The organism is Nocardioides marinus (assembly GCF_013408145.1).
Classification (GTDB): Bacteria; Actinomycetota; Actinomycetes; order Propionibacteriales; family Nocardioidaceae; genus Nocardioides; species Nocardioides marinus.
The window spans coordinates 3,197,942-3,313,020 of the sequence record NZ_JACBZI010000001.1 but is presented as its reverse complement, the minus strand read 5'-3'; the positions used below and the strand labels follow the sequence as shown (position 1 = coordinate 3,313,020).

Here is a 115,079-nt window from a genome sequence, read left to right as displayed (position 1 = left end):
GGATCTGATGCGGGACCTGCTGACCACCTTCGTCAACGCGCTGCTCTCCGCACAGGCCGACGCGGTGTGCGGCGCCGGCTACGGCGAACGCTCCTCGGAGCGGGTCAACTCCCGCAACGGCTACCGACACCGCGACCTCGACACCCGCGTCGGCACCCTCGATGTCGCGGTCCCCAAGCTCCGGCAAGGGTCGCTGTACCCCGAGTGGCTGCTCGAGCGCCGCAAGCGAGCCGAACGCGCCCTAACCAGCGTGGTGGCGACCTGCTACCTGCTCGGCGTCTCAACCCGCCGGATGGACAAGCTGGTGCAGACCCTCGGCATCACCGGCCTGTCGAAGTCCCAAGTCAGCGTGATGGCCAAAGAGCTCGACGAGCACGTCGAGGAGTTCCGCACCCGACGCCTCGAGGACGCCGGCCCGTTCACCTTCGTCGCGGCTGACGCACTCGTGCTCAAGGTCCGCGAAGGCGGCCGCGTCGTGCCGGTCCACGTCCTGGTCGCGACCGGGGTCAACGCGGATGGGCACCGCGAGATCCTCGGCGTCCAAGTCACCACCAGCGAAGACGGCGCCGGCTGGCTCGCCTTCTTCCGCGACCTGACCGCCCGCGGCCTGACCGGGGTCAAGCTCGTCACCTCCGATGCCCACGCAGGCCTGGTGGCCGCGATCGGCGCCACCATCCCCGGCGCCGCCTGGCAGCGGTGCCGCACCCACTACGCGGCCAACCTGATGGCCGCGACCCCGAAGACCTCATGGCCGTGGGTCAAGGCGCTGCTGCACTCGATCTACGACCAACCCGACGCCGAGGCCGTCCACGCCCAGTTCGACCGGGTCCTCGACGCCCTGACCGAGAAGCTCCCCGCCGTCGCCGAGCACCTCGAGACCGCTCGCGCCGACATCCTTGCCTTCACCGCGTTCCCCAAGGAGATCTGGCGTCAGATCTGGTCCAACAACCCCAACGAGCGGCTCAACCGCGAGATCCGCCGCCGCACCGACGTCGTCGGGATCTTCCCAGACCGCACGTCCATCATCCGGCTCGTCGGTGCCGTGCTCGCCGAGCAACACGACGAGTGGGCCGAAGGCCGCCGCTACCTCGGACTCGACGTCCTCGCCCGCGCTCAAGCAGTCGACACCACGACCGAGGAGGTGACCAGCACCGAGCTAGAACTCCAGGCCCTCACAGCCTGACGACACTCCCAACCGAGGGATCAACCTCGTACACCACGCCCCTGGACTTGACCTTCCCATCAGCTCGCGGACGGACGCGGCCGACCATCCATCGTCCGTCCAGGCGCGAGCCGCTGCCGCCGGGATGTCGAGTGCGAACCATGCATCAGCCTCGTCGACATCGAAGCGTTTGTGCGCGTAAGTGTTCATCACGATCGCGAATGCGGTGGGGCTCAAGGTGAGGAATTCTGACGGGGGCTCGCTCGGTGAGTGTGGCCCGCTCCGCGATGACCCCGGCGGAGGGACCTCGGTCATTCGCTCTCCCTTCGCACCGGAACAGCGGCGGAGATGGCGAGACTTGCCCATACGCGCGCTCGCTCGGTGGCGAGCCGTAAGCGTGACTCGTCCCAGGTCCACGAGTTGATCTCGGCCTGGAGGAGCAGGTCCGATGCGCAGGTTCGATAGAAGTTGGCGTTGGCCAGGACTTCGCCATCCTGCGTGCTGATGACGTCGAGGGTGTCCTGCTCGAAGAGGTCGTAGGCAGTGATGCCGATGGGCAGGTCAACCCGCTGGTACTTCTGCCCGTCGGGTGCGTCGTATCGCCGCCACATGATGCCCTTGGCAGCCACGTGTGCGCCGGCGTGACCTTGTGGCATGACACAGGCAAGCATCCCGAGACTGTTCAGCCGCTCGCCGCACCGACTGTTGTGGGATGGGTTCGAGGGCGGTAAGACCATGTATAGATGGTATCAGGTCTAGCCAGGTTCGGTCACGCCCTTGGTCCACGCGGCCGAGAGGCGACGTTGGGTGTCGGTGGCTGTCACTACGCCCGCTCGCCGGTCCCAGTAGTGCGCGAGGGTCGTTGCGGTGTTGGCGTGGCCCAGGACCTTGCTCGCCTGCTCCACCCCTAGGTCCTCCACGAGGTGCGTCCCAAGTGTCCGCCTGAAGGAGTGCGGGCCGATCCAATCCAGGTTGCGCCCCGTTGATTCCGCGTACGCGGCACGCGCGTCCCGCCAGGCCGTCCGGACGTTCGTCGGGGAGATGAAGCCGCCGGACGTGGACGCGAAGATCGGCGCGCCAGTGGCAATGCTCCCGACGGCGTCGCGACGTCGCTTGAGCATCGCTAGCACCTCGGGTGGAACCGCGACTTGCCTCGCGCCTGCGTACGACTTCGGGGTTGGCTTCCTGGTCAGGCCCCCGTCCGCGGCGCGACGAATCTCCAAGGTGGGTCCGATCTGGAGCTGGCCAGTCGTGAGATCGGCATCGAGCCACGTGAGCGCGAGCGCTTCGCTGATCCGGCATCCGGTGCCCATGAGGAGCTCGAAGATGTCGCGCAGGGGGATGGAGCGTCGCGTGCGCTGGGACTCGCGAGTAGAAGGTTCGGCCTCCCATAGATCGATGGCCGCCACCACATCGAGGAGATCGTCCAAGGACATGGCGGGCTTGGGGCTTCGATCCCGCCCGTGCCGTGTTCGGATGCCGAGTGCCGGGTTGGTGGCGATGGCCCCTTCGACATAGGCGAAGCCCAACACCTGGCTCAGCACGGTGCGGATCAGTTTCGAGTTCCGTTCAGTGGCCTTCAAGTACGCCGCGATCCGTCCCGGCGTGATCTCACCAACCGACAGCATGCCCAACGCCGGATTGATGTGCTTCACCAGTGCGTGCTCGTACCTGTCGTAGGAGCCGTGTGTGAGGTCTCCTGCGGTCACGTCGAGCCGGCGTTCGGCAAGCCATCGCTCGCCGACGCTCTGTAGCGTTGACGACCGCGTGAGTCGGCCTGCTCTCGCGCCCACTCGGTCCTGGATCGCCTCGAGGAGGGCGACCTCGGCCTTGCTTCGTGTCGCGGCGCGACGGGTAACCGCCCGGACCCGGCCGTCCGCGTCGCGCACGCGAGTCCGCGCCTCCCACGCTCCGGCGTTGGTGCGTCGGCTGGTGATGGATCCGTGTGCCCCGAGGGGGGTTCGTGGGCGGCCCATCACTCGGCCCTTCCGGCGAGCCATGCAGCCACGTCGCCGTGCCGATAGCGGACGTATCGCCCCACTCGGAGAGAGCGCGGTCCGGTGCCTCGTGATCGCCAGGCGTACAGCGTCTGGATCGGGACCTGGAGGTAGTCGCTCAACTGCTCAACGCTCCAGAGTGCCTCGCAGCACTCGTGGTTGGTTCCGGTTGGTTCCTGCGGCATGACGGAGTCATCGGCAGGTCGATCGGTCGAAGGGTCGAGGGAGGGAAGAAAGGCGTAGGCCGTTTGATACCATTTATACATGGTACAACCACGAGCGGTATGTGGCATCGAGTCCCGAGACAGCGGCTGGCGTTCCGCTGGGGAGCAGATCGTCGCGTGGGTGCAAGAGGGGGCCAGACTTGTCGAGGGATGGGCGCCCATCGCTTCCGGGAAAACAGAGTGCGCGTCCGAAGTTGCCGCTGCCCTCGCCAGTACGGGGGACCCTGTCGTTGTCGTGGTCCGTGATGACGATGAAGCCACGCACATGTCCGACCTGCTCTCGGCACGGTTCGTTCAAGACGTCACAGTGTGGGACGTCGGTGACTACCTCGAAGGCCTGGAACGGTGCACCAAGTGGCCGTACGTCGCCACTGTCATCGACCTGGGCTCTATGCAGGTGCCCGTTCCTGCGTCGGGAAACCTGATTCGCTTCACGGATCCGTACCGGCAACAGGCACCTCTCGGGGGCGATGTCATCCACTGGCGATCCTCGCGACTCGTCCCATCGATCGCCCGGGCGATCGACATCGGCCGCTATGGCGGGTCTGGGTGGTGTCTGCCCCAGGACGCAACGGGTGTCGCGCCCGATCATCGGGTCGCTGTGAGTCGAGTCGGCCACGCTCGAGAGTGCGCCGTGGTCGCGCGGCACTACGCTGCATCGACCCGCGACGACTTTGGCCTTGAGACCGCCTACGCCACCGTTCGCGATACGCCCGTGGGTGACATCATCGCCGCGAGACCGGAAGTGCTCGTACTTGCCTACATGGACAGCAACCCGGACCTCCTGGCCAGATTCATGGTCGCTGCCGGAGCCGGAGTCCGGATCGTCACGCCCGAACACCTTGACGATCCACTCTTGAAAGCTAGCGAGTCCGGCGGGCGGGCAACGTTGTGAAGTCCCAGCTCCAGGTCGCGGCACTCAGGCGACAAGGGTGTCTAGGGCCTGTTCACTGGTTCCTGTTGTTGGCAGCCCGGACCGAAGACTCGCGCAGGTTCGCATGAATGCCTCAGAGTCGCCAGGGTTGGCAAGGGCACGTGCCTACCGAGCGAGGAGGCTCCGTGGAATCGAGCAAGACTGGGGGCTGGTGGCAGTCCCGTCAAGCTCGGTGCCAGCGTGGACACCACGCGTCCAGGACGGAGACCGAGTGTGGATTCCGCGCTTCCTCGACGGTTCCCCGCCGTCAGTGACCTGGATGTGCCGGTTCATGTACGCGAGCGGATACGACGCCGAGAGCTCCCTGTTTTGGCTGACTTCTCCCAAGTCAGCGCTACGTGGTGAAAGGCCCATCACGTTGCTTCTTCGCGGAACCCTCGACCCCGTCCTGGCGGCCTTCATCAGTCACCGAGCGATGGGCCCTAGTGCCCATCCTGACTGCTCGCCACAGCCGTCTCGCAAAGCGCAAAGAGAGCGAGATCGTTGGGCTTAGTGGCGGTCTGCTCAGACCAGATGTCGAAGCCAGTTGCAGGCAACTCGCGGAAAAGACGCAACTCACTCCAGTCGGGCAAACGGGGGACTCCCTAGGATTCCTCCCGTCTTTGCGCGCGCCGGCGCCCACGGTCGCACCTAGCCTTTCCACGTGAGCAATAAGGACGACGCCGCCATTGCGAAGATCCGATCCACTTTCGATCAGCTTGAAGCGGACCGCGCTCGTTGGGCAACCGCGAGCCCGCCCCCAACCGGCAGCCCGCTTGCCGAGGACGACGAGACTTGGCCGAGCAGTCCCTTGTCCTCTCACGCCCGCCAGTGCCTCGTCTGTGCATGGGATCACCTGGATCTGACGCGTCTCACAATCGAGCAGGAGCGCTCGTTCCCCACCGCGATCTACTCGGTGCTGCGCGGCGCTCTACTCGGCTCGGCGGAAGCCCTGTGGCTCCTGACTCCCGGCGACCCCGCCGACCGCCGCGAACGTGGCCTAGCCACGACACAGGAGTGGCTAGGCAAACGAATCCAGTGGCAGCACGAGCTCACCCCGGACTTGCTGAGCATCGACGACGCGGCCCGGTCCGGCAAGCAGCTCAAACAGCTCGACACGCACCTGAAGGCGGTCACCGCCCTCCGAGCGAAGAAGTTCAAACTGAACGCGACCTTGATCGTCGAAGAGGCCGCGCGGCAGGTCTTCTCGACCGCGCCTCTTGTCAGGGAGGCCGTGCGCGAATGGCGTCGCCTCGGTGGCGACGCACACGCCCTCGGTTGGCCGCTGATGGGACAGTCAACCTCGTGGGGAGCCAAGGGACCCGATGGTTTGGCGGAGGCCAACGTCGTGGCCGACATGGTCAGCGTTGCCAATGCCTACCTTCTTGCTTGGACGCTCTACCGCGCCGCTGTCACGCGCCTCGATGAGCTTGCAACAGTCCCGCAGGCCCGGAACTGACCCGGCGAACGCGGCGACCCGGTTGCTGTGGGCGGGCCGTGAGTGGTCGCCACCTCAGGGTTCGCACATGCGGCGTCCTGGCTTGCGGCGCTCTCCGGGTTGACGGGCCTCGGAACCGGTCGGCTATCTGCGTACCGACAGGCGGCGAAGTCACGCACGGCATTGGAGGAGGTGCGGCACATCGTTCTCTGATGTGATCGGCAATGTCGGCAGACTGTCGCCTGGGAACGACTTCGGTTCGGGCCTGACCGTGCCTCGTGGGAGCCGATGACGAGCACGCAGAACCGGGGAGGTACTCGATGATTGCCGACTGGCCGCCGTCTGAGCCGTTCGACGAGCGAGAGCCGTGGCCGCCCCTTCTTCCAAGTCGCGCCGCAGTCGGGTTCGTCGCTGTTGGCATTGAGGGGTTAGGGAATGCTCGCGCGATGGCTGCCTTGTGGAGCGATCAAGCTCTCGATGACGCTCATCGGTACTACCAAGCCGCGCGGCAGTGCGCCTGGGCGAACTGGGCCATCGAGCGCGCTGAGGATTGGTCGCCGTCGGGAGAGCAATTCAGCGGCTGGGTTGAGGCTATGTGGATGGCAGGCTGCCGTCTCTTGATCTCCGCTCACCTCGCACAGCAATGGGTCCGCCTGGCTGATCCTGATGTCGCGGAGGTCCCCGGCCTGAGGCGGGCACGCAACGCGATCGAGCACCTGCACGAGGCCGACGTCGACTCCGACCAAGTGATCGCCACCACCATGGTTGGCGACGACGGCAAGGAGCGGGCTTGGGACATCCAGAGATTGCCCGAAGGGCATCTCATCTTCGGAATGGGTAAGAAGCCCCTCGAATCCGTCTTCGATGCAGTATCGCTCGAGGAGATCGTGGCGTTCGCCCGTGAGCACGGCAACCGTCGGACCTGAGCATCGTCCCTGACGGATATGGCAGGTACCCACCCTCGAAGTTGATCGGCGCAGGAAGCGAAACGCGGTATGTGACATGGCCCGAGGTGCGCGCAGTCAGCGGCAGATGCGGCGGATGGACGCAGGTGCCACCTGTCACGTGGGTGGCCCGGAGAAGGCTCGTGCTCGTACCTCGCGCGGGGTCGCGTTGAACCATTGGCGGACCTTGCGGCTCATGGCGGACTGCTCGGAGTAGCCCAGCGCGGCCGCGACCTGTCCGAGCGGGAGGTCGGTCGAGGTCAGGAGGTTCACGGTGGCCGACCTGCGCACGTCGTCGGCGATGGTCTCGAAGGTCTTGCCTTCGTCTGCCAGTCGCCGCTGAAGGGTGCGGGGATGCGTGCCGAGCAGGGCTGCGATCTCGGCCTTGGTGCCGCGGGTGGCTCCTATGGTGCCGCGGAGTGCGTTACGGACCCGGGTCGTTGCTGTTGAGTCGGCCTGTGGGTATCGCTCGGCGATGTAGGCGATCGCGTGCTGACGGATCAAGGGCTGGGCCGCTCGTAGGTCGAGCTGGAGCAGATCAGGCGCCACGTGGAGAGCGGCCTTGGTCTGGCCGAACGAGACATGCGCGCCGAAGACTTCCCGGTAGGCGGAAACGTGGGCGGCTGGCGTGTGAGGTAGCGAGACGGCGCGGGGTGAAACCTCGCCCGCGAAGGCGCGCGCCATCGAGAGCAGGGATGCCAGGCAGCCGTCGATGAGTTGACGGTGCGGGACACCGTCATCGACGAGGACGTCGAACCGGAGGGTGATCCACGCGTCGCCGGGGGCCATGGGTTCGACGACCAGCTGGTAGCCCGGGCTGTGCACGAACAGGTACCGCGAAGCGTCGAGCAGCGCATCGCCCGCGGTCGCTGCACCCTGGATCACCAGCGCGAGCAGGCCCAGCATCTTCGGGTCCTGGCGAGCACCGAGCTGCAGCCCGAGGTCGTGACGTCCGCAGGCGACAGCGGCGTCCTCCAACATCCAGGCGACCGCGTTCATCGAGACCATCGCCTCGGGATCACGGTCCTGCGCCCGATGCAGGCCGTGCCGGCGACGGAGCGCGACCGGGTCGCAGCCCCATTGCGCGACGAGGTCGTCGAAGCCCTGGAGCGCGCCAGCACGCAGGAGCGGACCCACCCGGCCACCGTCGCGGACGTGTCTCGATTCGTCAAGAACGGGAGTGCTGGTGCATTCACGCTGGTGCCGGCAGGTCACCACGACCACACGACAACCCGGAGGAAGCACGATGACGCAGCAAGACGTACTCCTGATCCACGGCACCTGGGGGCACGGCAAGGAGTGGGACGAGTTCGGCGCCCAGCTCACCGCCCGCGGCTACCGCGTCCACGCGCCGAGCTGGCCCGGCCACGGCCACCCCAAGGAGATCGACGTGTGGGGCATGGCCGAGGAGGTCACCCAGCTCGGCATCCTCGACTACGTCGACGCTCTGGCCGACGTCGCGCGAAGCCTCGAGACCCCTCCGATCATCTTCGGCCACTCCGTCGGCGGCCTGCTCGCCCAGCTCGTCGCGGCACGAGTCCCCCACCGCGGCATCGTGCTCCTCGGCCCGGCGCCCGCCGCGGGCGTATGGGCGCTCTACCCCTCCCAGATCGCCCTGTGGGGCGGCTTCACCCCGCGCTGGATCATGGGCAGGCCTATGTTCCCGGTCAAGAAGAAGACCTGGGACAAGTACATCTGCAACGCCGTCGACCAGTCGTTCTCCGACGAGTTCTACAGCAACCTCTGCGCCGAATCCGGCCGCGCCTACCGCGAGATGGTGTTCTGGTTCCTCGACCCCAAGCGGTCCACCCGCGTCAACTTCGAGGCCATCACTGGCGACGTGCTCGTCATCGCAGGCAGCGAGGACAAGTGCTGCGTTCCCTCCATGTGCAAGGCGACCGCCAAGCGATACCGGGGCCGGGCTGACTACGTCGAACTCGACGGCTCCGACCACATGATGATCGGCGGACCGTACATGGACGCCACGCTCCAGGCATTCGACACCTGGGCGGCAGCGAAGGGGATCACCGCCACCACTTCCTAACTCCTCATGCCGACACCGCGATGCGGCCACGCCATGTCATACCCGTGCCCGCAGGCGCGGCCCAGATGCGAGACCGACGCGCGTCATAGTGGGCGCTGTGCATCATGCGCGTACTCGACTGGCGCTCCAGCGGAGCGTGCTGAGGCAGGCAGGTGGAGGTCGCTGCTTACCTCACTGGCACTCACTAGGGTTCGGGTATGACAGACGGGAACCGGACAGGCTCGGCGCTGCAGGAGCAGGCTGTCCAACATCTGTGTCGGGTGCTTCGATCGGCTCGCGAAACTCGCGGACTGACTCAGGCTCAGATCGCCGAAAGCGCAGGCATGACCCGCAATCACTATCAGCTACTCGAGGCGGGGCGCTCGGCAACGGGCGACCTGGCCAACCCGCGACTGTCGACCATCTGTGCTCTTGCGAACGTTCTGGAGTTGCCGCTGGGGGACCTGCTCGCCTGAGTGTCGACGAGTTGCGGCACATCCATGGTGCCATCTATACATGGCATCATGGATGACTGTCGATTGGTGGCCTCGAACGCGCTGATTCGCGATCAACTGAGGGTGCACTGGACGCGTCTGTCCCAGGCGTATGTGGGAGACGGCGACGATGTCAGAGAACTTCAGAGAGACCTCGCGAAACTCATGCGTAGGCTGGAAGTCACCGCGATGATCGCCCGGTGACCCTGGCTGATGACGCGCCGGAACGCCTTGCGAAGAACTTTCTCATCGCAAGAGAGAGCGATCCTGCCGATCGAACGAAGATGTCCCTCCTACAGGGGATGGTTCACCAGACGCTGCTGCAGTACCGCGACCTCCTCAACCTTGGGCCGTACAGCCCAGAAGCGGTCCGGGACGGCGCGCCTGAAAGCGACTTCGACAGGCTGATGGCGTGGGGCGCGAGTCCGGCACGCGACGACTTCGAGGTGCGTGGCCTCCGGCGCGTCGCCTTCAGGGAGGGCAAGTCGCGCGGCTATGAGTTTTGGGTAGGCCCCAACGTCTTCCTGTACTCCGTCGGGTCAGCGAGCAAGGCGGATCTCGACAGGGAGAACTCGTTCGTCACTCACGTTGCCAAGCGCATCGAGGAACTGCGCCCAGAGAACGTGTTGGTTGCGACGTTCTCGAGGCTCATCCGAGCCAACGAGTTCAGCGGAACTTTGCTCAGTGCTCTCAAGTCCGCTGAGTCGACGCTCTACGCGGGTGGAGAGCACAAAATTCAAGTCTCTGAGTTTGCCTCCGAGGCCATGTTCTCGCTGTTCAGTCTCTTCTCGGCTCAGGAACGCAGCGCGATCGTCACTCGACTGCTCCACGGCAAGATCAACAAGGTGCGGCGTGGTGAGTGGTTCCTGGGCAACGCAGCGATTCCCTTGGGATACCGGATCGGCCAGCACGGCCGTCTCGAAGCGAACCCGGAGATGCAGCCCCACGTCGCCAAGATCATCGACATGCTTGGTGATCCGCGCATGACGCCCGCACACTTCGTCACGAACCTGGCCGATATCGGGATATCGCCCCCGTCGGACCACCGGGGCTGGAGGTACATGGAGGGTTGGGATCCTGGGGAGGTTCCTTACGACGATCGAGTTCTGCGCCACTCGATGGCGCGTCCGCCAGCCTCGCATCTGAGCGGCGAAGCCCCCGAAGTCGACGAGGACGAAGATCTTCTTGGTGATGACTTGGTCGCGCCACTTCGCACCAGGGTCGGCCTACCAGATCCGTCGGCGGTCATGAAGCGGTGCTACCGATACCTGGACCTCTGGCAGTACGGGAAGTTGGTCGTTAGGCAGAAGAATGCGCTGCCGGGGGTCAGGGCCTACGCAGACCTCCAAGTCCAGGGAGCGTCGCGAAATAGTCCTGGCTTCGTGGAGCTTGTCTACGATCGCGGCGAACTCAGCCTCCCTGAAGGTTGGGCCGCCGAGGAGCGCATAGAACGCGCCCGAGAGTTGAAGGCGACACGTGAGTCGAACCCGCTCCGCGGGCAGAGCCGATTCCCGTTCGTCGGGCCCATGCCGCAGTGGAACGAGTCCTACGAACCGCCCGAGAGCGCGACACCTGCGGGGCTAGGCCCAGCTGGTATGACGTCGGTCGAGCGGGAGTACTACGTCACCTCTACGTCCCGAACCCGGAGCAACCACAACCCTCCGACTTACGATCTGCAGTCGCGACCGGCCACCTTGATGGGCGAGCCTTGGCGATCGACTCGAACCGAGAACGCCCTCGAGGGACGCGTTGCTGTGCATCGTTTGCACCGGGCAATCGTCGGGGCGGCTATCGAGGCCTTTAGGGACGGCGTTCGACTGGAGTCGGTGGACTCCAGCGCGCAGCGCGACCTCGAGGCGCAATGGCATGCAGAGACGCAGCGACTGAGCAGGGAACTCGATGCTGCTCTGGCCGAGGCCAACCGCGAGCTCGAGGAGCTCTCGGAGGCGCGGCGGGCCAGTGCTTCTCCACGCGAACTGGCACTGCGTCAGCGACGCGTGGACGATACGGGCGCGCGAATTGAGCGGCTTGAGCATGACTTGGCTCAGCGTCCAGAGGCGCCGCCGCGACGAAGAGTTCCGCTCAGATTCAACATAGTGGCCGCCGAGTTGGCCCAGGCGCTGACCACGCTCGGCACCTCTGACGCGCCGCTTGAGCCAGAGGTGGTCGGCGCCCTCGCCGGGGTCCTCCACGAGTTCCGCTTACGGAAGGTATCTGCCCTCGAGTTTGAGTTCCGGTTCTACCTGTTGCTGCCCACGGAGGATGGAGCAGTTCGGGCCGGCCCTATCGTCGGAACGTGTCCTGTTGTTGGCCGCATTCTCGAGCCGCGCGTCGGCCGCGATCGGGGTGCAGACATCGCCCGACGACTCATGGTCAGCGACGGCACACTCGATGGTGTCCTTCGCCCGGTTCAAACGACTGGCGCCGATGACCTGGTCCGTGCTGAAGCCTATTTGAGGGACCGGGGGGTGCCGCCGGCATCCGTACGAGCGCTGCTCGGAGCTGTGCCCGTCGAGACGAGAAGAGCCATCTGGCACCTTCTTCACCCTGACGAGCACGGGGTCGCGGACGGCTCGACCGACCCTCGTTTCATGGAAATGCTTCGATCGGTCTACCTCGGAGAGGTGTCCCAGCGAGCCGGGCAGGGCCCTATCTGGTTCGCAGGCAGTCTCATGCAGACCGAGATCGTGAACTATCTGTCGACCCGCGAATGGGTTCCGCGTGCCCTCTACCTCGACTGGCTTGAGGACGCGGGCTTCTCGGCGGCTGGCTACAACAGGTACGTGCTCAAGAGCGCGAGCGAGGAAGGTAGTGAACATCCCTACCTCGCCATCGCCCGTCCATTGGGAGGGAGAGGACGGCCCGCGCCGGAAAGCGTCGGGCTCTTCGATTGCCCTCACTGCATGGAAGCGTTCGCGATGTCGGTGTACGTCCCCGTGCCAGAAGTTCGTACGGGACTGCTGTGTCGACACTGCCTTCGTAGCCGGGCCGCGGACTCTCCGCAGTACCCAGCGTCCTACCTTCACGTCACCCGTGCAGAGGCGGAGCGGCGATTGCTTGCCGTCCACCCGGACGAGCGGCTCCGGGTCGGCATCATGAGCGCGAGCGTCGAACTGCGTCGACGGGCGCAAAGCTGGGAACAGGAACGGGGTGACGGGACGGCTCGCGTTGCCGTTACGGACGCGCTCCTGGAGCGATACCTACACCAGGTGGCCGCAGGTGGGGTCCGAGATCCAGGCGCCATACGAGAGTGGGCGCGCGCGACGAACGCTCCTGATGTAGGTGATCGAGGGAGGCTGCGACCGGAGGTCGTCCGGCAGTTCGGCCGCGACTTCCTGCCGGTCGATCTGGGACCGGTTCGAGACTGGCTTGCAGCCCAGACGCGCCGGCTGCCGCCCCGAGGAGAGGCCCGTCTTGCAGCGCTAGATGACTACACGAACTTCGTGCACGACCTGCACTCGTGATCGGTGGCAGTCGCCTAGGCTCCGTCCGTGCCTTCGCGAGAAACCAGATCCATTGACGATCCGGACGCGCCATCGCGCTATCGGATATTGGCGCTTGCGGATGCGCTGGCGGAGCGTCTGGACGGCCAAACTACCGAGCCGGTGGGCGAGCTACGAGTCGAGGCTTCGGTGTGCCGGGAAAACAACGATGGTGACCATGAGAGCCACGGGCCCTGAACAGGCGGCACGCATGACATTGCGATGCCGGCCAGTTTGATGGTCGCAGACGTTTCTGCAGGTCAGAGGGGCAATGGCCCCGGTGCGGAAATTGCGTAGGTGGTGGTCGGCAGTCAGTGGATCTGCGCAGAGCAGTGTCGCGGGGCTGCCGCGAAACGCGCGCTAAACCGGACGGGCATGAGGTGTGAGGTGTTGGATCTTGAGAATCCCTCAGCACGGATGGATGCCCGTGAAAGACGGCGAACGATCAACAGAGACGGCCCGGGGGACTTGGGTCCGAGTACTACGGACCGCAATCACTGACTCGGGCCAGGGGGACTGCTGCACGATCAGGTGACAGGTCGGGTTAGGCAGCCTGGACGGCTTTGGTGGTCATGATGGTTTCGTACTCGACGGGGGTCAATCGTCCGAGACCGGGCTGTCGACGGCGCCGGTGGTAGGTGCGCTCGATCCAGGTCACGATGGCGATCCGCAGGTCCTCGCGGGTGGCCCAGGTCTGACGGTCCAGAACGTTCTTTTGGAGCAGGGCGAAGAAGCTCTCCATGGCCGCGTTGTCGCCCGCGGCACCTACTCGGCCCATCGATCCGACCATGGCGTGATGGTTGAGGGCGTGGACGAATTTCCTGGATCGGAATTGGCTCCCTCGGTCGGTGTGGACGACGCAGCCGGCGACCTCACCGCGCCTGGCGACAGCGTTGTTGAGTGCCGCGACTGCCAATCGCGACTTCATCCTGGAGTCGATGGAGTAGCCCACGATCTTGTTGGAGTAGACGTCCTTGAACGCGCACAGGTAGAGCTTGCCTTCGCGGGTCCAGTGCTCGGTGATGTCGCCGACCCACAGCTGGTTGGGCTCCTCGGCGGTGAAGGCATGCCGGGTCACACCGTGCTCGTCGACGACCGCGCATAGGTCGTCGTGGACCGGCGGGCCGGGCCGCCCGGCCCTGCCCTTCTTGGGTTTGCCGAAGGCGCTCCACCAGCCGTTGGTCGAGCAGATACGCCACGCTGTCCGCTCGCACATGGCCTCACCGGCCTCAGCGGCCTCGTCGATGAGGAACCGGTAGCCGAACTCGGGGTCCTCGCCGTGGGCGTCGAACAGAGCGTTGGCGCGGTAGGCCTCGACCAGCTCGGCGTCGGTGACCGGGGACGCGAGCCAGCGGTAGTAGGGCTGGCGGGCGATCTTGAGTACCCGGCACGTCACCGTGACGGGGACACCGTCAGCGGCCAACTCGCGGACGAGCGGGTACATCTGTAATGGGTGGCTGGCTGGCCCGTGGCTGGCTGGAAGGCTGAACGTCGGCCTACGCGCGTGACTCGCGGTATATCCGACCCACCACTCGTGGCGGTGTCTTGAAAATGACATGTCCGCACGCAGGTCGAGGTTCGGCCCCCACGCGCAGATGCCTTGATTAGAAGCCTGTCCGACTACCAGCACGCATGACGACGTGACGGCCGATGCCGTTGCACCCTTCGATGGCCCAGACCCGGTCCGGCCACTGGGTGACGTACTCGAGCATCGACTTGAAGCCGGCGGTGTCGGTGCCGAAGCGGCCACCACCCAAGACCGCTTCATCCGCAGCCATGACCTCGATGGTCACCGACCGCTTGTGCGGGTCCATCCCGATCACGACCCGTGCATCCGTTGCCCTCACGACACTGTCCTCCTGTTCGATCCCTGACGGTTGTCGAGTCGGGAGGGCAACGCTGCTTCGAGCTAGGCAAACCCCTCTTGAGCCTCTCCTGACCCATTGGCGGCGCCCGGGCCGCGCAGGCCAAATGAGAGCCACACGACCAGCGCGGGCAGCCGATGTGAGAGCGACGGCCCGGCCGCCTGAACCGAGCCTCGCCAGGCACCGGTTCTGAGGTCAACGGAACAAGCAGCCGATGAGCGGACGCTAGGAGCGTGCCCGCCATTCCAGAGCGCGCAGGACCCCGATGAGGTGTGCCAGGTCGTGCCATGCCGCCTCCGGCACGCGCTCGTGCCCGTCCTGCATGGCGTGCGCGATGTCGTCGCTCAGTTGGCCAGCGGTGAACGCGTTGGGCTCACGACTCACGTCGAATGCGTCCTCGACTGACAGATGCCAGTAGTAATCCACGTCGACAGATACGGGTCTGCTGAACGATCAGGGGACTTCTGATCACGCTGCCTGATCGGCGGCCTTGCTCATGATGAGTTCATACTCGATGGGGGTCAACCGGCCGAGTCGGTTCTGGCGCCGCCGACGGTGATAGGTCCTTTCGATCCAGGCCACGATCACGAGACGGAGTTGGTCGCGGGTCTCCCAGCGGCGGCGGTTCAAGACTCTCTTCTGCAGTAGCGAGAAGAAGGACTCTATGGCCGCGTTGTCCCCGGCGGAACCGACCTGGCCCATGGATCCGACGAGCTGGTGGCGCCAGAGCGTCTGCTGGACCTTCCGGCTTCGAAATTGCGATCTACGATCCGAATGGACGCGGCAGCCTGCGACCTCGAGGCCCTCGATCGCGCGGCGTGCGACGGCGCTGTTAAGCGCATCGACGGCGATCTTGGACTCCATCCGGTCGCTGACGGAGTAGCCGACGATCCGGTTGGACAGCGCGCAAAGTCGGTAATTTAGGTGAGGGAGTCTGCGCATTGGCGATGCCGCCTTTAGATCCGTTCATGTTCCGAACGGCGGACCTGGAGGCCCGCGATGCCGCCGACGAGTCCAGTTCAGCGTACGCGCCAAGTGCCCGCGATCGGCCGGAAGGGCAGTGTTGCGAAGCCGCGAATGGGCCCTGACTGCAGTCGCACGGCCGACTCTTCGTCGACCTCCCAGTCGCGATGACGAGAGAGCAAAGCCTGCAGCGCCGATCGTGCCTCGAGCCGCGCGAGAGAGGCGCCTAGGCAGAAGTGGACGCCGTGTCCGAGAGCAAGGTGCTGTTCAGCGCTGCGATGGATGTCGAGTCGGTCGGCGGCGGGAAAAACCTGCTCGTCGCGATTGGCGGACCCGAACAGCAGAAGCACCACGTCGCCTGGCTCCAGGTCCTGCCCGTGCATGGTGGTCGAGCGCGTGAGCGTCCGGGAAAGTCCCTGGACTGGAGAGTCGTAGCGCAGGAGCTCCTCGACGGCGCGTGGAAGGAGTTGTGGATCGTCCGCCATTGCGTGCCGGGCGTCGGGTTCGCCAGCAAGCGCTACCAGACTGTTGCTGAGGAGGTTGGTGGTCGTCTCGTGCCCGGCGACCAACAGTAGGAAGCAGAAGCCGAGGAGCTCGTCCTCGCTCAAGCGCTGTCCCTCGACCTCGGCTTCCACCAGGGCACTCATGAGATCGTCGCGCGGACGGATCCGCCTTTCGGCCAGGAATGAGGCGAAGTAGTCGTACAGAGCTGCGGCCGCCTCGAGGGCGCCGCCGATCCGCGGGCTTTGTGGCTGTGACTGGATGAGCTGGGTTGACCAGCGTCGGAAGGAGTCACGGTCCTCCCGTGGCACCCCGAGGAGGTCGGCGATGACGATGGCCGGCAAGGGCGCAGTCAGCGCCTCGACAGCGTCCCAGGTCTCGTGCGAGGAAGCGTCGTCAAGAAGCCCCTCGATCAACTCCTGGATGCCTGCCTCGAGTGTGGCTATCCGACGAGGTGTGAAGGCGCGGCTGACGATACGCCGCATCGCCGTGTGGCGTGGCGGGTCGGTCATGATCAGCATGGGCAGGAAGAGGTCCGCCATGCTGGGGGCGCCGACCGTCGGGAACACCCCCGATGCTGACGAGAACGTCGAGGGATCGTGCAGTGCGCTGGTCACGTCGGAGTGCCGGCTGAGCACCCAGCACCTCCCGGCGTCGGACCAGTAGACCGGCGCCGCCTTTCGCAGAGCTTGATACGTCGGATAGGGATCGGCCATCACCACGGGGTCGAAAGGGTCGTAGTACACCGCTGCTGCACTCATCGGAGCTCCGGATCCCGCCGACTGCCATGTGCGACGAAAGTTGGATGTGAAGTCTGGATGTTGAGTACAACACGTCACAGGTCGTGAGTCGAGGACTCTATGGGGCACGATCGTCCCGTCGGTGAGAGACAGGTGGGAACCATGATGAAGAGAGCACTGCCCGCGAAGATCGCAAGCCAGTTGTATGCAGCGGCAGAATTGATCGCGGATCGCGGCCTTGAAGGGACCCGTATGGAGGAGATCGCAGAAGCGACCGGGATTCCCAAGGCGACCCTCTACTACCACCTGGAGGGCAAGAATGCCGTGCTCGAGTTCCTTCTCGAGGATTTCCTCGACCTCATCGCGGGAGCGGTCGCGGTGGCCAAGGACGCCGACGGCAGCGCCTCTGAGAGGCTCCGCGCCTCGATCACTGCCCAACTCTCCCTCATGCTGGAGCACCCGCACCTGTGCCGCGCCCTGGTAGGCGACCTGGGCCGTGCAACTCGCCTACCTGATCTGGCGGCAGCACTTGATGCAGCCTTCCTCACCCCCATCCGAGAGTTGCTCGAGGAGGGCGCACGCGACGGCTCTCTCGCACGGTTCGAAGATCCGACTACGGTGGCTACGAGCATCTTTGGTGCTGTGACCGTGGCGGGATTGAGTGCGACGGCAGGTGCTCGGCAGCGAACGGCAGCGGATGCGGCCACACTCTCGGGGTCGATCTACACGATGTTGACGCTGGGAATCGCCGGCATCTCGCCGAGCTGACAGCAGCCGATCACGCGGAGGCGATCCGCTCCGGTGACGAGAGCCCGAGGTAGCGCAATCCCACCTCGGTGATCTTGGTGGCAGCTTCCTCCCGAGACAGTGCCGGAAGGGCCAGATGGCTCACCGTGAGCCGCACGAGGGCGTCGGCAGTGTCGACAGCCTCTCCTCCCTTGAGAGAGGGGACTCGGGACGCCAACCAACTCGCCAGCGATTCCGAGGCCAGGTGGAGCAGTTGTGCGGACGTGGTGAGCAAAGGCAGGATCCCATTGGCCACCGGCGCTGAGTCTTGGTGGGAGATCAGCACCGCCCTGAGAAGGGTGCTGCGGTCGGCTTCTCGCAGGACGTACTCCACCGCGGCAGCAAGACCGACGGCGGCGTCGCTGCCCTGGTGTGCCAGGACTTCTTCGATCCCATCGATGAAGCGAGAAGCCTCGCGCAGCACCACGGCCTCTCCCAGGCCTGCCTTGTCCCCGAACTCCTTGTAGAGAAAGGCCCTCGAGATGCCGGCCGCCTCTGCGATCTCACTCATCCTGACGCGGTCCCAGCCGCGTTCAGAGATGTGCTCGTGAGCGGTCTCGATGACGGCGGTTCGGACCGCCTCGCGATAACGCTCGCGCATGGATGGTGCAGCCATGTAGACACGCTACTGCCTTTGTCGGACCGTGGACCCGCGTCTGCGACGGTGCCAGGAGACACGAACGGCTGTCTTGCCTATGCTGGTGACAAAGTTGCCTTTTTGTTGTGGAGGAATGCATGGCTGATCGGTCCGGCGCAACGGTGATGAACTACCCGCATCGTCGAGGTGGGCACTGCGGGTCCGGCGCCATGCGCGACCTGCTCGAGTGGGCGGGGCTGGGGTGGGACGGGCCACCCGGTGAGGGTCTGGTCTTTGCGTTGAGTGGGTCCCTTGACCTCTCTTACGTGCGGGACGCGACCCTCATGCCGCCGGTGTACCTCGTCGGCCGCGGGAGCGATCTGGAGACCGACCTGCCCGAGCGACTGGGCGCGAGCGTCTCGGTGCTCGCCAGCGACGATCCGACCGAGGGGTGGAACTGGGTGCGCGACGCCGTGGATGCGGGACGTCCGGCGCTGGTGTGGGCCGACATCGCCGAGCTCCCCTACCTTCGCGTCCGGTTGCAGATGAGTCGTCACGACATCGTCGTCATCGGGTACGACGACGAGCAGGAGCTCGTCCATGTCGTGGACAACGATCGCGATGAGGTCCAGCTGGTGTCCTACGCGGCACTGGCGAGAGCCCGGTCATCACAGGGATTCCCCGTTCCGACGCGGCACACGTACTACGACATCGATTGGCCAGAGCGTCTGCCGGAGCTATCGAGTGCAGCAGCGCAGGCCTTCGCACAGGCGGCCGCCTCGATGACCTCCGCCGACGGCCCCTCGATCGTGAGTGGTCGGGACTCGACGGCCGTGGGGGCCACCGGCTTGGCAGCCGTGGACCTTTTCGCAGCGGACATCGCATCGTGGCCGGAGGTCTTCCCCGACGACGTGCTGGACCTGATCCTGCACGGGCTGAGCGCCTTCGTCGAGAAAGCTGGCACCGGCGGTGGGCTCTTCCGTCGACTGCTCTCCAGCGGGGCGGCGGACATCGCACGTATGACCGGGGACACGCGAGCCGGCGACGTCGCTGTCGCGGCCCACGACTGCGCCGAGGGCTGGTCACTGGTCGCGTCCCTGGCGCGGGAGGCGGGACCTGCGCGGGACAGATGGCAACAAGCCGCAGACGCGGCCGGCGAGCTGCCTCGCTTGGAGCGCGACCTCGTCGCCGCCCTGAACGTTGCTGCCGCAGACCAGGGGACCCCCGCGTGATGGACAGGACATGGGACGCAACTGAGGCGTTGACCGCGGGACGATTCGTCGACAGCGACCACCCCGATGTCCAGGACTTCACGAGGTCGACCCTCGCGGGCGTCTCGGATCCTCACGGTCGGATCGGCACGTTGTTCGCCGCCGTCCGCGACATGTTCCGCTACGACCCCTACAGCGTGTCTGGTCACCAGGACGACTACCGCGCCAGCGCGATCTTGGCAGGCGGACCAACGTGGTGCGTCCCCAAGGCGGTGCTGCTGACGGCCTGCCTCCGTGCGGCCGGGATCCCGACCGTGCTGGGCTTCTCGGACGTTCGCAACCACCTCAGCAGCCCGGCACTACTGGAGCTGATGGGCACCGATCGCTTCGTGTTCCATGGCTGGACAGCAGTCCTGATCGACGGCACATGGCGCAAGGGATCGCCCGCGTTCAACACCGACCTGTGCCATCGCTTCGATGTGCCTCCGCTCGAGTTCGATGGCACCGGGGATGCGCTGCTGCATGCCACCGACGGCGCCGGCAACCGTCACATGGAGTACGTGCATGAGCGAGGCATGTTCCTCGACCTCCCCTACGACGACATGATGACGACGCTGACGAGCACATACGGCTCCGCGATGGTCCGTGACGGGGTGGGAGCGTCGCACAGCGACTCCTCCTTCCATCCCTGAGTGCTGCATGGCTTGGCGTCACGCCGACGTGCGGTCCTCGTCGCTCAACTGCCGCACCATGGTCGTGAGTCTGTGCTCGAGCCGCTCGCGGCCGAGCGTCGCCGCCAGCGCCGGTTCGAGGCCTCGCAGATCGTGCAGGGGAATGGGTTCGCCGACCACGATGGCGACCCGCTTGCGTCGTCCCCACTGCAATCGCCCGGTGTAGGCGGGCAAGATGGATTGAGCCCCCCACTGCGCAACCGGCAACAGAGGCACCGAGGCCTCCAGGGCGATCCGCACCGCGCCCGACTTCATGGGCATCGGCAGGCCATCATCACGCCGTGTGATCGACGCTTCGGGATAGACCAGGATCAGTCGACCGGCGAGCGCGGCCGCGACGGCATCGTCATACGCGCCATAGCCGGCCGTGCGATCGACCCTGACGTGACCTGCCGCCCGGAACCACCAACCCACGAGAGTTTGTCCGAAGAGGGCGTCCTTGGCCAGGAAGCGCGGGACGCGTCGCTGGGCCAGCACCATCTCCGCGACCAGTAGAGGGTCGATGTGTGAGACGTGATTCGCGGCGAGCACAGCGCCGCCCGAGGCTGGGATGCGCTGGACGCCCCGCCAGTCGGCACGGCGAAGAAGCATCAGCACTGGCTTGCAGACCGCTAGCGCCAGCCACCAGGCGAGGCCGCGCCGATCGCCACGGGCCGGACGATCGCGTCTCATCGTAGGTACGTGCACCATCATGACTGTAGACAATATGGGCGCGATCGTCTTTCGTCGAACATGGACGTGCCACGTGTACACACTCACCGAGGACAAGGAGAACTCATGAGCGACGCGCAGGGACAAGGGCGCCAGCCGGAGGCGGTCAAGACCGTCGACGACGACACCGACCGCCAGCCGATGTCGACCTTGGACGCCTGGGTTCGGTCGATGGCCCACCCGGAGCCAGCGTCGTTGGGGAGGTTGCCGGCCCATTCCCCCACCTGCGCGGGCTGTGGCAGCGAGAATCCGGCCGGCCTCGCGCTCGTGGTCGATGCGACCGAGGACGGGGTGCGCGCCGTGCACCGCTTCGACCGCCGTCAGGAGGGCGCGCCGGGCATCGCTCACGGCGGCCTGGTGGCGGCGGCCTTCGACGACTTGTTCGGGTTCCTGCTCTACCGGGTGGGTGAATTGGCGGTGACGCGGTCCCTGACCGTGGAGTACCTCCGGCCAGTGCTCCTCGGTACGGACTACGAGTTCACCGCCAAGGTCCGCACTCGAGAGGGTCGACGCTTGCACGTGGACGCCTCGGCCGTTGAGACGGACGGGCGGCGTGTAGCCACGGCCGACGCCACTTTCATCATCGTCGATGTGGACCACTTCGAGCAGGGAAGAGCGACGACGCTGCCCTGAATCACTCGCGAACGAAAGGCTCGAGTTCCACGGCGGGGTCCAGGTCGATGCCTCGCCCGGACAGAGCGCGCAGGAGCACGAGCGTGACGTGATCGGAAAGTCGTTCGGTCATGACGTCTAGGCTCTCGTCTCTCTGGTCGAGCCACCAGATGATGGTCGCGTCGACCATGCCCATGACGCCGACGAGGATGCCCTCGGGGAACGAGCTCGGCGCAGCATTGGTGTAACCCCGCGCTGCCACGGCGATCTCATCGAGGAGCCGTGTGCGGCCCATGCGCGCTTGGTGGAGCGTTCGACTGTGACCCCGGGCCGCCAGGAGCCGATAAAGATGCGGATGCGCGTCAGCCCAGGTCGCGCAGGCCTCGACCAGTCCCTGCACCACCATCAGCGGCGTTCCGCGATGTGACAGATGTGGCCGGATATGGTCGTTGAGGCGTCGCGCCGCAAGCCGGACCATCTCTGAGTCCAGGTCCTCGCGGCTGGCGAAGTATCGGTAGATGTGAGGTCGCGGCATCTCCGCCCGTTCGGCGATGACTGCCGTGCCGGCCTCGATGCCGATGTCATCCACTGCCAAGAGCGCGGCTTCGGCGATGTGGCGTCGCCGACGGGCGCGCGCCCCGTCATCCCCGGCTGTGCGCCGCCGCACGGTGGAGTCGACCCACTTTCCCACCTCGACCACGGGACTCAGTCTAGGCCGCAGCAGTTTCAGGGTCGCCTGACGGGTTGCGCTCGTGACGATGGAACACCTTGTACCCAGACGCGCGGTGTTGTTCTATTGGGTACACCGAGTACCCCACCGTTTGGAGCTGACATGACCGACCGCCGATCCCCGTGGATGGATGCGGATCTTGACGACGTTCGAGACCTCGCCCGCACTTTCTGCGAAAAGGAGATCAAGCCTCACATCGACGACTTCATCGCGCAGAAGCACGTCGACCGACAGCTGTGGAACCGGGCCGGCGAAGCCGGTCTGCTCTGCTTGTCCATTCCCGAGGAGTACGGCGGTGGGGGCGGCAGCTTCGCCCACGAGGCCATCTTGATCGAGGAGCAGGCTCGGGTCGGAGACAGTTCCTGGGGCGCTTCGCTACACAACGGCATCGTCGCTCACTACCTGCTGGCCTACGGCACCGAGGAGCAGAAGCAGCAGTGGCTTCCGAAGATGGCCACAGGTGAGGTCGTGGGCGCGATCGCCATGACCGAGCCCGGCACAGGGTCAGATCTGCAGAACATCAAGACCAAGGCCACGCGCGAGGGGGATGAGTACGTCATCACCGGCTCCAAGACGTTCATCACGAACGGGTCCCAGGCAGACTTGGTGCTGACCGTGGTCAAGACTGATCCGGAAGATCGTGCGGCCGGCATCTCCCTCATGCTGGTTCCCACGAGCAACGAAGGATTCGCCCGAGGGCGGGTGCTCGACAAGATCGGGATGAAGGGGCAGGACACCTCCGAGCTCTTCTTCGACGGAGTGCGCGTCCCTGTCTCCAACCTGCTGGGCCTGACTGAGGGACAGGGCTTCGTCCAGCTCATGCAGCAGCTCCCCCAGGAGCGACTGCTGGTCGCGGTCTCGAACGTGGCCGCGATGGAGTTCTGCCTGCGGGAGACCCTGGCCTACGTCCGCGATCGCAGTGCCTTCGGACGACCGATCTGGGGTTTCCAGAACACGAAGTTCAAGATGGCTGAGGTCGCCACAGAGGCTCGCGTCGCCCGGTCCTTCGTCGATGAGTGCATCCAGATGCACCTGGGTGACGGTCTGGACATCCCGACCGCAGCCATGGTCAAGCTGTGGTGTTCGGAGCGTGCCCAGCGGGTGGCCGACGCTTGCCTGCAGCTGCACGGCGGGTACGGCTACATGAACGAGTACCCGATCGCCCGCATGTGGGCCGACATGCGGGTCTCGCAGATCTACGCCGGCAGCTCCGAGATCATGAAGGAGATCATCAGCCGGTCGCTGTGAGCCCTGAGTGACCGAACTCGACCAGGGCCTTGGGCGGTCCAGTTTCGGCTAGTCATGACCGGACTCAGGGCCGCGGACACACACGTTGTTCGCGGCCCTGAGCCATGTCGAGAGTTCAGCTGCGCTCGATGCGCTCCAGGTAGGCCCGGCGAGCTTCGTTGTCCACGCGGTCGAGGAACACGGTGTCGGTGCCCAGCATGGAGCCGAGCTGGGTCGCGACCCGGCCGGGGACGAACTTCATGGCCGCCACCATCGTTCCCGCGACCCGCGTGACGCGGACGAACGGCTGCGGACGCTCGATCAGCGCAGCGGTCGCCCGGGCGATCTCCTGCGGTTCGGCGTTCCTCATCCCCTTCGCCCCGCTCGTTCCGGAGACGAGTTCGGTGTTGGTGAAGGTGGGGCGCACCGTCGACAAGTTGACACCCGACCTGCGGTACTCCTGTCGCGCCGCCTCGGTGAAGCCGATGACAGCGAACTTGGTACCGCAGTACGTCGCCAGGCCCGGCACGGGGAGCTCGCCGGCGAGGGAAGCGGTGTTGATGATGTGCCCGCGGCGACGGGGCAGCATCCGCTGCAAGGCCACCTTCGTGCCGAAGATGACACCGAGAACGTTGATCTCGACCTGACGGCGGGTCACCTCGTCGGGTTCTTCGTGCGCGTGCCCCGTGGGCATCACTCCCGCGTTGTTGATGAGAACGTCGAGCGGACCCAACGCCTCCTCCGTCACGTCGAGGAAGTTGCCGATCGAGGCAGGGTCAGTGACGTCAAGGCGGACCGCGACGTCGATCCCGAGGTCCTCGGCGGCAATCTTCAGCTGGCCCTCGTCGATGTCGCCGATCGCTACCTTGTGCCCGCGCCCGATCAACTCCTTGGCGGTGTGGTAGCCGATCCCGCGTGCCCCTCCGGTGATGGCCACCACTTTCGCTGACTGCGTTGATGACATGTTCTCTCTTCCTTTCACAGACCCAGACGCTGCCGTAGGCCGCGTCCAGCAGCCAGCCGCAGCACGCGGCCGGCAATGGCCGTACGCCGGGCGGAGTACGGGTACCACGTGAGCTCTTTGGTGGTCACCGGCATGCGCGGCTCGGTGATGGCTTGGACGCGGCAGTACTTGCGCAAGCCCTGGGCGCCGCCGAGCCGGGCACCCATGCCGGAGGACTTCCACCCGCTGTGGGGCAGACCCACGGCGAAGAGATTGCTGAAGACGTCGTTGATGTTCACCGCGCCGACCTCGAGCTGATCGGCGACGCGTCTGCCTCGACCCAAGTCGCGTGTCCAGACCGTCGCGGAGAGACCGTATTCGGAGTCGTTGGCCAGGGTGATCGCCTCCGCCTCGTCGGCCACCCGCATGATGGGCAGCGTCGGTCCGAAGGTCTCCTCGGTCATGCAGGACATGGTGTGGTCGACGTCGACCAGGAGCGTGGGGGCGAAGAAGTTGCCCTTCGTTCCACGCTCCCCGCCCACCAGGACGCGTGCGCCGCGTTGCCGCGCCTCCTGGACGTGACGCTCGACGGTGTCCACCTGTTCCTTGGTGACCATGGCGCCGACATCGTCGCGCGCGCCCGCACCCTGCCTCAGTGCCCCCAGAGCTGCCGCAACCTTCTCCACCAGCTCGTCGTACACAGCATCGACGGCGTAGACCCGCTCGACAGAGATGCAGACCTGTCCGGAGTTGAAGATGCCGCCCCACACGAGGCCATGAGCTGCTCGGTCCAGGTCGGCGTCCTCGAGGACGATGGCGGCATCCTTGCCTCCCAGCTCCAGGCTGACCGGCTTGAGGAGTTCCGCGCACCGCGTCGCCACGCGGCGGCCGGTGGCCGTCGAGCCGGTGAACTGCACGAAGTCAACCGCCTCCACGACAGCTTGACCAGCATCGCCAGCACCAGAGACGTGCTGCAGCACCGCGGGTGCGCCGATCTCCTGCCAGCCCTCGATCACGCGCGCGCAGGTCAGCGGCGTCATCTCCGATGACTTCGCCAGCACGGCGCAGCCGGCTGCCAGCGCTGGTGCCGCATCCATGAGGAACAAGGTGATGGGGAAGTTCCACGGAACGATGAGTCCCACCAGCGGGTAGGGACGGTAGGTGCGCGAGAGTCGCTTGGGCAGGCTGAGGAGACCGGAAGAGCCCACCCGCTCAGGTGCCAGGAACTTCTCGGCGTGATCTGCGTAGTAGGAGATGAACTCGCACGACGCCGTCGTCTCGACCAGGGCATCGGGTCGGACCTTCCCCGTCTCTGCGACCAGGAGGTCGGTGAGCTCGTCGGTGTGGTCGAGGATCCACCCGCGCCACGCGCGGAGCCAACCTGCCCGAACCCTGGGTCCCATGTCGCGCCACGCGGTCTGCGCGAGGCGCAGGTCTCGGGCCATGGCGGCGACTCGTGCCGCGTCGTCAACAGGGAGCGACTCGAGGGGCTCGCCGGTGGCAGGTCGCCGGATGTCCAGGACAGAGGCTGAAGGTGGTGTCACGATGGAACTCCTTGGGTCAGGGCCGGTGTGGTGTAGTTCGGTGGTCAGGCAGTCGCGGCTGTACGTCCGGATTTTTCCGTCGAGCCGGATGTACGGGGTGTCGCCACATCGCTCTTGAATGAGTGCGGCGGCGGGGTCATGCCGTGCTCGCGGCACCAGGCACCCGGCTCGCGCTGGCTGCGGCGCGGGATGCCGTTGGACGGCTCGAGCTGCAGCGGGATCGGGGGCAGCGGAGGCAGCTCCTGGTCCGCCTCGGCCGCGAGCTCGTCGGCGTCCTTCTCCTCGGACATGCCGATCGGGCCGACGCGCTGGGCGTTGAGGAACTGCCGCACCACCGGCTCCTCCGAGCTCAGCAGCATCTCGCGCGGACCGAACATCGCCAGGTGCTTGTGGTAGAGCAGGCCGATGTTGTCCGGCACCGTGCGGGCGGTGTTGATGTCGTGGGTGACGATCAGGAACGTCGCGTCGATCTGGGCGTTCAGGTCGACGATCAGCTGGTTGAGGAACGCGGTGCGCACCGGGTCCAGACCCGAGTCCGGCTCGTCGAAGAGGACGATCTCGGGGTCGAGCACCAGCGCGCGGGCCAGACCGGCGCGCTTGCGCATGCCGCCGGAGATCTCACCGGGCAGCTTGTCCTCGGCACCGAGCAGACCCACCAGGTCCATCTTCTCCATGACGATCGAGCGGATCTCCGACTCCGACTTCTTGGTGTGCTCGCGCAGCGGGAAGGCGACGTTGTCGTAGAGGTTCATCGAGCCGAACATCGCGCCGTCCTGGAACAGCACGCCGAACAGCTTGCGGATCTCGTAGAGCTCCTTCTCCGAGCAGGAGGCGATGTCGGTGCCCTCGATGATGATCGAGCCCTGGTCGGGCTTGAGCAGACCGATGAGGGTCTTGAGGAACACCGACTTGCCGGTGCCGGACGGGCCGAGCATCACGCAGATCTCGCCGGCGGGGACGGTCAGCGTCACGTCACCCCAGATCAGCTGCTTGCCGAAGGACTTGCTCAGGTGCTCGACCTTGATCTCCACGCCCATGTACGTGTACTCCTTTTCCGAGGGACGGCGGGTGGCTGCCGCCACGAGGTGCTAACGCGTCTGCAGGTCAGCGATGAGCCACTCGGAGTCCGTACGTCTCATCGTGACCTCGACCCTGCTGCCCGAGACAGCGGGCTCCTCGGTGTTCTTGGTGGTCGTGGACTGCGTCAGGAAGACCAGGACGACCACCTCGGCGTCGCTGTCGACCGATACGACGCCCGCAGCGTTGACGACGGCCTCCGTGACGATGCGGCGCTGGGTCGCCGTGGGGCGCACGACCTCATCGATGAGCGCGGCGTAGTCATCGGTGAAATCACCGGTGGTCTGTCGCAGCGCATTCTCGAGGTCGTCCTCGAGAGTCGCGTAGCGGTAGCTGAGGAGATCCGGGAGGCGCGTGCGGACGCTCTGCAGCGCCTCATCGGCCGCTGCCTCGCGCTCGCCGATCTGCTGAATACGCCACTGCGCGACTCCGGCGGTCGACGCGACGAGGAGTACCAGGACCGCGAGTCCGCCTCGAAGACGCCACGGGCGCGGCTGCCCGGGACTGTCTTGACGCGGGTGGTCGGATGACGCGACGGCCTGTGGTGCTGCCTCTGGACTGCTCACGCGACAAACCTCAGGGACGAGACCAGCCACGTGTCGTCGACCTGCTCGAGCCGAACTTCCAGGCGATAGCTGCGGGGCTCTGGCGCAGCTGAGTTGCGGTTGTCCACCGTCCCGCGGGCCGCCACCACCACGACCGCTGAGTCGTCCTCAACTTCGACGACGCCCGACGACACGACCTCGCCGGTGGCGACGACCTCATTGGCGACTACCTCCTCGCGCAGCCGGTCGGCCTGTGCGCGCAGGTCGTCGCGGAAGGAGGCGGTTGCTCCCGCAATGAGGGTTTCGAGATCCTCGTTCGTCGTTGCTGCGCTGATGGTGATCAGGCCCAGCACCTCGGCTTCGGCGGCCTCGACCGCGTCGAGCTGCTCCTGCTGCTGTGCCTGCGCATCCCGCCAGGTGAGGCCTCGCTCGACCGCGACTGACGTGACTGCGACGAGGATCACGAACAATGCTGAGGTGATCCACCGGCCACGGGATTGAGCGCGAGCGGTCTCGCCGGTCACCGGACGCTCGCCGGCCCGAGGACGAGGCTGCGCCATCCCTGGTCGAGCGACTCCTGGGATGTGGCGACCCCCTGCAGACCCCGCCGCAGGTCGCCACCGCGCGAACCCGACGTGCCCTCGGGCCACACTGCCTTGCCGAACGTCAGGCCGCACGAGGAGGGAAGAGGCCCTCGTCCTCCACCTTGCGGGCACGGCAGCAGCCGAGCCCCACGCACTGACTTCGGGTCCGCATCCGGCACGGTGCAGTGCGCGAGCAGATCGACTTGACGCACCCGATCGACGGAGGGATCTCGTCGCTGGGAGGCCGGCAGGTATCCCTGCGAGCATGCGGGCGGGTTGTTCACGTTGGCTCGCAGATCCAGGTTGACGTCGCCGAACTGCTCACGAGGATTGATGGCGCTCTGCAGCCGTGCCACGGTGACGGGGAAGTACACGAGTCCTTCCTGTATCTGCGGGAGGTAGGTGTTAAGCACCTCCCCGTTCGTCGTGAGGTTGGTGACGAGCAACGGCAGCGTCGGTTGCAGGTCCGAGACGAGCTCAGTGGCCGCGTCGAGCCCCCCGGGGCCTTGCTTGAGAAAGGCCCGGAGGTCGGCGTCGCGTCCGGCCAGCTCATCGGTGAAGACTGCCAGGGACCGCGCGTAGCTCAGGGTGGTGTTGCGCAGGCTCTGCTGGGTCGCCAGGACCGGCTGCGCGGTTCGGATGAGCGACGTGGTGACGGCAAGTCGATCCTGGGCCTCGGTCAACAAGGCGTCAGCGTCGTCGATGAGCCCACGCAGATCGGGTCCGCTGCCCGCGAGACCATCGTCGACCTGATCCAGCACGCGACGCGTCCGCGCAGCAGGGACCGAGTCGAGCAGACCATTGACCGACTCGAGGACCGGGGCGATCTGGGGCATCTCGACGGTCCGCTCGACCCCGATCACGTCGCCATCGGCCAACGTCGCCGGCTCGTCCGACGGGCTTGCCTCGTCGGCGGGTGGCACCAGATCGACGTACTGCTCTCCGATGGCTGAGGTGCTGTGGAGCTCGGCGACGACATCGGAGGGGATCTCGTGTTCGGCATCGATCCGCAGCACTGCGACGGCGCCGTCCTGCCCCAGCTCGAGCTCGGTCACCTTGCCGACCTCGACGCCTTGGTAGGTGACCTGCGCTCGCGGGTAGAGGCCGCTGGCATCGCGATACTCGGCACGCACTTCGTACACGCCGACCCCGAGCATGGCCGGGACGCGCGCGTAGACCACCATGGCGAGGAAGAGCGCCAGGAGAGTGAGCAGGGCGAAGATGCGCAGCTGCCGCTTGATCAGAGGCGTGAGTACCATCAGCAGTCTCCTAGCAGTCCGAGCAGGCACGGACCTCCGGACTCGTCGTCATCCTCTTGGGCAGGCTGTCCCTGCTGACCCTTACCGCCGTTCGACGTCGCGTTGCCCGAACCACCGGCGTCCTGGCCCTGCGTCTGCAGAGGGTCGAGGAGCGGATCACCAGACTGCATCGCCGGCAGTTGCCCCGTCCCGAGCAACAGATCAGCCAAACCGCCGCCGGTGACGGCGATGGTCGCGAAGAGGTTGGAGTAGTCGCCGCGCAGCGTCTTCTCGGTGGTCATGGCTGGGAAGGGGATGGTGATGGCGATCTTGAGAGCCTCGGGCAGGCGCGTGGCTGCCTTGCCGAGGTTGCTCAGGATCGGACCGAGTGCCGCCAGGTTGGCGAGAACGGCTTCCTGGCTCGCTTGGATGACGCCGACGGCACGCGTACTGGCTCGCCCGGACGTCGTCACGGCGTCGACGAGACGAGCGCGCTCCTGCTCCAGTGCAGCGAGGCCGGGTCCCACCTGGTCGATCGCACGCGCGATGACGTCCCTGTCCTCGACCAACCCTCGGCTGAGCCGTTCGAGGGAGTCCAGGGCGCGCACGATCTCCCCGCGGGTCTCGTCAAGGACCGCGAGGAGCTCGTTGGAGCGGGTGACCAGACTTCGGGCGTCCAGCTGACGATCAGCCAGGGCGGAGGTGAGCTCATCGGTGATGGTGCTGATCTGGGAGAGACCTCCGTTGTTGAGCAGCAGAGCGACCCCGGCAAGCACCTGCTCTGTGCCGGGAGCCTGATCGGTGCTAGCGAGCGGAACGTCGTCTCCCTCCTCCAACAATTCGGCCGCGCCAGTCGTTGCTTGCGTGGTGTCGGAGGACACTTGTACGTACTGCGCCCCGAGCAGGGTCTTCTGTCCCACGGTGAATCGCGCATCCCGCGCGATGGGCACCGACTCGAGCAGTCGCAGATCGGCGGCCGCGTGCCAGTCCTCGACCCTGATGTCGGTGACCGTTCCGATGACCACGTCGTCGAGGAGGACTTGGGAGTTGGGCACGAGGTTCTCGACGGACTCGAACCGCACGGTCACGGTGTATCCGTCGGAGCCTGTGGCCACCTGCCCGGGGAGTGTGTTCTCGTTGGGCTGCAGCGAGCAACCTGTTGCGAGGATCGCTGGCAGCAAGCTGACCGCTGCTGCACGAGTTGCTGCAGGGTACCGGCTCGTCGCGGTGCTCATCGTGCGCCTCCGTTGCTCTGCGTGAGCAGGCCACCCAGACTCTGCAGCAGGTCGATCTCGACGCCGGCCAACCCCGGCACCGGAGGGTCGTCACCTTCCGGCTCACCTACGTTGATGCCGGGAACCAGCCCTTGGTCCAGTCCGTCGAGACCCAAGCTCGTCAAGATCGGTTCGATCACCTGGCTGCACTGCGCGGCCGTCCCGCCGGCGCCCAGGATGGCTCCGCAGAGGAGCTGGGGCAGTCCCTCAAGAGCGCTCAGCGTGGCCCGTCCCTTCAGTGCCGACCCCTCGACGATGTTGGCGAGGTTGATGAGCGCGTTGGTGCCGATGTGCAGTGAACCCGCCAGCTCGTTCGACCTGTCGGCCAGCGCCGCAGAGAGGAGGTTCGTCCGCCGGACGGCCTGGGATATCTCTCGACCGTTGTCGTCGAGGAAATTTCGGGCCGTGCGGAACGTGGCGGCGAGATCGCGCAGGACTGCGGTCAAGGCGAAGCGGTTGCGCTCGAGCACTCGGCCCACCGCGTCGATCTCCCGTGCGAATCCTTGCACCGCTCGGTCGTTGAGCGCCAGCGACCTGGTGAAGGTGTCGAGGTTCGCGATGGTGGCGAAGAAGTCGGCTCGCGGGTCGGAGAGCGCCGCTGCGGATGTCCGCAGACCAGCGATAGCCCGGCGCAGCTCGGTTGCATTGCCCTCGCCGAGACTGTCGTCCAACGCGGTGATGGCCCGCGCGAGCGCTCCTTCTTTGCCTTTATCGGGGCCCAATGCCCCGGTCAGGTCGGTCAGCTCCTGCTTCACGTCGTCGAATGTGACCGGCACAGCGGTGCGCTCGATCCCTATCTGGTCTCCGTCGGCGAGTGTCGGGCCACCGGTGTAGACGGGCTCCAACTGAACGAAGCGACCGCTGACGAGGCTGGGCGACACGATGGCTGCTCTCGCGTCAGCAGGCACGGGTTGGTCGTCGTCGAGGCTCAGCTCGACCACGACCCCCGACTCGCCGGGTGTGATGCGGCTAATGCTGCCGACGGGGACTCCCAGCACGCGGACGTCATCGCCCTCGTAGAGGCCTTCGGCGCTGGGGAAGGTGACCTGCACGGTCATGTCCTCGTCGCGTGTGATGGTGAGGCCTGCGGCCAGCAGCAGCGCAAGGACGACGACCAGTGCGGGGCGGCGCAGGGGTACGTCGAGGAGTCGGCGGTTCACGGGAGGATTCCTGACAGGACTGGGGCCAGCGTGGCGGGATCGGTGAGGTTCTGGATGTAGGCGTCGAACCACGGCCCGGTCGAGGCAGCATCGCCGAAGGCCGTGGCGTAGCCGCGCAAACCGGTCACCGTGTCCTGGATCGCCTTGCGATTGCGATTGAGGACGTCCACGATCTCGTTGAGTTGGCTCAGCGCGGGACCGATGACGCGCGCGTTCTCTTGGAGAGCTGCGCGCAGTTGGTCGGACAGGGCACGAGCGCTGCGGAGCAGCTCCTCGATGATGCGTTGCCGAGCGTCGAGCTCGGCGAACAGGGACTCGCCCGCGGTCAGGAGCGAGCCGATCTCCTGGTCACGGTCGGCCAGGACAGCAGTGACGCGGGCGGACCGGTCGAGCAGAACAGCGAGGCGTTCGTCGTTAGTGGCGAGGACTCGGGAGATCTCGGTGATTCCCTGCAAGGCCGGCCCGACTGAATCCTGCGATCCCTCCAACACTGCCGAGGTGCGCGCCAGAGCGCGCTGGAGGGCCTGCTTGTCGATCTCAGCGCTCTCGGTCGTGAGCTGGTTGAGCGCACTGGTGATGTTGTAGGGGGACGAGGTGCGTTCGACCGGGATGGTGTCGCCCTCCTCGAGCGCGCCGTCTCCCTCGGGGACGAGCTCGACGGCAGCGCGCCCCAGCAATGTGGTCGTGATGATCTGCGCCTCAGTCTGATTGCCGAGGGTGACCGTGTCGTCCGTGAGCGCGAGGACGGCAGTCACCGCGCCGTCCTCGAGCCTGACCTCGCGGACCTTGCCCACCTGGGCACCCGAGATCATCACCGCATCACCACCTCGCAACCCTCCCGCCTCGGCGAAGCGCGCCGCGATCGTCCCCGCGTCGCCGACAAGCGGCAATCTGCTCAGGTTGAGGCTCGCAAGGACGATCCCGACGATCAGAAGCGTGCCTAGAGCACCCCGTCGGGCTTGACCGCGGATCAACGCGCTCATGGCTGGCACCTCTCGGCATCGGAATTGATCCACGGCGTCATCACGGCGGGGCCGGCCACGTCGACCTGGACACGGACGCCGCACAAGAAGAAGTTGAAGAAGTTCCCGTACGAGCCGGCGTTCTGCAGCTTGCGGTAGTGCCGAGGGAGTTGCTGCAGCACGGAGACGAGCTCCTTCTTCTCCATGTTGAGTCCGCGCGCAGCGACCGTCAGCGCCCTCAGGTCGGGGGTCAGATCCGCGCGGGCTTTGCTGACGAGATCGGAGGCCTGACGAGCGAACCCGTTGATCCTGTCGGCGGCGATCAAGATCTCGGTGTCCTGCTGGTCGAAGTTCGTGAGGACGGTGTCCAACCCCGCGATGACATTGCTCAACTCCTCCCGTCGACCGTCGACGGTGTCGAGAACCGTGTTGAGGTTGCCGATCACCTGGGTCACCAGTTGTTCACGTTGAGCGATGGTGGAGGTGAACGAGGCGACTCGCGTCGTCAACGTCTGCACAGCAGATTCTTGGCCTTGGAGGACTTGGACCAGTTGCTGTGAGAGCTCATTGACCTGGGTCGGGTTGAGACCGGCGAAGAGTGGTTTGAAACCGTTGAGCAGTGTGTCCAGGTCCAGCGCTGCGGACGTCCGGCTCAGCGGGATGGTCTGCCCAGCAGCGAGTGCCTGACCCTCTTGGGGGGTGGGCGTCGCCAGCTGGATGATCCGGTCACCGATGAGGTTGCGGTACTCGACGGTCGCGGTGGTGTCCTCGTGCAGCGTCAAGGAGTCGTCGACCTCGAAAGCGACGATGACGGTGCTGTCAGGTTGAACCGAGATCTCGGCGACCTGGCCCACGCGGACTCCTGCCGCCCGCACCTGATCGCCCACCTGCAGGCCGGACACGTCAGCGAACTGCGCACGGTAGCCCTGGACCGAGCCGGAGCGATACTCATCGGTCACTGCCGCAACCCAGAAAGTGACCACCGCGGCGACGAGGAGGAAGACGCCGAGGCGCACGAGGTCGGCGCGCTGCTTGCGCTTGACGGGACTGAGGGCCATGTCAGCGTCCTCCGATCCCGAGGATGTCGAGGATGTCCGCGCGATCAGACGTCTGCGGCGAGTCGTCCTTGAACGGATTCACGCCGGTGTCGAAGGTCGGCTGGTACGTGAGCGGCGCTTCGCCAGGGGTGACGTAGGGCAAACCGAAACAGTTCGGTCCACGGTTCTCGCCCAGCACCTTGAGATCCGTCGAGTATCGGTAGGGCTCACGACCACGGACGACCTGGGTGAAAGTCGTGATGCCCGGATTCGTGCCACCGACCGCGAGCTCGGCCAGTTCGTTGCCCTTGGCAAGCCCCTCGATGAGACAAGGGAGCTCAGGGGAGTAGCGAGCCAGGGTTGCGGTCACAGGATCGAGCAGCCGGAGCGAACGACTCAATCCGGGGCCGCTCTGCCGCAGCAGCTCGTCACCTTGACTGGCGAACGAGGTCAGGCTCAGTTCGAGCGCGCGCAGCGAGGCCTGCTGCTGAGCGACGGTGTCGAGGGTCGTGGCGGCGCCACCGAGGGTGGCGATGAGGTCCTCGCGAGCTAGGTCGTACACAGCGGCGACATCGTCGATGCGGCGCACGTCCTCGGCCAGCGCAGGGAGTGAGGGATTGAAGGACTGCAGGTAGTCATCGGTGAGCGTGATCAACTCGCCCAGCACCTCGCCTCGCTGGTCGAGCGCGCCTGCCACGGCACTGAGTGCCTCACTCACCTCGGCCGGCCGAGCGGCCTGCAGCAGTGCGCTGAGGTTCGTGAAGGTCTCATCGACTTCCACCGTGGCGCCTGTGGCGGTGATGACGTCTCCGGCTTCGATCGAGGCGTCGCCCGTACTCCCAGACGGCTCGAGTTGTACGTACTTCGCGCCGAAGGCCGTGGGTGGGACCAGTTGTGCAGTCACCCCGCGTGGCACGAGGTCGGCCTCACTCGGATCCAGCTCGAGCGTGATCCTGGTGCCGTCATCGACGACGGCGACGTCGCTGACACGACCGACCACGACGCCGTGGAGCTTGACCGGCGCACCGGAACTCATGGTCAGGCCTGCGCGGTCGGCAGTCACCACCACGTCGATCGACCTGCGGAAGACGCCGTTGTACTGCATGACGGTGCCGACCATCACAGCCAGGACCAGGATCACCATGGCCAGTCCGGCTGCGGCCTGCCGGTCCGCGAACCATGCCGCGCGCCTCATCCGGCGATCCTGACCGAAGGTCCGCCCCAGATGGCGAGAGCGAAGATGAGGTCGACGAACATCGTCGCGATCAACGCTGACCGCACCGCTCGGCCGACTGCTTGACCGACCCCCGCGGGCCCGCCGCTGGCCCGGAAGCCGTGGAAGCAGCACACCGAGACGATGACCATGGCCATGAGCAGTACCTTGATCGCCGCCAGGAACAGGTCGGTGGGCACCAGGAACGTCTCGAAGTAGTGCTCGTAGGTGCCCGACGCCTGTCCGTAGCCGACCGTCACCACCACGCGGGTGGCCAGCCAGCACGACATGAGCGCGATCGCGAACAGAGGGATGACCGCGATCAGTCCGGCGATGATGCGCGTCGTCACGAGGTAGGGGATGGGCGGGACCGCCATGACCTCCACCGCGTCGATCTCCTCGCTGACCCGCATCGCGCCGATCTGCGCCGTGAAACCCGCGCCGACGGTGGCTGTGAGCGCGATGCCCGCGATGATGGGCGCAACCTCGCGCGTGTTGAAGTAGGCGGAGAAGAAGCCCGACAGCGCGGACACCCCGATGTTGTCGAAGGAGGTGTACGCCTGCAACCCCACCTCGATGCCCGAGGCGGCGGTGAGGAAGCCGATGACGAGCACTGTGCCACCGATGAGTGCGAGGGCTCCGGATCCCAACGACACCTCTGCGAGGAGACGGATGATCTCCTTGGGGTAGCTCCGGACCGTGCGCGGCACTGCCCGGTAGGCCGCAGCATGGAAACCGAGCTGGTCGCCGAGGTCGCGCAGGCCCTGCGCGGGGGATCGCACGAGAGCGGCCAGGGCTGGCACACGGCGGGAGGCGCCGCGAGAAGCGTGTGTGGACATCTCTCCCCTACTTGATCTGCAAGAAGACGGCGCTGATGACGCTGTTGGCCGCGAAGAGCAGCATGAAAGCGAAGACCACGGTCTGGTTGACCGCGTCTCCGACACCCTTCGGACCACCCTTGGCGTTCAGGCCCAGGTAGCAGGCAGTGAGACCCGCGAGCAGCCCGAAGACGGCGGCCTTGATCTCGGAGGCGAGGAAGTCCTCGAGACCCACGAGAAGGGTGAGGTCGGCGACGTACAGGCCAGGGGTCGCGCCCTGGAGTACGACGGAGAAGATGTACCCACCGACCAGTCCCACCACGGTGACCATGCCGTTGAGGGCAACGCCCACCAGCATGGAGGCAAGAACACGGGGGACCACGAGCCGTTGGATGGGGTCGATCCCCAGCGTGACCATGGCGTCGATCTCGTCACGGATCTTGCGCGAGCCGAGGTCCGCGCAGATGGCCGTCGCTCCCGCTCCGGCGACCACTAGGACACTCACGATCGGACCGATCTCGCGCACGACCGCCACGGCCGCACCCGCTCCCGCCAGATCCACTGCGCCGATCTGGATCAGCAGCTGGTTGACCTGGAAGATGATGACGACGCAGAAAGGGATCGCTACCAGGAGCGCCGGCGCGAAAGACACCGTCGTGATGAACCATGCCTGTGACACGAACTCGTTGAAGCGGAAGCGGCGTGTGAACATCTGGCGGAACACGTTGCCCGAAAACGTGTAGAAGTCGCCGAACGTCGCCAGGGTCTGCGCCAGGAAGGTCGACCCCGCCGCCTCGCGCGCGATCTGCTGCGCGGCCGGCGTCATCCCGGAGGGGCCAGCGGCCACGTCGGGGTCGGAGCGGGGAATGGTCTGGCTCGACGACCTCACCATGCCCAGCAGCCCATTCGGCGGAACGATCGGTTGTGTCTGCGCGGCGCGATGCTCGGCATCGAGCGCCGCGCAGCGGTCGCCGTTCGGTAAGGGCCGCAGGGACCCTCAAGCGGCAACGTCCCAACGGACGACCTGTGTCGAACCCCCATGCCTACACCCCTTTGGTTGTGACCACGATTACAACCGAAAGGCGTTGGCTCAGTCTCGTGGGCATTACCAACGGTTGAACATCTCGTTGTGCAAATGCACAATTGCCCGAAGTTGCGTCTGACGTGCGAGGGGTGTGTTGTGTCGGCATCGCCGGTTCCGTGGGTCGTGGAGTGGGTGAACCAGTTCGTCAGCAATGAGGCCACGTCCGAGCGCGTCGACTGGTGGGTCGATCGAACGGTTCGCGGGATCCAGGAAGAGGTGCCGGAGGTCGCCTTGCGCCCCGGTCTAGCGCAACAACTCGACGAGGCCGTGCGTGAGAACTGGTTGAGTTTCCTGCGTCAACTGCCGAGGTCGCGAATGGAATTCGTCTTTGTTCCCGGCGCAGAGCGGATCGCGCGCGAGTCCGCCCAGACAGCACTTCCCCTGGAGGCGTTGAACAGGATCTATCGCATCGCTCAGCAGAGCACGTGGAGCTACGTCACTGATCTGGTCGGTTCAGTCGATGACTCCCGTGCCGAACGTGCAGATCTGCTCATCTTCTTGTGGGAGCGAGCGTCCGCATGGATCGACCGGGCGATCAATGAGACGAGTCGGGTCTACCACGAATCACGTCGACGTATCGATATCAGTCGAAACGCGCTGTGGCTCGAGGCGGTGACCCGCATACTGGCTGGCGAGGCCCTGGACAGCCGATGGATCTCATCGGAACTCGGAGGCTACTCCCTGAGCGGACACCACACGGCCTTCGTTCTTGCGACCGACGACCAGGAAGCTGACACGGAGTCGTTAGAGGAGTCCTATCGTCACTTGGCGGGAGAACTGCGTCTGAGCCAGCCCCTCGTGGTACGCCCCGGCGGACGACGGCTGTGGATGTGGGCGGCGACGACAAGGCCTCTATCAGTCGATGCACACGACGTGTCGATGGACGGACCCATGAGATCGATAAGAGTGGCCGTGGGGCCCAGTCGTCCTGGCCGCTCCGGCTTTGTCTCTTCTCACAATCAGTCACTTCGCATGCTCAACGTGCTGCATCCAGACAAGCGCGGCCTCTTCCTGTACAGCCGCTACGAGTTGTTAGCTCTGCTGGGCTGTGATGAGGAGGTCGACGGGTTCGTTCGTCGGACCTTGGGTGACTTACTCAATCCTGAAGAACATGAGGCACGACTGCGGCAGACCGTCGCGACGTACTTGGCGCTCGATGGAAGCGCCGACCGAACAGCCGCGGCTCTCTCGGTTCACCGCAACACTGTCAGGTACCGCTTGCAGCAGGCCGGCGCCCTCCTGGGGGATCGGCTCTCGGTCACGAGCAGCGATGTGGCCCTCGCTCTCATGCACCTGGACCTGTGTCACGCAGGACGACTCGCCGAACGGCCCGGCGCGTGACAGCAGGCGCAAGCGTCCTCAGATGTTCACGACGAGCAGGGCTCCGGCAGAGTGCTGAGACCGCAGCACCTTCTTGTCGAATTTGCCGACCGATGTCTTCGGCACCTCGCGCACGAAGGACCATCGCTCTGGGAGCCACCACTTAGCAACCTTGCCGTCGAGGAAATCGCGCAACTGCCTCGGGTCGACCGTCGCGCCGTCCCGCAGCACGACCACAGCCAGCGGTCGCTCCTGCCACTTCTCGTCCGGCACGCCGATGACCGTTGCCTCCAAGACGTCAGGGTGACCAGCCAGGAGGAGCTCGAGCTCGACGGAAGAGATCCACTCACCGCCCGACTTGATGACGTCCTTGGCCCTGTCCGTCAGGGTGATGAAGCTGCGCTCGTCGATGCGACCCACGTCGCCGGTGCGCAGCCATCCGTCATCGAACTTCTCCGGGTCCTCGTCACCGACGTAGGACCCCGTGATCCAGGGGCCACGCACCTGGATCTCCCCCACTGACTCGCCGTCGTGGGGCAGCTCGCGGCCGGCATCGTCCACCAAGCGCACCTCGACCCCGGCGACCGGGCGTCCCTGCGTGGCACGCAATGCCCAATGCTCCGACTCGCTCACCGACGCGGGAGGCCTGGCGATGGCTGCGAGCGGCGATGTCTCGGTCATCCCCCAGGCTTGGACGATGGTCACACCGTGGTTCTCCTGGAAGGCACGCATGAGATGGACGGGCACCGCGGATCCACCGCAGGCCACCAGTTTGAGAGACGAGATGTCCTGACCTGGGTGAGCCTGGAGATGATGGAGCACGTCGCTCCAGATGGTCGGCACCGCACCCGCGATCGTCGGACGTTCACGGGCGATAAGTTTGACGAGGGGTTCGGCTTGCAGGAAGCGATCGGGCATCACCAGATCGGCGCCAGCCATGAGCGCTGCGTAGACCAGACCCCAGGCGTTGGCGTGGAACATGGGGACGATCGCAAGGATCGCATCGTCGCCCGTGACGCTGAGTCCGTCGGCGGCGCATGCCGCCATCGAGTGAAGGTACGTCGAGCGGTGGCTGTAGGCGACGCCCTTGGGGTTCCCGGTCGTTCCTGAGGTGTAACACATAGCCGCAGCGCTCAGCTCATCGATCTCTGGCCAGTCGAATCGCTCAGGGTGTCCCTGGAGGAAGTCCTCGTAGCCCACGACGTTCACGCCGTCCCTCTGCAGGGGCGTCAGGTCCACCCCCCCTGTCACGACCACGGTGTGTACCCGCTCGAGGTGGGGGAGGATCGCAGCAAGCAGGGGCGACAGAGTTCCATCGACGAGGACCACCTGGTCATCGGCGTGACGAGCGATGTAGATCAGCTGCTCCGGCGTCAAACGCGGGTTGAGGGTGTGCAGCACGGCGCCCATCGACGGGACAGCGCAGTAAGCCTCGACGTGCTCCTGGTTGTTCCACATCAGGGTTGCCACACGCTCGTCGCCACGGACCCCGATGGCGAGCAGCGCATGCGCCAGCTGGGCTGACCGCCTCCCGACGTCGGCGAACGTTCCCGATCTCACCGATCCGTCTGGCCCCAGAGTTCGGACACGTGCTGTCGCGTTCACTCGCTCTCCGTGCCTGAGGATCGCCGCAGTCGTCAGAGGGACGTTCATCATCGTGCTGAGCATCTATGGGCTCCTTCTTTTGGTTGCGTCTGCCTTCGCGCGACCACAGGCACGGTGCGCTCGAGGTAGCTCAGGTTTACGGATGGGGCTGAAGAGCTCCCTCGAGCTGTGCCCGATCGACCTTGCCGCCCCGGCCGAGTGCCTGTTTGATCCACATGAAATCCCGGGGTCGATTCACACAATCCGCGGCGAGCAACAGGCCATCTCGGAAGTAGAAGCAGGAGAAGTCGCGGTCGGCGGCCGGGTCGCCGCTCAACGAGACCTCGTCGTACCCGGTGTTCAGGCCCGCGATCTGCAGCTTCAGGTCGTACTGGTCGGACCAGAACCAGGGCAGGGCCCTGATGGGCCGTTCCTTGCCGCAGAGCGTGGCCGCTGCCGCTTTCGCCTGCTCGGTGGCGCTCGGTACGGACTCCAAGCGGACCAGCCGGTCGTAGCGAGCCAACCGATGGCTCACGCAGTCGCCCGCCGCCACGATGCGGTCGTCACTGGTGCGGGCGTGGTCGTCGATGACGATGCCGTCGTCGACGCGCAAGCCGGCCTCGGCAGCGAGCTCGGTGTTCGGGACGAGCCCGATGCCGACGATGACGAGGTCGGCCGCGACACGCTCGCCGCCGGTCACACGGACGGCCGTCACCGACGTGTGCCCTTCGATGCCCTCGGCCAGGACGCTCGTTCGGATATCGACGCCAGCCTCGCGGTGCACCCGCTCGTAGAAGCTCGACACCGCGGGGGCGGTGACCCTCGCGAGAACCCGTTCGGCGGCCTCGAGCACGGTCACCTCGAGCCCGAGGGTCCGAAGGGAGGCGGCCGTCTCCAAACCGATGTAGCCGCCGCCGATGATGACAGCGCGTCCTCCCGGCCGCACGGACTGCCGTATCGCCTCGACATCGGCGAAAGTGCGCAGGTAGTGGACCCCCTCGAGCGTGCTGCCGGGCAGGGCAGCACGACGCGCGCGACCTCCGGTGCACAGCGCCAATCCGTCGTACGAGATGGTCCCTCCGTCGCTCGTCCAGATGCGACGCGCTGCTCGATCGAGGCCGGTGACGGTCGCCCTCACCAAGCGGATCCGATGCTTCTCGTAGAACTCGCTCTTGCGTATCGCAAGATCGTCGATGCTGCTCGTGCCGGCGAGGTAGGCCTTGGACAGGGGAGGCCGTTGGTAGGGCAACGCCGCCTCGTCCCCGACCAGGAGGACGTCACCGTCCCAGCCCTCCTGCCGCAGACTCGCGGCTACCTGGGCACCGGCATGGCTGGCGCCGACGACAAGGGCCGTGCCTCTGGCTCGGGTCACGCGACAGTTTTGGGAGTCAACTGGACCATCAGCCGGCTGATTCCTCGGACGAAGTTGGACTGGACATACTCCGGCTCCTCGACCACCTCGATCTTCTCGAAGCGAGGGAGCAACTCCTCCCACAAGATGCGCAGCTGCATCTCCGCGAGCCGATTGCCCATGCAGCGGTGGACACCGAAGCCGAAGGAGATGTGGTTGCGTGCGTTGCTGCGGTCGATGATGAGGTCATCGGGCCGATCGAAAACCCTCTCGTCCCGGTTGCCTGAGGCGTACCACATGATGACCTTGTCGCCCTTGCGGATGAACTGGCCGTTGAGGACGGTGTCCTTCTTGGCGACGCGGCGCATGTAGGCGAGTGGAGTCTGCCAACGGATGATCTCCGAGACCGCGTTCGGGATGAGCTCGGGGTTCGCCTTGAGCTTCTCGAACTGGTCCGGGAACCGGTTGAAGGCCAACACTCCGCCACTCATGGAGTTGCGGGTCGTGTCATTACCTCCCACGATCAGCAGGATCAGGTTGCCGAGGAACTCCATCGGGCGGTCGATCAGGTCCTTGGTGTCCTCATTGCTCTGCAGCATCGTGATCAGGTCGAAGCCCGGCTCTTCGCCTGCAGCGAGGCGCGCCTCCTTGTCGCGCCACAGGGCGCTGAGGCCGCGCGCCGCGTCGACGAAGCCTCGGAAGATCGTGTCGTTGTCGGATGGTCCACCGTTGGCCTGCTCCATGGAGCTGGCAAGGTCCGACCACTCCACGAGCTTGCGTCGCTGCTCGTAGGGGAAGTCGAGCAGCGTCGCCAGCATCCGCGCCGTCAGCTCGATGGAGACGAGATCCACCCAGTTGAACGGCTCGCCAATTGGGAGGTCGTCGAGGACCTCCCTGACGCGCGAGCGGATCAGCGTCTCCATCTCGCGGAGGTTCTTGGGAGCGACGACGCCTTGGACGGCGGCACGCTGCCTGTCGTGCTTCGGCGGATCCATGGCGATGAACATGGCCACGTCCATGAACCGCGGAGGTTCACCGATGATGATGAACGGCTCGGCAGAGAACGTCTCGTGGTCTTTGTCGACCGCGATGATGTCTGCGTGTCGAGTCACCGACCAGAAAGGCCCGAAGGGGCTGTTCGCCTGGTAGTGAACGGGAGCCTCGTCGCGGACACGCTGGTAGTAGGACTGCCACATGCCCTGTCGGTACAGGAAGGGGTTGCTCAGGTCGATGTCGGCGAGCGCGACATCGTCGACGGGCGGGATTGGTCGCTCCGTGAAGATTTTCCGTCCGTTGGTCCGCGTCACAAAACGGCGCGTCCGGTCGTAGAGGTGCGCGCCGCGAATCTGCAGCTCCATCGGCAGCAGCGACTGAGCGCGCTCGCTCATGGTCTCAGTGATCGTCGTCATGCTCACCAGTCCTCTCGGGTCACATCTGGAATTCGGGGAGCCGGACGACGAGGCCGTCACAGCCCTCACTCATGGTCATCTGGCAGGCCAGCCGCGAGGTGGACTCACGCTCGGGATTCATCGAGAGCATCTCTTCCTCAACAGGCGTGGATCGACCCATCACGTCGACCCAGCCCTCGTCCACCACGACGTGGCAGGTCCCGCAGGCCGCCTCACCGCCGCAGTCGCCGTCGATCCCGGGAATCAGGTTGCTGATGGCGATCTGCATCAGTGACTGGCCTTCTTCCAGCGGTGTCTCGTACTTCTCCCCGTCGTGAGAGATGAACGTGATGACTGACATGGGCAACTCCTCGGCTCGTGGACGGTCCTAGTGTTGGCAACTCCCGTGCCTGTGGATATGGTCACGCGTACCAACTTTTTGTGAATTCGGCTCAGGAGGCGATGTGGCACGAACGGAGGTCGGCGTACCTCCGCTGGCCTTCATCCAGTTGCTGGACGGCGGCGTCCTCGACCCTGAGGCAGTCACGCGCTTCCGCCTTCTCCTCGACGCCGAGGGTTGGTCAGAGCTGGACCTGGTTCGACGTGACCACCAGGTCCCCGTGCGTTGGTTTCGTGAGGTCTACCCCGATCTCGATACCGACACCGCGACGCGCTTCGGCCTCGCGTTCGCAGAGCAGGCGCAATTGACGTCCTTCGGACCGCTCAGTCTGCCGCTGGTCAGTGCTGCGTCTGTCGCCGAGGTGTTCGAGCTCCTCGCTTACCTGCCGCTCATCTCGGGAAGTCTGCGTCCTCATTTCCACCACGCCTCGGAGGGCCTGACCGTTGGCCTCGCCGGGCACACTGGCGATCCAGTGCTGGACTGCCTCGTCACCGCCTACTGCGGGGCCGCGCTCCTGCGCGTGGTAGATATGTTGGCTGGGGAACAGCCTGGGATGAACTTGCACCTCGCTTGGCAGGCGCCCCCGGACGCGCTGCTGGAGCGGGACGTCATCGCGGATCGCTTGGTCTTCGACGCACGCACCTCGTTCATCCACGTCCCAACGCACATTCTCGACGTTCCGTGCCGTTTCCCAGATCCGGTCGCCTACCGGATGGCCCTCAGCGAACTCCGGCGCGCCCTGGAGCGCGAGGGGACCCCGAGCAGCGTGACCGAGTCCGTCAGCCGTGCGATCGAGCGCGCACCGGGGTCCAGCAGCCTTTCTCGTGTAGCCGAGGCCATGGGCATGTCGGTCAGCACGTTGAAACGGCGTCTTGAGGCTGAGGGTACGACCTTCCGAGAGGTGCGGGAATCCGTCCTGCGCGAGCGCGCGATCGTGCTGCTCCTCGATCCTGCGCTGCCCATGAGCCAGATCGCTGTCGACCTTGGCTACAGCGACCTGGCCAACTTCCACCACGCGTTCAAGCGCTGGACCAGACGATCCCCGGGCGAGTTTCGACGTGCCGGGATCCGGCCCCGATCGGGGGCGCGACTCACCGTGCCGCCCACCCGCGTTGATCAACCTGATAACGGTGTCGCCGTTCCGGCCATCGAGTGAAACCGGTCGTGATCACCAAGGGCTCGCACTGCTCGATCGAGAACCCGCGAGTTGCACATCGGCTGCGACTCCCCACTCATCACCAGGACCGGCGCGCTACTTGGCGGCCTCGAAGTGCGAGAGCATTAAGTTTAGTTCGTGGCCGCGGCTCGGGACGGCTGGGTGGTCTCCGCAACGAAATGCGCACACAGGTCTTCGGCGTCCTCAGCATGGTCGTCGAGTTGAGACAGCAGAACCACGAATACCCGAAGATCGCTCGTGGCCGGTGCGCGAGGAACCACCTGCACATCTAGTGGGCGGCGTCGGGCTGTCCCCGTTGCAGTGCGCAGCGGTCAAACCGCATGCCTGCTTCACCGCGGCGAGAGGGGCTGACTCCCCTCCCGGGTCTGGGTAGGACGACACGGGACCTGACCCGCCGCTGGGTATCGCGCGACCTTGGTCGGGTGAGTCTTCCTCCGGGCGCCGAGGACCGACGCGGCTGCGCCGACGAGGAGTGCCGAGGTGGCCACCCAAAGAGCTGTTCCGTAACCGTTGGCGAAAGCCTCCACCGCAGTCGACATCAGTTGGGCTCCGTCGCGGCCGAGGTCGCCTGAGATCGCCAAGGCTTGTGCGACGCCGTCCTCGGCGGTTTGTTCGGCTGAGGCTGGGATGCGGGAGTCGGCGAGTCCAGTTGAGAGATCCTGGGCGTAGACGGCGATGAGCACGGAGGCGGCCACGGCCCCGCCCAGTGCGCCGCCGACCTCGCGAGTGACGTCGTTGACGGCGGCCGAAAGGGTTCGTCGATCGTCGGGGAGTCCGCCGATGATGAGGGTGGTCCCGGGAGTGATAGCCAGCCCGAAGCCGAAGCCGAACACGATCAACGTGGCTGCGAACACCCAGAGAGCCTGTCCGCCGCCAGCCTGAGCAGCAAGTGCGCCGGTAGCCATCGCCATGAGGGCCATTCCCAGACCGGCGAGCCGTCCGGGTCCGAGCTTTTCCAGCAGGGCGGGTCCAGCTGCTGAGGCTGGGCCGATGCCGACGGCGACGGGAAGGAGCCATAGTGCTGTCTCGAGTGAGTCGAGACGATGGACGTACTGAAGCCATTGAGGAGCCAGGAAGAAGAACCCGAAGGCGGCGAAGAACTGGAGAAAGACGATCAGGCTCCCGGTGGCGAGGAAGGGTGAGGTGAATAGTCGTACGTCGAGCATGGGCTCGTGGGTGCGCAACTCGTGCCAGACGAACAGGGCGAGGAGCGCTCCTCCGGCGAGAGCGCCGACGACGACAGGTGCCGATGTCCACCCGCGTTCTGGCCCCTCGATCACTGCGAAAACGATTCCGGCCAGACCGCCGAGCGACAGCAGGCCGCCAGGCACGTCCAGCGCGAGATCGGGATTGTTCGAGGGCGGCACGACGGCAGCGCATGCAATCACCGTCAAGCCGGCGGCCACGCCGTAGACGACCTGGACGCTGCCCCACCAGAACTGGTCCAGTAGCACGCCTGCGGCGAGGATTCCCACGAGGGCGCCGGCACCGGAGACGCCCGCCCATACCGACACGGCGCGGCTCTGCTCATCTTCGGGGTAGGCGTCGACAAGCACAGAAAGGGTGGCGGGCATGACGGCAGCCGCCCCCACCCCGGCGACTCCTCGGAGCGCGATGAGCCCTCCTGGGTCGTCTACCAGTCCCGACGTGAAGCTGGCGGCCGCGAAGAGTGCGAGACCCAGAAGGAGTGCAGATCGACGGCCGAATCGGTCCGCTGCGATGCCGACAGGGAGGAGCAGGGCGGCGAAGACAAGGGCGTAGGCGTTGACGACCCACGTCAACTGGGTCTGATTTGCGCCGGTAGCCGTGGCGATGTCGGGCAAGGCGAGAGACAGCGAGGAGCCGGCTCCGATGACGAGCGCCAGAGCCAGGCACATGACGAAGAGCAGAAGTTTGAGACCGCCGCGTGGGGGATGAGGGTGGCGCTGTGGAGTGCCCATACCCGGAGTATGCACACAGTGCAAAATGCACATTGAATGCAAAGTTACGCTGGATGCATGGACTTGCGCTCACGGAGACGCCTGCAGGTCCGTCGCGACGTCGCGGAGAAGGCCGCGAGACTCTTCGCCGAGCGGGGCTACGAGCACGTCACCGTTGCTGAGATCGCAGCCGCCGCTGGAATCTCGCGGCGCACGTTCTTCACCCACTTCGCCAGCAAGGAGGAGGCTGCTCTCGCCAGTGCCGCAGATGTCCTGGAATCCTTGCAACGATCATTGTCCGCGAAGAAGTCGGAGATCAGTTTCACGAGCGTCGTTCGCGACAACGTCTCGGAGCTCATCGCGTGGCACGAGCATCACGCTGAGCTCCTCGAGCAACGCCGTCGCATAGCGCTCTCGAACCCGGACTTGGCAGCCAAGGTCGCAGCCGCTCGGACACAGGCCGAACGGGACATGGTGACGCCCCACCTTGCTGCGGAGCTCGGTCTCCCACCCGACCACCACACCGTCATGCTGGTCGTGGGCGCCTTCACCGGTCTGGGAGACGTCTTGATGTCGCGAGCTCCGGACCTGCTGCCTGCCGATGTGGCGACGCTGGCGGACGAGGCCTTGGATCTGTTCGAGGCGCTCCTGCTGCGGGTCAAGCAAACGCTCCCGGGAACATCAATTTGAGGGTCGAGGGCCCGCATGCTCACCTGCGTGCATCGCTCCGCTCATGGGCTCGGTGTTGGTCGTGATCTGTCGTGTGTGGTGCTGCTCCTCAACCAGTCCGAACTCGACTTGGCCTGCCCGTCGCGCAACGCGAAGACCAGGTCGCCGGGTGACGCCGATCATCGAAGTCTGTGCTGACCGGTAACGCGTGGTGCTCCCGGAGAGCATGCAGCGGCCGGCGATCTCGGGCGGGTCGAGGCGCTGGAGTCATACATGGTCAGGGTCCCGCACCTGGAGTTCGATGTCCGCGAGCATCTGGCCTACACCAGGGTGGTAGCGGCGTCTGTGTCACTTGGCACCGCCTCCAAGTGCGCAGCGGATGCACGGTGCTGCGCAAGCCCGCCGAGGACACCCGACCGCCGGACCGCGAGCACTGCAGGAGCCACGTCGGGTGGCTGCTCGACCAGGTGGCAGTCATCGTCGGCGTCCAGTTTCACGGGGTCTCTGCCCAGTCGCGTCGGCCTCCCGGCCGTTTCGGCCTGCACAGGGGATGCGCCTTCCGTTCACGCACGGGCCGCGGTGAGCGGGGAACCACACCAGGTCGCCCGCGCTCCTCGCTACCGGCGAACGGTCGTCGCCTGTGCACCCCGGTCTGGCCGCCGATGCCCGCCAGCTGTTGCTCGACGTCCCAACAGTCTTGTGGAGTGCAAACAAGGGAGGTGTTGGCCGTGACATATTCGCGCCAACGCTCCGCTGACCGGGCGCTCCACTGCAGGTCAGAGGCTATGCACGGTCCGGACTGTAAAGCCGCCGACATCGAGTCGGGGGCTCAGTCGAGTCCCGGGCTCGCTGCGATGGCCTACCTCCCACGCTGTCGCTGCGTGCGTAGGTCTGGTCACGAGTGTGGCGAGTTTTTGGCGACCAACGGTGGGGCGGGCTCGGGTGCAATCGATCCCGCCCCAGGTCAGCGACTTCTTGAGTAGGCCCCGTGGGACTCGAACCCACAACCAAGAGATTAAAAGTCTCCTGCTCTGCCCATTGAGCTAGGGGCCCGCACGCCCCGAATCGCGGGCGTATGGCCCAGCCTAGACGGCCACGGGAGGCGCTCCGTCGGGCGGTGGAGGCCCCTGTCGCAGGGGTCATGTCACACGCCTGTCGCAGACTCTTCATCCCCAGGTTCTGAAATTCGGTCGCCCGGACTCTTTGCACGATCCAGTCAGGCGGTAGTGTCGGGCACGCAACCGATGCAAGTTCCAGCAGGTCGACGCCCGCGGAGTTTGTGATCCAACGGCGTTCCTCCTTGTTCCACGGTCCCCGGACCCTGCAAGTCGGAGCGACGTGTCACCCAGCACCGGTTGTGGGCCGCCGAAGTGGCGGTCCTCGCCCCGATGAAGGAGTAACGAGCACAATGGCTCAGGGCACCGTGAAGTGGTTCAACGCCGAGAAGGGTTTCGGCTTCATTGCGCAGGAGGACGGCGGCGACGACGTCTTCGTGCACTACTCGGCGATCCAGACCCAGGGCTACAAGTCCCTGGACGAGAACCAGAAGGTCGAGTTCGACGTCACGTCGGGCCCGAAGGGTCCGCAGGCGGAGAACGTTCGTCCTCTCTGACCTACGGTTGAGTCGCGTCTGACGCGATCACCACGACGGGGCCCCAGCCGCACGGCTGGGGCCCCGTTGCCGTCCCCGGGGGCGTACGCCGAGGGGCTGGCGCGGCTGGGTCGGGCCGGTGGCCGAGCCGACCCGGGCTGCTGGTCCGTACCGGCGAGTGGCCCACCCGGGTGGTTCGACACCCCCCGGACGGGTCACTTTGGAAACAGGGGGTTTGGCAGCCGGGTGCCTCGGGCACTCTGGTGCTCGATGGACGTCCACAGGTTGAGTGAGGGCAGCGTGCACGATCAGTTCGACGTGTCGCTCGAGGACGCCGACCTGCTCGGCGAGGTCGAGCTGACCACCAACCTCATCATCGCTGCCTCCGAGGTCGACGAGCACCTCTCGCAGGCGGAGATCGACGCCATCCTCGGCGTCCTGCCGTACCCCCGCGCCGGCTCCTGACCGGCCGCCGCCAGGAGCGTCGCTCTTGCGGCTTGCGTGAATACCATAGGGGGGTACCCTATTGACATGAGCGAGAGCCAGCACGGCTACATCCACCGCAAGGACGACTACCTCAAGCGGCTGCGCCGCATCGAGGGGCAGGCCCGCGGGCTGCAGCGGATGGTCGAGGAGGAGCAGTACTGCATCGACATCCTCACCCAGGTCTCGGCGATGACGAAGGCGCTGCACGCCGTCTCCCTGGGTCTGCTCGAGGAGCACCTGGGCCACTGCGTCGTCGGTGCGGCCCGGTCCTCCGACGAGGAGGCCGAGCAGAAGGTCACCGAGGCCATGGACGCGATCGCGCGCCTGGTCCGCTCCTGACCCCCATCCGACCCGTCACCCCCCACGAGGAGAGCCCATGAGCACCACCAGCACCTGGACCGTCACCGGCATGACCTGCGGCCACTGCGTCGCCTCGGTCACCGAGGAGCTGCAGGAGGTGGCCGGCGTCGAGGACGTCGCGGTCACCCTCGAGACCGGCGAGGTCGTCGTGACCAGCGCCGAGCCGCTCTCCCGCGAGGCCGTCGAGGCCGCCGTGGGCGAGGCCGGCTACCAGCTGGCATGAGCAGCGCGCCCACGACCGACGCCGGGTCGACCCACGAGGTCGACCTGGCCGTCACCGGCATGACCTGCGCCTCCTGTGCGCACCGCATCGAGCGCAAGCTCAACAAGCTCGACGGCGTGCGGGCCTCGGTCAACTACGCCACCGAGAAGGCCCACGTCGTCTTCCCCGCCGGCCTCGACACCGAGGTGCTGCTCGAGACCGTCGCCCAGGCCGGGTACGCCGCTGAGCTGCCGCGCCCGCAGGCCGACGACGACGCGGTGAGCGAGCGCGAGGTGGCCGCGCTGCGGCGCCGCCTGCTCGTCGCGGCCGCGCTCTCGGTGCCGGTCGTCGCGCTGGCGATGGTGCCCGCGCTGCAGCTGACCGGCTGGCAGTGGTGGTCGCTGGTGCTGGCCACGCCGGTCGCCACCTGGGCTGCCTGGCCGTTCCACCGGGCCGCCGTGACCAACCTGCGCCACGGCGCGGTCACCATGGACACCCTGGTGTCGATGGGCGTCACGGCCGCCTACACGTGGTCGGTCGTCGCGCTGACCGTCGGCGACGCCGGCCACCTCGGGATGACCCACGGCTTCTCCTGGACCGCCGAGCGCGGCGACGGCCTCTCGATGATCTACCTCGAGGTCGCTGCCGGCGTCACGACCTTCCTGCTGGCCGGCCGCTACGCCGAGAAGCGGGCCAAGCGCCGCGCCGGCGCCGCGCTCCGCGCCCTGCTCGCGCTCTCCGCCGCGGAGGCCACCGTGCTGCGCGAGGGCCAGGAGGTCCGGGTCACGGCCGAGGACCTCGGGGTCGACGAGCTGGTGGTCGTGCGTCCGGGCGAGCGGATCGCCGCCGATGGGGTCGTCGAGTCCGGCGCCTCCGCGGTCGACGCCTCGATGCTCACCGGCGAGCCGGTGCCCGTCGACGTGGGGCCCGGCGACGAGGTCACCGGCGGTTGCGTCAACACCTCCGGACGCCTGGTCGTGCGCACCACGCGGGTCGGCTCCGACACCGCCCTGGCCCAGATGGCCCGGCTGGTCGAGGAGGCCCAGCAGGGCAAGGCGGAGGTCCAGCGGCTCGCCGACCGGGTCTCCTCGGTCTTCGTGCCGGTCGTCGTGGGGCTCGCGATGCTCACCGTCCTCGGCTGGCTGGTGGCCGGTGAGGGGTGGACGGTCGCGCTGTCGGCAGCCGTCTCGGTCCTCGTGATCGCCTGCCCGTGCGCCCTCGGGCTCGCCACGCCCACGGCCCTGATGGTCGGCACCGGGCGGGGCGCGCAGCTCGGGGTCCTCATCCGCGGCCCGGAGGTGCTCGAGCAGACCCGACGGGTCGACACCGTCGTACTCGACAAGACCGGGACGGTCACGACCGGCCGGATGTCGCTGGTCGACGTCGTCGCGATCGACGCCGACGAGCAGGACGTACGCCGCCGGGCCGCCGCCCTGGAGTCGGCCTCCGAGCACCCGATCGCCCGTGCGGTCGCCGAGGGCTGGCCGGGCGAGCGGCCCGAGGTGGTCGGCTTCGCCAACCACGAGGGCCTCGGGGTGACCGGCGAGGTCGAGGGCACCCGCGTCGTCGTCGGCAAGGCCGCCCTCCTGGAGCGCGAGGGCGTGAACGTGGGCGACGAGGTCGCCGCCGCTCTCGCCGCCGCCCGGGGGACCGGCGGCACGCCGGTGCTGGTGGGCTGGGACGGTCACGCGCGTGGTGTCCTGGTGGTGGCCGACACCGTCAAGGAGACCTCGGGAGAGGCCGTCGCCCTGCTGCGCGGGCTGGGCCTGGAGCCGGTGCTGCTGACCGGCGACCACGAGCAGGCCGCGCGCACGGTCGCCGCCGAGGTCGGCATCGACCGGGTCGTCGCCGACGTGCTGCCGGCCGACAAGCTCGCCGAGGTGCGCCGCCTGCAGGCCGAGGGCCGGGTCGTGGCCATGGTCGGTGACGGGGTCAACGACGCCGCGGCCCTGGCCGCAGCCGACCTCGGGATCGCCCTCGGCACCGGCACCGACGTGGCGATGGAGGCCTCCGACCTCACGCTGGTCTCCGGGGACCTTCGGGTCGCGGCCACCGCCGTCCGGCTCTCCCGCCGCACCCTGGCCACCATCCGGGCCAACCTGTTCTGGGCGTTCGCCTACAACGTCGCCGCCCTGCCGGTCGCCGTCGCCGGGCTGCTCAGCCCGATGCTCGCCGGCGCCGCCATGGCCGCCTCGTCACTGGTCGTGGTCGGCAACAGCCTGCGGCTGCGCGCGTTCCGCTGAGACGGGTAGGTGGTCGAGCAGCGACGAGCGCCGGCGAGGATCGGGTGTCGGGACCACGTGTGCGAGACCGGTGGTCTCGACGCCCGCTCGCTCGCTGCTCGACCACCCGGGTGGCTCAGCAGGAGGCGAACAGCACCGGCCCCGAGGACAGGTCGGAGAGCACGAACGCGGAGGGCTCCGGCTCCAGGGAGAGCCGCACCATCGTCCCCTCGGCGGTGACCTCGCGGACCGCGAACCGGTCGGAGAAGTCGCCGCCCTGGCCAGGGGCGGGGCCGGCGGCGAGCACCGCACGGGTGTCGGCGTTGGTGCGGGCCTGGTCGTCGTTCTCGAAGCCGAGCAGCACCTCGGCGTCGCCGCCGGGCAGCAGACCCATCGCGAACGCGGTGACCGGGTTGATCTTGCCGGCGGCCGCGAGCAGCTGGTCGGCGGTGGCCTGGTCGGTCTCGTCGGCCTGCCCCATCGCCAGCGACTCACAGGCGTGGTCGGCGGTGTAGACGACCGCGGCGGCCGGGGACTCGCGGAAGGAGTCGGCGAGGTCGGCGACCGCCTCGGCGGGGCCGTCGGTGGAGGCCAGGGCGGTCTCGAGGTACGGCTGGCGGTCACCGGCCCACAGCAGGCCGTCGCGCACCGCGACGTACTGCAGGGTGGGGGTCGCGCTCAGGCCGGTGCGGCCGGCGATGCCGGCGAGCAGCTCGGTGCCGCCGACCCAGACGCCGTCGTCCTCGTCGGGACGCTGGTAGCCCAGGGCGGCCAATCGGTCGGTCACCGACTCCGCGCTCGCCTCGCCCAGGGCCACGATCTCGACCGCGCCCTCGGGCGACTGCGCCAGCAGCTCCCAGTCCACGGTCGCCGGCGACCAGCCGAACTCGGCCGACAGCAGCGGCGCGCTCGCCACCAGCCCGGACGCGGAGGTCAGGTCGGCGTCGAACCCGGCGTCCAGCAGCTCGGCCAGGTCTCCCTCCGAGGCGGACGCGCCGACCTCCTCGCGGACGGCCGCCCAGTCGGTGAAGGTGTAGCGCTGGGCGTCGGCGGGAGCCAGGGCCACGGCCTCGCCGAGCGTCGAGCCCGGTATGCCGAGGAGCCGCACGGCCACGAGGCCGGCCCCGAGGAGCAGGACGGCGACCGCGGTGGTGAGCAGGATGCGGGTGCGCATGGGGCGGGTGTCTCCTGGGTCGGGTCCCTGGGTCGGGTCGTGGCTCGGTGGGGCCAGGGTGTGAGACTACGGGCATGGCCTCGCAGCCCCGTCGCGCCGCAGACGTCGTCGCCGCCGGCGCAGTCGTGTTCCGACCCGGGCGCGAGGTGCTGCTGGTGCACCGGCAGAAGTACGACGACTGGTCCTTCCCCAAGGGCAAGCTCGACCCGCGGGAGCACGCCGCCACCGCGGCCGTGCGCGAGGTCGAGGAGGAGACCGGGCTGCACGTGCGCCTGGGACCCCCGCTGGCGACCCTGCGCTACGCGACCGGCAGCAAGATGAAGACGGTGCACTACTGGCAGGGCCGCGCCGTCGGCGACGACGACGTGTCGTCGTACGAGCCCAACGCCGAGATCGACCGGGTCGCCTGGGTCGACCGCGACGAGGCCGCCGGGCTGCTCACCTACGCCCGCGACCGGGCACTGCTCCAGGACGCCGTGCGTCTGCGCAAGCCGACGACCGCCCTGGTGGTGCTGCGGCACGCGCACGCCCGCTCCCGCAAGGCCTGGCGCGGCGACGACCGGCTGCGGCCGCTGCTGTCCGGCGGACGTGACGAGGCCTTCCGGCTGGTGCCCGTGCTCGCGGCGTACGACGTCGGGCGGGTGGTGTCCTCGGGCTCCACGCGCTGCCTGGAGACCGTGGCGCCCTACGTCGAGACCGTGGGCCTGGAGGTGGAGCGCCGCAAGGAGCTCTCCGAGGAGTGCTCGGACCCCGAGCGCACCGCCCGGGTCGTGCGCGAGGTGGCCGAGCAGTGCGACACCACCCGGAGGGGGACGCTGCTGTGCAGCCACCGCCCGGTGCTGCCGGCGGTCTTCGCCGCGCTCGGCGTCGCGGATCCGCGGCTGGAGCCGGGGGAGATGTTCGTGGTGCACCTGCGCAAGGGGCGCGTGGTCGCCACCGAGCAGCACCTCGTGGGCTGACTGCGCGGTCATGCCATCGGGCGGGCCCGGCGGTCAAGAGACCCGAGGCTTGTTCACGTGACGTACCTCTCATGGGCGCGCCGGCGTCACGGAAGCGGTCGCCAGGGTTCACCCCTCGTTCACCGACGACCCCGGAGCGCGTCACCTGGGCTGCTTAGCGTCACTCGACGTCACCCCCACTGACCTACCAGGAGTCACACTCGTGAAGACCCCCACCATCCGTCGCGCGGTCCTCCCCGGCGTCGCCGCTCTGGCCCTCGCCCTGACCGGCTGCGCCGCCTCCAACGAGGGCGGCAGCGACGAGACCGGCGGTGTCGAGGCCGGCACCCTCTCGGGCCAGTACACCGTCGGCGGCGCCTCGTCGCAGGAGGCCGCCCAGCTGGCCTGGACGACCGGCTTCGCCGACGTGCAGCCCGACGTCACCATGACCTACGAGCCCATCGGCTCCGGCGGCGGCCGCGAGAACTTCATCGCCGGCGGCTACATGCTGGCCGGCTCGGACTCCTACCTCAAGGACGACGAGGGCGAGCTGACCGACGCCACCGAGCGCTGCGGCGGCGAGGAGCCCATCGAGATCCCCAACTACGTCTCCCCGATCGCGGTGATCTTCAACGTCGACGGTGTCGACGAGCTGAAGCTCTCCCCGGAGACCCTCGGCGCGATCTTCGCCGGCGACATCAAGCAGTGGGACGACGAGGCCATCGCCGAGACCAACCCCGACGCCGACCTGCCGAGCGCCCCGATCAACCCGGTGCACCGCTCCGACGAGTCCGGCACCACCGGCAACTTCACCAACTACCTCGCCACCCGCGCGGCCGACACCTGGACCGCCGGCGAGCTCGAGGTGTGGCCCAAGGAGTTCGGCGGCGAGGGTGCCCAGGGCACCTCGGGCGTCGTGTCCGCCGTGACCGACGGCAAGAACGCCATCGGCTACGCCGACGCCTCGCAGGCCGGCGACCTGGGCAAGGCCCTCATCGGTGTCGGCGACGACTTCGTCGGCCCGACCGCCGAGGCCGCGGCCAAGATCCTCGAGGTCTCCCCGAAGGCCGAGTCCGCCGGTGACAACCAGCTGATCTTCGACCTCGACTACAACACCGAGGAGTCCGGCACCTACCCGATCGTGCTGACCAGCTACCTGCTGGCCTGCATGACCTACGAGGACCAGGCCGAGGCCGACGTCACCAAGGCCTACATCTCCTACATCCTCAGCGACGACGGCCAGGAGTTCGCCGCGAGCGAGGCCGGCTCGGCCCCGCTGGCCGACAGCCTGCAGGAGCAGGCCATGGCCATCGTCGAGCAGATCTCGGCCGGCTGACGGATCCGAGCGAGAACCGATAGCGTCGGAGGCCCCGACCGCCCTCGGGCGGCCCGGGGCCTTCGGCGCGAGCAGTCGACAGATGCAGGAGAGGGAGATCCGTTGACCACCACCCAGGCTGAGCCGGCCCCGCCGGTCCCGCCGACCGAGGAGGCCCCGCAGCGCGTCACCCGCGCCGGCGACTCGATCTTCCGCGGTCTGGCCACCGGCGCCGGGCTGATGATCATGCTGGCCCTGGCCGGTGTGGCGATCTTCCTGGTCCTGCAGTCGATCCCCGCGATCGGAGCCTCCGGCGACCAGGCGTACGGCGCCGACAACATCGTGGTCTACATCTGGCCGCTGCTGTTCGGCACGATCCTGGCCGCGGTCATCGCGCTGATCATCGCCACGCCGCTGGCGATCGGTGTCGCCCTGGTGATCAGCCACTACGCCCCGCGTCGGATCGCGAGGCTGCTGGGCTACCTGATCGACCTGCTCGCCGCCGTACCCTCCGTCGTCTACGGCCTGTGGGGCCGCGAGACGCTGCAGGGCTGGGTCTTCCCGATCTACGACTGGCTGCACGACACCCTGGGCTTCCTGCCCTTCTTCGCCGGCCCGGTCACCACCGGCCGCACGATCCTCACCGCCGGCGTCGTCCTCGCGGTGATGGCGCTGCCGATCATCACCGCGCTGTGCCGCGAGGTCTTCCTGCAGACCCCGGTGATGCACCAGGAGGCCGCGCTCGCGCTCGGCGCCACCCGGTGGGAGATGATCCGGATGGCGGTCTTCCCCTACAGCCGCTCGGGCATCACCTCCGCGGTCATGCTCGGCCTGGGCCGCGCGCTCGGCGAGACGATGGCCGTCGCGATGGTGCTCTCGGCCGCCGGCGTCGTCACCTTCAACCTGATCTCCTCGCAGAACCCCTCCACGATCGCCGCCAACATCGCGCTCAACTACGCCAACGCCTCCGGCACCAAGACCAACGTGCTCATCGCGGGCGGTCTGGTGCTGTTCGTGGTGACCTTCGCCGTCAACTTCCTCGGCCGCTGGCTGGCGGCCCGTGGCCAGGTCAAGGCATGAGCGGGGAGGACACCGAGATGACGCAGAACCCGCACGACGCCGACATCCACCAGCCGTTCCACACCGATCCCACGACCGACCTCTCCACCCACGTGCCGCTGACCAAGCCGCAGCTGCCCGGCATCGCCGTGCCGCTGGCCGCGGCCGTCGCGTGGGGCCTGTCCGGGCTGATCTCGCTCTTCCTCGAGTGGCCGGTCGCCGGCTGGGTCGTGCTGGGCTGGGTCTTCTTCGTCGTCGGCATGCCGGCGTGGGCGCAGGCCGTCGAGGGCCGCCGCAAGGCCGTCGACCGGCTCGTCACCGCGCTGGTGTGGACGACCTTCGCGGTCGCGATGATGCCGCTGGTCGCCGTGATCTGGACCGTGGTCAGCCGGGGCGCCGGTGCTCTGTCGGTGGAGTTCTTCACCGCCTCCCAGCAGGGCGTGCTCGGCGAGGGCGGCGGCATCTACCACGCGATCATGGGCACGCTGATCATCACGCTGATCGCCTCGTTGATCTCGATCCCGATCGGCATCATGGCCGCGGTCTACCTCGTGGAGTACGGCAAGGGCAACCGCCTGGCGCGGGTGCTCACCTTCCTGGTCGACGTCATGACCGGCATCCCCTCGATCGTGGCCGGCCTCTTCGCGCTGGCGCTGTTCACGCTGCTGCTCGGCCCGCTGCCGCGCATCGCCATCGGCGGCTCGATCGCGCTGTCGGTGCTGATGATCCCGATCGTGGTGCGCTCGACCGAGGAGATGCTCAAGCTGGTGCCCGAGGAGCTGCGCGAGGGCGCCTACGCCCTCGGCGTACCCAAGTGGCGCACCATCACCAAGGTCGTGCTCCCCACCGCGCTCGGCGGCATCATCACCGGCGCGACGCTGGCCGTGGCCCGCGTCGCCGGCGAGACCGCGCCGCTGCTGCTGATCGCCGGCACCCTGCGCGGCACCAACTTCAACCCCTTCGACGGGGCGATGCAGACCCTGCCGGTGCTGATCTTCTCCGAGGCCACCCGCGGCGGCCTCGCGACGTACGTGCCGTTCCAGATCGAGCGGGCCTGGGGGGCTGCGCTCGTCCTCATCATCATCGTGATGCTGCTGAACCTGCTGGCCCGTGTGGTCGGCAGCTTCTTCAGCCCCAAGACGGGTCGCTGAGACCCATGAGCCGACCCAGCGACCCGAACCACCAAGGAGCCTGAACCCCATGGCGAAGAGCATCGACGTCTCGGACCTGAACATCTACTACGGGGACTTCCTCGCGGTCTCCGGGGTCAACATGACCATCAAGGCCCGCCAAGTCACCGCGTTCATCGGGCCCTCCGGCTGCGGCAAGTCGACCGTGCTGCGCACGCTGAACCGCATGCACGAGGTCATCCCCGGCGCCCGCGTCGAGGGCAAGGTCGTCGTCGACGGCCAGTCGCTCTACGACCCCTCGATCGACCCGGTGGCCGTGCGCCGCCAGATCGGCATGGTCTTCCAGCGGCCCAACCCGTTCCCCACGATGTCGATCTACGACAACGTGCTCGCGGGCAACAAGCTGAACGCCAAGAAGATGAAGAAGTCCGAGGCCGACGACATCGTCGAGCGCTCGCTCAAGGGCGCCAACCTGTGGAACGAGGTCAAGGACCGCCTCGGCCGGCCCGGGATGGGGCTCTCGGGCGGTCAGCAGCAGCGGCTGTGCATCGCCCGGGCCATCGCCGTACGCCCGCAGGTGCTGCTGATGGACGAGCCCTGCTCCGCGCTGGACCCCATCTCGACCTCCGCGATCGAGGACCTCATCCACGAGCTGAAGTCCGAGTACACGATCGTCATCGTCACCCACAACATGCAGCAGGCCGCCCGTGTCTCCGACGACACCGGCTTCTTCAACCTCAAGGCCACCGGCGAGCCCGGCCAGCTGGTCGAGTTCAACCCCACCAAGAAGATGTTCACCAACCCCGACAACGACGCCACCGAGGCCTACATCTCGGGTCGGTTCGGCTGAGGGGAACCGGGTTACGACGAATTACTTCTCACCCTTACTGCGCAGTAAGGGTGAGAAGTAATTCGTCGTAACCCGATCGGCTCTCCCCACGCCTCGCCCCCGGGCCGGCGACCGTCCACAGCTGACCCCGGGACGGGGTTGTCCCCAGAGGCTGCAAGCCCGCCGCTGAGGGGCGCTGGGACGGGTGATTCTCGTCTCCATGAGGACGACTCGAACCCGCACCAGCACCCCGACGAACATCACGAGCACCGACGTGCTCCCCATCCCCTGGCACCCCCGCCGGCCCGGACTCCAGGCAGCGCACCGCCTGGATCCGAAGGGTGAGAAGGGTCCCGCCCGTGGGCAGTCGCAGGGCCGACGGTGGCGCGCGGTGGCGCCCGGTTGGTTCCGCCCCGCGGGCGAGCCGGACACCGTCGAGCAGCGCATCGTGGAGGCCTCCTACCGGGTGCCGGACGGCGGTGGCGTCACGGGCTGGGCCTCACTGCGGTGGCTCGGTGGCCGGTGGTTCGACGGCACGCTGCCGGACGGCTCGCTCCGCGACGTACCCGTCACCATGATCACCTCCCACCGCAGCCACACCCCCGGGATCCGGTACACCAAGGAGCGCTTGAGGCCCGGCGAGCTGGTCGAGCTGGACGGTCTGCCCGTCACCACAGCCGTCCGCTCGGTCATGTTCGAGGCGCGGCACGCGGAGACGCTCGGCGACGCGGTCGTCGCGATGGACATGGCCTGCTTCAACGACCTGGTGTCCTTGGCCGAGCTTGGCGTGGCTGTCGACGAGAGCAAGGCATGGACGGGCATCCAGCAGGCGCGCGACGCGCTGTCGCTGGCGTCGGAGAACGCCTGGTCGCCGGCCGAGGTCGGTTTCCGGCTGCTGTGGACCCAGGTGGCTGAGCTCGGTCCGGTCGTGTGCAACGCACCGATCTTCGACCTCAACGGCCGGCACCTGCTCACGCCCGACCTGTTCGACGCGGCGGCGGGTGTGGTGGGTGAGTACCAAGGCGCCCACCACTTCGAGCGCAGCCAGCGCCGCCGCGACATCACCCGCGAGACGCTCCTGCGCGACCACGGCCTGGAGTACGTCGAGCGCGTGGCCGGCGAGGAGACGACCAGGTTCCTGATCCGGCTGAGGTCGGCCTACGCGCGGGCCGCGCGGATCCCGGCTGATCGCCGGCGATTCACCCTGACACCGCCACCCTCGTGGACCCCGACCGAGACCGTTGCCCAGCGCCGCGCGCTCCTGCCGCACCAGCGGGCCTCGCTCCTGGCCCGTCGCGGCCTCGACTCCGTGGCCTGAGCGGGCGGCCTGCGGGCCCCCGCCTGGTTACGACGAATCAGATCTCACCCTTACTGCGCAGTAAGGGTGAGATCTGATTCGTCGTAACCCGACTCACGGCAGCTGGAACACGTACCGACAGGCGAAGTAGACCAGCGCAGCGGCGCCACCGGCCATGGGGAAGGTGAGCACCCAGGCGGTGACGATCGAGCGGGCCACGCCCCAGCGCACCGCGGAGAACCGCTTGGTGGCGCCGGCGCCCATGACGGCGGAGGTGATGGTGTGGGTGGTGGAGATCGGCGCCTCGAAGACGTACGCCGTGGTGTACAGCACCGACGCGGCGACCGACTCCGAGGCGAACCCGCGGGCCGGGTCGAGGTGGATGATGCGGCGTCCCAGCGTGCGCATGATGCGCCAGCCACCGGCCCAGGTGCCGGCGGAGATGGCGGCTGCGGCGGCGAAGATCACCCACAGCGGGAGCGGGTCGCCGGGGTCGACGTAGTTGCCCGCGAGGAGCGCCAGGAAGATCACGCCCATCGTCTTCTGGGCGTCCTGGAGACCGTGGCCCAGCGCCATGGCGGCGGCCGAGACGGTCTGGGCGAGCTTGAAGCCGCGCTGGGCGCGGGCGGGGTGGGCGCGCCGGAAGCCCCACATGATCGCGACCATCACCAAGAAGCCGAGGGAGAAGGCCACGAGCGGCGAGAGCAGCATCGGGATGACGACCTTGGCGACCACGACCTCCCAGTTGGCGGTGACGCCGGCGGCCAGGGCCGCGCCGACCAGGCCGCCGATGAGCGCGTGGGAGGAGGAGGACGGCAGGCCGTACCACCAGGTGATGAGGTTCCACGCGATGGCGCCGAGCAGACCGGCCATCACGATCACCAGGGCGTGGGAGCCGGTGCCGGGGTCGATGGTGTCGGAGACGGTGGTGGCGACCTTCTGGCCGAGGAAGGCGCCGACGAAGTTCATGATCGCCGCCATCGCCAGCGCCACCCGGGGGGTGAGCGCCCTGGTGGAGACCGAGGTCGCGATCGCGTTGGCGGCGTCGTGGAAGCCGTTGGTGTAGTCGAAGACCAGGGCCACGACGACGACGGCGATGATGATCGCCAGCTCCATCAGCAGGCCCCCGTGGGGAGCAGGTCCACGCTCAGGACTCCTTGACGGCGATCTGCTCGACGGTGTTGGCGACCTTCTCGAAGGCGTCGATGGCGCCTTCGAGGGTCTCGGTGATGTCCTTGAGCTTGAGGACCTCCATCGCCTTGTACTCACCCGAGAACAGGTGGGCCAGGATCCGCCGGTGGTTCTTGTCGCCGGCGTTCTCGAGGCGGTTGATCTCGATCCAGTACTCCGAGAGCTCCTTCATCGTCCGCAGCCGCGGCATCGCGTCGGCGGTGACCTCGGCGCAGCGACGGATGAGGTCGACCTGCTCCGACAGCCCGGACGGCAGCTCCTTGACCTCGTAGAGCAGCATCATGTCCACGGCCTCGTCCATCATGTCCATGACGTCGTCGAGGCCCGCGGCCAGCGAGTAGATGTCCTCGCGGTCGAAGGGCGTGATGAAGGTGGAGTTCACCTTCTTCACGATCTCGTGGGTGGTCTCGTCGGCCGCGTGCTCGGCATCGCGCATGGCCATGGCCACGGCCTCGCGGTCCGCGCCCACGGTGAACATGTCGGCCAGCAGCGAGGCACCCGTGACCAGGTGCGCCGCCGACTCGGCGAACTGGTCGTAGAAGGCGTTCTCGACGGGACGGAATCTCAGGCCCACGACTACCTCTTCAGCGCCGACGACAGGGGACCGCGGAACAGCGTAGGCCCCCGGTGGACGGGAGGTGAAAGGGCGGTGACCGAACGGTGGGCCGCCCAGGCGTCGCCGGGTCGCGGGAGGGTGGCCCCCGGGCGCCTCAGGCGCTGGTACGCCGGCGCTTCTGCCGCTCGATGAGCTCCTCCTGCAGGTGCACCTCGCCGCTGTTGCGCTTCCAGCCGCCGTCGGAGTCCAGCAGCCAGGCCGTGGTGTCCTCGGCGAAGGCGAGGTCGAGCAGCTGCCCGACCTCGGCGACGGAGTCGGCGTCGGGAAGCCGCACCAGCACCTCGACGCGACGGTCGAGGTTGCGGTGCATCATGTCGGCCGAGCCGATCCAGGCCTGCGGGTCGCCGCCGTTCTCGAACCAGAAGATCCGGCTGTGCTCGAGGAAGCGCCCGAGCACGGAGCGGACCGTGATGTTCTCGGAGAGCCCGGGGACGCCGGGGCGCAGCGCGCAGATCCCGCGCACCAGCAGCTCGACGGGCACCCCCTCGCGCGAGGCGAGGTAGAGCGAGTCGATGAGCGCCTCGTCGACGACCGAGTTGGCCTTGAGGCGGATCCGGGCGGGGCGACCGGCCTTGTGGTGGGCGATCTCGGCGTGGACCTGCTCGACCAGCCCGGAGCGGACGGAGTCGGGGGCGACCAGCAGCTCGGCGTACGACGCGTTGCGCGACCAGCCGGAGAGGTTGTTGAACAGGTGCGCGACGTCCTCGGTGACCCGCTCGTCGGTGGTGATCAGCCCGAGGTCCTCGTACATCCGGGAGGTCTTGGGGTTGTAGTTGCCGGTGCCGATGTGGGCGTAGCGGCGGATGCCGTGGTGGTCGCCCTCGTCGCGGACGACCATCGCCAGCTTGCAGTGGGTCTTGAGGCCGACGACGCCGTACACGACGTGGCAGCCGGCCTGCTCGAGCTTGCGCGCCCAGCGGATGTTGGCCTGCTCGTCGAAGCGGGCCTTGATCTCGACGATGACCAGCACCTGCTTGCCGGCCTCGGCGGCGTCGATGAGGGCGTCGATGATCGGGGAGTCACCCGACGTGCGGTAGAGCGTCTGCTTGATCGCCAGCACGTGCGGGTCGGCGGCGGCCTGCTCGATGAAGCGCTGCACCGAGGTCGAGAAGGAGTCGTAGGGGTGGTGCAGCAGCACGTCGTTGCGGCGCGCGGCCTTGAAGACGTCGACCGGTGCAGCCGACTCCACCTCGGCGAGGCGGTGGTGGGTGGTGGGGAGGAACGCGGGGTACTTCAGCTCCTCGCGGGAGAGGTCGGCGATGCCGTGCAGGCCGCGCAGGTCCAGCGGGCCGGGGAGCCGGTAGACCTCGTCCTGGCTGACGCCGAGCTCGCCGACCAGCAGCTCGAGGACGGCGGGGTCGATGGACTCCTCGACCTCCAGGCGCACCGGCGGGCCGAAGCGGCGGCGCAGCAGCTCCTTCTCCAGGGCGGCGAGGAGGTTCTCGGCGTCGTCCTCCTCGACCTCGAGGTCCTCGTTGCGGGTGACCCGGAAGGAGTGCACCTGCTGGATCTCCATGCCGGGGAAGAGCCGGTTGAGGTGCTCGGCGATGACGTCCTCGAGCGGCACGAAGCGCTGCTCGCCCAGCGGGACGAAGCGGCTGAAGATCGGCGGCACCTTCACCCGCGCGAAGTGCTGCTTGTCGCTCTTGGGGTTGCGCAGCAGCACCGCGAGGTTGAGCGAGAGCCCGGAGATGTAGGGGAAGGGGTGGGCGGGGTCGACCGCCAGCGGGGTGAGGACCGGGAAGATCCGCTCCTTGAACATCCGCTTGCACTGCTTCTGCTCGGCCTTGTCCAGGTCGGCCCAGCGGACCAGCTCGATGCCCTCGGCGTTGAGCGCCGGCACGATCTCGTCCTTGAACAGCTGTGCCTGGCGGTGGCTGAGCTCGCCGCTGACGGTGAGGATCTGCTCGAGCACCTCGCGCGGCATCAGCCCGGAGGCGGCCTTGACCGCCACGCCCGCGGTGATGCGGCGCTTGAGGCCGGCGACGCGGACCATGAAGAACTCATCGAGGTTGCTGGTGAAGATCGCCAGGAACCGCACCCGCTCCAGCAGCGGGATGGTCGGGTCCTCCGCGAGCTCGAGCACGCGCTGGTTGAACCGCAGCCAGGACAGCTCGCGGTCCAGGAAGCGGTCCTCGAAGGCCTCGACCTCCGCCAGCACCTCGTGGTCGGGCACGTAGGGCGGCTCGACGTCGAACGGCTCCTCCGGTGCGGCGTCGGAGACTCCCTCTTCCCGGGTGGGCACGATCTCGGCGGACATGCCGCCCATCCTGTCACCGCCGGGTGAACGCGAGGTGACCTCGGCGCAGGCCCCGTCCCAGACGCCGCGCGAGACCTCGCCTCAGTACGCCGGACGGGACTGCCGCGCCGGGCTGCGCCCGACTACTCTCCGGTAGGTGACTGCTCTGACCCGCGCCCGCGACGCCGTCGAGCGGCGCCTGCTCACCACCGTGCTCGGCCTCCCCGAGGGCCTGCAGCGCCGCCTGGCCGGCAGGCCCGTCGAGCTCGACGGCGACACCCTCGCCACCGACCTGCAGCTGATGCTGCGGCTGAAGAAGGCCGCCCGGCTGCCCGCCGTGGAGACGCTCCCCATCGACAAGGCGCGTGCGGCCACCCGGCACGAGGCCGCGCAGGCCGGTGGCGACCTGCCCATCGGCGAGGTCCGCGACCTGACCGCCGCCGGGCTCCCGGCGCGGCTCTACGTCCCCACCTCCTCGACCGGTGACTCCGACCCGCTGCTGGTCTTCTTCCACGGCGGCGGCTTCTTCGTGGGCGACATCGATACCCACGACGCTCCGTGCCGGCTGATCGCCGAGCGGGCCGGCGTACGCGTGCTGTCCGTGGAGTACCACCAGGGCCCCGAGCACCCGTTCCCCGCCGCCCACGACGACGCCGAGCGGGCCTACCACTGGGTCGTCGACCACGCCCGCGAGCTCGGTGCGGACCCGGAACGCATCGGCGTCGGCGGCGACTCCGCCGGCGGCAACCTCGCGGCGGCCACCGCGATCCACGCCGCCCGCACCGGTCTGCCCTGCCGCCTGCAGCTGCTGGTCTACCCGCTCACCGACGCCCGCCACGGCGCACGCGACGGCAGCGAGGAGTTCCTCTCCATGCGGCTCTTCGACGAGGGCTTCTTCTTGTCCCGGCTCTTCATGGACCGGGCCTCGGAGTCCTACGTCGCCGACGAGGCCCACCTCGACGACCCGCGGTTCTCGGTGATGCTGGCCGACCTGCCGCAGGGCCTGGCGCCGGCGTACCTCTGCACGGCCGGGTTCGACCCGCTGCGCGACGAGGGCGAGGCGTACGCCGACCTGCTCGAGAAGGCCGGCGTCACCGTGACCCGCCGACGCTTCGACGGCCTGATCCACAGCTTCTTCAACGTCACCGGTGCCGGACGCTCGGGCCCGGCCGCCGTGGCCGAGATCGCCGACGCGGTGCGCGCCGGGCTGCACTGAGAGACCGGCGGTCGGGCTACAGCCCCGGGCGCCAGCGCCGCAGCTCGCGGCTGAACGCCTCGGGGTCGACCATCGACGCGGTCACCACCACCGGCGGCAGGGAGCGGCGCTTGAACCGCACCTCCCAGCCGCGCTGGCCGGGCACGCCGACGATCTCCAGTTCGGTGCTGGCGTCGTAGACGTCGAAGCGGTGGTGGGAGTCGCCGGAGCGGATGTCGACGACGCCGTGGTCGTCGATGGTGACCTGGGCGGAGGTACGCCGGGCGCGCACGGCCACGACGGCCAGCAGCACCACGAGCAGGACGGCAGCGATGCCGGCGGGCTCGGTCCCGCGCCCGGTCGCCAGCGCGAGGCCGGCCAGGGCCAGGGCCACGACCGCCAGGCCGCCGGCGACGAACGGGACTCGGCTGCGGCGGGCCGGGAGTGCGACTGCGGAGGTGACGGCTGCAGCCGTGGTCACGGGGTCTCGAGGCTCCTCGCTGGCGCTCGTCGCACCTCGACCAGCGGGGGCGTCGCCGGCGCTCGTCGCACCTCGACCAGCGACGGGGGCATCGACGGCGGCATCGACGGGGGCATCCTGCGCGAGCTCGGCGGTCACGCGGGGGATCGACCCGGTGGTGGCGCCGAGGCCGAAGCGGCGGTGCCGGCCGGCACCCTCGAGCAGCTCCTCGCGGGCCTCGGCGAGCTCGACGGCCAGCGCGGCGGCGCGGCGCTCGGCCTCGATCCGGGCGGCCATCTCGGCCTCGGCGATCTCGGCCTGGTGGCGCACGGACGCCTCGACCGACTGCCGGTCGATGCCGCGCTGGCTGGCGGCCTCCTCGGCGTCGGCGCGTGCGGTGATCGCCTCGATGGCCTTCGCCTCGGCGGCAGCACGGGCGTCGAGGGCCTCCTGCAGCTCCCCCAGCACCTGCGTCGTACGACGCTCGGCAGCCTCGCGCTCGGCTGCTGCCTGCGCGGCGAGCTCGGCGTGGGTCTGCGCGTCCTCCTCGGCCTTCGCGCGGGCCCGGGCCGCCTCCTCGGCGGCCGTCTCGGCGGCGGTGCGGGCGGCGAGCGCCTCCTGGGCCACGCGGGACTGCTCCGCGGCCAGCGCCTCGGCCTGCTCGCGTGCCTCGACCGCGACGCGCAGCGACTCGGCGGCCGCGGCGGCGGCGCCGTGGGCCTCGGTCTCGGCGGTGGCCGCGGCCGCAGCCTGCTCGGCCTGTGCGGTCGCGGCCTGCTCGGCGGCCTCGCGCTGCGCCAGCGCCTCGCCGGCGTGCGCGGCGGCGGCGCGGGCGGCCTCCTCGGCCTCGGTGCGGGCGGTGTGGGCCGCGAGCGCGGCCTCGGTCTGCTCGGTGGCGGCCTGCTCGGCGGCGGTGCGGGCCTCGGCGGCGACCCGGGCGGCCTCGTCGGCGGCGGTGCGTCCCTCGTGCGCCTCGGTCGCGGCGGCGAGTGCAGCCTCAGCGGCCGACTCGGCGGCGGCCCGCGCGGTGTGCGCGGCCTCGGCGTCGGCGGCCGCTGCCGCGGACGCCTCGTGGGCGGCGGTCTCGGCCTCGGCCGCGGCACGGGCGGCCTCGCCCTGGGCGGCGGCGGCCTGCTCGGCGGCCTCGCGCCCGGCCTGCGCCTCGGCGGCCAGCGCGGCGGCGGCGCGGGCGGCCTCCTCGGCCTCGGTGCGCGCCGTGTGGGCCTCGGCTGCGAGGCGTGCCTGCTCGGTGGCTGCCTCGTCGGCCTCGGTGCGGGCGGCGGCGTGCTCGGCGGCGACGCGGTCGGCCTCGGCACGGGCCTCGGCGGAGGCGGTGGCCGCTGCTTCGGCGGCCTCCCGGGCGGCGTGGGCGGCGGCCGCGAGCTCCTGTGCGGCGGTGGCGGCCTGCTCGGCCTCGCGACGGTCGGACTGCGCGTGCTCGGCGAACTCCCCGAGCAGCCGGGCCGCCTCCTCGGCGGCCTCCCGGGCGGTCTGCGCCTCGGCGGCCAGTGCGGCGGCGGTGCGGGCGGCCTCCTCGGCCTCGGTGCGGGCGGTGTGCGCCTCAGCTGCCAGGCGTGCCTGCTCGGTGGCGGCCTCCTCCGCGGCGGTGCGGGCGGCGGCGTGCTCGGCGGCGACGCGGTCGGCCTCGGCGCGGGCCTCGGCGGAGGCGGTGGCCGCCTCCTCGGCTGCCTCGCGGTCGGCGTGGGCGGCCGCGGCGGACTCGTGGGCGGTCCGCGCGTCGTGCTCGGCGTTCTCCCGGTCCGAGTGGGCGTGGGTGGCGGCGTCGGCGTGCGCGCGGGTGATCTCCTCGGCCTCCAGGCGCGCGGCGTACGCGGCCTCGGCCTCCTCCGCCTTCGCGCGGGCGGCGGCCTCGGCGGCCTCCCGCTGGGCGAACGCCTCCTCGGCAGCTGCGGCCTGCTCGGCGGCGATGACCTCCGCGGCCTCGCGGGCGTTGGCGGCGGCCGCGGCACTGGAGTCCGCGGCGGCTCGGCGGCGGGCCTGCTCGCTGGCGGCCTCCTGGGCCTCCTGCGCGACGGTCTCGGCGGCCTCGCGCGCAGCGTAGGCCTCCTGCAGCACCACCTCGGCGGCCTCGCGCGCACTGACCGCCTCGGCGAGCGCGGACTCGGCGGCCTCGCGGGCGGCCAGGGCCTCCTCGAGCCGGGCCTGGGCCTCGGTGAGACGGGTGTCGGACTCGCTGCGCCCCCGCAAGGCGGTCGCGGCGGACTCCTCGGCGATCATCCGCTCCGCGGCGGACTCGGCGGCGGCCTTCTCGGCGGCGGCGCGCAGCGTGGCGAAGCGCTCCGCGGCGGCGGTCTGCTCGGCGATGCGGGCCTCGAGCTCCTCCAGGGACGGGCCGGCGTCCTTGCGGCGCAGCCAGCGTCGACCGGAGTCCCCACCGGTCGCGGAGCCGGCGGAGGTCTCAGGGGGGGAGTCGGGGGAGCTCATCGTGGCGGCAGCCTACCGAGAACACGCCCTCCCGCCCGGGAGGTGCGGCGCCAGTCACGTGGGCGGTCCAGAGCGGCGCCCACGCGGCGTCGGCGCAGGTGAGGAGGGGTCAGTAGACGAGCGCCTGGACGCCGTCGCCGAGCGCCTCCTCCACGAAGGACGCCGCGCCGGCGATCGTCACGCGCGGGCGCAGGTCCTCCGCGGTGATGCCGCGCCGCTCGGCGCACTGGCTGCACAGCGTCACCCGGCCCAGGTCGAGCACCGTTCCGAGCAGGTCCTCCACGGGGCGGGCGTGCTCCAGCCCGAGGTCGGGCCCCTTGTCGGGCACGGCCCACCAGGCGGCGTCCCCGGTGAGCCACAGCGATACCGAAGCTCCTGCCGCGCAGGCCGCGGCGGCGACCGTGAAGGCCTGGTTGGCCCGCTCGGGCGCGTCCGCGGCGCAGGTCACCTTCACCAGCAGCCGAGGAGTCATGGCTCCAGGGTAGGCGGAGTCGGTCGTTAGGGTGGGGTGGTGGCGTTCGAGCTCCCTCCCAACCTGCACCCGAACTGTGGACCCGTCGCCTGGCTGCTCGGCAGCTGGATCGGCAACGGCCACGGTGACTACCCGACGATCGAGCCGTTCCAGTACGGCCAGGAGGTGGTCTTCCAGCAGGACGGCCGGCCCTTCCTGCACTACTTCGCCCGCTCGTGGGTGATCGACGAGCACGGTGAGAAGGTCCGCGACGCGGCCCAGGAGACCGGCTTCCTGCGCTGTCCGGAGCCGGGCAAGGTCGAGCTGGTGCTCGCGCACAACATCGGCTTCTCCGAGATCTGGTACGGCGAGGCCGCCGACGGCAAGCTCGAGCTGCGCACCGCGGGCGTCGGCTACACCGAGACCGCCAAGGAGGTCACCGCCGGGCACCGCCTCTACGGCAACGTCGAGGGCGACCTGCTCTACGCCTACGACATGGCCGCGGTCGGCCAGGAGCTGCAGCCCCACCTGTGGGCGCGGTTGAAGCGCGCATGACCAGCGTCCAGGCCAGCCCCCTGCTCGTGTCCCTCCCCGGCGCGGTCGCCGGAGACGGCGTCGACGCCCCGGTCGCCGCGCACTACGGCTCGTTCAACACCGAGCAGCGCACCCTGGAGTCCGGTGAGGGCTTCGTGGACCTCTCCCACCGCGACGTCGTCCGCATCAGCGGCCCGGAGCGGCTGACCTGGCTGCACTCGCTGACCACCCAGCACTTCCTCGCCCTCGCGCCCCGCGAGTGGACCACCGCGCTGATCCTCTCCCCGCAGGGGCACGTCGAGCACGCGTTCACCGGGTACGACGACGGCGAGTCGTTCTGGGCGCACACCGAGCCCGGGGCCGCTGGGCCGCTCCTGGAGTGGCTGGGCCGGATGGTCTTCATGACCCGCGTGGAGCTCGCCGAGGTCACCGACGACTGGGCCGTGGCCTGGCGTTCACGCCCCGACGCTCCGACGTACGACCTGGTGCCGCGCGGCGAGCTCGAGGCCTACGCGCAGGCGGCCGGCCCGGCGTGCGGGCTGTGGGCCTTCGAGGCGCTGCGGATCTCGCGCGGGGAGCCCCGCCACCTGGTCGACACCGACGCCCGCACCATCCCCAACGAGGTGGGGTGGATCGGGCCGGCGGTGCACCTGGACAAGGGCTGCTACCGCGGGCAGGAGACCGTCGCGCGCGTGCACACGCTCGGGCGGCCCCCGCGCCGGCTGACGCTGCTGCACCTCGACGGCACCGAGAACCGGCTCCCCGCCCGCGGCGCGGAGCTGCTGATGGGCTCGGGGGAGGCGACCAAGACCGTCGGCTTCGTGGGCTCCTCGGCCCGCCACCACGAGCTCGGCCCGATCGCGCTGGGGCTGGTCAAGCGCAACGTCCCGCTCGAGGTCACCCTCGAGGTCGAGGGGATGCCGGCGGCCCAGGAGGTCGTCGTGGACCCCGAGGTGGGCCTGCACGTCCGCCCGAAGCTGCGCTGAGGCGACCGCGCGACCTCCGGAAAGCACGAGACTCCCGGAGTGGGAGTCTCAGGACCACCCCGGGAGTCGTTCGCGGCGAGCCCGCAGGGGCTCGGTCGGAGGACGCGTCGTCTCAGTGGAACGACGCGACGTGAGGACAGGCGTGACCGTACTTCAGGCGGCATCGGATGCGTCGCCGGAGCTTCTTGAGCACAGGTTCTCCACCGGGATGGCAGGGATGGGGCAGGGGCCGGAACGGCGCTGTTCGGTCCCGAGGGGAGAGCGGGAAGGCTGCCGTACGCCGCGCACTTTAACTTTCCGCCGCCCGGAAAGCACTACTGCTTCGTCGTGGCGGATGGGTGATCTAGACCACATGCCCCCGGGGGTGTCTGACCTGCGCACATGACGCGTGTCGAGGCCGGATCCCCGGCCGGGGACGGGTGGTGTCCGCTCAGCGGCGATACATCACGTGGGTGTCACGCTGCTGGTGCGTGAAGCCCAGCTTGTCGCGGTAGATCCTGATCGCGGGGGCATTGTCGGACTCGACGTAGAGGATCACCTCGCGCACCCCCCGGTCGTGCAGGTGGTGCAGCCCGGCGAGGGTGAGCAGCCGCCCCAGGCCGCGGCCCTGGGAGGCGGGGGAGACGCCGACGACGTAGACCTCGCCGTGGTCGCGGTCGTGGATCTTGGTCCAGTGGAAGCCGAGCATCGTGCCGTCGGCGCCGGAGGTGGTGTCGATGGCGATGAGCAGCCCGGCGGGGTCGAACCACGACTCGGCGCACCGCTCGGCGAAGCCGGCCTCGTCCATCGCCCCCTGCTCGGGGTGGTCGGCGAAGGAGGCGGCGTTCAGCGCCAGCAGGGCGTCGGTGTCGGCGGGCTCGAACCCCCGGATGCGTACGCCGTCGGGCAGCTCGAGCGGCGGGAGCGGCTCGGCCGCGGGTCGGCGCATCACCCACATCTCCCGCACGACGTCGAAGTCGTGCCGCGCGGCCAGCCGGCGCGCCGCCGGGTGGTCGGCGTGCGACCAGGCCTCGAGCGAGCGACGGGGCCAGACGTCGGTGAGCAGCGCCTCGAGCAGCTCGCCGCCCACGCCGGAGTCACGCTGGTCGGGGTCGACGCAGAGGTGGATCTGGTCCTCGATGAGGAGGCCGAACCCCTCGGGGCGCACCCAGCCGCGCACGTCGTCGGGGCGCAGCCGGATCTCCAGCAGCGTGGCCTCGTCCAGCGGGCCGGTGCCGTCCGCGGCCTCCGCGCGGGCGGCGACGTGCAGGACCTGTCGGGTCTCCTCGGGGGTCACGCGCTCGAGGCTAACCCGCGCTCAAGGGGTCGATCGACGGCTCAGGCGTCGACGCGGGTCTCCTCGGTGATGCGGGCGTCGGACTCGGCCTGCTTGGACTCCTTGGTGGGGAGCACGAAGCGGTAGCCGACGTTGCGCACGGTGCCGATGAGGGTCTCGTTCTCGGGGCCGAGCTTGGCGCGCAGGCGGCGTACGTGGACGTCGACGGTGCGGGTGCCGCCGAAGTAGTCGTAGCCCCACACCTCCTGCAGCAGCTGCTGGCGGCTGAAGACGCGGCCGGGGTGCTGGGCGAGGAACTTCAGGAGCTCGAACTCCTTGAAGGTGAGGTCGAGGGTGCGCTTGCCGACCTTGGCGGTGTAGGTCGCGTCGTCGACGACGACCTCCCCGGAGCGGATGACGTGTGCGTCCGGGTCGGCGGCGTCGCGGGCGGCGCTGAGTCGTCCGATGGCCAGCTTGATGCGGGCCTCGAGCTCGGCGGGGCCGCAGGTGTGCAGCACGACGTCGTCCATGCCCCAGTCGTGGGAGACGACCGACAGGCCGCCCTCGGTGGTGACGAGGAGGACGGGGACCTCGGTGCCGGTGGTGCGGATCAGCCGGCACAGGTCGCGGGCGTGGGCGAGGTCCTGGCGGCCGTCGACGAGGAGCAGGTCGGCCTCGGGAGCCTCGAGCAGCGCGCTTCCCTCGGCGGGCAGGATCTTCACGTGGTGACCGAGCAGCGCGAGGCCGGGGAGCACCTCGGCGGAGGGCTGCAGGGCGCTGGTCAGGAGCAGGAGTGTGCTCATCTGTGGTCTCCTCCCAATGGGGCGGGGACCGAAACGCGACGCTGGGCTCCGGCCGTTGATACTTCACTCACCCTACAGAAATGTCCGCGTCACATAGGAGGCTTTCGGTGCTGGATGAGACGCAGATCATCGCGGTCCGCTACTGGGCGGGCGCCAAGCACGCGGCCGGCACGGATCGTGACGAGCTCGTGACGCGGACGGCGTTGACGCTGGAGGAGGTACGCCGTCGCGCGATCGACCTGCACCCCGGCACGCGGCTGGGCGAGGTGCTGGGGGCGTGCTCGGCGCTGATCGGCGAGCAGCCGGTGGGGAAGGCCGACCCGGCCTCGGTGACCGTCAGGCCCGGGGAGACCGTGGAGTTCCTGCCGCCGTTCGCGGGCGGGTGAGTGGGTCCTCCACGCGGCTTCCGCCGTCGAAGGCCCGCCCGCAGGCGACGGCAAGAGGAAGAGGCAGGAGCAACCACGCCAGCGCGGCCAGCGTCACCACAAGGGTTGTCTCCATGGGTCCTCCACGTTCTCTCCCGAGTCCGATACCCCACGTTCGACACCAGGAATCGGCTCGGATGGGTGGAACCTGAGGTGGTCTGGACCGGTCGGGGCGCCATGCGACCGCTGCGGACGTGCGCGAGGGCCCGGGAGCAGGTGCTCCCGGGCCCTCGTCCCGTCCTGTCGTGGCGTGCGTGACTCCCGATCAGGACTCGATCGCGGCGGTCTCCTTCTCGGGGGAGGCGCCGGCGATCTCGATCTTGCGCGGCTTGGCCTTCTCGGCGACCGGGACGACCAGGCGCAGCACGCCGGCGTCGTACGTCGCCTCGATCCGGTCGAGGTCGAGGTTGTCGCCGAGGACGAGCTGACGGCTGAACTGGCCGGTCGGACGCTCGGAGGCCAGTCGCTCCCAGTCGCCGTTGCGGGCGACGCGCTCGGCGCGGACGGTCAGGACGTTGTGCTCGACGTCGAGGTCGATCGACTCGCGGGAGACGCCCGGCAGGTCGAACTCGATGACGAAGCGCTCGCCCTCCCGCCACGCGTCCATCGGCATGACGGCCGGGCGGTTGGTGGTCCCCAGCAGCTGCTGGGTCAGGCGGTCGAAGTCACGGAAGGGGTCGGCGGTACGGAGCAGCATGGGGGTTCCTCCTCTGTGGTGTTCTCGGGTGCGGATGGCATTCGGCGGCGGGTCTGCGTGAGCCCCGCTTACCTGTATCAACGGTTACAGGTTTGTTGTATTCCGAAGATCATGGAAAATCAAGCCCATGAGCCCCTCTGCTCCCCAGCGCGGTCAACGACCGCACGCCCACCGCACGCACGGGGTGTTCGCGATCTCGGTGGCCGCGGACATGGTGCGGATGGAGGTGCAGAACCTGCGGGTGTACGAGCGGCGCGGGCTGTTGACCCCGGACCGCACGTCCGGGGGGACGAGGCTGTACTCGCAGGCCGACATCGAGGTGCTGCACCGCATCCGCGACCTGCTGGCCGACGGGCTCAACATCGCCGGCATCGCGCGGGTGCTGGAGCTGGAGGCGGAGGTCGAGCGGCTGCGTGCCCGGCTGGCAGAGGCCGACGGGAATGCTGCTCCCGGGCGCTAGGTTGATCCCCCTATGGGCACCGGTCTGACCATCGTCGTGATCGCCGTCGTGCTGGCTCTGGGCTTCGGCCTCTACCGCGCCCGCACCGACGGTCGCTTCAAGAACGCCCCCGGACGGCTGGTCGAGCAGCCGGACGAGGTGGCCGAGCAGCGAGGAGCGCCAGCGACGAGCGGGCGTCGAGACCACCCCACCGCTCCGGCCGTCGGCGCCGCCTGGACCGCTGTCCTGGAGGCGCTCCCGGACGCCCAGCTGGGGGAGCGCGCGACGCTGCTGCAGTTCTCCTCGGCGTTCTGCGCGCCGTGCCGCGCGACCCGGGCGATCCTGGGCGACGTGGCCGGCGTGGTGCCGGGGGTGGTCCACCTCGAGGTGGACGCCGAGCACCACTTGGAGCTGGTCCGTGCGCTCGACGTGCTCCGCACCCCGACCACGCTGATCCTCGACGCGTCGGGCACCGAGGCGACGCGCGCAAGCGGCGCCCCGCGCAAGGAGGCAGTGCTCTCGGCCCTCGACGGGATCGTCGAAGGCTGAGCGGCCAGCGGGTCGCGAGGCAGGTCTTCGCGCGGGCTCGGACGGCTCAGCTGCGGACCACGGTGTAGCCGGCGCCCGGAGCGGTCTCGGGCATGTTGCGCCAGTCGTGGAGCGGCTTGCGTCGGGCGAGCTTCCAGGCATGCGGCCCGTTGGGTGGATCTCGACGCAGGTCGAAGTCGCCGTCGTGGGCGCGTTGGTGGTGCCAGCCGCAGAGGGGCACGGCGTTGGTGATGTCGGTGCCGCCGCCGGCGGCCCAGGGGTAGGGATGGTGGATCTCGCACCAGGCGAAGGGTCGCTGGCAGCCGCTGATGGCGCAGGAGTCGTGGAGCTGGGCGAGTGCGTTGCGCTGGTGGCGGTCGTGGAGGCGCTGGCCGCGGCCGTGGAACAGGACGGCCTCCTCGCTGTTGAGGATGGTCGGCACGATCTCGGCCTCGCAGGCCAGGCGCTGCACGTGGGCGGCGGTGAGCTTCACGCCGTTGTCGAGCCGCCCGACGCCGAGTCGCTCCATGTCGTCGGAGAGGCGGCGTACGAGGTCGTCGAACTCGATGCGCACCAGCAGGGTCGTCGCGTTGCCCCCGCCGGTGAGGTGCCACCCGGTGGTGGGGAGGTGCTCGAGGAGCTCGCAGAACGCGCGGCCCTTCTTCTCCAGACCACCCAGGGTCCACCCGTCACCGTCCGCGGCGGCGTCGTCGAGGATCTCCTGACCCAGCGGCCCGGTGCTGCGCCGACGTGGTGCCGTGAGCTTGTCGAGGACCCAGCTGAACAGCTGCCCGTGCAGCTCGGGGATCGTGAAGCGCCCCGACCAGGTGCCGTCACCGTTGTCGGAGAGCATGAGGTAGGTCTCGCGCTCGGCGCCCTTGGACTCGCGGCCGAGCATGATCGCCTCGTGCTCGTCGGCGAGCTCGTGATCGATCGGGTCGAACATCCGGCGCGCGGCCTGACGCAGCCGCTTCGGGTCCATCGGCTTCCCGTTGCGGCGGCCCTCGCCCGTGGCCTTGCCGAGGATGAACGCCTCGGCGGTGGCGACCTGCTGCTCGGTCGCGCGCAGCGGCGCCTGCTCGGCGGCGTTGACGATGACTCGGACCTGGGCCTTGGTGACCCGGCCGGCGGCGAAGGCGTCGCGGGTCGCGTGGTATTTCGACTCGAGCAGGCGGGCGATCCGCAGGCCACCGGCATTCATCTCGCGGGTGTCGCCGGTGAACTCGACGGCCCAGGCGTCGGTGCCGGTCGCGGCGGTGCGCAGCGCTGTCTTGCGGCGGTCGGCCTCGGCGAGGACCGCGCCGCGCAGCGCGGCGGCCTGGGACTCGATGCGCGTGGCGGTGGCGAGCAGCTCGCCGAGCCGCTCCTCGGGGACGGTGCTGAGGTCGAGCCGGCGCAGCGAGTCGACGGAGGCGGTGGCCGCCTCGGTGACTCGAGTGTGCGCTGGGATCGAACTCATGTTCGAATCATACGCCGAGCCGCCGACATTGACCAGGGGTCGAGGCGGATCTCCGCGGATCTGTGGAGAACCGGCTCAGTCGTAGGAGACGAGCTGCGGCCGAGCGGTGGTGACCTCGAGCGGCTGTGGGGGAGAGGTGATGTCGACGGTCCCGTCGACGGGACGCCACGGGCCGTTGGGGAGTCGCCACCGTGCGGACCAGGTGGTGGTGAGCTGGAGCTGGACGGTGCCGGCCTTGGCGTATCGGTGCGAGACGTACTCGCTCATCGGCAGCCCCGCCCGCCAGGCCCGCCCCGGGTCGGTGGTGCTCAGGGTGCTGCCGTCGCCCAGGGTCCAGGTGAACTGCGCGGGCTCGATGTCGAAGGTGATCTGCCGGTTGAGCAGCTGCACGGTCTCGGTGAACGGCTGCGCGTCGGTGTGCAGGATCGTGTCGAAGTTGACCAGCGTGACCCCGCCCGGCGGCTGCACCTCCAGCGGCGACTCCGGCAGCGGGATGTGCTCAAACGCCTCGAGGATGCGCCCCGGGGTCAGCAGTTGCGGATCGGTTGATGTGCCTGGTTCTGCACAAGACGAGCCAAGATTGCGGGTGGTGCCGTCGGGATCGTGCTGCCAGACCCAATAGAGCGTGCCGTCGTTCCCACATTCGACTCGATCGCCGCACCCGAAGAACACCGACGGTCCTGCTCCGTCGCCACGCGAACAGGCGGGAGTCTGGCTGTAGGTCACCCCAGGGTTGGCTGAGGTGCCATTGGTAGATCCCGTCGAGTCGCCGGGCTTTACCTGGTCGACTTGGGCGTGGAGTGCGTTGGTCCCCGCCGTGACTTCGGGCTCATCGAGAGAGTGCACATTCGCCATCAGAATCAGACCGAGCAGAATCGAACTCATCCGCGGGTCTCCACGACGTCAACCTGCCAGCCTTGTCTCCAGGACAGCGTGAAGAAGTAGTCCGCTTCAAGGGCGGCTGACTCTTGACGCTGACCCTCCGGGGTGACGACTGTCTGCGCGGGGATCTTCATCGTCCCGCCCACGGCGACGGTCTGGCCTTCATCCGGGCTGCTGAAGTTGAGCTTCGACAGCCGCCAATCTCCGCCACGAATTTCGCCGCCCCCGGCGTAGGTCTCGTCGATGAACTTGATGAGCGATGCGCAACTCGAGCAGTCCGTGGCGGACACCGACTGGAGGCCCGCCGTGTCGCCTGACAGCGACGCGGCGTTGAGCTCAGCAACCCAGTGCTCCGCGAAGGCCATTGCCCCCTCGGGACTCTTCTCCTCCCACGCCTCCTTGATGGGCGCCGAGCTGCTGACCTCGCTGGGCGTGGGGGAGGGCTCCTCCTTGAAGCGTGGTTCCGGATCTCCGCCACAGGCGGAGAGGGTGAGGATGAGCCCCGCGGCGAGTCCCTGCGCCACGGCGTGTCGAACGGTCTTTCTCACTGCTGCTGCCTTCCCGAGAGTGCGCGCCCCGGCAGCGGGCGCGGGTCCACGCTAGGTGCTTACCCCCGATCGGGCGAGAGCGAACCCGGGCGCCTGTGGACAACGCGCCCGAGACTGCCGGAGCCCGTGCAGGACCCGCAAAGAGCGCTCAGGGCGTCAGGTAGGCCGAGGACTCCTCGGCGCCCGAGCGCAGCCGCTCGACGTCCACGCGCACCATGTGGGCGATGACGTCCTCGAAGGCCACGCTCGGCTCCCAGCCCAGCTGCTCGCGCGCCTTGGTGGGGTCGCCGACGAGCTCGGCGACGTCGGCGGGGCGCATGAGGGCGGGGTCCTGCTGCACCACGGCGTCGAGTTCGGCGATGCCCACGGAGGCGAAGGCCAGCTCCAGCACGTCCGCGAGGGAGCGGGAGACGCCGGTGGCGATGATGAAGTCGCCCGGCTCGTCCTGCTGCAGCACCAGGTGCATGGCGCGGGCGTAGTCACCGGCGAAGCCCCAGTCGCGACGGACGTCGAGGTTGCCGAGCGTCACGGACTCGGCCTGGCCCAGGGAGATGGCGGCGACGGCGGCGGAGATCTTGCGCGTGACGAAGTGCGCGGGTCGCAGCGGGGACTCGTGGTTGTAGAGCGTCCCGGTGGCGGTGAACAGCCCGTAGGACTCGCGGTAGTTGACCGTGAGGTGGTGGGCGAAGGACTTGGTGGCGGCGTACGGCGAGCGCGGGTGGTGCGGGGTGTTCTCGGTCTGCGGCTGCTGGTCGGTGACGCCGAACATCTCCGAGCTGGAGGGCTGGAAGAAGCGCGGCGCCCAGCCGTGCCGGTCGCGGAAGCGGATGAGCTCCTCGAGCATCCGCAGCACGGCCATGCCGTTGGCCTCGGCGACGGTCTCGGCGGCTCCCCAGGAGGCGCCGACGGAGGTGAAGCCGGCAAGGTTGTAGACCTCGTCGGGCCGCAGCCCCTCCAGGACGGCTGCCCAGCCTTCGTGGTCGCGCTGGTCGAGGTCGACGAGGGTCACGCCGTCGAGGTAGGCGTAGGCCCGGCCGAGCGTCGTGGGGGCCCACCGGGAGCCGGGACGCAGCGTCCCGACCACGTGGTAGCCCAGGGACAGCAGGTGTCGCGCGAGGTAGACGCCGTCCTGGCCGGCGACGCCGGTGATGAGCGCCGTACGCCGCGACGCGCCTGTTGAAGCCACGCGCGCAGCGTAGCGGAGTCGACTTATCCCAGATTGTGGACGCGAAGACCGCATCGTGAGATCCGGATTGGGAATAGATCGGGGCCCGGACTTACTGTTCCTGTCATGTCCACGACCTGGCTCACGAAGCGACGCGCAGTCGACTACTGCCGCTCGCGCTCGAGCCTGTGTCGTACGTCGATGCGCTGACCCTTCCCCTTACCAGCCGCTCGACCACCTCGCCGCGTCCTCGAGACGCCGCAGCCGAGGTGCCCTCAGGAGAGACATGTCCACCACGCTCAACCCCACCTCCACGCCGGTCGCCCCCACGGCGGCCCCGGCCGGCATCGACCCGCGCGGCCCGCAGTTCGCGGCGTCGCTCACGGCGGTCGTCCTGGTCGCCGTGCTGCTGCTGCCGCCGACGGCGGCACTGGCCCTGACCGCGGTCCAGGCGGCGCTCTTCGCGCTGGGCGCGGCCCGCGGGGTGCAGCGCACGCCGCACGCGTGGCTGTTCAAGACCTTCGTGCGGCCGCGGCTCGCCGCCCCGACCGAGCTCGAGGCTCCTGAGCCGCCGCGCTTCGCCCAGGCCGTCGGCCTCGGTTTCACCGTGGTCGCCCTCATCGGGTACGCCGCCGGCGCGGTGGTCGTCGCCCAGACGGCGATCGGCTTCGCGCTCGTCGCCGCCCTCCTCAACGCCGTGTTCCGCTTCTGCCTCGGCTGCGAGATGTACCTGCTGTTCCGCCGCGCCACCTCCTGAGCGCACCCCGGTCTCGACGCCCGCTCGCTGGCGCTCGCTGCTCGACCAGCGTGCGTCGGTGGTCGAGCAGTGAGGCGCGCCAGCGCCGAACGCGCGTCGAGACCACCCACCAAGCAACCGCAACCACACCGCTGTACTCGATCGAAAGGCATCAACCATGACCCGCGAGAACACCCTCGTCTCCGCCCAGTGGGTGGAGGAGCACCTGGACGACCCGAAGGTGGTGCTGGTCGAGGTCGACGAGGACACCGCCGCCTACGACAAGGGCCACATCAAGGGCGCCATCAAGCTCGACTGGACCACCGACCTGCAGGACCAGGTCCGTCGTGACTTCGTCAACAAGGCGCAGTTCGAGGCGCTGCTCTCGGACCGCGGCGTCGCCAACGACGACACGGTTGTCCTCTACGGCGGCAACAACAACTGGTTCGCCGCGTACGCCTACTGGTACTTCAAGCTCTACGGCCACCAGGACGTCAAGCTCCTCGACGGTGGTCGCAAGAAGTGGGAGCTGGACTCCCGCGAGCTGACCGACGAGCTGCCCAGTCGCGAGAAGACCTCCTACACCGCGACCGAGCAGGACTCCTCGATCCGCGCGTTCCGCGACGAGGTCGTCGCCGCGATCGGCACGCAGAACCTCGTCGACGTCCGCAGCCCCGACGAGTACGCCGGCCGCCTGATGGCTCCGGCGCACCTGCCGCAGGAGCAGGCGCAGCGCGCCGGCCACATCCCCACCGCCGCGAACGTGCCGTGGAGCAAGGCCGCCAACGACGACGGGACGTTCAAGTCCGACGACGAGCTGCGGGAGATCTACAGCGAGGCCGGCGTCGACTGGAGCAAGGACACCATCGCCTACTGCCGCATCGGCGAGCGCTCGAGCCACACCTGGTTCGTCCTCAAGGAGCTGCTCGACCAGGAGAACGTCAAGAACTACGACGGCTCGTGGACCGAGTACGGCTCCCTCGTCGGCGTCCCGGTCTCCCTGGGTGACGAGAAGGGTGAGGCCTGATGTGCGGCGCCACTGAGGGCGGCCTGTCCCTCGACGGCGTGAACGTCGCCAAGGAGGCCGTGGTCCAGGGCCGCGTCGTCCGCGGCGGCGAGCCGGTCGGCAACGCCTACGTGCGCCTGCTCGACCGCACCGGCGAGTTCACCGCCGAGGTCCCCACCTCGGCCACCGGCCACTTCCGCTTCTTCGCCGGTGACGGCGAGTGGACCCTGCGCACCCTGGCCCCCAAGGCCGACCCGGTCGACCGGGTCGTCCAGGCCCAGACCGGCAGCGTCGCGGAGGTCGAGATCTCCGTCGGCTGATCAGCCCATGCGCGGTCGAGCCGCCCGGCCCCTCCATGGGGCCGGGCGGCTCGTGTGTTGATGGTCGAGCAGGCGAGCGACAAGGAGCCGTCGTCGAGACCCAGCGAGAGGCAAGCCCACCGCAGGCGCAGACCGGCGATCCAGTGTCCAGACCAGCCCAACATCGCGTTACGTCCGGGTTACGCTGCGGGAGTTCCGGTGAACTTTGCCATCGGAACCGCCCGATTCCCGAGATCAACTCGCCAACCACCCCCCGGGTGTGGTTGTCTTTACTCCGTCCAGACCCAGTCCGCTAGGTGCCCAGGCGCCACATGGGGAGTCTCAAATCATGAAGAAGCTCATCGTCGCGATCCTCGCGGGGTTCATGCTGTCCTTCGTTGGCGCGCCGGCCCTCGCTGCTAAGTACGAGCCGACCACCGACACCAACGTCAAGCCCAAGGTCAAGGGTTCCGACCCGAAGCCGGGCAAGAAGAAGCGCATCATCGTCAAGTCCGGTGTCCAGGGTGACGCCGGCCAGTGCACCGGCCGCTTCGTCGTCATCTACAAGGCCGGTAAGAAGGTCGCCCGCCAGCGTTCGAAGCCGGCTGACAACCGCGTGGCCTTCAATGGCAAGGTTCCCGCCGGTACGACGAAGATCATCTTCCTCTACCAGCGCGGCAAGAAGGACCCCTGCGACAAGTCGAAGTCGTCGATCTCCATCTGACGCTGACTCCCTGAGGCACCCGACGACCCCCGCCCCTCGGGCGGGGGTCGTCGTGCGTCCGGACACCGGCCATCTGTCCCCTCCTCCGTCGATAGGGTCTCTGCATGTCTCGCCGACGCGTCGTCCTGCTCTCCGCCGGCTCGCTCCTGTTGCTCCTCGTCGTGCTCGGCCTGCTGGTCGGCTGGAGGGCGATGGAGGTCAACGACTCCCTCCAGCAGGCGGTGCGGGACGCCGAGGCGCTGCAGACGGCGCTGGAGTCGGGCGAGCAGGAGGACATCGACGGCGCGTTGTCCGCGCTGCAGGAGAGTGCGGGGGAATCCGCCGACCTGACGGACGGGCCCCTCTGGTCGCTCGCGACCTGGGTGCCGTACGTCGGGGACGACGCCTCGGGTGTGCGGACCGCGGCCCGGGTCGTTTCCGACCTCGCCGACAACGGGGTCGGCCCGCTGGCCGAGACGGCGACCCAACTCGACCGACTGCTGCCCAAGGACGGCCGGGTCGACACCGACGCCGTCCGTGACCTGCAGCAGCCGGTGGCCATCGCCGCGGAGTCGCTGATGGCGGCGAGCGAGGACCTGCAGGCCGAGGACAGCTCCCGCTACATCGACCGCTTCCGTGTGAAGTACCGCGAGCTCACCTCCCTGGTGAGTGACGCCGCACGAGCGATGGACTCGGCACAGGTCACGGTCGGCCTGCTGCCGGAGGTGCTGGGCGCCGAGGAGCGCCGCAACTACCTCCTGGTCTTCCAGAACAACGCCGAGATCCGGGCCACCGGCGGTCTGCCCGGCGCGATGTCGATCATCTCCACCGAGGACGGCCGGATCTCCCTGGGCCGCCAGGACTCAGCGAACCAGTTCGGGGAGCGGGCCACCCCCGTGCTGCCGCTGACCGAGGACGAGAAGGCCGTCTACACCGAGAAGCTCGGCACCTTCGTGCTGGACGCCAACTTCACCCCGGACTGGCCTCGGGCGGCCGAGCTGATGCGCGCTCGGTGGGAGGAGGTGCATCCGGAGCGGCTCGACGGCGTGCTGACCCTGGACACGGTGGCGGTGTCCTACCTGCTGGGGGTGACGGGCCCGGTGCAGGTCGGCGACTACAGCCTGACGTCGGACAACGCGGTCGACACCCTGCTCAACCAGGCCTACATCGATTTCCCCGAGCCGGCAGCGCAGGACGCCTTCTTCCGGCTGGTGGCCAAGACCGTCTTCGAGAAGGTCGCCTCGGGAGAGATCGGCAAGCCCCGCGAGCTGCTCCGCGCACTGGTGCGTGCCGGAGACGAGGGTCGGGTGGCCGTCCACCTGACCGATGACCTCGAGCAGAAGACGATCGCCGCCCGCCGCGTGGCCGGCGCGACCAGGGATGCCGACGGCGTCGCTAAGGGGCTCGACGTCACGCTCTTGGACGGCACGGGCTCGAAGATGTCCTACTACCTCGACTACCGCACCCGCGCCTCGGTCACCGCCTGCACGGCGGAGACGGCTCGTGTGCGGGTCACGACCACCTTGGTCTCGGCCCCGCCCGACGACCCGTCCTCCCTGCCGCGCTACATCACTGGTGGAGTGAACACCGGGACCAAGCCGGGCGACCAGCTCGTCCAGGTCCGCCTCCTCACCCCGTCCGACGGTCGCATCCGCGCGTTCACGATCCGCGGCAAGAAGTACGGCCCGCGCTCGCTGTTCCTCGAGGACCGGCAGGTCAGCACCGCCTACCTGCTGCTCGAGCCAGACCAGCCGGCCGACGTCACCTGGGTCGTCGACGTGCCGCGACGTGGCGAGATCCCGGTGCGGGTCACGCCCGGCATCGACCCGAGGGATTACTCGAGCACGCTGCGGGGCTGCTGAGCGTCACCCGGCGGAGGCAGCAGCAGGGTCGGGTCCGGCGGCTCAGTCACACGCAGCCATCGTGTGACCGCGGTCCGCGGTCCGCGGCCGGCGCACCGGAGATCGGGTGAGCCTCAGTCGGTGGTTTGGGCGGTCGCCTTGTTGCGGCGCTTGCCCTTGGGTGCCTCGACCGCAGGTTCGGGCGCGTAGCCGTACCCGTAGCCGTACCCGTAGCCGTACCCGTAGCCGCCCCGGCGACGGGACGGGGTCATGTTGAGGATGAGGCCGACCAGCTCCGCGTCGACCTGGGCGAGCCGGTCCTGCGCCTGGGAGAGCTGCTCGCGGGTGGTCTTTCCGTGGGCGGCGACGACGATCGCTCCGTCGGCCTGCACCGACAGCAGGGCTGCGTCGGTGACCGGGAGGAGCGGCGGGGCGTCGATGATGATCGTGTCGAAGCGGTCCTTGGCTCGGGTGAGCATCTCGGCCATCGCCTTGGACTGCAGCAGCTCGGCCGGGTTCGGCGGGACAGCGCCGCTGCCCATGACCGTGAGCCCAGAGACGGAGTGCTCCTGGAGCGCGTCCTCGAAGGCGACCTTGCCGACCAGCACGGTCGTCACCCCGACGGAGTTGTCGAGGCCGAGGGCGAGGGATGCCTTGGGGCGGCGCAGGTCGCACTCGATGAGCAGCGTCTTCTGGCCGGCCTGCGCCAGGGTGATGGCCAGGTTGACCGCGGTCGTGGTCTTGCCCTCGCCGGGCACTGCCGAGGTGACGACGAAGACCTTGGTGGTGGTGTCGACGTCGACGAACTGCAGGTTGGTGCGCAGCACGCGGAAGGCCTCGACGCGCGGCGCGTGCGAGGCCAGTGAGGTCACCAGCGGCTCGGTGCGGATCGACGGGTCGTAGCCGATGGTGCCGAGCAGCGGTGCGTCAGAGGTCTCGCGAAGGTCGTCGGGGGACTTGATGGTGGTGTCGAGCAGCTCGCGGAGCACCGCCACGCCGAAGCCGAGCAGCAGCCCCAGCACGACGGCCAGGCCGAGGTTGCGCACTGGCTGCGGGGCCACCGGGACCGTGGGCAGGGAGGCCGAGTCGACGATGCTGGCGGTGATGAGGGGGACGCTGGCTCCCGCGGGTGTCTCGAGGCGGCGGACGAGGTCGCTCAGGGCGGTGGCGTAGGACTGCGCCAGCGCCTGCGCCATCGTGGGAGACGGGTCGGTCACCGACAGGTCGATGATGACCGTCTCGGGCACGACGGTGGTCTCGACCTCGTCGAGCAGCTCGGCGGCGGTGAGGTCGACGTCCAGGTCGTCGATGACCCACTCGGCGAGCTCGCGGCTCTTGCCGACGAGGTCGGCGTACGACGTCACACGCTGCTGGGAGAAGAGGCCGCCCTGGTAGGCGGCGCCGGCGGTCTCGCCTGAGTCGCCGGCAGAGGTGGAGACGAAGACCCGAGCGGTCGACTGGTACTGCGGGGTGGAGGTGAAGGTCCACGCAGCCGCCGCCCCCACGACCAGCAGGGTGAGTGTCGCGATCAGCAGCCACCGCCGCCGAAGGATGCGCAGGTAATCCCGCAGTTCCACAGAGACTCCGTTCGTCGGCGCGCCGGGACTGCGCGTCTGCGCAAGACCCTAACCGACGGATGTTTCAGCCAGCGACTCGCTCAACCAGCGGGCCAGGAGCCCCTATCGCCGGTGGTCGTGCAGCGACGAGCGCCAGCGAGGAGCGGACCCCGAGTCCACTCTCCCTCCTCCTGGTGGAGGAGGCGCGCCAGCGCCGCGCCCGCTGGTCGAGGAGGCGCGCCAGCACCGGACCTCCCGCTGGTCGAGGAGGCGCGCCAGCGCCGTCTCGAGACCCCGTGACCCGGGAGCCAGCCTCACACCGCAGCCGGAGCCCGCCCGTAGTCGTCCTCGAGCCGGCAGATGTCGTCCTCGCCGGTGTACTCCCCGAGCTGCACCTCGATGATCACCAGGATCTCGTCGTGCATGTTGGTGATCCGGTGCGGCTGGCCGACCTCGACGTAGATCGACTGACCCGCGGTCGCGAGGACGGTCTCGCCGTCGATGACCGCTGTGCAGGTGCCGGCAGCGACGACCCAGTTCTCCGCGCGGTGCTCGTGGGTCTGGTAGCTCAGGCGCTGACCGGGGTTGACTTCGATCCGCTTGACCTTGAACCCATCGCCGGCGTCCAGCACGTGCCACTCGCCCCACGGACGGATCTCGAAGTCCTGCATGTCATCCCCCAGGTCAGCAGGAGCGGCCCTACGCCGCTCGTCTCCTCTGACACTAGGGACGCCGATACACACCAGGTCCCGCGCTGATCCTCAGTTCATCCACAAAGCACGCACAGCGCGCTCAGCGGCGCCGCAGCCCGGCGATGGCCGGCCGCACGTCGGCGAGGTAGACGAACGCAGCGATCGTGAAGACGATGTTGAGCAGCCCCAACGGCCCGCCCAGCAGCAGCTGCACCACCACGCCGAGCCCGAGGATGAGCGTCCAGGCGGTCTTCGTGAGCTTGCCGGCCGCCTCGTACTCCTGGTTGGAGTGCATCAGGGAGTTCACGAAGGCGAAGATCTTCACCACCAGCAGCACGAAGGCCACGACGAGGTAGAAGTTCAGGTCCAGCGATCGCACGTCCAGCACGCCCGCAGCCTACGAGATGGCCTGCACAGATGATGGGGACGTGGCCGGCGGCTGAGGTGCGAGCGAGTCTCTGTGCTGGTCGAGCAGCGAGCGCCAGCGAGCGTCGTCGAGACCCCGCAACCTAGATCGCAGCCCGGATCTCCCCGACCGGCACCCCGCCACCGAGCAGCACGTGCGCCCCCGTACGCCGCACGGCCTCCGCGTCCACGCCCGCCAGGTCGAGCACCCCCGACCGCTCGAGCGCAGCCGCCATCACCACGGGCCGAGCCCGGGCCCCCCCGTCGTCGATCTTCAGCGCGAACGCCCGCCCGTCCGGCAGTGCTACGGCGTAGCACGCCTCTGCCCCGGCCTTCCCGATCGCACCGGGCACAGCCCGCAGCAGCGCCAGCTCGTCGCGGGTCGAACCAGAGACCAGCTCCGGGTGGGCCCGCACGGCCTCGGCGACCTGCTGCTGCGGGCCGCCGGAGGCGCCGGCAAGGGCCCGGAAGGCCCGCGCCAGTCCGGTGAGCGAGGTGGAGAGGAGCGGTGCCCCGCAGCCGTCCACGGCCACGGTCTGCACGGGCTCTCCCGTCAGCCGGGAGAAGGTCTCGAGGATCTGCTGCTGCAGCGGATGGCCCGGGTCGAGGTACCTCCCTTGGTCCCAATCGTTCGCCACGCAGGTGGCGAGCATCGCGGCGTGCTTGCCCGAGCAGTTCATGAAGAGCCTGGACGGCTTGGCACCCGCGCGCAGCGCCTCGTCTCGCACCGAGTCGATCATCGGCCAGTCGACCGGGCACTGCAGGTCGTCCTCGCTCAGCCCGACCCGCTCGAGAAGTCGCTGCACGCCCTCGAGGTGCATCGGCTCCCCGGAGTGCGAGGCACAGGCCAGTGCGAGCAGGTCGGAGGGCAGGTCCAGCCCGGCCTCGACCATCGCGACGGCCTGCAGCGGCTTGTTGCAGGAGCGCGGCAGCACGGGGGAGTCCACGTCACCGAGCGACCACTCCACGCTCCCGTCGGCGGCGAGCGCCACGACAGAGCCGTAGTGGCGCCCCTCGACGAACCCGGAGCGCACGATCTCGGCCACCACGGCCTGGGGGGAGCGGGGGAGCGAGGTCATGGACGCGAACGTAGCCCCGCACCGCCCATCCCCTGAAACTCGACTACTTCTGTCAAGATACTCGGGTGAGTGCCCTCCCGCAGTTCTGCCCGACCCCGCGCGAGCTCGACGACCTCGAGCTCCTCGCGACCGGTGCCCTCGCCCCCCTGACCTCGTTCACGGTGCTGTCCGGCGGCCCCACCGCTGGTCGAGGTGCGAGCGAAGCGAGCCTCGAGTCCCTCATCTCGCTCACCCTCCCCGAGGACGTGCATGCCGCCGCCGAGGCAGCCGGCGGGGTCGAGCTCGTCGACCCCGAGGGCCTGCCGCTGGCGCGCGTCGTGGTGCCTGGCGGCACGGTGGAGCCGCTCACCCACGCGCAGTACGGGCCCTTCCGCGACCTCTACCTGACCCCGGCCCAGGCGCGCGAGCAGTACGCCGGTCGCACCTGGGTCCCCGTCACCGACGCCCTCACCGAGGCGCAGGTGGGCCAGGTGCGCTGCCTCGGGCCGGTCGTGCTGGTCGCACTGGTCGGCACCGGGACCCCGGACCTCTCCCCGGTGGCGCTGATCCGCGCGACCCGCCTCGTGGCCCAGACACTGCCGGATGCCGCGGTCGTCGCCGTCCCGCTGGCCGCCCACGACGACCCCCAGGCCGACCACGCGCTCGGCGTCCAGGTGCTGGCGACGTACGCCGGCGGCGACCCCGTGGTTGCGCTGGCCGACGACCCCGACGGCGACTACGCCGACGTGGTGGCCGACGTGGTGGCCGCGGACCGTCCGGCGCCCGACGAGCAGGGGCTCGTCCTGTTCTTCACCGGCCTCTCCGGCAGTGGCAAGTCCACGCTGGCGCGCGCGCTGATGGACAAGATCCTTGAGCAGGGTGGCCGCACCATCACCAGCCTCGACGGCGACGTGGTCCGCCGGAACCTCTCGGCCGGGCTCACCTTCTCCAAGGCCGACCGGGAGACCAACATCCGCCGCATCGGCTGGGTGGCCGCCGAGATCAGCCGTCACGGCGGCCTGGCGGTCGTCAGCCCGATCGCCCCCTTCGACGAGACTCGCCAGCAGGTGCGCGCGATGGTCGAGGAGGCCGGGGGAGCGTTCTTCTTGGTCCACGTGGCCACCCCGCTGGAGGAGTGCGAGCGCCGCGACCGCAAGGGTCTCTACGCGAAGGCCCGCGCCGGGGAGATCCCGGAGTTCACCGGCATCTCCAGCCCCTACGAGGTCCCCGAGGACGCCGACGTCCGCGTCGACACCACCGGCCGCTCCATCCCCGACGCCCTCGACGACGTCATCGTGGCACTCAAGGACGCCGGCTACCTCGACCTCCCGCTCTCCACGATCGACGAGGCGACCGCACCGGCGGTCGAGCAGCGAGCGCCAGCGAGCGTCGTCGAGACCCCGCAACCAGGGTGGTCGAGCAGCGACGAGCGCCAGCGAGGAGCGGGCGTCGAGACCCCCCTCCACGTCCTCTTCGTCTGCACCGCCAACATCTGCCGCAGCCCCTTCATGGAGCTCACCGCCCGCCACGTGGCCGGCGAGCTCGGCGCAGCGGACGCGATCGAGTTCCGCTCAGCAGGGACCCACGGCTTCACCGACCACCCGATGAACCCCGAGATGGTGGTTACCCTCCAGCCCCGAGGCATCGCCGGCCACGAGGAGTTCCGCAGCCGCCCGCTGACGAAGGCCGAGCTCGAATGGGCCGACGTGGTCCTGACGGCCGAGGCCGATCACCGGCAGTTCATCCTCGACGACCACCCGGCGTTGTTCCGCAAGGTCTTCACCCTGGGCCAGTTCGTCGAGTCCCTCTCCGGTCAGGACGACCTGCACGGCCCTGAGCTCCTGACGGCCGTCGGCGCACACCGCACCACGGCGTCTGCCGACCTCGACGTGGCCGACCCCTACCGACGTGGCCCGGAGGCGTGCGAGCGCGCCGCAGCCCACATCGAGTCCCTCCTCCGCGCGGCCCTGGCCGCCCTCGCCCCCAAGGGGTCCGCGTGATCGACATCCTCACCCTCACGGCCCTCTCGATCGCGGTCGCCGGCTTCGTCGTCGGTGTCGTGGTCGGGTTGACCGGCATGGGCGGCGGCGCCCTGATGACGCCGGCGCTGATCTTCCTCGGCGTGGGCGGCGGCGAGGCCGCCACGGTCGTCACGGCTGACCTCACCGCGGCCGCGGTCTACAAGACCGGTGGCGCGGTGGTGCATGCCAAGGAGGGCTCGCCGAACCTCAAGCTCGCGATGTGGCTGATCATCGGCTCGGTCCCGATGGCCTTCGTGGGGCCCTACATGGTCAAGGCGTTTACGACCGACGCCGAGGAGCTCGACCGGGTGCTCAAGCTGAGCATCGGCTTCGCGCTGCTCTTCGCCGCGGCGACCTATGCGCTGCGGCTCTACATCAACCTCCGGCGTGTCCGCTCCGGCGGCGACCCGGGTGACCCCAACCCGCCGGTACGGCCGATCCCGACGCTGCTCGTCGGGATGCTCGGCGGCCTGCTGGTCGGCATCACCAGCGTGGGCTCGGGCTCGGTCATCATGATCGCCCTGCTGATGCTCTACCCGGGGCTCTCAGCTGTGAAGTTGGTCGGCACCGACCTGGTGCAGGCTGTCCCGTTGGTGCTGGCCGCGGCGATCGCCAACATCGCTATCCACGGTCTCGACTGGGGCATCGCGATCCCACTGATCCTAGGCTCGGTGCCGGGCACGCTGCTGGGCGCCAAGATCGCGCCGCGTGTCCCGCAGTCCTACATCCGCCGCGGCATCGTGGTGGTCCTGACGATGTCGGGCGTCGCGCTGCTCGACAAGGCCGGATGGGCGCCGCTGGGCCGCGAGGAGACCCACCCGGTGCTCATCGCCGTCGTCGGCCTTGCCGTGCTGCTCCTGCTCCCGATCATCTGGGGCTTCCTGCGCAAGGAGCAGGGGCTGCCGTTCATGGGCGCACCGACGGTCAGCGAGCTCGACACCTGGAACTACGCGGGACGCCGGTCGTCGTCGCCACGTGACGAGGACGACGCACCGCCTCAGGCCTGACCAGGAAGAATGGCGACGCCCACGACTCCGAGGAGACCCATGTCCCGACCCCGCGTCCTCGTGCTTGGCCTCAACTACGCCCCCGAACAGACCGGCATCGCGCCCTACACGGCAGGAATGGCGTCGGGCCTTACCGAGGACTTCGACGTCGACGTGGTGACGGCGCACCCGCACTACCCGGAGTGGAGGGTGGCCGACGGGTACGGAGGTTGGCGCTCGCTGGAAGAGATCGATGGTGTCCGCGTGCACCGGGTCAAGCACTACCTCCCCCGCACCCCGACCGGGGTGGGACGGATCCTCAGCGAGGCGGCCTTCACGACTCGGGCTCTGGCGCCTGGAGTGGCCCGACCCGATGTCATCATCAGTGTCTCGCCCGCGCTGGCCCCGGTTGCTTCAGCGCTGACGCTGGGGCGACGCTGGGGTGTGCCGGTCGGCGTGGTCGTGCAGGACCTCTACAGCAAGGCATTCGCCGAGCTCGGATTGCTCGGTGGCAAGTTTGATGGAGCGGTGCACAGATTCGAGCGGGCTCTGCTTCGCAGGGCCTCTGGGGTGGTGGCCATCCATCAGCGGATGGCCGACGTCATCAGCCGTGACTTCGGCCTGGACCGACGCGGCCTTACTGTCATCCCGAACTGGACCCACGTCACGCCGGCCACCGGGGATCGCGAGGCGCGACGTCGAGAACTGGGGTGGGATGACGGGCGGATGACGGTCGTGCACGCGGGCAACATGGGGGCCAAGCAGGGGCTCGAGCACCTGTTGCCAGTCGCCCAGTTGTTGGACGACAGAGGCGCGTCGGTGCGGTTGGTGCTGATCGGCAACGGCGGTCAGCGCGTGGCACTCGAAGAACTCGGACGCGGCATCCGATCTCTCGAGTTCATGGATGCCCTACCAGCCGAATCCTTCATGGACACGCTGGCGGCAGCGGACGCCCTCCTGCTGCACGAGCGCCCGGGCATGAAGGAGATGTGCGTGCCGTCGAAGCTCACCACCTACTTCGCTGCTGCGCGTCCGGTCGTTGCCGTGACGGAGGCCGAGAGTGCGGCAGCCCACGAGGTTACGATGAGTGGAGCTGGAACGGTCGTGACACCAGGAGAGCCGGAACGTTTGGCAGACCAACTCGAGGCTGTTGCTGTTGCCGACCTCGACGCCGTGGGCTTCGCCGGACTCAAGTATGCCCGCGAGGCCCTCTCTGCTGATGCCGCGATCGCTGGATACCGGGCTTGGGTCCTGTCCCTGTTGTCTAGGGGGCAGTGATCTGCAGCCTAGGCTGCCGGCTTGGGACGGTGCCCCCTCGTGCGCCCTTTCTGTCCCGCGAACCTCTCAGCGTTTTCGTATCAAGGCGAGGGAGAACGGGGCTATTCGGGCTTCGCCCGCTAGTCCCTTCCGTAGATGTCGCGGGTATAGACGCGGTCCTCGACGTCGTCGAGCTCCTCGGCGCGGCGGTTGGCGATGATCAGGTCGCAGCGGGCCTTGAACTCTCCGAGGTCGTGGACGACCTCAGAGTTGAAGAACGAGTCAGAGTCGAGGGTGGGCTCGTACACGACGACCTCGACTCCCTTTGCCTTGAGCCGCTTCATCACGCCCTGGATGGAGGACATCCGGAAGTTGTCCGAGCCCTCCTTCATCACCAGGCGGTAGACGCCCACAGTTCGGGGGGAGCGGCGCAGGATGTCAGCGGCGACGAAGTCCTTGCGGGTCGTGTTGGCAGTGACGATCGCGCTGATCAGGTTCTGCGGGACGTCCTGGTAGTTGGCCTGGAGCTGCCGGGTGTCCTTGGGCAGGCAGTAGCCGCCGTAGCCGAAGCTCGGGTTGTTGTAGTGGTTGCCGATCCGGGGGTCGAGACCGACGCCCCCGATGATCTGGGCGGTCGACAGCCCGTGGCGTGCGGCGTAGGTGTCGAGCTCGTTGAAGTAGGCCACCCGCAGCGCCAGGTAGGTGTTGGAGAAGAGCTTGATCGCCTCCGCCTCGGCCGAGTCAGTCAGCAGGACGGGAACGGTCTTGTCGGCCGCCCCTTCGACCAACAGGTCGGCGAACCGCTTGCCGTCCTCGGTGCGGTCGCCCACCACGATGCGGGAAGGGTGCAGGTTGTCGTGGAGGGCTCGTCCCTCACGGAGGAACTCGGGGCTGAACACGATGTGCGCCCCCAGGTGCTCGCCGCGCATGCGCGCGGTGAAGCCGACCGGGACCGTGGACTTGACGACGATCACGGCTGTGGGGTTGATCTCGCGCACGTCGCGGATCACCTGCTCGACGGTGCGCGTGTCGAAGTGGTGGGTCGCAGGGTCGTAGTCCGTCGGGGTCGCGACGACGACGAAGGAGGCCGCGGCGTACGCGGCCGTGGTGTCCGTGGTCGCCCGGAGGTCGAGCGCCCAGTGGGCGAGGTACTCGCTCAGGTCGTCGTCCACGATGGGGCTGCGCCGCTCGTTGACGGCGTCGACCCGTGACTGGTCGACGTCCACGGCCCACACCTGGTGATGCTGGGCGAGGATGACGGCGTTGGCAAGGCCCACGTAGCCCAGGCCGGCGACGGCGATCTTCATGGCTCCTGGGTACGCCGCGGCAGCGACCTCGTCGTGAACACCGGCAGTCGTCACGACGACGCAACCTCGACGACATAGTCGTCGGTAAAGATCGTCGGGCCATGAGAACCGACACAGCCGCCGTCCCGCCGCGGCACTGCGGAGTGGCGCACGGGCCGCGCATGGCTACGATGAGGCCTGCTTCCCAGAGGAGAGGTCTGTTTCGCATGCCCGACACCCACGCCGACTACCGGCTGAGTCAGCTCGACCAGCTTGAGGCGGAGTCGATCCACATCTTCCGCGAGGTCGCGGCGGAGTTCGAGAAGCCGGTGCTGATGTTTAGCGGCGGCAAGGACTCCATCGTGATGCTCCGACTGGCCGAGAAGGCCTTCTACCCGGCGAAGATCCCCTTCCCGATGTTGCAGGTCGACACGGGCTTGGACTTCCCCGAGGTGCTCCAGACCCGTGACAATTGGGTCAACCGCCTGGGCGTCAACATCGTGGTCGCCAGCATCGACGACGCCATCGCCAACGGCGTGGTCGTCGACGACGGCAAGACCTCGCGCAACCGTCTGCAGATCGGCACGCTGCTCAACGCCATCGAGGAGAACGGCTTCACCGCCGCCTTCGGCGGAGGCCGGCGTGATGAGGAGAAGGCCCGCGCCAAGGAGCGCGTCTACTCCCACCGCGACGAGTTCGGCCAGTGGGACCCCAAGAACCAGCGCCCCGAGCTCTGGAACCTCTACAACGGCCGCCTCCACGAGGGCGAGCACATGCGGATCTTCCCGATCTCGAACTGGACCGAGCTCGACGTGTGGTCCTACATCGCCCGGGAGGGCATCGAGATTCCCTCGATCTACTTCTCCCACCAGCGGCGGGTCTTCGAGCGCGGCGGCATGTTGATGACCGAGACGCCGCTCAACCCGTGCAAGGACGGCGAGGTCGCCGAGGAGCGCACCGTCCGTTTCCGCACCTGTGGCGACATCACCCTCACCGGCTGCGTGGAGTCCACGGCCAGCACGGTGGAGGAGATCATCGAGGAGATCGCCGTCGCACGCGTCACCGAGCGTGGCGCCACACGCGGTGACGACAAGTTCTCCGAGGCCGCCATGGAAGACCGCAAGAAGGAGGGCTACTTCTGATGGCCACCGACACCCCCACCGCCGGCGAACAGGCCGTCGAGAACGTCACCACCAACATGGACCTGCTGCGCTTCGCGACCGCCGGCTCCGTCGACGACGGCAAGTCCACGCTCATTGGTCGTCTGCTGCTGGACTCCAAGTCCATCTTCGAGGACCAGCTCGAGGCCGTCGAGGCGACCTCGAAGGGCAAGGGCTACGACTACACCGACCTGGCTCTGCTCACCGACGGACTTCGCTCCGAGCGCGAGCAGGGCATCACCATCGACGTGGCCTACCGCTACTTCGCGACGCCGAATCGGAAGTTCATCATCGCCGACACCCCGGGCCACGTGCAGTACACCCGGAACATGGTGACAGGCGCCTCGACCGCTGACCTCGGACTGGTGCTGGTGGACGCCCGTCAGGGCCTGACCGAGCAGTCTCGCCGGCACGCAGTGATCCTCTCGCTGCTGCGCGTTCCCCACCTGGTGCTGGCCATCAACAAGATGGACCTAGTCGATTTCGACGAGACGATCTACGAGAAGATTCACGACGAGTTCACTCAGTTTGCGACCAAGCTGTCGATCCCCGACCTCGAGGTCATCCCGATCTCAGCACTCCAGGGCGACAACGTGGTCAACCGCAGCGAGAACATGCCGTGGTACTCCGGACCCACGCTGATGCACCACCTCGAGCACGTGCACGTCGCCTCGGACCGAGACCTGATCGACGCGCGGTTCCCCGTACAGTACGTCGTGCGTCCGAAGTCGGACGAGTTCCACGACTACCGTGGGTACGCGGGACAGGTTGCCGGCGGCGTGCTGAAGCCCGGCGACGAGGTGGTCGTCCTTCCGTCGGGCATGACGTCCACGATCTCCAAGATCGAGCTCTTCGACCAGGAGGTGCCGGAAGCGTTCCCGCCAATGAGCGTGACGATTAGCCTCGCCGACGATGTCGACGTCTCCCGGGGCGACATGATTGCGCGCATCAAGAACGCGCCGCAGCCCAGTCAGGACATCGACGCCATGGTCTGCTGGATGACGACCGCCCCTCTCAAGCCGCGCCAGAAACTGGCCATCAAGCACACGACGCGCACGGCGCGAGCGTTGGTCAAGGACATTCAGTATCGCTTGGACGTCAACACGCTCCACCGTGATCAGGAGACCAAGGAACTCGGGGTGAACGAGATCGGGCGGGTCCAGCTTCGGACCACATTGCCACTCCTATGCGATTCGTACAGCAAGAACCGCGCGACGGGCTCCTTCATTCTCATTGACGAGGCTAGCGGTGTCACTGTTGGCGCGGGCATGCTCCTGTGAGCCCTCGAGCGCGGACCTTCGCATAGCATGATGTGGTCTCCCGAAGACGCAACCTGCGTTTGTCAGTGGCACGACTTCGATCGCGTGGTCGGGAGGTGAGAATCCTCCAAGTCGTGACCTATCTCGACAGCCTCGGCAGCTATGGCGGACCGTTGACCGTCGCGCTTTCACAGTGCGCGTCGTTGTCCGAACGGGGACACGAGGTCACCTTGCTCATGGGCTGGGACGGAGAGGCCCCCATATCGGCGCCGGGCATCTCGATCAAGCGACATCGCGCTTTCCGAGTTACGAGGAGCTTCTTTGGCACGATCTCGCCGGGATTGCTGCTGCGCTATCGCAAACTTGCGCGGAGTCATGATGTGGTGCACCTCCACTACTCCCGAGACTTGGTTCAGGTGGCGTTACCTCGTCTGACGCCGGGACGGACCCCCCTGGTCTTGCAAGCGCACGGCATGATCGTCCGCGACCAACGCCGAGTCGCCAGGCTGATGGACAGAATCTTCGTCCGATATGCGTATGCAAGGGCCATACACCTGACGCTAACGGAGCGGGAAGAGTTGGAGATCGCCAATATTTCGAGGGGTCCGCAGTTGATCGAGTCCATTCGAAACGGCGTTACAATGCCAGCGACGCGAGCCCGATGGCGAGAGCGTCCAAGAGTGATTTTTCTAGCTCGTCTAGCGCCTCGTAAGCGCGCACCGGCTTTCGTAGAGATGGTAAGGATTCTTGCGCAGCGAGGACTCGACGCGGAGTTCGCGATCTACGGTCCCGACGAAGGGGATCTGCCGGAGGTCCGACGCATGATCGAGTCCCTGCCTAGCGGTCTCATCGATTATGTGGGGCCAGTTTCCCCACCGAATGTCGCAAGTGTCTACACGGACTCATCGATCTACGTCCTGCCCAGTGTGAATGAGCCGTTCCCGATGTCACTGCTTGAAGCCATGAGCCATGGACTGCCATCGGTAATCACCGACCAAACCGGCATCTCGGCTGAACTAGAAGGCAGTGCCGGTGTCGTCGTCACGGACGGAACGCCGGAGTCGATGGCGGAAGGCGTCCTCAAGCTTCTTGAAACTGAGCGCGTGTGGGCTGTTTGCTCCGACGCAGCTATCAACACGGTTCAGCAATATTTTTCCGTTGAGGCGGTGGCGGACACACTAGAGAATGTCTACCAGGCGGCCACGGACGGAGGAGTCTGGGGATGAGCAGCACTTACCCACGACTGGCTGACTTTCGAGCGGATCTAGACCGTGGTCGACCGGTTTGGGTCGAGGTGGCTTGGAGGTTGGCTCGGTTTCTATTCATAGAGACCACTTTTCCTTGGCCGAGTCGAGCAAAAGAGATCGTACTCCGCCGTTTCGGCGCGAAGATCGGCAAACGATTCTATATCCGGCCGGGCGTCAGGATTCATTTCCCGTGGAAACTGATCTGTGATGACGACGTGTGGATCGGCGAGGGGACCATGATCCTGAACTTGGATACCGTCCACTTGAAGAACGATACCGCGTTAGCGCACGACGTCTTTCTCGCTGCCGCGGGCCACGACATTAGAGATCGTGCTTTTAGATATGCCAATAGGCCCATTGTCTTGGGTCCCGGGGTCTGGGTTGCGTCCAGGGCTTTCGTGGGCCCAGGCGTCACTATTGAGGAGGGCTCAGTGGTCTTGCCCGGAGCAGTAGTCACCGCTCCAGTTGGTCAGTACCAAGTGGTTGGCGGCGTCCCAGCTCGGCCAGTAGCAACCCGCCATGTCAGAGAGGATTTCCGCCAGTGACTCGTCGCATCCTGGTGACAGGTGCAAGTGGGTTCATTGGAACCAATCTATTGAGGAGCCTTCGGCAAGGGTCGGACGTCATGGGGTACGACGTGAAACCTCCGATGGATCCCCAACAATGGGATCTTTATCGCTACGGCGACATTCGCGATCTCAAGTCCTTGACGAGAGCGTACGCCGAGTTCGACCCCGATTTCGTGATCAACTTAGCGGCACGCACAGATCTCGGCGGCAGATCCTTGGCCGACTACTCGGCTAATACCGTCGGCGTTGAGAATGTTTGCGAAGTTTCGAATGAGCGCGACGTTCCGACGATTTATGCAAGTTCGCGTCTAGTGTTTGCGATAGATCACAGGCCGGCAGGGGTGTTTGATTATGCCCCCTCGACAGTTTATGGTGAATCCAAAATTGTCGGTGAATTGGTGGTACGACAGAGAGCTAGTCACAAGTGGTGCATAGTTCGTCCCACGTCGATCTGGGGTCCGTGGTTCGGCACGCCATACGGCGACTTCTTCAAAGTCGTGGCTCGGGGGCGTTTCCTCAAAGCAGCTGGCTTGCATCCAGTTAAGTCATTCGGATACGTGGGGAACATAGTCGCCCAAATCTCGGGAATGCTCGGCTTGGAGCCAAGCAAGTGGGACCGAGGCGTGTACTGGCTGAAGGACCGGGAACCTCTGGACATGTATGGTTGGTCAGATGAGGTCGCCCGGCAACTCGGGCGACGACCTGCGCCGGACGTGCCGAGGTCCGTCCTTCAGGGGCTTGCCACCCTGGGTGACCTGTTGAAGGCAACCCAATTCCTTGAGCCGCCGTTGACTACTTTTCGTCTCAATAACATGCTGACTGATATGGTTTACGAGGAGAAGGAACTCTATCAGTTGCTTCCGGGGCCGGACCCTATTTCGGTCGCCGACGGTGTAGCGGAGACAGTGGCATGGCTCCGGACTCGTTGAGATCTACTTTGCCATGACGGCGCGACTTGGGCGCACGGCTTCGGCGCCTCATGGCCCAAAGGGCGGTCAGGCGGCCGTGGCGACGGTGCTTTTCTGGACGACAATTGTCACGGGGGCGGCCGGTTTGTGGGCCTCGTCGCTGAACAATGCTCCCGGTTATGTTTGGATCGCCGCCATCATCATTGGCGTGGCCACACTCTCGCTTGGACTGACTATTCGCGAGGCCAAGATCGACCTATTGTCGCCTTCAGTCATCTTTTCGCTAGTTTGGGCAATCATCTTCGGTATCCGCCCTCTTCTGATGGCGTCTACCGGCGACACCAGTTTGCGAGACACCTATAACTTTCCCGCTCAACTTGTAAACGTCGAGCTCTTAGCGCTTGTGGGGCAACTGTCGTTTTTCGGTGGCGTTCTTCTTGCCCGCGACCGAACAGTGTCTTTGACCGAAGAGCGAAAAGTCCGGCGCCCGCTTCGATTCGGTCAGGTCGTCTTCCTTGTGCTCGGGGCAGCAGGTTCCGTTCTCGGATTTCAGGCATCACTCGGTGGCACTTCCGCGTACGTCTACTACTTGCCCTTGGTTTTGGTGCCGCTTGCCAATATCTCGCTACTCTCGTGGTTGAGAAGCAAGAATGCTGGCGACATTGCCCTCTGTTTGGTAGCAAGTGCGATATTCGCAATGCGCTTCAGTCTGACTGGCCAGCGCGCATTTGTGTTGTATCTTCTGTTGTCGCTCGCTGCCATCTTCCTTCTCGAGAAGAAGCGGAGTCCACGCCTAGGAACTGCGGTCGCAGCTGGTGCCGTCCTCTTAGTGGGGGTGTTCTACACTCTTGAGGTCCAGCGCTCGGAACTTCGTGGGGGGGCAAGACTGGAGGCAGAATTGTCGGCTCAAGCGATCCTGGGGACGCTTTTTCAGGGCGGGACGACTGAGATGGCGCCTTCGATGTCTGCACTCCTTGCGACGGAGGGGTACCTGTGGCAGCAACGACACGGCGAAACTCTCTATACAGTTCTTGTCCACTGGGTGCCATCTGCCCTATGGGAAGGTAAGCCGAAAACTTACGACGAGGACTTGTATTCACGTATGTTTCCAGAGCACTATGCGGTCGACAAGGCGAATACGCAATTCTCAGTGTTGGGAGATTTCTATAGCGACTCCGGATGGTTAGGAGTCGGAATTGGCCTTGGTGTCATGGGGTACGGTCTGCAAGCCTTTTACCTCACCGCGAGATCCCGTCGGTCAGATTTTGTCATGTTGGCCTATGCCGCGACGCCCGCGCTTCTTCTTACAACCTTCCGAGGCAATCTGGCGTTGAACTTCGGGATCGCCCTTTTTCTAGTTTTCCCGCTCTTTGTCATGACTCGACGGGCGGATGTGTAGTTTGAGGAAGTTGGCGCCTCTGGTCGACCAGGTGTTGACGTCCTTCCGCTCTGCCTTTACGCTTCTTTGTCTGGCGCTCGTGGCCCCTCAAGAGTCATTTGGCCTCATGGCTCTAGCCCTGACGGCGACGCAGTTGACGAGTGGCTTGATCTCAACGGTCATCGTCGATCAGTGGTTAGTGCGCGGGGCTAGGGGACTTCCGAGTGGGCGTGCGCTAGCCCAGATTGCACTGGGGGGGGCGACTGTCATGCTGACTATCGGCTTCGCCTTTGACCAAGTCCCTGTTGGAATTATCGCCGCTTCGGTAGCCCCAGCGTGTATCTACGAGGTGATACGGGTCCAACTCGCCATTGCAGGGAAGGTTCTTCGACTGTTGGCTTCCTCATCCGCGGCCCCTGCTCTGGTGGGGGTTAGTGCGATGTTGACGCAATCGGCGGATGCCGTTGCGGCTGGCTATTCAGCGGGTGTTCTTATCGCGTGCACTTGGGGTATTTTCGGCGCCTCGTCTTGGCTTGACAGTGATGGCGACGCGCCTTTCGATTCGGCCTTCTCGATTCGTCGGGGCCTCACCTACGCTCTTGACTACCTGTCCTCGGTGGGTTATGGCCATCTTGTCGTGCTCGTCAGTTCATTGCTGTTGCCATCAGTGGCGGCTGCCGGTCTACGACTAACACAGTCGCTCTTCGCCCTCCCGGGGATTGCGCTTATCGGGGTGAGGGTCGTGGTACTTCGTAAGTGGGCTGAGGGATTGAGTCTGCGTAGCTACTTCAGGTTCGTGGCGATTGCAAGTCTTGGCACTAGCTGCGCGTCCGCTGTCTCGTTGATTTTAGTGTGGGCGTGTGCGGGTGTCCTGGATCCCGACTTAGAGTCGATTGTTCGGGAAACGTCTACACCTCTCGCCATCCAGTCAGTCCTTCTCGGTAGCGGGACTCTCGGAGGACTTGCGCTGAAGGCACTTGGTATGCCACGGCTGCTGGTGGTAGTGAGAGTAGCAGTCGTGACAGTCAGTGCACTTGTGGTCGCACTCCTATTGATCTATTTTCGATCATCCGCGTCCGCGGCATGGGGGCTGGCTTTCGGCACGGCTCTGGGGGCAGTCATCTGGAACGTCAGTCTTTGGAATAGGATGAGGCCATGCGAACAGTAGGTCTATTGGATGTCTCAAAGTATTCAGAGAACGCGGGTGACCATGTGATCACGCAGGCCATCCGGCGAGAGCTGGTTGAGTTCGGCAGTGATCAGTGGCCGTCTTATTCGACGCATCGGCATCCTTCACTGGGTGAAGTACTTCAGCTTCGAAGGGCGGACCTGTTGGTCGCTGGCGGATCGAACATGCTGAAGTCGCGCATGGAGATCAATCGCCAATGGCTCGTGACCCCGGATCTGGCTTGGTCGATGAGGCGCAAGATTGTTCTCTGCGGAGTTGGATGGTGGCAGTATCAAGATGACCCGAACGGCTATTCTCGAGCACTGTTGAAGAGGATCTTGGACCCCTCGGCTCTTCACTCCGTCCGTGACTCCTACACAGAGGAAAAGGTTCGGCGCTTGGGTTTCGAAGTCGTAAATACCGGATGTCCTACGATGTGGTCCTTGGCCGGCAGCAGTGCGTCATCTGTGACAAGTCGACCCGACACGGTTGTCACCACGGTGACTGATTACAACCGCGATCCCGCTCGGGACGTAAGCATGCTCAGAAGCCTTGCGCGTCTTTATGAGCGTGTCCTGTTCGTGGGAATGGCCGAGCAGGACTTGGTCTATTACCGGTCTGATCTTCAGGTCGAGGGGGTTACTGAAGTAGGTTGGGGTCTGGACACTCTGAACTCATGCCTGACCCCGGGCGTCGACTATTTCGGTACGCGCCTGCATGCTGGGGTGCGAGCGCTGCAAAGGGGATGTTCGGCCGCCGTCTTGGCGATTGACAACAGGGCTCGCGAAATATCTCGCGACACCGGTCTGCAGGTCGTCATGCCTGACGGGATCACGGACCGGGCCATCGCTCAGGCAGTCGTTGCTGGTACGGCAGTGGGACTCAGGATCCCCTTGCAGCAGATCGCGATGTGGCGCGAGGCCTTTTGGCGGAGGCTGAACGCGTAGTGCGTGGAACTGAAACCCGTACATTGCCCGCTCGTTGGCCGGTGACGAGAGGGTCCGCAATCCCAAGAGTTTGTCGCTATGGGCGGGCGCGTCGCTCGAGATCCTAGCGCCTGAGAGTCTGAGGCGCGGCCAGCCTCGGGCGGGCTGGCAGGGTTGGCTTTGGGCCTACCGGCGGGAATTGCGACTCATGAATCGCCTGCTCGACGGGAGCGTCACGCGTGGGATCTGTCGAGTTGGCAAGGCGGGCCGGCCCCGACCCTGGCCACTTCGATGGCTGGATCAGAAGTACGTCTACCTCCGGAACTGCCGCCCTGCAGTGCCCCTAGTAGCGCGGTAGCCCGGTCACCGGGGCTGCTGCACCGAGCTGTGCCACTCGGATGCGGGGTCTGGCCCCAGTCTGGTTGACACGCTGACCTGACTACATTCTGGTTTCCATTAATGGTGATGGGTCCTCAGGCGGGAAAGGTGTCTGCGAGTGAGGCATACTCGTACTCGATTGGGGTCTGAAGGCCGAGCGCGGAATGGCGGCGCTGGGTGTGGTGGAGCCTTTGGTGACAGTGTCACCTACCGCTGCATCATGCCCCGGCGATCACCGGCCCCATTGGATGTCGGGTAAACCGCACCCAACAACAGGGTGGACAGCCTTCGTGAGCATCCCACCTAGTACGCACCTCTACTGCCAAGGACCGCTGAGATCGTCCGGCCCAGAATCGACAGGTCCTGCAGCATCGACCAGTTGTCCACGTAGTAGAGGTCGAGGCGGACTGTCTCTGCCCAAGTGAGGTCTGAGCGTCCAGAAACCTGCCACAAGCCAGTCATGCCCGGCCGCACGTGCAGGCGTCGGGACGTGCGATCGTCGTAAGTCTCGACCTCGTGTGGAAGGGGGGGGCGTGGACCCACCAAGCTCATCTCTCCGCGGAGGACGTTAATGAGCTGAGGCAGCTCGTCCAGCGAGAAGCGCCGCAGCCATCGACCCGGAGCTGTCACTCGTGGGTCGTCGTGCATCTTGAACAGGCCTCCAGAGAAGCCGATCTCCTGCTGCAGTGCAGCAAGCCTGGCCTCGGCGTCTACGACCATCGTCCGAAACTTCAGGCAGGAGAACTCGCGGCCGTCTTTTCCGGTCCGAGTCTGGTGGAAGAGCACGGGGCCGCGATCATGCACTTTGATCTGCACGGCGATGAAGAGCAGAAGCGGCAGGAAGGTCGCGAGCAGCACGGCGGAGCCCACGAGGTCGAAGGTCCGCTTGCCCCAGCGGGAAGCGTCGGACCACGTTGGCGGGTCGATGTGGATGAGCGGAAGTCCCGCCACGGGGCGGATGTTGATGCGCTCGCCGGAGATGTCGGTGACGCTCGGGGCGATCACCACTTGGACGTCGTGGCGCTCGAGCTCCCACAGCGAGCTCCTGAACTGGCTGGAGGCACCAACGGACCCTCCCGCGAAGAAGATGACGTCGGCCTCGGCGAGGGCGACCAACTGCGTAGCCTCGGTGGTGTTGCCGAGAACAGGGACTCCTGACCCCGTCTCCTCGGCAAGGTCGTACTCCGGAGTGAGCGCCCCGACGACCTCGTAGCCGAGCCACGTCTCCCGGCGGAGCACGGCAGCGATCTCGTCCACGTGCGAGCGGCTACCGGCGATCAGCACCCGCTGGCGCAGTGAACCGTGCTTACGAGCCTGCTGGACCGCGCGGCGCAGGAGCAACCGACCGACCAGAAGCGACGGGATGCCGAGACCGAACGCGAGGAGGAAGAAGCCGCGGGAGAGGTCGTACTTGGCCAAGTAGCAGCCGACGCCAGAGAGGCCGGCCGCGATCACGCTCGCGTTGAAGACCCGCCGGTACTCATCTGTCCCAGCTCCGAAGAGATCCCGCTTGTACCCGCCGGTGAGGGCGATCGTGGCGATCCAGCCGGCGATGATCAGCGGGCCGGCGATGGTCACGCTGCTCTCGACGTCGGCCGACGAGGTGAAGATGTCGAGCTCACGCCGACCGACGATGGCGACGAGGCCGATGCCGACCATGATGGCGATGTCGATGGCCAGCGCCGTGATCGGCAGGGCACGGAGGTAACGGCTGCGGGCGCCAGACCATCGGCTGGTGGTCTCCGACAGGAGGGTCATCGCTGCTCGTCCCATGTTTCCGCGCGTGCGTGTGGTGCTGATCCCCTCGGCGATGAGGGGCTGGATCGCGGTCCGCCCGACCGGACGCGATGCCTGACTTTACTTCTCTTCACCCATCGGTGCATCTCGTCCGTGTTACGCGTGGTTGAACACTGAGGGGGCGGCCTCGCGAGCCCTGGCAGCACTGGGGTCCTCGTCCTCCGGAAGGGCCCCTCCGCTGGTCTGTACCGCCTCGATCGGGGGTGGTGCGGCGCGGCGTGACGCCGGGGTGCGACCCTAGGGAGCAGCGGGAAACCCCGCCGTCTTCAACCGGGTGACGAGGTAACGATGCGAGTCCTGACCGGCGCAGCGCCGAATGAGAACATCACCGACGCCGACCTGGCTGAGCTCTACGCTCCGCCGGCCGGGCGACCCTGGCTGAGGGTCGGCATGGTCAGCACCGTGGACGGCTCCGCCACCGGCGACGACGCGCGCACCGCCTCGATCAATAACGCCGCCGACCACCGGGTCTTCTCGACCCTGCGCGGCCTGGCCGACGTGATCATCGTCGGAGCCGGCACCGCCAAGGCCGAGAAGTACGCGCCCACCGACGTACCCATCGTGCTGGTGTCGCGCAAGGCCCAGGTGCCCGAGGCGCTCCAGGGAGCGCCGGCCGGGTCGGTCTACCTCGCGACCTGCTCCCGCTCCGACGGGCTGCCGGCCGCACGGGAGATCCTGGGTGACGAGCACATCCTCGAGCTCGGCTCCCACCGGGTGGACCTGCCCCAGCTGAAGGCCACGCTCGCTGAGCGCGGCTGGATGTCTCAGCTCTGTGAAGGCGGGCCGCACCTGTCGCGCGACATGGTCTTCCAGGGATGCGTCGACGAGGTCGCTGCCACCACCGTGCCGCGGCTCGTGGCGGGGGCCTACCCGCGGACCACCGAGGGCGCGCCCATCAACGTGCCGTTGGAGCTCACCATGCTGCTGGAGGACTCCGGCACGCTGTTCGGGCGCTGGGCGCTAGGGGGCTGAGCGTGCGGCGACTTGTTGTCGCTGTCCTTGCCGGGTCGCTCGTTGGGGCGCCGGCGGTTGCGGCTGGGCCTGAGTCTGCAGGCAGCCGTGGTCTCGACGCCCGCTCCTCGCTGGCGCTCGTCGCTGCTCGACCACCCGTAGGTCGCGCGGTCGCTGCTCGATTGGCGGAGGATGGTCTCGACGCTCGCTCGTCGCTGGCGCTCCTCGCTGCTCGACCACCTGGGGTTGAGGTTCTGGGGTCTCGTGGCTCGCTGCGCTCGCACCTCGACCAGCGGGGCACAGAGCTCGTGCGGGTCGATCGGCGGGCGGTGAAGCGGGAGCTTCGGCGCAACGTGCTCGAGCTGCCTGCGCCCGGTGGGGACGTGGTCGGGTTCGAGGTCGAGCCGGTCGAGGTGATGGAGCCGGCGCTGGCTGCTCGGCACCCGGACCTGGTGGCCTACTCCGGTAGGTCGGTCGAGGACCCCGCCACGACCGTGTCCGTCGCCGTGACCCCGCTCGGAGTGTCGGCGTCCGTGCGCGGGTCCCGGGAGTGGTTGGTCGAGCCCGCCGGCACCTCTGGGGGATCTCGGCACCTCGTTGCGGTGGGTGGTCTCGACGCTCGCTCAGGCCGTCAGACGGCCCTCGCTGCTCGACCACCGGCGGACGTCCTCGTCCCACAAGGCCGCGGTAGTGGTCCCGACGCTCGCTCAGGCCGTGAGACGGCCTTCGCTGCTCGACCACCTGCGGGTGAGGTGGTGCGGCGGACGTACCGGCTGGCGCTGCTGAACGACCCGACGTACGCGGACTACTGGGGCAGCGAGAACGTGCTGGCCGCGAAGGTCGCGCTGGTGACCCGGCTCAACCAGATCTACAACGACGACCTCGCGATCCGCTTCCTGCTGGTCGAGGACTCCGAGGAGCTCAACCTCGACACCGACGCCGCGGCGACCGGTCCCGACGGGCCGTGCGGCTCATCGCCCTGCTTCGACGACGCCGTCGAGCAGGGCGAGGGGATGCTCGACCGCTGCGGCACCGACACGCTCGGGCGAACGCGGCTGGTGCTCGGCAACCTGATCGGTGCGTCGGCGTACGACGTCGGGCACCTGACGTTGGGCGTCGACGGCGGGGGAGTGGCCTGGCTGGGTGTCGCCGGTCGCGACTACGCCGGCGGCGGATGCACCGGACTGACGCAGCCGCGTGGCGACGTCTTCTACATCGACTACGTGGCGCACGAGATCGGCCACCAGTTCTCCGCCTCGCACACGTTCAACGGCGACGGCGATTTCTGTGGCGCCAACGGATCGGACGCCTCCGTCGAGCCCGGCTCCGGATCGTCGGTCATGGCCTACGCCGGCATCTGTGGTGCCGACGACCTGCAGGCGCACACCGACCCGTACTTCTCCCAGCACTCCATCGAGGAGGTCGGCGGCTACGTCGCCGGTGACCAAGAGGACGTGGTCGAGGTCCAGCAGGTGTCGCTCTCCGAGTTCGACACCGACGGCGACACCGTCACGCTCAGCCTCGGCGAGCGCAGCACCACGCTGACCCGCGGCACCGGCTACACCCGTGCGGCGGTGCAGTCCGCCGTCAGTGACCTCGTGGGCACCGACGTGCGGATCGCGCGCTGGGACTACGACCCCTACCTCGGTCAGGTCTCGTCCACCGCGGCCGCCGCGGGGCAACCCTCGGACGCCGGCTTCCAGATCGTCTACGCCTCCAGCCTCGAGCCTGACATCGGTGGGGCGCGGCAGGGCCACCCCGAGCTGGTCGCCACGGGTGGCGAGGGCGTGCAGGCACGCGTCGTCGAGATCGCGCACGGCGGCCCGGCACGACACGGTGGCGAGGACGAGCCCTCCGGCAACTCGCGCCCCGAGGTGACGGCGCCGTCGCGCACGACGATCCCGGTCCGCACGCCCTTCAGGCTCAGTGGGTCGGCGACGGACCCGGACGGCGACCCGCTGACCTTCTCCTGGGAGCAGGACGACCCGGGCATCGGGACGGCGCTCTTCAGCAACGACAGGGTGTTCGGGCCGTTGTTCCGGCAGTTCAGCGACAACGCCCGGGTGTCCGGCTCGGGGGCCCTCGAGAGCCCGTCGCCGGGGCAGAACACGGCCTCGAGCGAGCCGACCCGGTGGTTCCCCGACCTCGAGCAGGTGCTGCGCGGGCGCACCAACGCCGAGACCGGCACCTGTCCCGGCGTATCCGGCACGTCCGCGCGGGACAAGGTGCTCGACTGCTACTCCGAGTTCCTCCCCACCGAGGACTACCGAGGGGCCGCCAACGTCGGTCGACGCACCATGCACTTCCGCCTCACCGCGCGGGACGGCAACGCGAACGGCGGTGGCACGTCGTACGCCGACGTCGCGATCAAAGTGCAGCGATCGGCCGGGCCGTTCCTGATGCGCTCGCAGTTCAGCGGGCGCACCGAGCACGCAGGCCAGAAGGTCGGCGTCCGGTGGAAGGTCAACGGCACCAAGGAGCTCGCCAAGAAGGTGCGCATCCGTTTGTCGACCGACGACGGGCAGACCTGGGACACCGTGCTGGCCAACAACACCCGCAACGACGGCAAGAAGAAGGTGCGGCTGCCCGCCGGCATCAGCGCGGAGGCGGCGTGGGTGATGGTCGAGGCCCGGGGCAACTACTTCTACGACGTGAGTGACACGCCCTTCAGGATTCGCTGAGGGGTCTCGTGGCTCGCTGCGATCGGACCTAGACCGGCGCGTGGGTTGCGATCGTATCTCGACCATCGGGGGCAGCGATTCGTTACACGGCGGACACCCGGCCGGTGGGAGACGTTAAAGAGGTCCGATAGCCTCGGACAGTTCAGAAAACCGTGAAGGGAACACCGATGCGACGCGCACTCATCACCGGCATCACCGGCCAGGACGGCTCCTACCTGGCCGAGCTGCTGCTCGGCAAGGGCTACGAGGTCCACGGGCTCATCCGCAGGGCGTCGACGTTCAACACCTCCCGCATCGACCACCTCTACCAGGACCCGCACTCGGAGGGCGCGAAGCTCTTCCTGCACTACGGGGACCTGTCCGACGGCGCGCGACTGGTGACGCTCATGCACGAGATCCAGCCGACCGAGGTCTACAACCTCGCGGCCCAGTCGCATGTGCGGGTCAGCTTCGACGAGCCCGAGCACACCGGGGACACCACCGGCGTCGGGGCCATGCGCCTGCTCGAGGCCGTCCGGCTGGCCGGCGTCGACTGCCGCTACTACCAGGCCTCCAGTTCGGAGATGTTCGGCGCGACGCCGCCGCCGCAGAACGAGGAGACGCCGTTCTACCCGCGCTCCCCGTACGGGGCGGCGAAGGTCTACGCCTACTGGGTGACGAAGAACTACCGGGAGGGATACGGCACGTTCGCCGTCAACGGCATCCTGTTCAACCACGAGTCCCCCCGCCGTGGCGAGACGTTCGTGACCCGCAAGATCACGCGCGCAGTGGCCCGGATCAAGGCCGGGCTGGAGGACCACGTCTACCTCGGCAACCTCGACGCCGTCCGTGACTGGGGCTACGCCCCGGAGTACGTCGAGGGCATGTGGCGGATGCTGCAGGCCGACGAGCCGGACGACTTCGTGCTGGCCACCGGCGGCAACTTCACCGTGCGTGACTTCGTGGTCACGGCGTTCGAGCACGCCGGCCTGGACTGGGAGAAGCACGTCCGCTTCGACGAGCGCTACCTGCGGCCCACCGAGGTCGACGCGCTCATCGGCGACGCCTCCAAGGCCGAGGCCAAGCTCGGATGGAAGGCCGCGGTGCAGACCGACGAGCTGGCCCGGATCATGGTCGACGCCGACATCGCGGCGCTCGAGCACGAGGGGCGCCCGTGGTACGACCAGGTGGCGCTCGAGGGCTGGCCGAAGATCGGCAACCCCGGGATCACCGGTGTCTGAGGGGATCTTCGAGCCCCGACCGTTGGACCGCGAGGCCACGACCTTCGTCGCAGGGCACCGTGGTCTCGTGGGTTCCGCGATCTGGCGGAAGCTCGAGGGGGAGGGATTCACGGCCCTGGTCGGCCGGCGCTCCGGTGAGCTGGACCTGCGCGACCGGGAGGCGGTCTTCGACTTCTTCGCCGAGACGCGTCCGCGCTACGTCGTGCTCGCGGCGGCCAAGGTCGGCGGCATCCTCGCCAACAACAGCTACCCAGTCGACTTCCTCTCCGACAACCTGCGCATCCAGACCAACGTGATGGACGCGGCGTTGGAGGTGCGGACCGAGCGACTGCTGTTCCTCGGGTCGTCCTGCATCTACCCGCGGATGGCGCCGCAGCCCATCCACGAGGACTCACTGCTCACCGGGCACCTGGAGCCCACCAACGACGCGTACGCGATCGCCAAGATCGCCGGCATCCTCGGGGTCCAGGCCGTGCGGCGTCAGTACGGGCTGCCGTGGATCTCCGCCATGCCGACCAACCTCTACGGCCCCGGCGACAACTTCTCGCCGACCGGCAGCCACGTGCTGCCCGCCCTGATCCGTCGCTACGACGAGGCGCGCGCCTCCGGTGCGCAGTCGGTGACGAACTGGGGGACTGGCTCACCGCGACGCGAGTTCCTCCACGTCGACGACATGGCCTCCGCCTGCCTGCACCTGATGGAGCACTACGACGGCCCGCAACAGGTCAACGTCGGCACGGGCCGCGACTCCACGATCAAGGAGATCGCCGAGATGGTCGCCTCCGTCGTGGGCTTCGAGGGCGAGACCCGGTGGGACACCTCGAAGCCCGACGGCACCCCGCAGAAGCTGCTGGACGTCAGCAAGCTCCGCGGTGCCGGCTGGGAGGCCTCGATCGGGATGCGCGAAGGCCTCGAGTCGACGGTCGCGTGGTACCGCGAGCACGCGGCCGACCTGCGCGAGGTGGGCTGACCGCGCCCGCGGTCGGCCGGCGGGTCCAGCGTGAGGGGGCTTCACCGACGGATCCTGGTCGCAGAGCTGGACTCCGTCGCCACGCGGCGCCTCTACGAGGACTACGCGGAGTCAGCCAGTCAGGTCGAGGCTCGGTTGGTCGGGGCCCTGCGACTCGCCCACCTGGTCGGTGGGCAGATCCTCGTCACCGAGGCGATGCTCCTGACAGCAGGTTCTTCGCGGGCCTCACGCCCGAGGACCTGGCCGATCTGTTGGGGACGACGCGGCACAAACTGCCGATCACGGTGCTGCACCGGGCGGAGACCTTGCGGGAGTCCCTGGACGCCCTGCTCGACCCTGAGGGCGGCTTTCGATGGCAGCTGGCCGGTGGTCGGGCGGGCAGGGCCTGGGTCGATCAGTCGTTGTCGGGTGCGTGGGACCGCTGGATCTCAGCCTCCGAGCAGGGTCGGCTGGGGATGGAACGGATACTCACGAGACCAGACGGGACCCCCAAGCCGGCCTTCGGGCCGTTGCCGCGGCTGTCCTCACCGGTGGCCCACCCGGACATCGACGCGATGGTCGAGGCGACAGCGCTCGCCCGCCGCTCGGCCGTGTTCGACGCCTACGACCGGGGAGTCGCATCCGACCCTCCGCCGCACGTCAGGGCCGAGCTGCGCCGCCTGCGAGCGGCGTGCAACGGCGCGTACTTCGCCGCCATGGCTCGTCAGCACGACGCTGAATGGGTGTCGTTCACCCCGCAGGGCGAGGCCTCGGCGGATGCTGCGGGACGGTCGATGCTGCGGATCTCCGGGCACCTGGTCGGCACCGCGGTCGACGCCCCGGCCGCGGTCTTCGCGCAGGTGCTGCACGCGACGCGACCCGAGCAGGAGGCCTTCGCGAGAAGCGGCCGACGCAGGCACCTGCTGGCGCTGGTCTACAAGGCGGGCGTGGTGACCAGCGCCAGGGGCATGTGGGAGGACGCACGGACCCTGGTGAGGTCCGTCGTCCTCGCAGCCCTGGCGGTCCTCATCGCCGTGCCTGGCCTCGACGACGGCTCGGGATGGCTCCCCTGGTCGATCTTCGGGCTCAGCATCGCCGTCGCCATCCCGTGGGACGCTCCGGCGTCCTTGCGGAGCATGCTCCCGAGTCGGCTCGACGCGTCACTGTCGGTGAGCAGCGGGTGAGCGGCACGACCGGGCAGCCGGAGTTCCGGGAGGTCTGGCGCGGGACGGGAGACCCGCCGGTGAGTGTCGAGACCGCCACCGTGACCCACGCCGGCCACGCATGGGAGCAGACCCGGATGAGGGTGGGCGGCCGTGGGGGAGTCGTGGTCGTGGCGGAGCGCGGCGGACAGGTCGCCCTCGTGCGGCTCTGGCGACCCTCGGTGGGCGCCAAGAGACTCGAGCTCCCCCGGGGCCTCCGCGAGAGCGACCGACCCGAGGACGATGCCGCGCGAGAGCTCCGTGAGGAGACGGGCTTCGAGCCACGCCACCTGCACCACCTGGGGGAACTCGAGGTCGACACCTCGCTGCTCCCCACCTCGGTGCACGCCTTCCATGCAGAGATCCAGCAGGACGCAGAACCGGTGGCGACCGACGGGGAGGTCGACCGAGTGGTCTGGGTGGACGTCGAGGACCTGGCGTCGCTGCTCTCGAACGGGGAGCTGCGTGACGCGATCAGCCTGGCAGCCGTGGCGTTGTGGAGGGACGGGCGTGACCGCTGAGAGCCCTATGTCAAGCAGCCTCCGGCAGGAGGCTGTTGAGCCGGCCGTGTAGGTCGGGGTTGTAGGGCACCTGGTCGTGCCAGCAGCGCCACAAGATCCTGGTCCAGCCTTGGGCCAGGATCCGTGCCGCGTGGGGGTGGCGGCATCCGCGGGCGCGGGCCCTGTCGTAGGTGTCGCGTGCCCAGGCGTTGGCGCGGGGGGTGTCCTGGGCCCAGTCGACCAGTGCTGCCCGGAGTTGCTTGTTGCAGCCGCGTCGGTAGGCGACGTTGAGGTGCTTCCCCGACTGCCTCGTCGACGGCGCGACACCGGCTGCGGCTGCGAGTGCTGCGGGGTCGGGGAACCTGGCGCGGCAGTCACCGATCTCTGCCAACAGCGTGGCTGCGCGCACGACGCCGGCGCGGGGGAGGGACTGGAAGATCGGGCCATCGGGATGCGCGAGAAGTGCTTCCTTGATCCGAGCCTCGAGCTGCTCCTGCTCTTGCCGCAGGGTGGTGAGGAGGTCGACAAGGGTCAGCACGATGACCTCGCTGGCTTCAGCGGCTGCTCCGGTGATACGTCCGGTGGCGGCTTCGCGCAAGTGACCGACCAGCCGGGCTGGGGTGTGCCGGCCGCAGTAGGCGTTGGCTTTGAGCCAGTGCGCCATCCGCAGTTCGCTGAGCCAGGCAGCCTTGGCTTCGCTGGGGAAGCGTCGCAAGAAGGCCAGGCTGATGCCGATGTCGAGCTGGCTGAACAGGCCGATCGCGCCGGGGAAGTTGTGCTGCAACACCGCTAGCAGCTGGTTGTGCACCGCGATCCGGTGGTCGATGAGGTCGTGCCGGGCGCGGACCAGCATCCGCAGCGCGATCGTCTCGTCGCTGTCGGGCTGCACGACCGCCCAGCGGCCGGCGTCGGTCCGCAGTGCGTCGGCCAGGACGAACGCATCGAACCGGTCGTCCTTGTTGCCCGCGGCCCCGTACCGGGCGCGCAGCGACTTCACCTGCCGGGCGCTGATGACCACGACCTCGAATCCGTCGTGGATCAGATGCTCGACCACCGGCCCGTCGCCGCGCTCGATCCCAACCCGCTCCACCCCATGCCGGCGAAGCAGCAAGGTGATCTTTGCCAGTCCGGGCCGCGTGTGCGGCACGGTGGCCTCTTCGATGCGCTGCCCGTCGTCGTCGACGATGCACAGCGCGTGGTGCTGCCAGGACCAGTCGATCCCGGCGTAGGTGGGCGTAGCCTCAATCATGAGAGTGCTCCTTCCGTCAGCCCACGGATTCAGCACTCCGGTCCGGGACGTGACGGTCGGTCGCTCACTGAGGCGCTCCAGGCCGGCAAGCCTTGGCGCATAGCCCTATGGCCGATCTGCACGTCCCGGGCCACCGGGGCCTGCAACTCTCAGCCAGGTCGTCCCCGAAGGGCGACTCGCTCAGCCTGGCAGTGCCCCGATGGACCCGGGGTGCAGACAAGACGATTCGCCTCATCCACCCCAAGGGTCAACCAGTGAGCGCTCAGCTCGCCGGGGCGAGGCCTGAGCCGCGGAAGGCGTCGATCATCGAGGTGGCGATGAGCTCGTGGCCCTCGTCGTCGGGGACGCCGCCGACGGTGGTGAAGTCCGACCAGCCGTCGGGCTGCGGGCGGAGGACGAGGACGTCGGGGTCCTCCCGCCACGCACGGGCGACGGTGCGTTCGCGGGTCTCGGCCTGCGGGTTGGGAGTGCCCGGCCAGAAGGGGCTGACGGCCACGACGGCCGCGTCGGGGTAGCGGTCCGCGATCGCGGCGTCGAGCTCCTCGATCGCTGCCTTGGCCGCGTCGTTGGAGCCGTCGCCGCCGTACCCGCCCTGGATGATCACCAGGTCGGGGTCGACCGAGTCGGGGGAGTCGGTGAACAGGTCCAGCAGCGAGGTGCTCGACAGGTAGCCGGCACCCGGGGCGGTGGCCAGGCGGACGTCCCAGCCGAGCGTCTTGGAGATCAGGCTCGCGTAGGACGTGCCGGGGCTCGAGGCGCCCCGTCCGGCGGCGTACCCGTCGCCCACCAGCAGCACCACCGGCTGCGGCCGGTTGTCAGTGGGCTCGAGGACGTCGAAGGTGGGCGGCTCGTATGGATCGGCGTTGTCGTTTCCGCTGTCGCCGCCCTTGTCCTCATTCGTGTCCTTGCTGGCCTCGTCGCTCGAGGGGGCGCTGGGCAGGCCTCCGTTGGCGTCCCCGCCCCGCGGCGGGTTGCTCGAGTCGACCGCGGTCGCAGTGGCGATGTCGTCCTGCCACTGCTGGTAGCCGTAGGCGGTGCCGCCCACGACCACGATCGCCAGCAGGACGACCAGGACGACGGCGGGGGAGATGCCGGGGGAGGAGGAACCGGGAGCACGGCGCACGGGCGCGAGTGTAGGGCCGCAGCCGGATCCGCGCTGGGACGGTCGTCACGCGGTCCGTTCGACACAGGTCTCGTCGTGGGGCGTCGTCATCTGTCACAGTTCGCCGGTGCGCAACGACGACTGGCTCCCCGTGAGCGCCGCTGCCTTGGTGGCCGGCGCCATGGCGCTGCTGCTCGCCACCGTGCTCACGACCGACGGGGCCACCACCCAGGACATGTTCCGCACCGTGCAGGAGCAGGGCGGCCGCTGGCTGGGTGGGGCGGTCATGTACTTCCTCGCCTCGGTCGGCCTGATCCTCGGGCTCCCGGCGATCATCGTGCTGGTGCGCGGCCCCGGGCGGCGTACGGCGACGGCGGCCTGCGTGGTGCTGGCGGTGGGCTACCTCGGGACCGCGGGGTACGCCGCGCTGCTGATCTTCTTTCGCGCGCTCGTCGTCACCGAGGCGCTCACTCCAGCGGCCCTGGAGGCCGCGGCGAAGGAGAACGGGCTGATGGCGTTCGTCTTCGCCTGGGTCGGGGCGTTCTACCTCGGCGAGCTGCTGCTCGCGATCGCGCTGTGGCGTGCCGGCCCCGGTGTCATCGCCCGATGGGTGCCGCTCGCGCTACTCGGGCACGTGGTGTCGCTGGCGTTCGTCGGCGGACCCGCGTGGGTCAGCCAGGTCGCCGTCGTGCTGGTCGCGTTGCCGCTGTGTGGTCTGGCTATCCGGGTCGCCCAGCGGTAACTAGGGCCAGGCATCGTGACAGCCCTTTCCCGGTCGTAGGAGGCGTCAGGCGGGCTTGTTGATGCCCGGGTCGGGCACCGCGCGCGGGCCTCCGAAACGGCCTGCTCCGGCGGCGTAGTTCTCCCGGTGGCGCCGGATCACGTCGGACAGGTTCTCGCCACGTTCGTCGGCTTCGCGCAGTGCGGCTGCCCAGAGATCGTCGGGGACGTGGATGCTGCGTCGCGTCGTCGGTCAAGTCCAGGGGCGTGGTGTACGAGGTTGATCCCTCGGTTGGGAGTGTCGTCAGGCTGTGAGGGCCTGGAGTTCTAGCTCGGTGCTGGTCACCTCCTCGGTCGTGGTGTCGACTGCTTGAGCGCGGGCGAGGACGTCGAGTCCGAGGTAGCGGCGGCCTTCGGCCCACTCGTCGTGTTGCTCGGCGAGCACGGCACCGACGAGCCGGATGATGGACGTGCGGTCTGGGAAGATCCCGACGACGTCGGTGCGGCGGCGGATCTCGCGGTTGAGCCGCTCGTTGGGGTTGTTGGACCAGATCTGACGCCAGATCTCCTTGGGGAACGCGGTGAAGGCAAGGATGTCGGCGCGAGCGGTCTCGAGGTGCTCGGCGACGGCGGGGAGCTTCTCGGTCAGGGCGTCGAGGACCCGGTCGAACTGGGCGTGGACGGCCTCGGCGTCGGGTTGGTCGTAGATCGAGTGCAGCAGCGCCTTGACCCACGGCCATGAGGTCTTCGGGGTCGCGGCCATCAGGTTGGCCGCGTAGTGGGTGCGGCACCGCTGCCAGGCGGCGCCGGGGATGGTGGCGCCGATCGCGGCCACCAGGCCTGCGTGGGCATCGGAGGTGACGAGCTTGACCCCGGTCAGGCCGCGGGCGGTCAGGTCGCGGAAGAAGGCGAGCCAGCCGGCGCCGTCTTCGCTGGTGGTGACTTGGACGCCGAGGATCTCGCGGTGCCCATCCGCGTTGACCCCGGTCGCGACCAGGACGTGGACCGGCACGACGCGGCCGCCTTCGCGGACCTTGAGCACGAGTGCGTCAGCCGCGACGAAGGTGAACGGGCCGGCGTCCTCGAGGCGTCGGGTGCGGAACTCCTCGACGTGCTCGTCGAGCTCTTTGGCCATCACGCTGACTTGGGACTTCGACAGGCCGGTGATGCCGAGGGTCTGCACCAGCTTGTCCATCCGGCGGGTTGAGACGCCGAGCAGGTAGCAGGTCGCCACCACGCTGGTTAGGTGTTCTGACCACGGACGTTAGGTACGGCGGGTCGGCTGGACCATGACGAAGACCTCCGGGTGAGGTGTGGAGCTACCACAGCAACCACATCCACCACGGAGGTCTTCATGACCCACGCTAACGCCACCCTCACCCCAGCCGGGCGACTGCGTCTGGCCCAGCTCGTCGTCGACCACGACTGGACCTACGCCCGTGCCGCCGAACGGTTCTCCGTCAGCATCACCACCGCCCGCCGCTGGGCCCTGCGTTACCGCGAATCCGGCAGGGCCGGCATGGTCGACCGGTCCTCACGACCGCACCGCTGCCCAAACCAGCTGCCCCGACGAACCGAGCGTCGGATCGTGAGCCTGCGAGTCACCCGGCGCTGGGGACCGGCCCGGATCGCCTACCACCTCGGGCAGAACCCCTCGACCGTCCACCAGGTCCTGCGCCGCTACGGCTGCCCACGGCTGAAGTGGACCGACCCCGCCACCGGCACCCGGATCAAGACCTCCTCGCGGGACAAGCGACGCTACGAGCACGCCGCACCGGGCGATCTGGTCCACGTCGACATCAAGAAGCTCGGCAAGATCCCCGACGGCGGCGGCTGGCGCGTCCACGGCCGCGGATCAGCCCAAGACCGCAGCGCCGGCGCCACACGCGACCGGGCCGCCCGCTCCGGTGCCACACCCTCGCGCGGCTACGTCTACCTCCACCACGCCGTAGACGACCACTCCCGGCTGGCCTACTCCGAGATCCTCACCGACGAACGCAAGGAGACCGCCGCAGGGTTCTGGCAACGCGCCCGCGCCTACTTCGCCGAGCACGGCATCGCGGTCAGCGCCGTCTTGACCGACAACGGCTCCTGCTACCGATCACGGCTCTGGGCCGCGACCCTGGGCCAGGACGTCAAACACCGCCGCACCCGCCCCTACCGGCCCCAGACCAACGGCAAGGTCGAACGCTTCAACCGCACCCTGCTCGAGGAATGGGCCTACGCCTGCGCCTACACCTCAGAAGCCGACCGCGCGTCCGCCTACCCGGAGTGGCTCCATCACTACAATCACCACCGCGGCCACACCAGCCTCAAAGGCAAGTCACCCA

The 115,079-nt window shown here is 67.9% G+C and carries 102 protein-coding genes, 1 tRNA gene and 4 pseudogenes (2 of these 107 running past the window's edge); 54 read left to right on the top strand and 53 right to left on the bottom strand.

The window, feature by feature from the left end; genetic code table 11:
- On the top strand, positions 1-1,183 hold the 3' portion of the coding sequence (locus BKA05_RS15710) for an IS256 family transposase (RefSeq protein WP_179531047.1). The gene continues 65 nt to the left of window position 1, outside the view; the window shows 1,183 of its 1,248 coding nt (coding positions 66-1,248); its start codon lies off the left edge, out of view; it ends in the stop codon at positions 1,181-1,183.
- A 290-nt stretch (positions 1,184-1,473) separates the two neighbouring features.
- On the opposite strand, the gene BKA05_RS15705 is transcribed toward BKA05_RS15710, so the two are convergent.
- The 3 genes from BKA05_RS15705 to BKA05_RS15695 all read right to left on the bottom strand — a co-directional run bounded on the left by BKA05_RS15705 (position 1,474) and on the right by BKA05_RS15695 (position 3,344).
- Complete coding sequence (locus BKA05_RS15705; protein ID WP_179532266.1) at positions 1,474-1,899, bottom strand: hypothetical protein; 426 nt, start codon at positions 1,897-1,899, stop codon at positions 1,474-1,476.
- Positions 1,900-1,917: 18 nt separating this feature from the next.
- Entirely contained in the window at positions 1,918-3,051 is a 1,134-nt protein-coding gene (locus BKA05_RS20380; protein WP_179532265.1) for a tyrosine-type recombinase/integrase, read from the bottom strand.
- An 86-nt stretch (positions 3,052-3,137) separates the two neighbouring features.
- Positions 3,138-3,344, bottom strand: a complete 207-nt coding sequence (locus BKA05_RS15695; protein WP_179532264.1) for a helix-turn-helix transcriptional regulator — start codon at positions 3,342-3,344, stop codon at positions 3,138-3,140.
- Between the two features lie 304 nt (positions 3,345-3,648).
- On the opposite strand from BKA05_RS15695, the gene BKA05_RS15690 reads away from it, so the two are divergent.
- The 3 genes from BKA05_RS15690 to BKA05_RS15680 all read left to right on the top strand — a co-directional run bounded on the left by BKA05_RS15690 (position 3,649) and on the right by BKA05_RS15680 (position 6,660).
- Positions 3,649-4,278, top strand: a complete 630-nt coding sequence (locus BKA05_RS15690) for a hypothetical protein (RefSeq protein ID WP_179532263.1) — start codon at positions 3,649-3,651, stop codon at positions 4,276-4,278.
- A gap of 682 nt (positions 4,279-4,960) precedes the next feature.
- Positions 4,961-5,755 carry a hypothetical protein gene (locus tag BKA05_RS15685; RefSeq protein WP_179532262.1) on the top strand — a complete coding sequence of 265 codons (795 nt, stop codon included), beginning with the start codon at positions 4,961-4,963 and terminating at the stop codon, positions 5,753-5,755.
- Between the two features lie 299 nt (positions 5,756-6,054).
- Positions 6,055-6,660, top strand: a complete 606-nt coding sequence (locus BKA05_RS15680) for a hypothetical protein (protein ID WP_179532261.1) — start codon at positions 6,055-6,057, stop codon at positions 6,658-6,660.
- Positions 6,661-6,795: 135 nt separating this feature from the next.
- Here the strand turns inward: BKA05_RS15680 and BKA05_RS15675 are convergent, their stop codons facing one another.
- Positions 6,796-7,815, bottom strand: coding sequence for an AraC family transcriptional regulator ligand-binding domain-containing protein (locus tag BKA05_RS15675; protein WP_179532260.1), 1,020 nt, complete (start codon positions 7,813-7,815; stop codon positions 6,796-6,798).
- Between the two features lie 109 nt (positions 7,816-7,924).
- Here BKA05_RS15675 and BKA05_RS15670 point away from each other — a divergent pair, with 109 nt between their 5' ends.
- The 3 genes from BKA05_RS15670 to BKA05_RS15660 all read left to right on the top strand — a co-directional run bounded on the left by BKA05_RS15670 (position 7,925) and on the right by BKA05_RS15660 (position 12,659).
- Entirely contained in the window at positions 7,925-8,722 is a 798-nt protein-coding gene (locus BKA05_RS15670; protein ID WP_179532259.1) for an alpha/beta hydrolase, read from the top strand.
- A gap of 197 nt (positions 8,723-8,919) precedes the next feature.
- Entirely contained in the window at positions 8,920-9,177 is a 258-nt protein-coding gene (locus BKA05_RS15665; protein WP_179532258.1) for a helix-turn-helix transcriptional regulator, read from the top strand.
- A gap of 218 nt (positions 9,178-9,395) precedes the next feature.
- Positions 9,396-12,659 (top strand): hypothetical protein, encoded by a 3,264-nt coding sequence (locus BKA05_RS15660; protein ID WP_179532257.1) that lies wholly within the window; start codon positions 9,396-9,398, stop codon positions 12,657-12,659.
- Positions 12,660-13,221: 562 nt separating this feature from the next.
- Here BKA05_RS15660 and BKA05_RS15655 read toward each other — a convergent pair.
- From BKA05_RS15655 to BKA05_RS15635, 5 genes and pseudogenes are all read right to left on the bottom strand, one after another.
- A pseudogene (locus BKA05_RS15655) lies at positions 13,222-14,133 on the bottom strand (IS3 family transposase); the annotation flags it as partial.
- A gap of 148 nt (positions 14,134-14,281) precedes the next feature.
- Positions 14,282-14,470, bottom strand: coding sequence for a hypothetical protein (locus BKA05_RS15650; protein ID WP_218842427.1), 189 nt, complete (start codon positions 14,468-14,470; stop codon positions 14,282-14,284).
- A gap of 297 nt (positions 14,471-14,767) precedes the next feature.
- Complete coding sequence (locus BKA05_RS15645) at positions 14,768-14,968, bottom strand: hypothetical protein (RefSeq protein WP_179532255.1); 201 nt, start codon at positions 14,966-14,968, stop codon at positions 14,768-14,770.
- 42 nt (positions 14,969-15,010) lie between these two features.
- A pseudogene (locus tag BKA05_RS15640) lies at positions 15,011-15,454 on the bottom strand (transposase); the annotation flags it as partial.
- 107 nt (positions 15,455-15,561) lie between these two features.
- Entirely contained in the window at positions 15,562-16,767 is a 1,206-nt protein-coding gene (locus BKA05_RS15635) for a cytochrome P450 (RefSeq protein ID WP_179532253.1), read from the bottom strand.
- Between the two features lie 141 nt (positions 16,768-16,908).
- Between BKA05_RS15635 and BKA05_RS15630 the strand changes: the two genes are divergently transcribed.
- Positions 16,909-17,514 carry a TetR/AcrR family transcriptional regulator gene (locus BKA05_RS15630; RefSeq protein ID WP_246289816.1) on the top strand — a complete coding sequence of 202 codons (606 nt, stop codon included), beginning with the start codon at positions 16,909-16,911 and terminating at the stop codon, positions 17,512-17,514.
- A gap of 10 nt (positions 17,515-17,524) precedes the next feature.
- On the opposite strand, the gene BKA05_RS15625 is transcribed toward BKA05_RS15630, so the two are convergent.
- Positions 17,525-18,148, bottom strand: coding sequence for a TetR/AcrR family transcriptional regulator (locus tag BKA05_RS15625; RefSeq protein ID WP_246289815.1), 624 nt, complete (start codon positions 18,146-18,148; stop codon positions 17,525-17,527).
- A gap of 119 nt (positions 18,149-18,267) precedes the next feature.
- Here BKA05_RS15625 and BKA05_RS15620 point away from each other — a divergent pair, with 119 nt between their 5' ends.
- Positions 18,268-19,341 (top strand): BtrH N-terminal domain-containing protein, encoded by a 1,074-nt coding sequence (locus BKA05_RS15620; RefSeq protein ID WP_179532252.1) that lies wholly within the window; start codon positions 18,268-18,270, stop codon positions 19,339-19,341.
- Positions 19,341-20,012, top strand: coding sequence for a transglutaminase-like domain-containing protein (locus BKA05_RS15615; RefSeq protein ID WP_179533255.1), 672 nt, complete (start codon positions 19,341-19,343; stop codon positions 20,010-20,012). The genes BKA05_RS15620 and BKA05_RS15615 overlap by 1 nt, the downstream gene beginning before the upstream one ends.
- An 18-nt stretch (positions 20,013-20,030) precedes the next feature.
- On the opposite strand, the gene BKA05_RS15610 is transcribed toward BKA05_RS15615, so the two are convergent.
- On the bottom strand, positions 20,031-20,744 hold the full coding sequence (locus BKA05_RS15610; RefSeq protein ID WP_246289813.1) for a lysophospholipid acyltransferase family protein: 714 nt from the start codon (positions 20,742-20,744) through the stop codon (positions 20,031-20,033).
- A gap of 84 nt (positions 20,745-20,828) precedes the next feature.
- Here BKA05_RS15610 and BKA05_RS15605 point away from each other — a divergent pair, with 84 nt between their 5' ends.
- Complete coding sequence (locus BKA05_RS15605; protein ID WP_218842426.1) at positions 20,829-21,395, top strand: PaaI family thioesterase; 567 nt, start codon at positions 20,829-20,831, stop codon at positions 21,393-21,395.
- Position 21,396: 1 nt separating this feature from the next.
- Here BKA05_RS15605 and BKA05_RS15600 read toward each other — a convergent pair whose 3' ends face one another.
- The gene (locus tag BKA05_RS15600; RefSeq protein WP_300388948.1) at positions 21,397-22,074 is read right to left on the bottom strand and encodes a TetR/AcrR family transcriptional regulator; all 678 of its coding nucleotides are present in this window, start codon (positions 22,072-22,074) and stop codon (positions 21,397-21,399) included.
- 132 nt (positions 22,075-22,206) lie between these two features.
- Between BKA05_RS15600 and BKA05_RS15595 the strand changes: the two genes are divergently transcribed.
- Positions 22,207-23,352, top strand: a complete 1,146-nt coding sequence (locus BKA05_RS15595; protein WP_179532251.1) for an acyl-CoA dehydrogenase family protein — start codon at positions 22,207-22,209, stop codon at positions 23,350-23,352.
- Between the two features lie 115 nt (positions 23,353-23,467).
- Here BKA05_RS15595 and BKA05_RS15590 read toward each other — a convergent pair whose 3' ends face one another.
- From BKA05_RS15590 to BKA05_RS15530, 13 genes are read right to left on the bottom strand one after another with little or no spacing between them, the layout of a single operon-like run.
- Positions 23,468-24,295, bottom strand: coding sequence for an SDR family oxidoreductase (locus BKA05_RS15590; RefSeq protein WP_179532250.1), 828 nt, complete (start codon positions 24,293-24,295; stop codon positions 23,468-23,470).
- 14 nt (positions 24,296-24,309) lie between these two features.
- Positions 24,310-25,818 carry an aldehyde dehydrogenase family protein gene (locus BKA05_RS15585; protein ID WP_300388954.1) on the bottom strand — a complete coding sequence of 503 codons (1,509 nt, stop codon included), beginning with the start codon at positions 25,816-25,818 and terminating at the stop codon, positions 24,310-24,312.
- Positions 25,819-25,862: 44 nt separating this feature from the next.
- The gene (locus tag BKA05_RS15580) at positions 25,863-26,855 is read right to left on the bottom strand and encodes an ABC transporter ATP-binding protein (RefSeq protein WP_179532249.1); all 993 of its coding nucleotides are present in this window, start codon (positions 26,853-26,855) and stop codon (positions 25,863-25,865) included.
- Positions 26,856-26,906: 51 nt separating this feature from the next.
- On the bottom strand, positions 26,907-27,491 hold the full coding sequence (locus BKA05_RS15575) for a hypothetical protein (RefSeq protein ID WP_179532248.1): 585 nt from the start codon (positions 27,489-27,491) through the stop codon (positions 26,907-26,909).
- Positions 27,458-27,904 carry a hypothetical protein gene (locus tag BKA05_RS15570; RefSeq protein WP_179532247.1) on the bottom strand — a complete coding sequence of 149 codons (447 nt, stop codon included), beginning with the start codon at positions 27,902-27,904 and terminating at the stop codon, positions 27,458-27,460. The genes BKA05_RS15575 and BKA05_RS15570 overlap by 34 nt, the downstream gene beginning before the upstream one ends.
- 56 nt (positions 27,905-27,960) lie before the next feature.
- The gene (locus BKA05_RS15565) at positions 27,961-29,283 is read right to left on the bottom strand and encodes an MCE family protein (protein WP_179532246.1); all 1,323 of its coding nucleotides are present in this window, start codon (positions 29,281-29,283) and stop codon (positions 27,961-27,963) included.
- A complete protein-coding gene (locus tag BKA05_RS15560; RefSeq protein WP_179532245.1) occupies positions 29,283-30,497 on the bottom strand; it encodes an MlaD family protein in 1,215 nt (404 codons plus the stop codon). Before BKA05_RS15560 ends, BKA05_RS15565 begins: the two co-directional genes overlap by 1 nt.
- Complete coding sequence (locus BKA05_RS15555; RefSeq protein ID WP_179532244.1) at positions 30,494-31,696, bottom strand: MCE family protein; 1,203 nt, start codon at positions 31,694-31,696, stop codon at positions 30,494-30,496. Before BKA05_RS15555 ends, BKA05_RS15560 begins: the two co-directional genes overlap by 4 nt.
- On the bottom strand, positions 31,693-32,679 hold the full coding sequence (locus BKA05_RS15550; protein ID WP_179532243.1) for an MCE family protein: 987 nt from the start codon (positions 32,677-32,679) through the stop codon (positions 31,693-31,695). The genes BKA05_RS15555 and BKA05_RS15550 overlap by 4 nt, the downstream gene beginning before the upstream one ends.
- Positions 32,676-33,716, bottom strand: coding sequence for an MCE family protein (locus BKA05_RS15545; protein ID WP_179532242.1), 1,041 nt, complete (start codon positions 33,714-33,716; stop codon positions 32,676-32,678). Before BKA05_RS15545 ends, BKA05_RS15550 begins: the two co-directional genes overlap by 4 nt.
- A gap of 1 nt (position 33,717) precedes the next feature.
- Positions 33,718-34,890 carry an MCE family protein gene (locus tag BKA05_RS15540; protein WP_179532241.1) on the bottom strand — a complete coding sequence of 391 codons (1,173 nt, stop codon included), beginning with the start codon at positions 34,888-34,890 and terminating at the stop codon, positions 33,718-33,720.
- Positions 34,887-35,711 carry an ABC transporter permease gene (locus tag BKA05_RS15535; RefSeq protein WP_300459048.1) on the bottom strand — a complete coding sequence of 275 codons (825 nt, stop codon included), beginning with the start codon at positions 35,709-35,711 and terminating at the stop codon, positions 34,887-34,889. Before BKA05_RS15535 ends, BKA05_RS15540 begins: the two co-directional genes overlap by 4 nt.
- A 43-nt stretch (positions 35,712-35,754) precedes the next feature.
- The gene (locus BKA05_RS15530; protein ID WP_246289812.1) at positions 35,755-36,618 is read right to left on the bottom strand and encodes an MlaE family ABC transporter permease; all 864 of its coding nucleotides are present in this window, start codon (positions 36,616-36,618) and stop codon (positions 35,755-35,757) included.
- Between the two features lie 324 nt (positions 36,619-36,942).
- Here BKA05_RS15530 and BKA05_RS15525 point away from each other — a divergent pair, with 324 nt between their 5' ends.
- Positions 36,943-38,151, top strand: coding sequence for a PucR family transcriptional regulator (locus BKA05_RS15525; RefSeq protein WP_179532239.1), 1,209 nt, complete (start codon positions 36,943-36,945; stop codon positions 38,149-38,151).
- A gap of 18 nt (positions 38,152-38,169) precedes the next feature.
- Here BKA05_RS15525 and BKA05_RS15520 read toward each other — a convergent pair whose 3' ends face one another.
- From BKA05_RS15520 to BKA05_RS15505, 4 genes and pseudogenes are all read right to left on the bottom strand, one after another.
- Positions 38,170-39,798 (bottom strand): fatty acid--CoA ligase, encoded by a 1,629-nt coding sequence (locus BKA05_RS15520; RefSeq protein ID WP_179532238.1) that lies wholly within the window; start codon positions 39,796-39,798, stop codon positions 38,170-38,172.
- A gap of 73 nt (positions 39,799-39,871) precedes the next feature.
- Entirely contained in the window at positions 39,872-41,086 is a 1,215-nt protein-coding gene (locus tag BKA05_RS15515; protein ID WP_179532237.1) for an FAD-dependent oxidoreductase, read from the bottom strand.
- Positions 41,087-41,097: 11 nt separating this feature from the next.
- Positions 41,098-42,474 (bottom strand): annotated as a pseudogene (locus BKA05_RS15510) (cytochrome P450); the annotation flags it as partial.
- Between the two features lie 19 nt (positions 42,475-42,493).
- Positions 42,494-42,814: a 2Fe-2S iron-sulfur cluster-binding protein gene (locus BKA05_RS15505; RefSeq protein WP_179532236.1), complete on the bottom strand. Its 321-nt coding sequence runs from the start codon at positions 42,812-42,814 to the stop codon at positions 42,494-42,496.
- 103 nt (positions 42,815-42,917) lie between these two features.
- Between BKA05_RS15505 and BKA05_RS15500 the strand changes: the two genes are divergently transcribed.
- Positions 42,918-44,009, top strand: coding sequence for a helix-turn-helix domain-containing protein (locus BKA05_RS15500; protein ID WP_179532235.1), 1,092 nt, complete (start codon positions 42,918-42,920; stop codon positions 44,007-44,009).
- 350 nt (positions 44,010-44,359) lie between these two features.
- Here the strand turns inward: BKA05_RS15500 and BKA05_RS15495 are convergent, their stop codons facing one another.
- Positions 44,360-45,970, bottom strand: coding sequence for an MFS transporter (locus BKA05_RS15495; RefSeq protein ID WP_179532234.1), 1,611 nt, complete (start codon positions 45,968-45,970; stop codon positions 44,360-44,362).
- Between the two features lie 57 nt (positions 45,971-46,027).
- Here BKA05_RS15495 and BKA05_RS15490 point away from each other — a divergent pair, with 57 nt between their 5' ends.
- Entirely contained in the window at positions 46,028-46,639 is a 612-nt protein-coding gene (locus BKA05_RS15490) for a TetR/AcrR family transcriptional regulator (RefSeq protein WP_218842424.1), read from the top strand.
- A 959-nt stretch (positions 46,640-47,598) separates the two neighbouring features.
- Here the strand turns inward: BKA05_RS15490 and BKA05_RS15485 are convergent.
- Positions 47,599-47,671: transfer RNA gene (locus tag BKA05_RS15485), tRNA-Lys, on the bottom strand.
- Between the two features lie 355 nt (positions 47,672-48,026).
- Between BKA05_RS15485 and BKA05_RS15480 the strand changes: the two genes are divergently transcribed.
- From BKA05_RS15480 to BKA05_RS15460, 5 genes are all read left to right on the top strand, one after another.
- Positions 48,027-48,230, top strand: coding sequence for a cold-shock protein (locus BKA05_RS15480; RefSeq protein ID WP_179532232.1), 204 nt, complete (start codon positions 48,027-48,029; stop codon positions 48,228-48,230).
- Positions 48,231-48,479: 249 nt separating this feature from the next.
- Positions 48,480-48,674 (top strand): hypothetical protein, encoded by a 195-nt coding sequence (locus tag BKA05_RS15475; RefSeq protein ID WP_179529592.1) that lies wholly within the window; start codon positions 48,480-48,482, stop codon positions 48,672-48,674.
- A 66-nt stretch (positions 48,675-48,740) separates the two neighbouring features.
- Complete coding sequence (locus tag BKA05_RS15470; RefSeq protein ID WP_179532231.1) at positions 48,741-49,034, top strand: metal-sensitive transcriptional regulator; 294 nt, start codon at positions 48,741-48,743, stop codon at positions 49,032-49,034.
- Positions 49,035-49,071: 37 nt separating this feature from the next.
- Positions 49,072-49,278, top strand: coding sequence for a heavy-metal-associated domain-containing protein (locus BKA05_RS15465; RefSeq protein ID WP_179532230.1), 207 nt, complete (start codon positions 49,072-49,074; stop codon positions 49,276-49,278).
- Entirely contained in the window at positions 49,275-51,500 is a 2,226-nt protein-coding gene (locus BKA05_RS15460) for a heavy metal translocating P-type ATPase (RefSeq protein ID WP_179532229.1), read from the top strand. The genes BKA05_RS15465 and BKA05_RS15460 overlap by 4 nt, the downstream gene beginning before the upstream one ends.
- A 115-nt stretch (positions 51,501-51,615) precedes the next feature.
- Here BKA05_RS15460 and BKA05_RS15455 read toward each other — a convergent pair whose 3' ends face one another.
- On the bottom strand, positions 51,616-52,653 hold the full coding sequence (locus BKA05_RS15455) for a hypothetical protein (RefSeq protein WP_179532228.1): 1,038 nt from the start codon (positions 52,651-52,653) through the stop codon (positions 51,616-51,618).
- 74 nt (positions 52,654-52,727) lie between these two features.
- Between BKA05_RS15455 and BKA05_RS15450 the strand changes: the two genes are divergently transcribed.
- The 6 genes from BKA05_RS15450 to BKA05_RS15425 all read left to right on the top strand — a co-directional run bounded on the left by BKA05_RS15450 (position 52,728) and on the right by BKA05_RS15425 (position 59,242).
- Positions 52,728-53,612 carry an NUDIX hydrolase gene (locus BKA05_RS15450; protein ID WP_179532227.1) on the top strand — a complete coding sequence of 295 codons (885 nt, stop codon included), beginning with the start codon at positions 52,728-52,730 and terminating at the stop codon, positions 53,610-53,612.
- Between the two features lie 202 nt (positions 53,613-53,814).
- A complete protein-coding gene (locus BKA05_RS15445) occupies positions 53,815-54,927 on the top strand; it encodes a substrate-binding domain-containing protein (RefSeq protein WP_179532226.1) in 1,113 nt (370 codons plus the stop codon).
- A 102-nt stretch (positions 54,928-55,029) separates the two neighbouring features.
- On the top strand, positions 55,030-55,986 hold the full coding sequence (gene pstC / locus BKA05_RS15440) for a phosphate ABC transporter permease subunit PstC (RefSeq protein WP_246289811.1): 957 nt from the start codon (positions 55,030-55,032) through the stop codon (positions 55,984-55,986).
- Entirely contained in the window at positions 55,983-57,116 is a 1,134-nt protein-coding gene (pstA, locus tag BKA05_RS15435; protein WP_246289810.1) for a phosphate ABC transporter permease PstA, read from the top strand. Before pstC ends, pstA begins: the two co-directional genes overlap by 4 nt.
- Positions 57,117-57,165: 49 nt before the next feature.
- Entirely contained in the window at positions 57,166-57,945 is a 780-nt protein-coding gene (gene pstB / locus BKA05_RS15430) for a phosphate ABC transporter ATP-binding protein PstB (RefSeq protein WP_179532225.1), read from the top strand.
- Between the two features lie 199 nt (positions 57,946-58,144).
- Complete coding sequence (locus tag BKA05_RS15425) at positions 58,145-59,242, top strand: hypothetical protein (RefSeq protein ID WP_179532224.1); 1,098 nt, start codon at positions 58,145-58,147, stop codon at positions 59,240-59,242.
- Positions 59,243-59,335: 93 nt separating this feature from the next.
- Here BKA05_RS15425 and BKA05_RS15420 read toward each other — a convergent pair whose 3' ends face one another.
- The 3 genes from BKA05_RS15420 to BKA05_RS15410 form a co-directional block, all read right to left on the bottom strand.
- Positions 59,336-60,337: an inorganic phosphate transporter gene (locus BKA05_RS15420; protein WP_179532223.1), complete on the bottom strand. Its 1,002-nt coding sequence runs from the start codon at positions 60,335-60,337 to the stop codon at positions 59,336-59,338.
- Between the two features lie 31 nt (positions 60,338-60,368).
- Complete coding sequence (locus BKA05_RS15415; protein ID WP_179532222.1) at positions 60,369-60,986, bottom strand: DUF47 family protein; 618 nt, start codon at positions 60,984-60,986, stop codon at positions 60,369-60,371.
- A 136-nt stretch (positions 60,987-61,122) separates the two neighbouring features.
- Positions 61,123-63,288 carry an RNA degradosome polyphosphate kinase gene (locus BKA05_RS15410; protein ID WP_179532221.1) on the bottom strand — a complete coding sequence of 722 codons (2,166 nt, stop codon included), beginning with the start codon at positions 63,286-63,288 and terminating at the stop codon, positions 61,123-61,125.
- Between the two features lie 136 nt (positions 63,289-63,424).
- Between BKA05_RS15410 and BKA05_RS15405 the strand changes: the two genes are divergently transcribed.
- On the top strand, positions 63,425-64,483 hold the full coding sequence (locus tag BKA05_RS15405; protein ID WP_343045702.1) for an alpha/beta hydrolase: 1,059 nt from the start codon (positions 63,425-63,427) through the stop codon (positions 64,481-64,483).
- 16 nt (positions 64,484-64,499) lie between these two features.
- Here BKA05_RS15405 and BKA05_RS15400 read toward each other — a convergent pair whose 3' ends face one another.
- Positions 64,500-67,367, bottom strand: a complete 2,868-nt coding sequence (locus BKA05_RS15400) for a hypothetical protein (protein WP_179532220.1) — start codon at positions 67,365-67,367, stop codon at positions 64,500-64,502.
- A gap of 109 nt (positions 67,368-67,476) precedes the next feature.
- Positions 67,477-67,839 (bottom strand): DsrE family protein, encoded by a 363-nt coding sequence (locus tag BKA05_RS15395; protein ID WP_179532219.1) that lies wholly within the window; start codon positions 67,837-67,839, stop codon positions 67,477-67,479.
- Between the two features lie 39 nt (positions 67,840-67,878).
- On the opposite strand from BKA05_RS15395, the gene BKA05_RS15390 reads away from it, so the two are divergent.
- The gene (locus BKA05_RS15390; RefSeq protein WP_179532218.1) at positions 67,879-68,373 is read left to right on the top strand and encodes a heme-binding beta-barrel domain-containing protein; all 495 of its coding nucleotides are present in this window, start codon (positions 67,879-67,881) and stop codon (positions 68,371-68,373) included.
- A complete protein-coding gene (ygfZ, locus tag BKA05_RS15385) occupies positions 68,370-69,338 on the top strand; it encodes a CAF17-like 4Fe-4S cluster assembly/insertion protein YgfZ (RefSeq protein WP_179532217.1) in 969 nt (322 codons plus the stop codon). Before BKA05_RS15390 ends, ygfZ begins: the two co-directional genes overlap by 4 nt.
- Positions 69,339-69,768: 430 nt before the next feature.
- On the opposite strand, the gene mshD is transcribed toward ygfZ, so the two are convergent.
- Both mshD and BKA05_RS15375 read right to left on the bottom strand, forming a co-directional pair.
- The gene (gene mshD, locus BKA05_RS15380; protein ID WP_179532216.1) at positions 69,769-70,614 is read right to left on the bottom strand and encodes a mycothiol synthase; all 846 of its coding nucleotides are present in this window, start codon (positions 70,612-70,614) and stop codon (positions 69,769-69,771) included.
- A 41-nt stretch (positions 70,615-70,655) separates the two neighbouring features.
- Positions 70,656-71,396 carry a response regulator transcription factor gene (locus tag BKA05_RS15375; protein ID WP_179532215.1) on the bottom strand — a complete coding sequence of 247 codons (741 nt, stop codon included), beginning with the start codon at positions 71,394-71,396 and terminating at the stop codon, positions 70,656-70,658.
- 107 nt (positions 71,397-71,503) lie between these two features.
- Between BKA05_RS15375 and BKA05_RS15370 the strand changes: the two genes are divergently transcribed.
- On the top strand, positions 71,504-71,782 hold the full coding sequence (locus tag BKA05_RS15370; RefSeq protein ID WP_343045701.1) for a MoaD/ThiS family protein: 279 nt from the start codon (positions 71,504-71,506) through the stop codon (positions 71,780-71,782).
- 304 nt (positions 71,783-72,086) lie between these two features.
- Here BKA05_RS15370 and BKA05_RS15365 read toward each other — a convergent pair whose 3' ends face one another.
- A complete protein-coding gene (locus BKA05_RS15365; RefSeq protein ID WP_179532213.1) occupies positions 72,087-72,518 on the bottom strand; it encodes an Hsp20/alpha crystallin family protein in 432 nt (143 codons plus the stop codon).
- Positions 72,519-72,645: 127 nt separating this feature from the next.
- Here BKA05_RS15365 and BKA05_RS15360 point away from each other — a divergent pair, with 127 nt between their 5' ends.
- Both BKA05_RS15360 and BKA05_RS15355 read left to right on the top strand, forming a co-directional pair.
- The gene (locus BKA05_RS15360; protein ID WP_179532212.1) at positions 72,646-72,978 is read left to right on the top strand and encodes a MerR family transcriptional regulator; all 333 of its coding nucleotides are present in this window, start codon (positions 72,646-72,648) and stop codon (positions 72,976-72,978) included.
- Positions 72,979-72,990: 12 nt separating this feature from the next.
- Complete coding sequence (locus BKA05_RS15355; protein WP_179532211.1) at positions 72,991-73,506, top strand: TlpA family protein disulfide reductase; 516 nt, start codon at positions 72,991-72,993, stop codon at positions 73,504-73,506.
- A 46-nt stretch (positions 73,507-73,552) separates the two neighbouring features.
- On the opposite strand, the gene BKA05_RS15350 is transcribed toward BKA05_RS15355, so the two are convergent.
- The 4 genes from BKA05_RS15350 to BKA05_RS15335 form a co-directional block, all read right to left on the bottom strand.
- On the bottom strand, positions 73,553-74,944 hold the full coding sequence (locus tag BKA05_RS15350) for an HNH endonuclease signature motif containing protein (protein ID WP_179532210.1): 1,392 nt from the start codon (positions 74,942-74,944) through the stop codon (positions 73,553-73,555).
- Positions 74,945-75,019: 75 nt separating this feature from the next.
- Positions 75,020-75,829, bottom strand: coding sequence for a hypothetical protein (locus BKA05_RS15345; protein ID WP_179532209.1), 810 nt, complete (start codon positions 75,827-75,829; stop codon positions 75,020-75,022).
- Positions 75,826-76,350 (bottom strand): DUF6318 family protein, encoded by a 525-nt coding sequence (locus BKA05_RS15340; RefSeq protein WP_179532208.1) that lies wholly within the window; start codon positions 76,348-76,350, stop codon positions 75,826-75,828. Before BKA05_RS15340 ends, BKA05_RS15345 begins: the two co-directional genes overlap by 4 nt.
- Before the next feature lie 172 nt (positions 76,351-76,522).
- Positions 76,523-77,560, bottom strand: a complete 1,038-nt coding sequence (locus BKA05_RS15335; protein WP_298759988.1) for a GDP-mannose 4,6-dehydratase — start codon at positions 77,558-77,560, stop codon at positions 76,523-76,525.
- Between the two features lie 265 nt (positions 77,561-77,825).
- Between BKA05_RS15335 and BKA05_RS15330 the strand changes: the two genes are divergently transcribed.
- From BKA05_RS15330 to BKA05_RS15310, 5 genes are all read left to right on the top strand, one after another.
- Positions 77,826-78,296 carry a DUF4395 domain-containing protein gene (locus BKA05_RS15330; protein WP_179532206.1) on the top strand — a complete coding sequence of 157 codons (471 nt, stop codon included), beginning with the start codon at positions 77,826-77,828 and terminating at the stop codon, positions 78,294-78,296.
- A 157-nt stretch (positions 78,297-78,453) separates the two neighbouring features.
- Positions 78,454-79,302, top strand: a complete 849-nt coding sequence (locus tag BKA05_RS15325; RefSeq protein WP_179532205.1) for a sulfurtransferase — start codon at positions 78,454-78,456, stop codon at positions 79,300-79,302.
- Positions 79,302-79,601 (top strand): DUF1416 domain-containing protein, encoded by a 300-nt coding sequence (locus BKA05_RS15320; RefSeq protein WP_179532204.1) that lies wholly within the window; start codon positions 79,302-79,304, stop codon positions 79,599-79,601. Before BKA05_RS15325 ends, BKA05_RS15320 begins: the two co-directional genes overlap by 1 nt.
- A 328-nt stretch (positions 79,602-79,929) precedes the next feature.
- Positions 79,930-80,304 (top strand): hypothetical protein, encoded by a 375-nt coding sequence (locus BKA05_RS15315; protein WP_179532203.1) that lies wholly within the window; start codon positions 79,930-79,932, stop codon positions 80,302-80,304.
- A 104-nt stretch (positions 80,305-80,408) separates the two neighbouring features.
- A complete protein-coding gene (locus BKA05_RS15310) occupies positions 80,409-82,145 on the top strand; it encodes a DUF4012 domain-containing protein (protein WP_179532202.1) in 1,737 nt (578 codons plus the stop codon).
- A gap of 113 nt (positions 82,146-82,258) precedes the next feature.
- Here BKA05_RS15310 and BKA05_RS15305 read toward each other — a convergent pair whose 3' ends face one another.
- The 4 genes from BKA05_RS15305 to BKA05_RS15290 form a co-directional block, all read right to left on the bottom strand.
- Positions 82,259-83,701, bottom strand: coding sequence for a polysaccharide biosynthesis tyrosine autokinase (locus BKA05_RS15305; RefSeq protein ID WP_179532201.1), 1,443 nt, complete (start codon positions 83,699-83,701; stop codon positions 82,259-82,261).
- 293 nt (positions 83,702-83,994) lie between these two features.
- The gene (locus BKA05_RS15300; RefSeq protein WP_179532200.1) at positions 83,995-84,351 is read right to left on the bottom strand and encodes a phosphomannose isomerase type II C-terminal cupin domain; all 357 of its coding nucleotides are present in this window, start codon (positions 84,349-84,351) and stop codon (positions 83,995-83,997) included.
- A 121-nt stretch (positions 84,352-84,472) separates the two neighbouring features.
- Positions 84,473-84,760 carry a DUF2516 family protein gene (locus tag BKA05_RS15295; RefSeq protein ID WP_179532199.1) on the bottom strand — a complete coding sequence of 96 codons (288 nt, stop codon included), beginning with the start codon at positions 84,758-84,760 and terminating at the stop codon, positions 84,473-84,475.
- A gap of 121 nt (positions 84,761-84,881) precedes the next feature.
- Positions 84,882-85,856, bottom strand: a complete 975-nt coding sequence (locus tag BKA05_RS15290) for an asparaginase (RefSeq protein ID WP_179532198.1) — start codon at positions 85,854-85,856, stop codon at positions 84,882-84,884.
- Between the two features lie 65 nt (positions 85,857-85,921).
- On the opposite strand from BKA05_RS15290, the gene cysC reads away from it, so the two are divergent.
- The 3 genes from cysC to BKA05_RS15275 are packed head-to-tail and all read left to right on the top strand — an operon-like array spanning position 85,922 to position 90,120.
- Entirely contained in the window at positions 85,922-87,835 is a 1,914-nt protein-coding gene (gene cysC, locus BKA05_RS19810; RefSeq protein ID WP_179532197.1) for an adenylyl-sulfate kinase, read from the top strand.
- Positions 87,832-88,863: a TSUP family transporter gene (locus BKA05_RS15280; RefSeq protein WP_179532196.1), complete on the top strand. Its 1,032-nt coding sequence runs from the start codon at positions 87,832-87,834 to the stop codon at positions 88,861-88,863. The genes cysC and BKA05_RS15280 overlap by 4 nt, the downstream gene beginning before the upstream one ends.
- Before the next feature lie 39 nt (positions 88,864-88,902).
- Complete coding sequence (locus tag BKA05_RS15275; protein ID WP_179532195.1) at positions 88,903-90,120, top strand: glycosyltransferase; 1,218 nt, start codon at positions 88,903-88,905, stop codon at positions 90,118-90,120.
- Positions 90,121-90,239: 119 nt separating this feature from the next.
- Here BKA05_RS15275 and BKA05_RS15270 read toward each other — a convergent pair whose 3' ends face one another.
- Positions 90,240-91,406: a nucleotide sugar dehydrogenase gene (locus BKA05_RS15270; RefSeq protein ID WP_179532194.1), complete on the bottom strand. Its 1,167-nt coding sequence runs from the start codon at positions 91,404-91,406 to the stop codon at positions 90,240-90,242.
- 206 nt (positions 91,407-91,612) lie between these two features.
- On the opposite strand from BKA05_RS15270, the gene cysD reads away from it, so the two are divergent.
- From cysD to BKA05_RS15235, 6 genes are all read left to right on the top strand, one after another.
- Complete coding sequence (gene cysD / locus BKA05_RS15265; protein WP_179532193.1) at positions 91,613-92,527, top strand: sulfate adenylyltransferase subunit CysD; 915 nt, start codon at positions 91,613-91,615, stop codon at positions 92,525-92,527.
- Positions 92,527-93,825 carry a sulfate adenylyltransferase subunit CysN gene (gene cysN, locus BKA05_RS15260; RefSeq protein WP_179532192.1) on the top strand — a complete coding sequence of 433 codons (1,299 nt, stop codon included), beginning with the start codon at positions 92,527-92,529 and terminating at the stop codon, positions 93,823-93,825. The genes cysD and cysN overlap by 1 nt, the downstream gene beginning before the upstream one ends.
- Positions 93,826-93,938: 113 nt before the next feature.
- Positions 93,939-95,030, top strand: a complete 1,092-nt coding sequence (locus tag BKA05_RS15255) for a glycosyltransferase (protein WP_179532191.1) — start codon at positions 93,939-93,941, stop codon at positions 95,028-95,030.
- A gap of 562 nt (positions 95,031-95,592) precedes the next feature.
- Entirely contained in the window at positions 95,593-96,549 is a 957-nt protein-coding gene (locus tag BKA05_RS15245; protein WP_179532189.1) for an NAD-dependent epimerase/dehydratase family protein, read from the top strand.
- A 76-nt stretch (positions 96,550-96,625) separates the two neighbouring features.
- On the top strand, positions 96,626-97,927 hold the full coding sequence (locus BKA05_RS15240) for an oligosaccharide repeat unit polymerase (protein WP_179532188.1): 1,302 nt from the start codon (positions 96,626-96,628) through the stop codon (positions 97,925-97,927).
- A gap of 1,134 nt (positions 97,928-99,061) precedes the next feature.
- Positions 99,062-100,021, top strand: coding sequence for a polysaccharide pyruvyl transferase family protein (locus tag BKA05_RS15235; protein ID WP_246289809.1), 960 nt, complete (start codon positions 99,062-99,064; stop codon positions 100,019-100,021).
- A gap of 660 nt (positions 100,022-100,681) precedes the next feature.
- Here BKA05_RS15235 and BKA05_RS15230 read toward each other — a convergent pair.
- Complete coding sequence (locus tag BKA05_RS15230) at positions 100,682-102,136, bottom strand: sugar transferase (RefSeq protein ID WP_218842423.1); 1,455 nt, start codon at positions 102,134-102,136, stop codon at positions 100,682-100,684.
- A 327-nt stretch (positions 102,137-102,463) separates the two neighbouring features.
- On the opposite strand from BKA05_RS15230, the gene BKA05_RS15225 reads away from it, so the two are divergent.
- The 6 genes from BKA05_RS15225 to BKA05_RS15200 all read left to right on the top strand — a co-directional run bounded on the left by BKA05_RS15225 (position 102,464) and on the right by BKA05_RS15200 (position 109,699).
- Positions 102,464-103,147, top strand: coding sequence for a dihydrofolate reductase family protein (locus BKA05_RS15225; protein ID WP_179532185.1), 684 nt, complete (start codon positions 102,464-102,466; stop codon positions 103,145-103,147).
- 734 nt (positions 103,148-103,881) lie between these two features.
- Entirely contained in the window at positions 103,882-105,807 is a 1,926-nt protein-coding gene (locus BKA05_RS15220) for a reprolysin-like metallopeptidase (protein ID WP_179532184.1), read from the top strand.
- 167 nt (positions 105,808-105,974) lie between these two features.
- Positions 105,975-107,027, top strand: a complete 1,053-nt coding sequence (gene gmd / locus BKA05_RS15215; RefSeq protein WP_179532183.1) for a GDP-mannose 4,6-dehydratase — start codon at positions 105,975-105,977, stop codon at positions 107,025-107,027.
- Complete coding sequence (locus BKA05_RS15210) at positions 107,020-107,997, top strand: NAD-dependent epimerase/dehydratase family protein (protein ID WP_179532182.1); 978 nt, start codon at positions 107,020-107,022, stop codon at positions 107,995-107,997. Before gmd ends, BKA05_RS15210 begins: the two co-directional genes overlap by 8 nt.
- Positions 107,998-108,281: 284 nt before the next feature.
- The gene (locus BKA05_RS15205; RefSeq protein ID WP_179532181.1) at positions 108,282-109,160 is read left to right on the top strand and encodes a hypothetical protein; all 879 of its coding nucleotides are present in this window, start codon (positions 108,282-108,284) and stop codon (positions 109,158-109,160) included.
- Complete coding sequence (locus BKA05_RS15200) at positions 109,157-109,699, top strand: NUDIX domain-containing protein (RefSeq protein ID WP_179532180.1); 543 nt, start codon at positions 109,157-109,159, stop codon at positions 109,697-109,699. Before BKA05_RS15205 ends, BKA05_RS15200 begins: the two co-directional genes overlap by 4 nt.
- Before the next feature lie 10 nt (positions 109,700-109,709).
- On the opposite strand, the gene BKA05_RS15195 is transcribed toward BKA05_RS15200, so the two are convergent.
- Both BKA05_RS15195 and BKA05_RS20375 read right to left on the bottom strand, forming a co-directional pair.
- Positions 109,710-110,927: an IS110 family RNA-guided transposase gene (locus tag BKA05_RS15195; protein WP_179532179.1), complete on the bottom strand. Its 1,218-nt coding sequence runs from the start codon at positions 110,925-110,927 to the stop codon at positions 109,710-109,712.
- 262 nt (positions 110,928-111,189) lie between these two features.
- Positions 111,190-112,050, bottom strand: coding sequence for a GDSL-type esterase/lipase family protein (locus BKA05_RS20375; RefSeq protein ID WP_179532178.1), 861 nt, complete (start codon positions 112,048-112,050; stop codon positions 111,190-111,192).
- Positions 112,051-112,156: 106 nt separating this feature from the next.
- Between BKA05_RS20375 and BKA05_RS15185 the strand changes: the two genes are divergently transcribed.
- Entirely contained in the window at positions 112,157-112,771 is a 615-nt protein-coding gene (locus BKA05_RS15185) for a hypothetical protein (RefSeq protein ID WP_179532177.1), read from the top strand.
- Positions 112,772-113,053: 282 nt separating this feature from the next.
- Here the strand turns inward: BKA05_RS15185 and BKA05_RS15180 are convergent.
- Positions 113,054-113,995, bottom strand: a pseudogene (locus BKA05_RS15180) (IS256 family transposase); the annotation flags it as partial.
- A gap of 108 nt (positions 113,996-114,103) precedes the next feature.
- Here BKA05_RS15180 and BKA05_RS15175 point away from each other — a divergent pair.
- Positions 114,104-115,079, top strand: partial view of an IS481 family transposase gene (locus tag BKA05_RS15175; RefSeq protein WP_179532176.1) — the 5' portion only. The gene runs 38 nt beyond the window's last position; the window shows 976 of its 1,014 coding nt (coding positions 1-976); it begins with the start codon at positions 114,104-114,106; its stop codon lies off the right edge, out of view.

Bases quoted from the DNA above. Each gene is read 5' to 3' on its own strand.
- BKA05_RS15705 (WP_179532266.1), bottom strand. From the start codon at position 1,899: ATGGTCTTACCGCCCTCGAACCCATCCCACAACAGTCGGTGCGGCGAG.
- BKA05_RS15695 (WP_179532264.1), bottom strand. From the start codon at position 3,344: ATGCCGCAGGAACCAACCGGAACCAACCACGAGTGCTGCGAGGCACTC.
- BKA05_RS15690 (WP_179532263.1), top strand. From the start codon at position 3,649: ATGTCCGACCTGCTCTCGGCACGGTTCGTTCAAGACGTCACAGTGTGG.
- BKA05_RS15680 (WP_179532261.1), top strand. From the start codon at position 6,055: ATGATTGCCGACTGGCCGCCGTCTGAGCCGTTCGACGAGCGAGAGCCG.
- BKA05_RS15670 (WP_179532259.1), top strand. From the start codon at position 7,925: ATGACGCAGCAAGACGTACTCCTGATCCACGGCACCTGGGGGCACGGC.
- BKA05_RS15665 (WP_179532258.1), top strand. From the start codon at position 8,920: ATGACAGACGGGAACCGGACAGGCTCGGCGCTGCAGGAGCAGGCTGTC.
- BKA05_RS15635 (WP_179532253.1), bottom strand. From the start codon at position 16,767: ATGAGTGCAGCAGCGGTGTACTACGACCCTTTCGACCCCGTGGTGATG.
- BKA05_RS15630 (WP_246289816.1), top strand. From the start codon at position 16,909: ATGATGAAGAGAGCACTGCCCGCGAAGATCGCAAGCCAGTTGTATGCA.
- BKA05_RS15625 (WP_246289815.1), bottom strand. From the start codon at position 18,148: ATGGCTGCACCATCCATGCGCGAGCGTTATCGCGAGGCGGTCCGAACC.
- BKA05_RS15620 (WP_179532252.1), top strand. From the start codon at position 18,268: ATGGCTGATCGGTCCGGCGCAACGGTGATGAACTACCCGCATCGTCGA.
- BKA05_RS15615 (WP_179533255.1), top strand. From the start codon at position 19,341: ATGGACAGGACATGGGACGCAACTGAGGCGTTGACCGCGGGACGATTC.
- BKA05_RS15610 (WP_246289813.1), bottom strand. From the start codon at position 20,744: ATGATGGTGCACGTACCTACGATGAGACGCGATCGTCCGGCCCGTGGC.
- BKA05_RS15605 (WP_218842426.1), top strand. From the start codon at position 20,829: ATGAGCGACGCGCAGGGACAAGGGCGCCAGCCGGAGGCGGTCAAGACC.
- BKA05_RS15595 (WP_179532251.1), top strand. From the start codon at position 22,207: ATGACCGACCGCCGATCCCCGTGGATGGATGCGGATCTTGACGACGTT.
- BKA05_RS15590 (WP_179532250.1), bottom strand. From the start codon at position 24,295: ATGTCATCAACGCAGTCAGCGAAAGTGGTGGCCATCACCGGAGGGGCA.
- BKA05_RS15580 (WP_179532249.1), bottom strand. From the start codon at position 26,855: ATGGGCGTGGAGATCAAGGTCGAGCACCTGAGCAAGTCCTTCGGCAAG.
- BKA05_RS15565 (WP_179532246.1), bottom strand. From the start codon at position 29,283: ATGGTACTCACGCCTCTGATCAAGCGGCAGCTGCGCATCTTCGCCCTG.
- BKA05_RS15560 (WP_179532245.1), bottom strand. From the start codon at position 30,497: ATGAGCACCGCGACGAGCCGGTACCCTGCAGCAACTCGTGCAGCAGCG.
- BKA05_RS15550 (WP_179532243.1), bottom strand. From the start codon at position 32,679: ATGAGCGCGTTGATCCGCGGTCAAGCCCGACGGGGTGCTCTAGGCACG.
- BKA05_RS15545 (WP_179532242.1), bottom strand. From the start codon at position 33,716: ATGGCCCTCAGTCCCGTCAAGCGCAAGCAGCGCGCCGACCTCGTGCGC.
- BKA05_RS15540 (WP_179532241.1), bottom strand. From the start codon at position 34,890: ATGAGGCGCGCGGCATGGTTCGCGGACCGGCAGGCCGCAGCCGGACTG.
- BKA05_RS15530 (WP_246289812.1), bottom strand. From the start codon at position 36,618: ATGGTGAGGTCGTCGAGCCAGACCATTCCCCGCTCCGACCCCGACGTG.
- BKA05_RS15520 (WP_179532238.1), bottom strand. From the start codon at position 39,798: ATGCTCAGCACGATGATGAACGTCCCTCTGACGACTGCGGCGATCCTC.
- BKA05_RS15505 (WP_179532236.1), bottom strand. From the start codon at position 42,814: ATGTCAGTCATCACGTTCATCTCTCACGACGGGGAGAAGTACGAGACA.
- BKA05_RS15495 (WP_179532234.1), bottom strand. From the start codon at position 45,970: ATGGGCACTCCACAGCGCCACCCTCATCCCCCACGCGGCGGTCTCAAA.
- BKA05_RS15490 (WP_218842424.1), top strand. From the start codon at position 46,028: ATGGACTTGCGCTCACGGAGACGCCTGCAGGTCCGTCGCGACGTCGCG.
- BKA05_RS15480 (WP_179532232.1), top strand. From the start codon at position 48,027: ATGGCTCAGGGCACCGTGAAGTGGTTCAACGCCGAGAAGGGTTTCGGC.
- BKA05_RS15475 (WP_179529592.1), top strand. From the start codon at position 48,480: ATGGACGTCCACAGGTTGAGTGAGGGCAGCGTGCACGATCAGTTCGAC.
- BKA05_RS15470 (WP_179532231.1), top strand. From the start codon at position 48,741: ATGAGCGAGAGCCAGCACGGCTACATCCACCGCAAGGACGACTACCTC.
- BKA05_RS15465 (WP_179532230.1), top strand. From the start codon at position 49,072: ATGAGCACCACCAGCACCTGGACCGTCACCGGCATGACCTGCGGCCAC.
- BKA05_RS15460 (WP_179532229.1), top strand. From the start codon at position 49,275: ATGAGCAGCGCGCCCACGACCGACGCCGGGTCGACCCACGAGGTCGAC.
- BKA05_RS15455 (WP_179532228.1), bottom strand. From the start codon at position 52,653: ATGCGCACCCGCATCCTGCTCACCACCGCGGTCGCCGTCCTGCTCCTC.
- BKA05_RS15450 (WP_179532227.1), top strand. From the start codon at position 52,728: ATGGCCTCGCAGCCCCGTCGCGCCGCAGACGTCGTCGCCGCCGGCGCA.
- pstA (WP_246289810.1), top strand. From the start codon at position 55,983: ATGAGCGGGGAGGACACCGAGATGACGCAGAACCCGCACGACGCCGAC.
- pstB (WP_179532225.1), top strand. From the start codon at position 57,166: ATGGCGAAGAGCATCGACGTCTCGGACCTGAACATCTACTACGGGGAC.
- BKA05_RS15425 (WP_179532224.1), top strand. From the start codon at position 58,145: ATGAGGACGACTCGAACCCGCACCAGCACCCCGACGAACATCACGAGC.
- BKA05_RS15420 (WP_179532223.1), bottom strand. From the start codon at position 60,337: ATGGAGCTGGCGATCATCATCGCCGTCGTCGTCGTGGCCCTGGTCTTC.
- BKA05_RS15410 (WP_179532221.1), bottom strand. From the start codon at position 63,288: ATGTCCGCCGAGATCGTGCCCACCCGGGAAGAGGGAGTCTCCGACGCC.
- BKA05_RS15400 (WP_179532220.1), bottom strand. From the start codon at position 67,367: ATGAGCTCCCCCGACTCCCCCCCTGAGACCTCCGCCGGCTCCGCGACC.
- BKA05_RS15395 (WP_179532219.1), bottom strand. From the start codon at position 67,839: ATGACTCCTCGGCTGCTGGTGAAGGTGACCTGCGCCGCGGACGCGCCC.
- ygfZ (WP_179532217.1), top strand. From the start codon at position 68,370: ATGACCAGCGTCCAGGCCAGCCCCCTGCTCGTGTCCCTCCCCGGCGCG.
- BKA05_RS15375 (WP_179532215.1), bottom strand. From the start codon at position 71,396: ATGAGCACACTCCTGCTCCTGACCAGCGCCCTGCAGCCCTCCGCCGAG.
- BKA05_RS15365 (WP_179532213.1), bottom strand. From the start codon at position 72,518: ATGCTGCTCCGTACCGCCGACCCCTTCCGTGACTTCGACCGCCTGACC.
- BKA05_RS15360 (WP_179532212.1), top strand. From the start codon at position 72,646: ATGAGCCCCTCTGCTCCCCAGCGCGGTCAACGACCGCACGCCCACCGC.
- BKA05_RS15355 (WP_179532211.1), top strand. From the start codon at position 72,991: ATGGGCACCGGTCTGACCATCGTCGTGATCGCCGTCGTGCTGGCTCTG.
- BKA05_RS15350 (WP_179532210.1), bottom strand. From the start codon at position 74,944: ATGAGTTCGATCCCAGCGCACACTCGAGTCACCGAGGCGGCCACCGCC.
- BKA05_RS15345 (WP_179532209.1), bottom strand. From the start codon at position 75,829: ATGAGTTCGATTCTGCTCGGTCTGATTCTGATGGCGAATGTGCACTCT.
- BKA05_RS15330 (WP_179532206.1), top strand. From the start codon at position 77,826: ATGTCCACCACGCTCAACCCCACCTCCACGCCGGTCGCCCCCACGGCG.
- BKA05_RS15325 (WP_179532205.1), top strand. From the start codon at position 78,454: ATGACCCGCGAGAACACCCTCGTCTCCGCCCAGTGGGTGGAGGAGCAC.
- BKA05_RS15320 (WP_179532204.1), top strand. From the start codon at position 79,302: ATGTGCGGCGCCACTGAGGGCGGCCTGTCCCTCGACGGCGTGAACGTC.
- BKA05_RS15315 (WP_179532203.1), top strand. From the start codon at position 79,930: ATGAAGAAGCTCATCGTCGCGATCCTCGCGGGGTTCATGCTGTCCTTC.
- BKA05_RS15310 (WP_179532202.1), top strand. From the start codon at position 80,409: ATGTCTCGCCGACGCGTCGTCCTGCTCTCCGCCGGCTCGCTCCTGTTG.
- BKA05_RS15300 (WP_179532200.1), bottom strand. From the start codon at position 84,351: ATGCAGGACTTCGAGATCCGTCCGTGGGGCGAGTGGCACGTGCTGGAC.
- BKA05_RS15290 (WP_179532198.1), bottom strand. From the start codon at position 85,856: ATGACCTCGCTCCCCCGCTCCCCCCAGGCCGTGGTGGCCGAGATCGTG.
- BKA05_RS15275 (WP_179532195.1), top strand. From the start codon at position 88,903: ATGTCCCGACCCCGCGTCCTCGTGCTTGGCCTCAACTACGCCCCCGAA.
- BKA05_RS15270 (WP_179532194.1), bottom strand. From the start codon at position 91,406: ATGAAGATCGCCGTCGCCGGCCTGGGCTACGTGGGCCTTGCCAACGCC.
- cysD (WP_179532193.1), top strand. From the start codon at position 91,613: ATGCCCGACACCCACGCCGACTACCGGCTGAGTCAGCTCGACCAGCTT.
- cysN (WP_179532192.1), top strand. From the start codon at position 92,527: ATGGCCACCGACACCCCCACCGCCGGCGAACAGGCCGTCGAGAACGTC.
- BKA05_RS15235 (WP_246289809.1), top strand. From the start codon at position 99,062: ATGCGAACAGTAGGTCTATTGGATGTCTCAAAGTATTCAGAGAACGCG.
- BKA05_RS15230 (WP_218842423.1), bottom strand. From the start codon at position 102,136: ATGACCCTCCTGTCGGAGACCACCAGCCGATGGTCTGGCGCCCGCAGC.
- BKA05_RS15225 (WP_179532185.1), top strand. From the start codon at position 102,464: ATGCGAGTCCTGACCGGCGCAGCGCCGAATGAGAACATCACCGACGCC.
- gmd (WP_179532183.1), top strand. From the start codon at position 105,975: ATGCGACGCGCACTCATCACCGGCATCACCGGCCAGGACGGCTCCTAC.
- BKA05_RS15195 (WP_179532179.1), bottom strand. From the start codon at position 110,927: ATGATTGAGGCTACGCCCACCTACGCCGGGATCGACTGGTCCTGGCAG.